Origin of the sequence: Streptomyces viridiviolaceus, assembly GCF_014650995.1 — a bacterium.
GTDB lineage: Bacteria > Actinomycetota > Actinomycetes > Streptomycetales > Streptomycetaceae > Streptomyces > Streptomyces viridiviolaceus.
Genome location: NZ_BMWA01000015.1, coordinates 1 through 113780, shown reverse-complemented (window position 1 = coordinate 113780; position 113780 = coordinate 1). Strand labels below are relative to the sequence as shown.

Annotated in this window: 105 protein-coding genes and 1 tRNA gene (1 of these 106 running past the window's edge); 68 read left to right on the top strand and 38 right to left on the bottom strand. The window is 72.4% G+C overall.

The window, feature by feature from the left end; genetic code table 11:
• Positions 1 to 1724, bottom strand: partial view of a DEAD/DEAH box helicase gene (sftH, locus tag IE260_RS22880; protein ID WP_189874808.1) — the 5' portion only. Its footprint begins 754 nt before the window's first position; the window shows 1724 of its 2478 coding nt (coding positions 1-1724); it begins with the start codon at positions 1722 to 1724; its stop codon lies off the left edge, out of view.
• Positions 1725 to 1806: 82 nt separating this feature from the next.
• Here sftH and bldG point away from each other — a divergent pair, with 82 nt between their 5' ends.
• The 13 genes from bldG to IE260_RS22815 all read left to right on the top strand — a co-directional run bounded on the left by bldG (position 1807) and on the right by IE260_RS22815 (position 23005).
• Entirely contained in the window at positions 1807 to 2148 is a 342-nt protein-coding gene (gene bldG, locus IE260_RS22875) for an anti-sigma factor antagonist BldG (protein WP_003975386.1), read from the top strand.
• Between the two features lie 105 nt (positions 2149 to 2253).
• Positions 2254 to 2685 (top strand): ATP-binding protein, encoded by a 432-nt coding sequence (locus tag IE260_RS22870; protein ID WP_189874806.1) that lies wholly within the window; start codon positions 2254 to 2256, stop codon positions 2683 to 2685.
• A gap of 293 nt (positions 2686 to 2978) precedes the next feature.
• A complete protein-coding gene (locus IE260_RS22865; protein WP_189874804.1) occupies positions 2979 to 5384 on the top strand; it encodes a sodium-translocating pyrophosphatase in 2406 nt (801 codons plus the stop codon).
• Between the two features lie 228 nt (positions 5385 to 5612).
• A complete protein-coding gene (locus tag IE260_RS22860) occupies positions 5613 to 6197 on the top strand; it encodes a small secreted protein (RefSeq protein WP_189874802.1) in 585 nt (194 codons plus the stop codon).
• A 39-nt stretch (positions 6198 to 6236) separates the two neighbouring features.
• Positions 6237 to 7763, top strand: coding sequence for a DUF7059 domain-containing protein (locus tag IE260_RS22855; protein ID WP_229881096.1), 1527 nt, complete (start codon positions 6237 to 6239; stop codon positions 7761 to 7763).
• Between the two features lie 190 nt (positions 7764 to 7953).
• Positions 7954 to 8151: a hypothetical protein gene (locus IE260_RS22850; RefSeq protein ID WP_189874798.1), complete on the top strand. Its 198-nt coding sequence runs from the start codon at positions 7954 to 7956 to the stop codon at positions 8149 to 8151.
• Between the two features lie 269 nt (positions 8152 to 8420).
• The gene (topA, locus tag IE260_RS22845) at positions 8421 to 11234 is read left to right on the top strand and encodes a type I DNA topoisomerase (RefSeq protein ID WP_189874796.1); all 2814 of its coding nucleotides are present in this window, start codon (positions 8421 to 8423) and stop codon (positions 11232 to 11234) included.
• Between the two features lie 135 nt (positions 11235 to 11369).
• Positions 11370 to 14618, top strand: coding sequence for a dTMP kinase (gene tmk / locus IE260_RS22840; RefSeq protein ID WP_189874794.1), 3249 nt, complete (start codon positions 11370 to 11372; stop codon positions 14616 to 14618).
• Between the two features lie 427 nt (positions 14619 to 15045).
• A complete protein-coding gene (locus tag IE260_RS22835) occupies positions 15046 to 16251 on the top strand; it encodes a DNA polymerase III subunit delta' (protein WP_189874792.1) in 1206 nt (401 codons plus the stop codon).
• A gap of 95 nt (positions 16252 to 16346) precedes the next feature.
• On the top strand, positions 16347 to 17948 hold the full coding sequence (locus IE260_RS22830) for an alpha/beta hydrolase (protein WP_189874790.1): 1602 nt from the start codon (positions 16347 to 16349) through the stop codon (positions 17946 to 17948).
• A gap of 106 nt (positions 17949 to 18054) precedes the next feature.
• Positions 18055 to 18128, top strand: a tRNA-Thr gene (locus IE260_RS22825).
• A 315-nt stretch (positions 18129 to 18443) separates the two neighbouring features.
• Positions 18444 to 19349, top strand: a complete 906-nt coding sequence (locus IE260_RS22820) for a glycosyltransferase family 2 protein (RefSeq protein ID WP_189874788.1) — start codon at positions 18444 to 18446, stop codon at positions 19347 to 19349.
• Between the two features lie 269 nt (positions 19350 to 19618).
• Positions 19619 to 23005 carry an AfsR/SARP family transcriptional regulator gene (locus IE260_RS22815; RefSeq protein WP_189874786.1) on the top strand — a complete coding sequence of 1129 codons (3387 nt, stop codon included), beginning with the start codon at positions 19619 to 19621 and terminating at the stop codon, positions 23003 to 23005.
• A gap of 6 nt (positions 23006 to 23011) precedes the next feature.
• Here IE260_RS22815 and IE260_RS22810 read toward each other — a convergent pair whose 3' ends face one another.
• From IE260_RS22810 to IE260_RS22800, 3 genes are all read right to left on the bottom strand, one after another.
• Positions 23012 to 24703, bottom strand: coding sequence for a bifunctional 3'-5' exonuclease/DNA polymerase (locus IE260_RS22810; protein ID WP_189874784.1), 1692 nt, complete (start codon positions 24701 to 24703; stop codon positions 23012 to 23014).
• Positions 24704 to 24751: 48 nt separating this feature from the next.
• Positions 24752 to 25498: a Clp protease N-terminal domain-containing protein gene (locus IE260_RS22805; RefSeq protein WP_189874782.1), complete on the bottom strand. Its 747-nt coding sequence runs from the start codon at positions 25496 to 25498 to the stop codon at positions 24752 to 24754.
• A 69-nt stretch (positions 25499 to 25567) separates the two neighbouring features.
• Positions 25568 to 26200: a LysE family translocator gene (locus IE260_RS22800; protein WP_189874780.1), complete on the bottom strand. Its 633-nt coding sequence runs from the start codon at positions 26198 to 26200 to the stop codon at positions 25568 to 25570.
• An 88-nt stretch (positions 26201 to 26288) separates the two neighbouring features.
• Here IE260_RS22800 and IE260_RS22795 point away from each other — a divergent pair, with 88 nt between their 5' ends.
• Positions 26289 to 27407 carry a DUF2786 domain-containing protein gene (locus tag IE260_RS22795; RefSeq protein WP_229881094.1) on the top strand — a complete coding sequence of 373 codons (1119 nt, stop codon included), beginning with the start codon at positions 26289 to 26291 and terminating at the stop codon, positions 27405 to 27407.
• 44 nt (positions 27408 to 27451) lie between these two features.
• Here the strand turns inward: IE260_RS22795 and IE260_RS22790 are convergent, their stop codons facing one another.
• Genes IE260_RS22790 through rpmB form a run of 4 tightly spaced genes read right to left on the bottom strand, consistent with a single transcriptional unit; the run spans position 27452 to position 29204 of the window.
• A complete protein-coding gene (locus IE260_RS22790) occupies positions 27452 to 27973 on the bottom strand; it encodes a DUF4232 domain-containing protein (RefSeq protein ID WP_189874778.1) in 522 nt (173 codons plus the stop codon).
• Between the two features lie 35 nt (positions 27974 to 28008).
• Positions 28009 to 28608 carry a hypothetical protein gene (locus IE260_RS22785; RefSeq protein WP_229881092.1) on the bottom strand — a complete coding sequence of 200 codons (600 nt, stop codon included), beginning with the start codon at positions 28606 to 28608 and terminating at the stop codon, positions 28009 to 28011.
• 54 nt (positions 28609 to 28662) lie between these two features.
• Complete coding sequence (gene rpsN, locus IE260_RS22780) at positions 28663 to 28968, bottom strand: 30S ribosomal protein S14 (protein ID WP_189874776.1); 306 nt, start codon at positions 28966 to 28968, stop codon at positions 28663 to 28665.
• The gene (gene rpmB / locus IE260_RS22775; protein ID WP_189874774.1) at positions 28968 to 29204 is read right to left on the bottom strand and encodes a 50S ribosomal protein L28; all 237 of its coding nucleotides are present in this window, start codon (positions 29202 to 29204) and stop codon (positions 28968 to 28970) included. Before rpmB ends, rpsN begins: the two co-directional genes overlap by 1 nt.
• A 62-nt stretch (positions 29205 to 29266) precedes the next feature.
• Here rpmB and rpmG point away from each other — a divergent pair, with 62 nt between their 5' ends.
• From rpmG to IE260_RS22750, 5 genes are all read left to right on the top strand, one after another.
• Positions 29267 to 29431, top strand: coding sequence for a 50S ribosomal protein L33 (gene rpmG, locus IE260_RS22770; RefSeq protein ID WP_033321692.1), 165 nt, complete (start codon positions 29267 to 29269; stop codon positions 29429 to 29431).
• 9 nt (positions 29432 to 29440) lie between these two features.
• Positions 29441 to 29695: a type B 50S ribosomal protein L31 gene (locus IE260_RS22765; RefSeq protein WP_189874772.1), complete on the top strand. Its 255-nt coding sequence runs from the start codon at positions 29441 to 29443 to the stop codon at positions 29693 to 29695.
• Positions 29692 to 30840: a CobW family GTP-binding protein gene (locus IE260_RS22760; RefSeq protein ID WP_189874770.1), complete on the top strand. Its 1149-nt coding sequence runs from the start codon at positions 29692 to 29694 to the stop codon at positions 30838 to 30840. The genes IE260_RS22765 and IE260_RS22760 overlap by 4 nt, the downstream gene beginning before the upstream one ends.
• A 5-nt stretch (positions 30841 to 30845) precedes the next feature.
• Positions 30846 to 31079: a 30S ribosomal protein S18 gene (rpsR, locus tag IE260_RS22755; RefSeq protein WP_189874768.1), complete on the top strand. Its 234-nt coding sequence runs from the start codon at positions 30846 to 30848 to the stop codon at positions 31077 to 31079.
• A gap of 315 nt (positions 31080 to 31394) precedes the next feature.
• Positions 31395 to 31664 carry a DUF397 domain-containing protein gene (locus IE260_RS22750; RefSeq protein WP_188185330.1) on the top strand — a complete coding sequence of 90 codons (270 nt, stop codon included), beginning with the start codon at positions 31395 to 31397 and terminating at the stop codon, positions 31662 to 31664.
• A 93-nt stretch (positions 31665 to 31757) separates the two neighbouring features.
• On the opposite strand, the gene IE260_RS22745 is transcribed toward IE260_RS22750, so the two are convergent.
• Positions 31758 to 32237, bottom strand: coding sequence for an ATP-binding protein (locus IE260_RS22745; RefSeq protein WP_229881089.1), 480 nt, complete (start codon positions 32235 to 32237; stop codon positions 31758 to 31760).
• A 124-nt stretch (positions 32238 to 32361) separates the two neighbouring features.
• Between IE260_RS22745 and IE260_RS22740 the strand changes: the two genes are divergently transcribed.
• The 5 genes from IE260_RS22740 to IE260_RS22720 all read left to right on the top strand — a co-directional run bounded on the left by IE260_RS22740 (position 32362) and on the right by IE260_RS22720 (position 36269).
• Positions 32362 to 32505 carry a hypothetical protein gene (locus tag IE260_RS22740; protein ID WP_229881087.1) on the top strand — a complete coding sequence of 48 codons (144 nt, stop codon included), beginning with the start codon at positions 32362 to 32364 and terminating at the stop codon, positions 32503 to 32505.
• A gap of 97 nt (positions 32506 to 32602) precedes the next feature.
• Complete coding sequence (locus IE260_RS22735) at positions 32603 to 33439, top strand: helix-turn-helix domain-containing protein (protein WP_506005117.1); 837 nt, start codon at positions 32603 to 32605, stop codon at positions 33437 to 33439.
• Between the two features lie 64 nt (positions 33440 to 33503).
• A complete protein-coding gene (locus tag IE260_RS22730) occupies positions 33504 to 34964 on the top strand; it encodes an aldehyde dehydrogenase family protein (RefSeq protein ID WP_189874762.1) in 1461 nt (486 codons plus the stop codon).
• A gap of 107 nt (positions 34965 to 35071) precedes the next feature.
• A complete protein-coding gene (locus tag IE260_RS22725; protein ID WP_189874760.1) occupies positions 35072 to 35617 on the top strand; it encodes a DinB family protein in 546 nt (181 codons plus the stop codon).
• A 10-nt stretch (positions 35618 to 35627) separates the two neighbouring features.
• Positions 35628 to 36269, top strand: a complete 642-nt coding sequence (locus IE260_RS22720) for a PadR family transcriptional regulator (RefSeq protein ID WP_189874758.1) — start codon at positions 35628 to 35630, stop codon at positions 36267 to 36269.
• On the opposite strand, the gene gad is transcribed toward IE260_RS22720, so the two are convergent.
• Entirely contained in the window at positions 36270 to 37694 is a 1425-nt protein-coding gene (gene gad / locus IE260_RS22715) for a glutamate decarboxylase (RefSeq protein WP_189874756.1), read from the bottom strand.
• Between the two features lie 100 nt (positions 37695 to 37794).
• Here gad and IE260_RS22710 point away from each other — a divergent pair, with 100 nt between their 5' ends.
• Both IE260_RS22710 and IE260_RS22705 read left to right on the top strand, forming a co-directional pair.
• Positions 37795 to 38556, top strand: a complete 762-nt coding sequence (locus IE260_RS22710) for a MerR family transcriptional regulator (protein WP_189874754.1) — start codon at positions 37795 to 37797, stop codon at positions 38554 to 38556.
• A 145-nt stretch (positions 38557 to 38701) separates the two neighbouring features.
• Complete coding sequence (locus IE260_RS22705; RefSeq protein WP_189874752.1) at positions 38702 to 39613, top strand: DedA family protein; 912 nt, start codon at positions 38702 to 38704, stop codon at positions 39611 to 39613.
• A gap of 97 nt (positions 39614 to 39710) precedes the next feature.
• Here IE260_RS22705 and IE260_RS22700 read toward each other — a convergent pair whose 3' ends face one another.
• Together IE260_RS22700 and IE260_RS22695 are read right to left on the bottom strand one after the other, a co-directional pair.
• Positions 39711 to 41420, bottom strand: coding sequence for a threonine/serine exporter family protein (locus IE260_RS22700; RefSeq protein ID WP_189874750.1), 1710 nt, complete (start codon positions 41418 to 41420; stop codon positions 39711 to 39713).
• Between the two features lie 113 nt (positions 41421 to 41533).
• Positions 41534 to 42025, bottom strand: a complete 492-nt coding sequence (locus IE260_RS22695) for an inorganic diphosphatase (RefSeq protein WP_029394330.1) — start codon at positions 42023 to 42025, stop codon at positions 41534 to 41536.
• A 79-nt stretch (positions 42026 to 42104) separates the two neighbouring features.
• On the opposite strand from IE260_RS22695, the gene dacB reads away from it, so the two are divergent.
• The 6 genes from dacB to folE all read left to right on the top strand — a co-directional run bounded on the left by dacB (position 42105) and on the right by folE (position 49815).
• Positions 42105 to 43655, top strand: coding sequence for a D-alanyl-D-alanine carboxypeptidase/D-alanyl-D-alanine endopeptidase (dacB, locus tag IE260_RS22690; RefSeq protein ID WP_189874748.1), 1551 nt, complete (start codon positions 42105 to 42107; stop codon positions 43653 to 43655).
• 148 nt (positions 43656 to 43803) lie between these two features.
• The gene (locus IE260_RS22685; protein WP_189874746.1) at positions 43804 to 44931 is read left to right on the top strand and encodes an Rv3626c family coenzyme F420 biosynthesis-associated protein; all 1128 of its coding nucleotides are present in this window, start codon (positions 43804 to 43806) and stop codon (positions 44929 to 44931) included.
• Between the two features lie 210 nt (positions 44932 to 45141).
• Complete coding sequence (gene tilS, locus IE260_RS22680) at positions 45142 to 46209, top strand: tRNA lysidine(34) synthetase TilS (protein WP_189874744.1); 1068 nt, start codon at positions 45142 to 45144, stop codon at positions 46207 to 46209.
• A 93-nt stretch (positions 46210 to 46302) separates the two neighbouring features.
• On the top strand, positions 46303 to 46863 hold the full coding sequence (gene hpt, locus IE260_RS22675) for a hypoxanthine phosphoribosyltransferase (RefSeq protein WP_188185364.1): 561 nt from the start codon (positions 46303 to 46305) through the stop codon (positions 46861 to 46863).
• Positions 46864 to 47048: 185 nt separating this feature from the next.
• On the top strand, positions 47049 to 49088 hold the full coding sequence (gene ftsH, locus IE260_RS22670) for an ATP-dependent zinc metalloprotease FtsH (protein WP_189875023.1): 2040 nt from the start codon (positions 47049 to 47051) through the stop codon (positions 49086 to 49088).
• A 121-nt stretch (positions 49089 to 49209) separates the two neighbouring features.
• The gene (gene folE / locus IE260_RS22665; RefSeq protein WP_189874742.1) at positions 49210 to 49815 is read left to right on the top strand and encodes a GTP cyclohydrolase I FolE; all 606 of its coding nucleotides are present in this window, start codon (positions 49210 to 49212) and stop codon (positions 49813 to 49815) included.
• 13 nt (positions 49816 to 49828) lie between these two features.
• Here the strand turns inward: folE and IE260_RS22660 are convergent, their stop codons facing one another.
• The 6 genes from IE260_RS22660 to IE260_RS22635 form a co-directional block, all read right to left on the bottom strand.
• Positions 49829 to 50317, bottom strand: a complete 489-nt coding sequence (locus IE260_RS22660; RefSeq protein ID WP_189874740.1) for a DUF3180 domain-containing protein — start codon at positions 50315 to 50317, stop codon at positions 49829 to 49831.
• 61 nt (positions 50318 to 50378) lie between these two features.
• Positions 50379 to 50990, bottom strand: a complete 612-nt coding sequence (gene folK / locus IE260_RS22655; RefSeq protein ID WP_189874739.1) for a 2-amino-4-hydroxy-6-hydroxymethyldihydropteridine diphosphokinase — start codon at positions 50988 to 50990, stop codon at positions 50379 to 50381.
• Positions 50987 to 51346 carry a dihydroneopterin aldolase gene (gene folB, locus IE260_RS22650; RefSeq protein WP_189874736.1) on the bottom strand — a complete coding sequence of 120 codons (360 nt, stop codon included), beginning with the start codon at positions 51344 to 51346 and terminating at the stop codon, positions 50987 to 50989. The genes folK and folB overlap by 4 nt, the downstream gene beginning before the upstream one ends.
• Positions 51347 to 51606: 260 nt before the next feature.
• Positions 51607 to 52110 (bottom strand): nuclear transport factor 2 family protein, encoded by a 504-nt coding sequence (locus IE260_RS22645; RefSeq protein WP_189874734.1) that lies wholly within the window; start codon positions 52108 to 52110, stop codon positions 51607 to 51609.
• A complete protein-coding gene (gene folP, locus IE260_RS22640) occupies positions 52107 to 52997 on the bottom strand; it encodes a dihydropteroate synthase (protein ID WP_189874732.1) in 891 nt (296 codons plus the stop codon). The genes IE260_RS22645 and folP overlap by 4 nt, the downstream gene beginning before the upstream one ends.
• 88 nt (positions 52998 to 53085) lie before the next feature.
• On the bottom strand, positions 53086 to 54894 hold the full coding sequence (locus IE260_RS22635) for a phosphatidylglycerol lysyltransferase domain-containing protein (protein WP_189874730.1): 1809 nt from the start codon (positions 54892 to 54894) through the stop codon (positions 53086 to 53088).
• 185 nt (positions 54895 to 55079) lie between these two features.
• Between IE260_RS22635 and IE260_RS22630 the strand changes: the two genes are divergently transcribed.
• Together IE260_RS22630 and IE260_RS22625 are read left to right on the top strand one after the other, a co-directional pair.
• The gene (locus tag IE260_RS22630; protein WP_189874728.1) at positions 55080 to 56204 is read left to right on the top strand and encodes an alpha/beta hydrolase; all 1125 of its coding nucleotides are present in this window, start codon (positions 55080 to 55082) and stop codon (positions 56202 to 56204) included.
• A 181-nt stretch (positions 56205 to 56385) separates the two neighbouring features.
• Complete coding sequence (locus IE260_RS22625; protein WP_189874726.1) at positions 56386 to 57552, top strand: hypothetical protein; 1167 nt, start codon at positions 56386 to 56388, stop codon at positions 57550 to 57552.
• 21 nt (positions 57553 to 57573) lie between these two features.
• Here the strand turns inward: IE260_RS22625 and IE260_RS22620 are convergent, their stop codons facing one another.
• Together IE260_RS22620 and IE260_RS22615 are read right to left on the bottom strand one after the other, a co-directional pair.
• Entirely contained in the window at positions 57574 to 58902 is a 1329-nt protein-coding gene (locus tag IE260_RS22620) for a PH domain-containing protein (protein ID WP_189875021.1), read from the bottom strand.
• Positions 58887 to 59408 (bottom strand): PH domain-containing protein, encoded by a 522-nt coding sequence (locus IE260_RS22615; RefSeq protein ID WP_189874724.1) that lies wholly within the window; start codon positions 59406 to 59408, stop codon positions 58887 to 58889. Before IE260_RS22615 ends, IE260_RS22620 begins: the two co-directional genes overlap by 16 nt.
• A 31-nt stretch (positions 59409 to 59439) precedes the next feature.
• On the opposite strand from IE260_RS22615, the gene IE260_RS22610 reads away from it, so the two are divergent.
• Positions 59440 to 60591 carry an NADH-quinone oxidoreductase subunit D gene (locus IE260_RS22610; protein ID WP_189874722.1) on the top strand — a complete coding sequence of 384 codons (1152 nt, stop codon included), beginning with the start codon at positions 59440 to 59442 and terminating at the stop codon, positions 60589 to 60591.
• On the opposite strand, the gene IE260_RS22605 is transcribed toward IE260_RS22610, so the two are convergent.
• Positions 60556 to 61608: an SAM-dependent methyltransferase gene (locus tag IE260_RS22605; protein WP_189874719.1), complete on the bottom strand. Its 1053-nt coding sequence runs from the start codon at positions 61606 to 61608 to the stop codon at positions 60556 to 60558. The two genes, IE260_RS22610 and IE260_RS22605, sit on opposite strands and share 36 nt — an antisense overlap.
• A gap of 118 nt (positions 61609 to 61726) precedes the next feature.
• On the opposite strand from IE260_RS22605, the gene IE260_RS22600 reads away from it, so the two are divergent.
• Both IE260_RS22600 and IE260_RS22595 read left to right on the top strand, forming a co-directional pair.
• Complete coding sequence (locus IE260_RS22600) at positions 61727 to 62929, top strand: sensor histidine kinase (RefSeq protein WP_189874717.1); 1203 nt, start codon at positions 61727 to 61729, stop codon at positions 62927 to 62929.
• Between the two features lie 71 nt (positions 62930 to 63000).
• Positions 63001 to 63672 (top strand): response regulator, encoded by a 672-nt coding sequence (locus IE260_RS22595; protein WP_189874715.1) that lies wholly within the window; start codon positions 63001 to 63003, stop codon positions 63670 to 63672.
• Between the two features lie 266 nt (positions 63673 to 63938).
• On the opposite strand, the gene IE260_RS22590 is transcribed toward IE260_RS22595, so the two are convergent.
• The gene (locus tag IE260_RS22590; protein ID WP_189874713.1) at positions 63939 to 65045 is read right to left on the bottom strand and encodes a DUF5937 family protein; all 1107 of its coding nucleotides are present in this window, start codon (positions 65043 to 65045) and stop codon (positions 63939 to 63941) included.
• Between the two features lie 174 nt (positions 65046 to 65219).
• Between IE260_RS22590 and IE260_RS22585 the strand changes: the two genes are divergently transcribed.
• Positions 65220 to 65441, top strand: coding sequence for a hypothetical protein (locus tag IE260_RS22585; RefSeq protein WP_189874711.1), 222 nt, complete (start codon positions 65220 to 65222; stop codon positions 65439 to 65441).
• Here IE260_RS22585 and IE260_RS22580 read toward each other — a convergent pair.
• The gene (locus tag IE260_RS22580) at positions 65419 to 66627 is read right to left on the bottom strand and encodes a threonine aldolase family protein (protein ID WP_189874709.1); all 1209 of its coding nucleotides are present in this window, start codon (positions 66625 to 66627) and stop codon (positions 65419 to 65421) included. The genes IE260_RS22585 and IE260_RS22580 overlap by 23 nt on opposite strands.
• Positions 66628 to 66868: 241 nt before the next feature.
• Here IE260_RS22580 and IE260_RS22575 point away from each other — a divergent pair, with 241 nt between their 5' ends.
• The 10 genes from IE260_RS22575 to IE260_RS22530 all read left to right on the top strand — a co-directional run bounded on the left by IE260_RS22575 (position 66869) and on the right by IE260_RS22530 (position 75645).
• Positions 66869 to 67789 (top strand): Rossmann-like and DUF2520 domain-containing protein, encoded by a 921-nt coding sequence (locus IE260_RS22575; RefSeq protein WP_189874707.1) that lies wholly within the window; start codon positions 66869 to 66871, stop codon positions 67787 to 67789.
• Positions 67786 to 68778 (top strand): pantoate--beta-alanine ligase, encoded by a 993-nt coding sequence (gene panC, locus IE260_RS22570; protein ID WP_189874706.1) that lies wholly within the window; start codon positions 67786 to 67788, stop codon positions 68776 to 68778. Before IE260_RS22575 ends, panC begins: the two co-directional genes overlap by 4 nt.
• Positions 68775 to 70496 carry an L-aspartate oxidase gene (locus tag IE260_RS22565; RefSeq protein WP_189874704.1) on the top strand — a complete coding sequence of 574 codons (1722 nt, stop codon included), beginning with the start codon at positions 68775 to 68777 and terminating at the stop codon, positions 70494 to 70496. The genes panC and IE260_RS22565 overlap by 4 nt, the downstream gene beginning before the upstream one ends.
• A 5-nt stretch (positions 70497 to 70501) precedes the next feature.
• Complete coding sequence (gene nadC / locus IE260_RS22560; protein WP_189874702.1) at positions 70502 to 71482, top strand: carboxylating nicotinate-nucleotide diphosphorylase; 981 nt, start codon at positions 70502 to 70504, stop codon at positions 71480 to 71482.
• 7 nt (positions 71483 to 71489) lie between these two features.
• Positions 71490 to 72287 carry a type III pantothenate kinase gene (locus tag IE260_RS22555; protein WP_189874700.1) on the top strand — a complete coding sequence of 266 codons (798 nt, stop codon included), beginning with the start codon at positions 71490 to 71492 and terminating at the stop codon, positions 72285 to 72287.
• A gap of 773 nt (positions 72288 to 73060) precedes the next feature.
• Positions 73061 to 73693 carry a hypothetical protein gene (locus IE260_RS22550; RefSeq protein ID WP_189874698.1) on the top strand — a complete coding sequence of 211 codons (633 nt, stop codon included), beginning with the start codon at positions 73061 to 73063 and terminating at the stop codon, positions 73691 to 73693.
• A 68-nt stretch (positions 73694 to 73761) separates the two neighbouring features.
• On the top strand, positions 73762 to 73941 hold the full coding sequence (locus IE260_RS22545; protein ID WP_189874696.1) for a hypothetical protein: 180 nt from the start codon (positions 73762 to 73764) through the stop codon (positions 73939 to 73941).
• 148 nt (positions 73942 to 74089) lie between these two features.
• Positions 74090 to 74488 (top strand): BlaI/MecI/CopY family transcriptional regulator, encoded by a 399-nt coding sequence (locus IE260_RS22540; protein ID WP_189874694.1) that lies wholly within the window; start codon positions 74090 to 74092, stop codon positions 74486 to 74488.
• 9 nt (positions 74489 to 74497) lie between these two features.
• Positions 74498 to 75007: an amino-acid N-acetyltransferase gene (locus IE260_RS22535; RefSeq protein WP_189874692.1), complete on the top strand. Its 510-nt coding sequence runs from the start codon at positions 74498 to 74500 to the stop codon at positions 75005 to 75007.
• 302 nt (positions 75008 to 75309) lie between these two features.
• Positions 75310 to 75645, top strand: a complete 336-nt coding sequence (locus IE260_RS22530) for a histone-like nucleoid-structuring protein Lsr2 (RefSeq protein WP_189874690.1) — start codon at positions 75310 to 75312, stop codon at positions 75643 to 75645.
• A gap of 86 nt (positions 75646 to 75731) precedes the next feature.
• Here the strand turns inward: IE260_RS22530 and IE260_RS22525 are convergent, their stop codons facing one another.
• Entirely contained in the window at positions 75732 to 76424 is a 693-nt protein-coding gene (locus IE260_RS22525; RefSeq protein WP_189874688.1) for an SCO3374 family protein, read from the bottom strand.
• A gap of 429 nt (positions 76425 to 76853) precedes the next feature.
• Here IE260_RS22525 and IE260_RS22520 point away from each other — a divergent pair, with 429 nt between their 5' ends.
• Positions 76854 to 79379 carry an ATP-dependent Clp protease ATP-binding subunit gene (locus IE260_RS22520; RefSeq protein ID WP_189874686.1) on the top strand — a complete coding sequence of 842 codons (2526 nt, stop codon included), beginning with the start codon at positions 76854 to 76856 and terminating at the stop codon, positions 79377 to 79379.
• Between the two features lie 304 nt (positions 79380 to 79683).
• Here the strand turns inward: IE260_RS22520 and IE260_RS22515 are convergent, their stop codons facing one another.
• On the bottom strand, positions 79684 to 80331 hold the full coding sequence (locus IE260_RS22515) for an HAD family acid phosphatase (RefSeq protein ID WP_189874684.1): 648 nt from the start codon (positions 80329 to 80331) through the stop codon (positions 79684 to 79686).
• Positions 80332 to 80820: 489 nt separating this feature from the next.
• On the opposite strand from IE260_RS22515, the gene IE260_RS22510 reads away from it, so the two are divergent.
• Complete coding sequence (locus IE260_RS22510; RefSeq protein ID WP_189874682.1) at positions 80821 to 81525, top strand: M23 family metallopeptidase; 705 nt, start codon at positions 80821 to 80823, stop codon at positions 81523 to 81525.
• A 17-nt stretch (positions 81526 to 81542) separates the two neighbouring features.
• On the opposite strand, the gene IE260_RS22505 is transcribed toward IE260_RS22510, so the two are convergent.
• Positions 81543 to 82145: a TetR/AcrR family transcriptional regulator gene (locus IE260_RS22505; RefSeq protein WP_189874680.1), complete on the bottom strand. Its 603-nt coding sequence runs from the start codon at positions 82143 to 82145 to the stop codon at positions 81543 to 81545.
• 135 nt (positions 82146 to 82280) lie between these two features.
• Between IE260_RS22505 and IE260_RS22500 the strand changes: the two genes are divergently transcribed.
• The 3 genes from IE260_RS22500 (at position 82281) to IE260_RS22490 (ending at position 85014) form a co-directional block, all read left to right on the top strand.
• Positions 82281 to 83876, top strand: a complete 1596-nt coding sequence (locus IE260_RS22500; RefSeq protein ID WP_189874678.1) for an MDR family MFS transporter — start codon at positions 82281 to 82283, stop codon at positions 83874 to 83876.
• Between the two features lie 153 nt (positions 83877 to 84029).
• Positions 84030 to 84455 carry a helix-turn-helix transcriptional regulator gene (locus IE260_RS22495; protein ID WP_189874676.1) on the top strand — a complete coding sequence of 142 codons (426 nt, stop codon included), beginning with the start codon at positions 84030 to 84032 and terminating at the stop codon, positions 84453 to 84455.
• Positions 84456 to 84567: 112 nt separating this feature from the next.
• Positions 84568 to 85014 carry a VOC family protein gene (locus IE260_RS22490; protein WP_188183455.1) on the top strand — a complete coding sequence of 149 codons (447 nt, stop codon included), beginning with the start codon at positions 84568 to 84570 and terminating at the stop codon, positions 85012 to 85014.
• Here the strand turns inward: IE260_RS22490 and cseC are convergent.
• From cseC to IE260_RS22465, 5 genes are all read right to left on the bottom strand, one after another.
• The gene (gene cseC / locus IE260_RS22485) at positions 85011 to 86378 is read right to left on the bottom strand and encodes a two-component system sensor histidine kinase CseC (protein ID WP_189874674.1); all 1368 of its coding nucleotides are present in this window, start codon (positions 86376 to 86378) and stop codon (positions 85011 to 85013) included. The genes IE260_RS22490 and cseC overlap by 4 nt on opposite strands.
• Positions 86379 to 86386: 8 nt before the next feature.
• Entirely contained in the window at positions 86387 to 87091 is a 705-nt protein-coding gene (gene cseB / locus IE260_RS22480; RefSeq protein ID WP_189874672.1) for a two-component system response regulator CseB, read from the bottom strand.
• 112 nt (positions 87092 to 87203) lie between these two features.
• Positions 87204 to 87857, bottom strand: coding sequence for a hypothetical protein (locus IE260_RS22475; RefSeq protein WP_189874670.1), 654 nt, complete (start codon positions 87855 to 87857; stop codon positions 87204 to 87206).
• A complete protein-coding gene (locus tag IE260_RS22470) occupies positions 87845 to 88384 on the bottom strand; it encodes a SigE family RNA polymerase sigma factor (protein WP_189874668.1) in 540 nt (179 codons plus the stop codon). The genes IE260_RS22475 and IE260_RS22470 overlap by 13 nt, the downstream gene beginning before the upstream one ends.
• A 322-nt stretch (positions 88385 to 88706) precedes the next feature.
• Positions 88707 to 89654, bottom strand: coding sequence for an iron-sulfur binding domain-containing protein (locus IE260_RS22465; protein ID WP_189874666.1), 948 nt, complete (start codon positions 89652 to 89654; stop codon positions 88707 to 88709).
• A 119-nt stretch (positions 89655 to 89773) separates the two neighbouring features.
• On the opposite strand from IE260_RS22465, the gene IE260_RS22460 reads away from it, so the two are divergent.
• Positions 89774 to 91363: a sensor histidine kinase gene (locus IE260_RS22460; protein ID WP_189874664.1), complete on the top strand. Its 1590-nt coding sequence runs from the start codon at positions 89774 to 89776 to the stop codon at positions 91361 to 91363.
• Positions 91360 to 92022: a response regulator transcription factor gene (locus IE260_RS22455; protein WP_189874662.1), complete on the top strand. Its 663-nt coding sequence runs from the start codon at positions 91360 to 91362 to the stop codon at positions 92020 to 92022. Before IE260_RS22460 ends, IE260_RS22455 begins: the two co-directional genes overlap by 4 nt.
• A 3-nt stretch (positions 92023 to 92025) precedes the next feature.
• Here the strand turns inward: IE260_RS22455 and IE260_RS22450 are convergent, their stop codons facing one another.
• Complete coding sequence (locus IE260_RS22450; protein ID WP_189874660.1) at positions 92026 to 92673, bottom strand: phosphatase PAP2 family protein; 648 nt, start codon at positions 92671 to 92673, stop codon at positions 92026 to 92028.
• Between the two features lie 175 nt (positions 92674 to 92848).
• On the opposite strand from IE260_RS22450, the gene IE260_RS22445 reads away from it, so the two are divergent.
• Positions 92849 to 93697 (top strand): hypothetical protein, encoded by an 849-nt coding sequence (locus IE260_RS22445; RefSeq protein ID WP_189874658.1) that lies wholly within the window; start codon positions 92849 to 92851, stop codon positions 93695 to 93697.
• A gap of 22 nt (positions 93698 to 93719) precedes the next feature.
• Here the strand turns inward: IE260_RS22445 and disA are convergent, their stop codons facing one another.
• Together disA and radA are read right to left on the bottom strand one after the other, a co-directional pair.
• A complete protein-coding gene (disA, locus tag IE260_RS22440; protein ID WP_188183465.1) occupies positions 93720 to 94844 on the bottom strand; it encodes a DNA integrity scanning diadenylate cyclase DisA in 1125 nt (374 codons plus the stop codon).
• A gap of 81 nt (positions 94845 to 94925) precedes the next feature.
• Complete coding sequence (gene radA, locus IE260_RS22435; RefSeq protein WP_189874656.1) at positions 94926 to 96335, bottom strand: DNA repair protein RadA; 1410 nt, start codon at positions 96333 to 96335, stop codon at positions 94926 to 94928.
• Between the two features lie 264 nt (positions 96336 to 96599).
• On the opposite strand from radA, the gene IE260_RS22430 reads away from it, so the two are divergent.
• On the top strand, positions 96600 to 98327 hold the full coding sequence (locus IE260_RS22430; RefSeq protein ID WP_189874654.1) for a BACON domain-containing protein: 1728 nt from the start codon (positions 96600 to 96602) through the stop codon (positions 98325 to 98327).
• Between the two features lie 50 nt (positions 98328 to 98377).
• On the opposite strand, the gene IE260_RS22425 is transcribed toward IE260_RS22430, so the two are convergent.
• Entirely contained in the window at positions 98378 to 99226 is an 849-nt protein-coding gene (locus IE260_RS22425; protein ID WP_189874652.1) for a DUF3109 family protein, read from the bottom strand.
• Positions 99227 to 99333: 107 nt separating this feature from the next.
• Between IE260_RS22425 and IE260_RS22420 the strand changes: the two genes are divergently transcribed.
• From IE260_RS22420 to ilvD, 4 genes are all read left to right on the top strand, one after another.
• Positions 99334 to 100266 (top strand): Ppx/GppA family phosphatase, encoded by a 933-nt coding sequence (locus tag IE260_RS22420; protein WP_189874650.1) that lies wholly within the window; start codon positions 99334 to 99336, stop codon positions 100264 to 100266.
• Between the two features lie 153 nt (positions 100267 to 100419).
• Entirely contained in the window at positions 100420 to 101250 is an 831-nt protein-coding gene (locus tag IE260_RS22415; protein WP_189874648.1) for a sugar phosphate isomerase/epimerase family protein, read from the top strand.
• Positions 101247 to 101864, top strand: a complete 618-nt coding sequence (locus tag IE260_RS22410; RefSeq protein ID WP_189874646.1) for a TetR/AcrR family transcriptional regulator — start codon at positions 101247 to 101249, stop codon at positions 101862 to 101864. The genes IE260_RS22415 and IE260_RS22410 overlap by 4 nt, the downstream gene beginning before the upstream one ends.
• Before the next feature lie 142 nt (positions 101865 to 102006).
• Positions 102007 to 103860 (top strand): dihydroxy-acid dehydratase, encoded by a 1854-nt coding sequence (ilvD, locus tag IE260_RS22405; RefSeq protein WP_189874644.1) that lies wholly within the window; start codon positions 102007 to 102009, stop codon positions 103858 to 103860.
• 59 nt (positions 103861 to 103919) lie between these two features.
• On the opposite strand, the gene IE260_RS22400 is transcribed toward ilvD, so the two are convergent.
• Complete coding sequence (locus IE260_RS22400) at positions 103920 to 106070, bottom strand: serine/threonine-protein kinase (protein WP_189874642.1); 2151 nt, start codon at positions 106068 to 106070, stop codon at positions 103920 to 103922.
• Positions 106071 to 106251: 181 nt separating this feature from the next.
• On the opposite strand from IE260_RS22400, the gene IE260_RS22395 reads away from it, so the two are divergent.
• The 6 genes from IE260_RS22395 to proC all read left to right on the top strand — a co-directional run bounded on the left by IE260_RS22395 (position 106252) and on the right by proC (position 110562).
• Positions 106252 to 106569: an SH3 domain-containing protein gene (locus IE260_RS22395; RefSeq protein ID WP_189874640.1), complete on the top strand. Its 318-nt coding sequence runs from the start codon at positions 106252 to 106254 to the stop codon at positions 106567 to 106569.
• 43 nt (positions 106570 to 106612) lie between these two features.
• On the top strand, positions 106613 to 107116 hold the full coding sequence (locus tag IE260_RS22390; protein ID WP_189874638.1) for an EamA/RhaT family transporter: 504 nt from the start codon (positions 106613 to 106615) through the stop codon (positions 107114 to 107116).
• A gap of 21 nt (positions 107117 to 107137) precedes the next feature.
• Complete coding sequence (locus tag IE260_RS22385) at positions 107138 to 107965, top strand: class I SAM-dependent methyltransferase (RefSeq protein ID WP_189874636.1); 828 nt, start codon at positions 107138 to 107140, stop codon at positions 107963 to 107965.
• A gap of 33 nt (positions 107966 to 107998) precedes the next feature.
• The gene (locus tag IE260_RS22380; protein WP_189874634.1) at positions 107999 to 108835 is read left to right on the top strand and encodes an ABC transporter ATP-binding protein; all 837 of its coding nucleotides are present in this window, start codon (positions 107999 to 108001) and stop codon (positions 108833 to 108835) included.
• Positions 108832 to 109635 (top strand): ABC transporter permease, encoded by an 804-nt coding sequence (locus IE260_RS22375; RefSeq protein WP_229881075.1) that lies wholly within the window; start codon positions 108832 to 108834, stop codon positions 109633 to 109635. Before IE260_RS22380 ends, IE260_RS22375 begins: the two co-directional genes overlap by 4 nt.
• 114 nt (positions 109636 to 109749) lie before the next feature.
• On the top strand, positions 109750 to 110562 hold the full coding sequence (proC, locus tag IE260_RS22370) for a pyrroline-5-carboxylate reductase (protein WP_189874632.1): 813 nt from the start codon (positions 109750 to 109752) through the stop codon (positions 110560 to 110562).
• Between the two features lie 65 nt (positions 110563 to 110627).
• On the opposite strand, the gene IE260_RS22365 is transcribed toward proC, so the two are convergent.
• Positions 110628 to 111212 (bottom strand): cysteine hydrolase family protein, encoded by a 585-nt coding sequence (locus IE260_RS22365; protein ID WP_189874629.1) that lies wholly within the window; start codon positions 111210 to 111212, stop codon positions 110628 to 110630.
• Between the two features lie 75 nt (positions 111213 to 111287).
• On the opposite strand from IE260_RS22365, the gene IE260_RS22360 reads away from it, so the two are divergent.
• The gene (locus IE260_RS22360; protein WP_189874627.1) at positions 111288 to 112292 is read left to right on the top strand and encodes a GlxA family transcriptional regulator; all 1005 of its coding nucleotides are present in this window, start codon (positions 111288 to 111290) and stop codon (positions 112290 to 112292) included.
• Here IE260_RS22360 and trpS read toward each other — a convergent pair.
• Complete coding sequence (gene trpS / locus IE260_RS22355; RefSeq protein WP_189874625.1) at positions 112232 to 113257, bottom strand: tryptophan--tRNA ligase; 1026 nt, start codon at positions 113255 to 113257, stop codon at positions 112232 to 112234. The genes IE260_RS22360 and trpS overlap by 61 nt on opposite strands.
• Positions 113258 to 113780 lie beyond the last annotated feature (523 nt).

The window sequence follows — 113780 nt, the reverse complement described above, 5'->3', positions numbered from 1 at the left end:
GCGGCCTCGGCGTCGACCGTGCCCAGCAGCCGGCCCGTCCCGGCCTCGACGACCTGGACCGGCGGTCCGCCCGCGCCGCGGATGTCGGTCAGGTCGGCGGCCCGTTCGCGGCGGGTCCAGTGCCAGGCCCTGGTCCGGCGGCGCAGCAGCTTCGCGGCCTCCAGCTGGGGGAGCAGCTCCTCGCACGCGGGGCCGAACAGCTTCAGGTCCTGGTCCGTCAGCGGCAGCTCGGCCGCCGCCGCGCACAGGTGGGGGGCGAGGACGTAGGGGTTGTCCGGATCGAGGACGGTGGACTCCACCGGCTGGTCGAACAGGGCCTCCGGATGGTGGACGAGGAAGGTGTCCAGCGGGTCGTCCCGGGCGACCAGCACCGCCAGTGCCCCCTGCCCGGACCGCCCCGCCCGGCCGGCCTGCTGCCACAGCGACGCCCGTGTGCCGGGGTATCCGGCGATCACCACGGCGTCCAGACCGGAGATGTCGACGCCGAGTTCGAGGGCGTTGGTCGCCGCGAGGCCGAGGAGCTCGCCGGAGTGGAGGGCGCGTTCGAGGGCGCGTCGCTCCTCGGGGAGGTAGCCGCCGCGGTATGCCGCGACGCGCCGGGCCAGCGACCGGTCGACCTCGGCCAGCCGCTCCTGGGCGATCACCGAGATCAGCTCGGCGCCGCGCCGGGAACGCACGAAGGCGATCGAGCGCATGCCCTGCACGGTGAGGTCGGTGAGCAGGTCGGCGGCCTCGGCGGTGGCCGTGCGGCGAACCGGTGCGCCCTTCTCGCCCTCCAGTTCGGTCAGCGGCGGCTCCCAGAGGGCGAACACCAGTTCACCTCGCGGGGAGGCGTCGTCGGCGACCTCCACCACCGGCAGGCCGGTGAGCCGGCGGGCCGCCACCGAGGGCTCGGCGGCGGTGGCGGAGGCGAGCAGGAACACCGGCGACGCGCCGTAGCGGGCGCACAGCCGGCGCAGCCTGCGCAGCACCTGGGCGACGTGGGAGCCGAAGACGCCCCGGTAGGTGTGGCACTCGTCGATGACGACGTACTTCAGCGCCTTCAGGAAGGAGGACCAGCGGGGGTGGGACGGCAGGATGCCCCTGTGGAGCATGTCCGGGTTGGTCAGGACGTAGGTGGCGTACTGGCGGATCCACTCCCGTTCCTCGTACGGGGTGTCGCCGTCGTACACGGCGGCGCGCACCGACGCGCCGAGCGGCTGTGAAAGTTCCTTCACCGATCGGCACTGGTCGGCCGCGAGGGCCTTGGTCGGGGCGAGGTAGAGGGCGGTCCCGCCGCGGCCGTTGGGGGCCTCGGAGCCGTCCAGGAGGGTGGACAGGACCGGCACGAGGTAGGCCAGGGACTTGCCGGAGGCGGTTCCGGTGGCGACGACGACCGAGTCGCCGTCCAGGGCGTGCTCGGCCGCTTGTGCCTGGTGGGCCCACGGGTGTTCGATCCCCGCGGTGCGCACCGCCGCGATCACCTCCGGGCGAATCCGGTCCGGCCAGACGGCATGCCGACCCGCCCGTGGGGGCAAGTGCTCCGTATGAGTGATGCGCGCAGCCCGGCTCGGCCCCGAGGCGAGCCGGCCCAGGACCGTGCCCGGTTCCGGCCGGGAGACGGGCTCCGCCGGGGATCGATCGGTTCGGTGATTCTTGGCCATCGGCACCGAGTGTGTCACCGGCGTGACGGACAATGGGACCAAGGCGTCGTGCACGCCTGCCGGTAAGTGATTGAATGCCATCGCGGCTGGCGAACCGTCCTGGGGGCTTCAAGCCGAGGTGTCCCGAGGGACGACCGCTCGATAGCAAGGTGCTGGAGGATCCGTGGACCTGTCCCTGTCGACCCGTACCGTCGGCGATCGTACGGTCGTCGAGGTCGGTGGCGAAATTGACGTATACACCGCGCCCAAGCTGCGCGAGCAGCTGGTCGAGCTGGTGAACGACGGGAGTTTCCACCTCGTCGTCGACATGGAGGGCGTGGACTTCCTCGACTCCACCGGGCTCGGCGTGCTGGTCGGCGGCCTGAAGCGGGTGCGTGCCCATGAGGGCTCGCTGCGCCTGGTCTGCAACCAGGAGCGCATTCTCAAGATCTTCCGTATCACCGGCCTCACCAAGGTGTTCCCGATCCACACCTCGGTCGAGGAAGCGGTGGCGGCCACCGACTGACGACCGCTCCCGGGCCCAGGGCCCGGGACACAGAGTGGAACCGGGGGCCCGGGCCGTGCGCGGCCCGGTCCCCCGAGAGCACGCCCGTAGTTCTGAGGGGGATGCATGGCCACCGTTGAACTCCGCTTCAGCGCGCTGCCCGAGCACGTCCGGACCGCCCGTCTGGTGGCGGCCGCGGTGGCACGCAGGGCCGGGGTGGACGAGGCCGTCCTCGACGAGGTCAGGCTCGCCGTCGGCGAGGCCTGCAGCCGGGCCGTCGGGCTGCATCGGAACGGTGGCATCACGGCGCCGGTGAAGGTGGCGCTGATCGAGGACGAGAAGCAGTTCTCCATCGAGGTCGGCGACGAGGCGCCGCACGCGTCCTTCGTGTCCGGGGCTCCCGGAGCCGGGAGCGACGACGTGGAGGCCGAGGAGGACGAGATGGGCCTCGCGGTCATCAGCGGCCTCGTCGACGACGTGGAGGTCACGGCGGGCGAGGACGGCGGACTGATCCGCATGACCTGGCCGACCACGCCCCGGATCGTTCCGCTGGCCTGACACCGCCGCTCTCCCGCGAAGTTCACCCGAAGGGCCCTCACGTGGGGCCCTTTGCCATGTGCGGAGGACAAGGCCCGCGCATACAGTGGTTCCGTGCGGGAGTTAAGTGAATTCATTCACGATCAACCGCACGGGTAAACGGATCACGGCCGCGTTCCCGAACTCAATGCTTTTGGCGCATTACGCTTTCCGGTTGACAGGCCAATTCTATTTGTCGTGCACTGTTTTGATCGGGTTCCGGTACCTACAATCCGTCCACATCTTGAGCTCAGCCCAAGCGTCAAGGAGGACGAATGGCGGAGCTTTCTACCCCTCATCAGCTGGGTGATCCCTCGACCTTCGCGGCCGCGGTGCTGACCGACGGGAACCGCGTGCTGGTCGCGGTCATCGCGGTCGTCGCGTTGGCCGCGCTGGTGCTCGCGGGCGTCCTGGTGCGCCAGGTGCTCGCGGCGGGCGAGGGAACCGACAGCATGAAGAAGATCGCAGCGGCCGTCCAGGAAGGCGCGAACGCCTATCTGGCCCGGCAGTTGCGCACGCTCGGCGTATTCGCCGTCGTCGTGTTCTTCCTGCTCATGCTGCTGCCCGCGGACGACTGGAATCAGCGTGCCGGACGATCGGTGTTCTTCCTGATCGGCGCGGCGTTCTCGGCAGCCACCGGCTATATCGGCATGTGGCTCGCCGTGCGCAGCAATGTGCGTGTCGCCGCGGCGGCACGGGAAGCGACACCGGCCCCGGGCGAACCGGAAAAGGATCTCACCCTCGTCTCGCACAAGGCGACGAAGATCGCTTTTCGCACGGGCGGCGTGGTCGGCATGTTCACGGTGGGACTCGGCCTGCTGGGCGCCTGCTGCGTGGTGCTGGTGTACGCGGCCGACGCGCCGAAGGTCCTGGAGGGCTTCGGCCTGGGTGCCGCACTGATCGCGATGTTCATGCGCGTCGGTGGCGGCATCTTCACCAAGGCCGCCGACGTCGGCGCCGACCTGGTCGGCAAGGTCGAGCAGGGCATTCCGGAGGACGATCCGCGCAATGCCGCGACCATCGCCGACAACGTGGGCGACAACGTCGGCGACTGCGCGGGCATGGCGGCCGACCTCTTCGAGTCCTACGCCGTGACCCTGGTGGCGGCGCTGATCCTCGGCAAGGTGGCCTTCGGCGACTCCGGGCTGGCGTTCCCGCTGCTGGTGCCGGCGATCGGCGTGGTCACGGCCATGATCGGCATCTTCGCGGTGGCGCCCAGGCGGGCCGACCGCAGCGGCATGAGCGCGATCAACAGGGGTTTCTTCATCTCCGCGGCGATCTCGCTGGTGCTCGTGGCGGCGGCCGTCTTCGTCTACCTCCCCGGCAAGTACTCCGACCTCGACGGCGTCACCGACACCGCGATCGCGGGCAAGGACGGCGACCCGCGGATCCTCGCGCTCGTCGCGGTGGCGATCGGCATCGTGCTCGCCGCCCTGATCCAGCAACTGACGGGCTACTTCACCGAGACCACCCGGCGGCCCGTCAGGGACATCGGCAAGACCTCGCTCACCGGTCCCGCCACCGTCGTCCTCGCCGGTATCTCCATCGGTCTCGAATCCGCCGTCTACACCGCCCTGTTGATCGGCCTGGGTGTCTACGGGGCGTTCCTGCTCGGCGGCACGTCGATCATGCTGGCGCTGTTCGCGGTGGCGCTGGCCGGCACCGGCCTGCTCACCACGGTCGGCGTGATCGTCGCCATGGACACCTTCGGGCCGGTCTCCGACAACGCGCAGGGCATCGCCGAGATGTCCGGCGACGTCGAGGGCGCGGGCGCACAGGTGCTGACCAACCTGGACGCGGTCGGCAACACCACCAAGGCGATCACCAAGGGCATCGCGATCGCCACCGCCGTGCTCGCGGCGGCGGCGCTGTTCGGCTCGTACCGCGACGCCATCACCACCGGTGCCAGAGAGGTGGGCGAGAAACTCAGCGGCGACGGCGCTCCCATGAGCCTGATGATGGACATCTCGCAGCCCAACAACCTCGTCGGGCTGATCGCGGGCGCCGCGGTCGTCTTCCTCTTCTCGGGGTTGGCGATCAACGCGGTGTCGCGGTCGGCGGGTTCGGTGGTCTTCGAGGTGCGACGGCAGTTCCGTGAGAAGCCCGGGATCATGGACTACAGCGAGAAACCGGAGTACGGCAAGGTCGTCGACATCTGCACCAGGGACGCCCTGCGCGAACTCGCCACGCCCGGGCTGCTCGCCGTGATGGCGCCCATCTTCATCGGGTTCACGCTCGGCGTGGGGGCCCTCGGGGCGTTCCTCGCGGGCGCGATCGGCGCGGGCACGCTGATGGCGGTGTTCCTCGCCAACTCCGGTGGAGCCTGGGACAACGCCAAGAAGCTCGTCGAGGACGGCCACCACGGCGGCAAGGGCAGCGAGGCGCACGCGGCCACCGTCATCGGCGACACGGTCGGAGACCCGTTCAAGGACACCGCGGGCCCGGCGATCAACCCGTTGCTGAAGGTCATGAACCTGGTGGCGCTGCTCATCGCACCGGCGGTCATCAAGTTCTCCTACGGCGCCGACAAGAGCATCGGTGTACGGGTGCTGGTCGCGCTGGTGGCGCTGGGCGTCATCGTCGCGGCGGTGTACGTCTCCAAGCGGCGCGGAATCGCCGTGGGTGACGAGGACAACACCGACCGGGAGCCCAAGTCGGCCGATACGGCGGTGGTTTCGTAGACGGTTCCCGGGCACCCGCACACGCCTCGGCGGACCGTCGTACGAGGTCCGGCTCAAAGCACGGGCGGGCGGCGCGCGTTGACGCGTCGTCCGCCCGTGTCGTGCGTGTGCGCGCCGTTCTTCGTGAGCCTTCTCTCGCTTGGTGCAAATGGCTGCAATAACGGTCTTAACGGATGTTCGTCCTGCAGGGGTCCCCCATCCGGCGTGTATGTTCCGGGGCCGAGAGCCATGGAAGGGACCAATCCGGTGAACAAGAAGCTCGCGGCCGCACTGTCCGGCGGTGCGGTACTGGTACTGGCGCTGTCGGGATGCAGCAGCGACGACGGCGACGACAAGCTGGACTCCTGGGCCAAGCAGGTCTGCGACGGCGTACAGCCGCAGGCGAAGAAGATCGAGGCCGCCAACGCGTCGATCCAGAAGCAGACCTCGGACAACAGCACGCCGGAAGAAGTCCAGGAGACCGACGCGAAGGCGTTCCAGGACATGTCCGACGCCTACAAGGCGATGGGCGGCACCGTCCAGAAGGCCGGGGCGCCGGACGTCGAGGACGGCGAGAAGAAGCAGAAGGACGCCGTCACCGAACTCAACGGCCTCTCCGCGTCGTACGCCTCGCTGAGGAAGCAGGTGGAGGCCCTCGACACCGACGACCAGGCGAAGTTCGCCGACGGTCTCAAGGACATCGCCACCGAGCTGAACAAGCTCAGCAAGAGCGGCAGCGACGCGCTGAAGACCCTGGAGGAGGGCGAGGTCGGCAAGGCGATGGCCAAGCAGCCGAGCTGCAAGTCGGCCTCCGCGTCCGCGACGGCGAGCTGACGGCCGCTCCAGCGGCCCGGGGGAGGGCGCGGGTTCACAATGGGGGGCGTGAGTAACGCCAGCCTCTCCCCCCTGCCCTCCGCCGACCACCCCGATGTCACCGCGCGGTTGCGGGACGCCCTGCTCGGGGCCTCCTTCACCGCCGACGGACTGCTGGAGCTGCTCGGCGCCCCCGCCTACGCGGCGCTGTCGCGCAGCGAGACCGTGCCCGCGCTCCGGGCCACCCGCGGCGACACGCCGCTGGAACTGCTCGTGCGGCTGTTCCTGCTCCAGCAACCGGTGTCCCACGCGCGCGTGGCGGACGTCCTGCCCGTCGACGGGTGCCTGGAGAGCGGATGGCTCGTCCGCACGGGCGGCGACGAGGTGGCCGCCACGGTGGACGTACGGCCCTACGGCGGGCCCGGCGGCGAGGACTGGTTCATCGTCTCCGACCTCGGCTGCGCGGTCGGCGGCGCCGGTGGCATCGGCAGCCGCGCGGAGGGCGTCGTCCTCGGGGTCGGCGGCGCGTCCACGACGCTGGCCGGCATCACCGTCCGCACGCCCGTCGCCGCCGCCCTCGACCTCGGCACCGGCTCCGGCATCCAGGCGCTGCACGCCGCCCGGCACGCCACACGCGTGACGGCGACCGACGTCAACCCCCGCGCGCTGGACATCACCGCGCTCACGCTGGCGCTGTCCGGTGTCCCGGCCGCCGATCTGCGCGAGGGCTCGCTCTTCGAGCCGCTGCGGAACGACGAGACGTACGACCTGATCGTCTCGAATCCGCCGTTCGTGATCTCCCCGGGCGCCCGGCTCACCTACCGCGACGGCGGGATGGGCGGGGACGACCTGTGCCGCACGCTCGTCGGGCAGGCGGGGGAGCGCCTGAACGAGGGGGGCTTCGCGCACTTCCTCGCGAACTGGCAGCACGTGGAGGGCGAGGACTGGACGGACCGGCTGCGCTCCTGGGTGCCGCGGGGCTGCGACGCCTGGATCGTGCAGCGCGAGGTGCAGGACGTCACGCAGTACGCCGAGCTGTGGCTCAGGGACGCCGGGGACCACCGCGGCGACGTCGCCGAGTACCAGGCGCGGTACGACGCGTGGCTGGACGAGTTCGAGGCGCGCAAGGTCAGGGCCGTCGGCTTCGGCTGGATCACGCTGCGGAAGACCGGGTCCGCCGAGCCCTCGATCACCGCCGAGGAGTGGCCGCACCCGATCGAGCAGCCGCTCGGCGAGACGGTGCGGGCGCACTTCGACCGCGTCGACTACCTGCGGACGCACGACGACGCCGCCCTGCTCGAAGCGAGCTTCACGCTGGCCGGCGAGGTCGTCCAGGAACAGGTCGGGCTGCCCGGCGCCGAGGACCCCGAGCACGTCGTCCTGCGGCAGAACCGCGGTATGCGCCGGGCCACCCGGGTCGACACGGTGGGCGCCGGGTTCGCGGGCGTCTGCGACGGCACCATGAGCGCCGGCCGCATCCTGGACGCCATCGCCCAGCTGGTGGGCGAGGACCCGGTGGCGCTGCGCGACCGCACGCCCGCCCAGATCCGGCTGCTGGTGGAGCAGGGTTTCCTCGAACCGGCGTAGGGACGTGCCGGCGGATCCGGCGTGGCGGCCGCGCCGGATTCCGCGGGTGACGTAGGCATCACTGGGAAACGGGCCGCGGCGAAGTGCCGTCGGCCGCCCGTTCACCCGGGGTTCGCCTGCCCGCCGCCCGTGCGTGTCAGTCTCCCGGGGGCTGGGCACTCGCGGGCTGCGGAAGAGAGGCACGAAGATCATGGAGAGCGGGCCGGCGATCTTCGCGGGAATGGTGTTCGCCCTGTTCGGGGGAGGACTGCTGGTGTGGACCGCGAGCCGGGTGCGGCACGGCCGGCCCGTCGCCGAGGGTGTGAACCCCGTCGCATCGGCGACCCTCGCGACCGTCGCCGCCGTGGTCTCGCTGGCCCTCGGGGCATGGTGCCTGACGCGCGTGTGAGCGCCCCGTTCCGGAGGAACGCCGCACCCCCTCCCCGGTAATCGGGAGATCGCGCTCCGGATACGCAGGTGAGGGCCCCTGAGCAGTCCGGGCGGCAGAAACAGGGTTCGTCGGGTTACCGTTCGAGTGGCCGTTGTGGGCTTTTCCCGTTTGACACGGGGGCGGGAGGTACCGTCACACTCCGCAGCGTCACGACCGAAACACAGCACGACCCGACCCCGGGACCACGGCCTGGGGAGGCCCAGCGTCGACCGGAGAGAAGAGCGAAGTTGTCCCCGACCAGCGAGACCGCGAAGGGCGGCCGCCGACTCGTCATCGTCGAGTCGCCTGCCAAGGCGAAGACGATCAAGGGCTACCTCGGGCCCGGTTACGTCGTCGAGGCGAGCGTCGGGCACATTCGCGATCTTCCCAACGGCGCCGCGGAGGTGCCGGAGAAGTACACCGGCGAGGTCCGCCGACTCGGTGTGGACGTCGAACACGACTTCCAGCCGATCTATGTGGTCAACGCCGACAAGAAGGCGCAGGTCAAGAAGCTCAAGGATCTGCTGAAGGACTCCGACGAGCTCTTCCTCGCCACCGACGAGGACCGGGAGGGCGAGGCCATCGCCTGGCACCTCCAGGAAGTGCTCAAGCCGAAGATCCCGGTCAAGCGCATGGTGTTCCACGAGATCACCAAGGAGGCGATCCGGGCGGCCGTGGCCAACCCGCGCCAGCTCAACCAGAAGCTCGTCGACGCCCAGGAGACCCGCCGCATCCTCGACCGCCTCTACGGCTACGAGGTCTCGCCGGTCCTGTGGAAGAAGGTCATGCCGCGCCTGTCGGCGGGCCGTGTCCAGTCCGTCGCGACCCGGCTGGTGGTCGAGCGGGAACGCGAGCGCATGGCGTTCCGCTCCGCCGAGTACTGGGACCTGACGGGCACCTTCGCGACCGGTCGCGCGGGCGACGCCTCCGACCCGTCGTCGCTGGTCGCACGCCTGCAGACCGTCGACGGCAGGCGCGTCGCGCAGGGCCGCGACTTCGACTCGCTGGGGCAGCTGAAGAGCGCGAACACCCTCCACCTCGACGAGGCGAACGCCCGCGCGCTCGCCGCCGCCCTGGAGAACACGCGGTTCGCCGTCCGCTCCGTCGAGTCCAAGCCGTACCGCCGCTCGCCGTACGCCCCGTTCCGTACGACGACGCTGCAGCAGGAGGCCTCGCGCAAGCTCGGCTTCGGCGCGAAGGCGACGATGCAGATCGCGCAGAAGCTGTATGAGAACGGCTACATCACCTACATGCGTACGGACTCGACGACCCTGAGCGACACGGCGGTCGCCGCCGCGCGCGCCCAGGTCACGCAGCTGTACGGCGCCGACTACCTGCCGGCGCAGCCGAGGACGTACGCCGGCAAGGTCAAGAACGCGCAGGAGGCGCACGAGGCGATCCGCCCCTCGGGTGATCGTTTCCGTACGCCCGCCGAGACCGGGCTGACCGGCGACCAGTTCAAGCTGTACGAGCTGATCTGGAAGCGGACCGTCGCCTCCCAGATGAAGGACGCGACCGGCAACAGCGTCACCGTGAAGATCGGCGGCACGGCGGCCGACGGCCGGGACGTCGAGTTCAGCGCGTCCGGCAAGACGATCACCTTCCACGGCTTCCTGAAGGCCTACGTCGAGGGCGCCGACGACCCGAACGCCGAGCTGGACGACCGCGAGCGCCGGCTGCCGCAGGTCGCCGAGGGCGACGCCCTGTCGGCCGAGGAGATCACGGTCGACGGTCACGCCACCAAGCCCCCGGCCCGCTACACCGAGGCGTCGCTGGTCAAGGAGCTGGAGGAGCGCGAGATCGGCCGCCCGTCGACGTACGCGTCGATCATCGGCACGATCCTGGACCGCGGCTACGTGTTCAAGAAGGGCACGGCGCTCGTCCCGTCCTTCCTGTCCTTCGCCGTGGTCAACCTCCTGGAGAAGCACTTCGGGCGGCTCGTCGACTACGACTTCACCGCCAAGATGGAGGACGACCTCGACGCCATCGCCCGCGGCGAGGCGCAGGCCGTGCCGTGGCTGAAGCGGTTCTACTTCGGCGAGGGCACCGGCAACGGCGGCGCGGCCGAGGCCGGCAACGGCGACGGGGACCACCTCGGCGGCCTCAAGGAGCTGGTGACCGACCTGGGCGCGATCGACGCGCGCGAGGTGTCGTCCTTCCCGGTCGGCAACGACATCGTGCTGCGGGTCGGGCGCTACGGCCCGTACATCGAGCGCGGCGAGAAGGACTCCGAGCAGCACCAGCGTGCCGACATCCCGGCGGACCTGGCGCCGGACGAGCTGTCCGTCGAGCTGGCCGAGGAACTGCTCGCCAAGCCGAGCGGCGACTTCGAGCTGGGCACCGACCCGGCCACCGGGCACACCATCGTCGCCAAGGACGGCCGCTACGGCCCGTACGTCACCGAGGTGCTCCCCGAGGGCACCCCGAAGACCGGCAAGAACGCCGTGAAGCCGCGGACGGCCTCGCTGTTCAAGTCGATGTCGCTGGACACGGTGACGCTCGACGACGCCCTGAAGCTGATGTCGCTGCCGCGCACCGTCGGCACCGACGCCGACGGCGTCGAGATCACCGCGCAGAACGGCCGCTACGGCCCGTACCTGAAGAAGGGCACGGACTCGCGGTCCCTGCAGTCCGAGGAGCAGCTCTTCACGATCACGCTGGAGGAGGCGCAGGCGATCTACGCCCAGCCCAAGCAGCGCGGCCGGGCCGCGGCAAAGCCGCCGCTGAAGGAGCTGGGTACCGACCCGGTCAGCGAGAAGCCCGTCGTGGTCAAGGACGGTCGCTTCGGTCCGTACGTCACCGACGGCGAGACCAACGCCACCCTGCGCTCCGGCGACAGCGTCGAGTCGATCACCCCGGAGCGCGGCTTCGAGCTGCTCGCCGAGAAGCGCGCCAAGGGGCCCGCCAAGAAGACGGCGAAGAAGACCGCCGCCAAGAAGGCCCCGGCGAAGAAGGCGACGGCGAAGAAGACGGCCGCCAAGAAGACGACGGCGGCCAAGAAGACGACGGCCACGAAGACGGCCGCCAAGAAGGCGACCGCCACCAAGGCGTCGGAGGACTGAGCCGACCCGGAACCAGGGCGCGCGGGACACACCCTCGTTCGCTGAGCGAACGCCCCGGCATCGATTCGGTGTCGGGGCGCGCGTACATCCGGCCGGGCACTCGGGCCTGTCCGTGGCTCCCGATAGGCTGAACGCATGACGCGAGCCGAGCAGCCAACGGCCCCTCACCCAGCCCCGGACGACGCCCTGGTCGCGGACTCCCGCGAGCGCGCCGTCCGCGCCCTGCTGCGCCAGCCGCAGTTGAGGCGGTTGTGGAGCGCACAGCTCGTGGGAGGCGTCGGCGACGTGCTCGCCCTCCTCGTGCTGGTCGTTCTCGCCGTCCAGGCCGCGATCGGCGCGGGCTCCTTCGGCGGGGGCTACCGGGGCGTGGCGTTCGCAGTGGCGATCGTTTTCGGCGTGCGCATCCTGGCCACGCTGCTCTTCGGCGCGATACTGCTGGGCCCGCTGACCTCCCTCACCTCGCAGGACGGCCCGCTCGACCGCCGATGGACCATGGTCGGCGCGGACGGGCTGAGGGCCGTTTCGCTGATCGTCGCGCCGCTGTGGATCGACTGGACGCCGGACGACGCGCTCGCCGTCCTTCTGGTGACCGTCTTCGTCACCGGCGTCGCCGAGCGCTTCTGGACGGTGTGCCGCGAGAGCGCGGCCCCCGCGCTGCTGCCCACACCGCCCCTGGAGGGCGCGACGGTGCGCCCGCTGCCGGACCACATGGACGCGCTGCGCCGCCTGTCGCTGCGCACGGGCTTCGTGGCGGTCCCGCTCGCCGCGGCGGCACTCGTCGTCGCGGGGCTGGTGAACAACCTGCTGGGGGCCGGCATCGCCTGGTTCGCGGAGCACCAGGCGGCACTCTGCTCGTACGTCGCGGCCGGGCTGTTCGCCGCGTCCCTGTCCGTGCTGACCTTCCTGGAGCTGCCCGGCGTCCGTACCCCGCGCGCCCGGTCGCCGCTGGAGGGCCTGCGCCGCCCCAAGAGCGGCACGGGCCCGGACAAGGGCCGCACCGGCGCCCTCCCGCTGCTGGTGCTCGCCTGCGCGGCGGTCGCCATGGCGGTGTCCGCCGCGGTCGCCGTGGCCGTGCTGCACGCCAAGGACCTGGGTGGCGGTCCGGTGCTGTACGGACTGATGGTGGGCGCGCTGACCGGCGGGGTCGTCGTCGGCATCCGTACGGCCCCCGCCCTGCTGCCCTCCCTGTCGCGCCGACGGCTGCTGTCCCTGGCGATCGCCTTCGCCGGCATCGCCCTGCTGGCCGCCGGGCTCGTCCCGGACGACACCACCGTGCTGCTGCTCCTCGTGCTGGCGGGCGTCGGCGCGGGCGTGGCCGCCAACACCGGGCACACACTGCTCGACCAGGAGAGCGAGGACCACCGCCGGACGCGGATCACCGAGCACCTGCACGCGGTCGTACGGGTCTGTGTGGCGCTCGGCGTGGTGATCGCGCCCGTGCTGGCTGCCGCGATCGGGCCGCACCGCCTGGAGAACGGCAAGTTCGTCTTCGCGCACGGCGGTGCCGCGTTCGTCCTGATGCTGGTCGGCGCGCTGCTGCTGCCGGTGGCCGCGCTGGTGCTGGCCAAGGTCGACGACCGGTCCGGCGTCCCGCTCCGTCAGGACCTGCGCGACGCCCTGCTCGGCGGCGACGACCCGGTGCCGGCGCCCGCGACGAACGGTTTCTTCATCGCCCTGGAGGGCGGCGACGGCGCCGGCAAGTCCACCCAGGCCGAGGCGCTCGCCGAGTGGATCCGGGTCAAGGGCCACGAGGTCGTGCTCACCCGCGAGCCGGGTGCGACGCCGGTGGGCAAGCGCCTGCGGTCGATCCTGCTGGACGTCTCCAGCGCCGGACTGTCGCACCGCGCGGAGGCGCTGCTGTACGCCGCCGACCGCGCGGAGCACGTGGACACGGTCGTCCGGCCCGCGCTGGAGCGCGGAGCGGTGGTGATCTCCGACCGGTACATCGACTCCTCGGTGGCCTACCAGGGCGCCGGACGCGATCTGTCGCCGACCGAGATCGCCCGGATCAACCGGTGGGCGACCAACGGTCTGGTCCCGCACCTGACCGTCCTGCTGGACGTCTCGCCGGAGGCCGCGCGCGAGCGGTTCACGGAGGCGCCGGACCGGCTGGAGTCGGAGCCCGCCGAGTTCCACGCGCGCGTGCGGTCCGGTTTCCTGACGCTGGCCGCCGCCGACCCCGGGCGCTACCTCGTCGTGGACGCCGGCCAGGAGCCCGAGGCCGTCACGACCGTCGTCCGGGCCCGGCTCGACCAGGTGCTGCCGCTGTCCCAGGCCGAGATCGAGGCCCGGGAGGAGGCACGCCGCAAGGCCGAGGAGGAGGCGCGGCGCAAGGCGGAGGAAGAGGCCGCCCGCAAGGCCGAGGAGGAGCGCCTGGAGCGCGAGCGCCAGGAGCAGCTGGAGCGGCTGCGCGCCGAGGAGGAGGAGCGCAAGCGGCGCGAGCTGGAGGAGGCCCAGCGGCGCGAGGCCGAGCGGCAGGCCGAGGAGGCACGGCAGCGCGCGGAGGAAGCACGCCGGCGCGCCGAGGAGGAGCGGGCACGGCTCCTCGCGGAGGAGAAGGCGCGGGCCGAGGAGGAGGCACGTCGCCGGGCCGAGCAGGAGCGGCTGCGCAAGCAGGCCGAGGAGGAGGCCCGGCTGCGGGCCGAGGCGGAGGCGCGGCGCCTGGAGAAGCAGCGCAAGGCCGAGGAGGCCCTGCTGCGCGCCGAGGAGGCACGCCGGGCGGCGGAACAGGCGGCGGCAGCGGCCGCGGCGGGCCCGAAGCCGACGGCTCCTCCCGCGGCCGACGCCCCCCGGGAGAGGTCGGCCCCGGACGCGGCGACCGTGGAGACGCCCGTCGTGACGCCGACGAACGCCTCCGGCGGGCCGGTGGAGGACACGGCGGTACTGCGGCCGGTACGGGACGATCGGGGCGACGACGTTCGGGGTGCGCGCGGCGACGAGCGCGGTTCCGGGGCCTCCGGGGCGTCCGAGTCCGAGGTGACGGCCGAGCTGCCGCTGCCGCCGGGTGCGGTGGACGAGACGGCGGTGCTGCCTCCAGTGGCGCCGGGTGCGGTGGACGAGACGGCGGTGCTGCCTCCGGTGGCGCCGGGTGCCGCCGACGAGACCGCCGTGCTGCCGCCCGTGCGCGGGGACGACCCCGCCGACCGGGTGCCGCCGGGCTTCTTCCGGGACGAGGACCCGGCGGCCCGGTCCGACGCGTCCGACGACCGCACGCGTGAGCTGCCCCAGGTCGACCCCGAGCAGGCACCCCGGCGCCGGCGGTCGGACTGGGCCGAGGAGACACCGCTGGACGACCTGCCGACGCTCGCGGACGAACTGCTCGGCCCGCGCGAGGACGGTCAGGACGACGACGGAGACCGCCGCAGGAGGGGCCGGGGCCGCTGACCGGCTCGGCCGGCTCGACGGGCGGTCCGGCGGCGGGCTGGACGGGCGGACGGCCTCGGCCGGCCGGACGCCGGCTTCTGGTGGCGCCCCGGGCATCTGGCGGCGGACCGGCGGGGCGGGTGACCGCCCGCCGAGGGTGTCGGACACATTGCCCCTGGTGGCGGCCCGGGCTTCCATGCGGTCATCCGGCGTCCCGCCGGTCCTCCTGCGCCTTCGCGTCGTCCGGCCTTGGTGCCGGTGATGTGCGCTCTCGTGGGACCCGGGTGTCCCGGCCCGAACGGTGTGCGGAACCGGGGACAACCCCCGCCCCCCGGCACCGGTGCCGCCGCCCCGCGTCCCCACCGGGGCCGGGTTGTCAGTGGGCCCCCGCACAATGGAGGGCGACGGATGACGCAAGGCGGAACGTGACGGAAGGACGGCGTGACCCATGACCGTGTGGGACGACCTCGTCGGGCAGGAGAAGGTGAGCGAGCAGCTCGCCGCCGCCGCCCGGGACGCCGACGCCTTCGTCACCGCCGCCGCGGCCGACGGCCCCCTGCCGGAGGCGTCGAAGATGACGCACGCCTGGCTGTTCACCGGACCACCCGGCGCGGGCGTGACGCAGACGGCGCGGGCCTTCGCCGCCGCGCTGCAGTGCGTGAGCCCCGACCGCGCCCTCGGAGCCGCCCCCGGCTGCGGCTTCTGCGACGGCTGTCACACGGCGCTCGTCGGCACCCACGCGGACGTCAGCACGGTCGCCGCCGTCGGCACGCAGATCCTCGCGGAGGACATGCGCGACACCGTCCGCAAGTCGTTCACCTCACCCGCGAACGGCCGCTGGCAGGTCATCCTCGTCGAGGACGCCGAGCGGCTGAACGAGAGGTCCGCCAACGCCGTCCTCAAGGCCGTCGAGGAGCCCGCGCCCCGCACGGTCTGGCTGCTGTGCGCCCCCTCCGTCGAGGACGTGCTGCCCACGATCCGCTCCCGCTGCCGCCACCTGAACCTGCGCACGCCCTCGGTCGACGCCGTCGCCGACATGCTCGTACGCCGCGAGGGCATCGAGCCGGACGTCGCCGCCGCGGCGGCCCGCGCCACCCAGGGCCACGTCGACCGGGCCCGCCGGCTGGCCACCGACCCGGCCGCCCGCAACCGCAGGGCCGCCGTGCTCAAGCTGCCGCTGCGGGTCGAGGAGGTCGGCGGCGCGCTCAAGGCGGCCCAGGAACTGGTCGACGCGGCGTCGGGGGACGCCAAGCAGCTCGCCGAGGAGATGGACGCCAAGGAGACCGAGGAGCTGAAGGCGGCGCTGGGCGCGGCCCAGGGCGGTCGCCTGCCGCGCGGCACGGCAGGCGTGATGAACGACCTGGAGAAGATGCAGAAGCGCCGCAGGACGCGCACACAGCGCGACAGCCTGGATCTCGCCCTGACCGACCTCACCGCCTTCTACCGCGATGTCCTCGCCCTCCAGCTCGGCTCCCGCGTGGCGATCGCCAACGCCGACGCCGAGGACACCCTGGAGCGCCTCGCCCGCGGCAGCACCCCGGAGTCCACCCTCCGCCGCATCGAGGCCATTGCCGCCTGCCGCGACGCCCTCGACCGCAACGTGGCGCCGCTGCTCGCGGTGGAGGCCATGACGATGGCGCTGAGAGCGGGCTGAACGGCGGACACGGGACGCGATTGACGGCGTAACTCGTACGAGGCACGCAGACCACGCAGAGCGTGCGGGTCATTGCGGAGAGTTACGCTCGCTGAATGCACACAAGGCGCACTCACCGCAGGACCCGTACCGCAGCCACTCTCCTCGCCGCCGCGCTGCTCGCCGCCGCCTGCTCGTCCGGGGGCGCATCGACGTCCGCCCGTTCGGCGGTGGAGGGCGGTGGTCCCACGGAGTCGTCGCCGACATCCCTGGCCGCGCTGCCGCGGCAGACCCCGGCCGCGCTGGCGCCGTACTACGGACAGAAGCTGAGCTGGCGAGACTGCGGAGTCCCCGGTTTCCAGTGCGCCACGATGAGGGCGCCGCTCGACTACGCGAAGCCGGCCAGCGGGGACGTTCGGCTCGCCGTGGCCCGAAAGAAGGCCACCGGCCCGGGCGAGCGGCTGGGCTCGCTGCTGGTGAACCCGGGCGGACCGGGCGGCTCGGCGATCGGCTACCTCCAGAGCTTCGCGGGCGTCGGCTATCCGGCGGAGGTCCGTGCCCGCTACGACATGGTGGCGGTCGACCCGCGCGGTGTGGCCCGCAGCGAGCCGGTGGAGTGCCTCGACGGGCGGGAGATGGACGAGTACACGGAGACGGACGTCACCCCGGACGACGAGCGGGAGAGGGACGGGCTCGTCGACGCCTTCAAGGCGTTCGCCGAGGGCTGCGGCGCGGACGCGCCGAAGCTGCTGCGCCATGTGTCGACCGTCGAGGCGGCCAGGGACATGGACATCCTGCGGGAGGTGCTGGGGGACGAGAAGCTGAACTACGTGGGGGCGTCCTACGGGACGTTCCTCGGCGCGACCTACGCCGGGCTGTTCCCGCACCGGGCGGGCCGGCTGGTGCTGGACGGCGCGATGGACCCGGCGCTGTCGGCCAGGCGGCTGAACCTGGAGCAGACGGCGGGCTTCGAGACGGCGTTCCAGTCGTTCGCCAAGGACTGCGTACGGCAGTCCGACTGTCCGCTCGGCGGTCCGGGGACGTCACCCGACCAGGTCGGCAAGAACCTGAAGGCGTTCTTCGAGAAGCTGGACGCCCGGCCGATCCCCACCGGCGACGCGGACGGCCGCCGGCTCACCGAGTCCCTGGCCACCATCGGCGTGATCAGGGCGATGTACGACGAGGCCGGCTGGCCGCAGCTGCGTGAGGCGCTGACCTCGGCGATGAAGGAGAACGACGGCGCCGGACTGCTGTTCCTGTCCGACGACTACTACGAGCGCGAGGCCGACGGCGACTACAGCAACCTGATGTTCGCCAACGCGGCCGTGAACTGCCTCGACCTCCCCGCGGCCTTCTCCTCCCCGGACGACGTGCGGGCGGCGCTCCCCGACTTCCACAAGGCGTCCCCCGTCTTCGGCGAGGGCCTCGCCTGGTCCTCCCTGAACTGCGCGTACTGGCCGGTGCAGGCCACGGGCGAGCCACACCGCACCGTTGCCGCCGGCGCGGCCCCGATCGTCGTGGTCGGCACCACCCGTGACCCGGCCACCCCGTACCGCTGGGCCGAGTCGCTGGCCGGTCAGCTCTCCTCCGGCCGCCTGCTGACCTACGACGGCGACGGCCACACCGCCTACAACCGCGGCAGCAGCTGCATCGACTCCGCGATCAACGCCTACCTCCTGCGCGGCACCGCGCCGGGGGCCGGAAAGCGCTGCTCGTAGCCGTGGCGCCGCCCCGGAGGCCCGGCCTCCGGGGCGTGTACGAAGCACCCCTGGAAACTGTGTAGACTTACGGACGTTGCCGATCGCACCATAGTGCGGACGGCGCGCCGCCTTAGCTCAGATGGCCAGAGCAACGCACTCGTAATGCGTAGGTCTCGGGTTCGAATCCCGAAGGCGGCTCAGCGGGAAACCCCAGGTCGGGTAGTCGATGACCTGGGGTTTTCTGTTGCCCGAGCGCGGCGGGATGCGCGGCCGGTGTGCCGTGCGCTGGTCCGCGTGAGCGATCTCGGCTGTCGGTGGCTGGGTGTCCGAGCCCGCAAGCGACGGAGTGACTGGTTCCGCTCCGCGTCCGCCGGGGGCCGTCCCGTCGTCCGGCCACGACGTCAACCAGTACTCCACCCCTCGACCGCGAGGCGTACACCACGCGGCCGTGCCGTGAACGGCTAGCATCGCGCGAACGTCACAGCTGTCGTCGGTTGCGAAGAGGGTGAGGGCATGGTCGAGGCCGCCGAGGGTCCGAGGATCGCCGTGGCCGTGGTGACCATGGGAAACCGGCCCGCCGCGGTCGACGCCCTGCTGGAGTCCGTGGCCAAGCAGGACGTGCCGCCCGCACGGATCGTGATCGTGGGCAACGGCTGCCCGCTGCCGGAGTTCGCCGCGCGGCTCTCACTGCCCGGCGAGGTCACGCCGATCGAGCTCGACGAGAACCTCGGCTGCCCCGGCGGGCGGAACGCGGCCCTCGCGCGGCTGCGGGAGTTCGGCGACGTGGACGTCGTCGTGGAACTGGACGACGACGGGCTGCTCGTCGACGCCGACGTGCTGCGCCGGGTCCGGGACCTGTTCGCCGCCGACGACCGGCTCGGCGTCGTCGGCTTCCGGATCGCCGACGAGAGGGGCGAGACCCAACCGCGGCACGTGCCCCGGGTCGGCTCCGCGGACCCCATGCGGGGCGGGTACGTCACCGGGTTCCTCGGCGGTGGCCACGCCCTCCGGTCGGCGATGCTCGACGAGATCGGCGACTGGCCGGCCGAGTTCTTCTTCGCGCACGAGGAGACCGACCTGGCCTGGCGCGCGGCCGACGCGGGCTGGCGGATCCTGTACGCGCCCGAACTGCTGCTCCAGCACCCGAAGACCTCGCCCGCCCGGCACGCCATCTACTACCGGGTCAACGCCCGCAACCGGGTGTGGCTCGCCCGTCGCCGGCTGCCGTTGCCGCTCATCCCCGTCCACCTCGGCGTGTGGGTGCTGCTCACGCTGGCGCGGAACCGGTCGTTCGGCGGGCTGCGGGCCTGGTTCGGCGGCTTCGCGGAGGGGGTGTGGGAGTCGGCGGGGGAGCGGCGGCCGATGCGCTGGCGCACGGTGTGGCGGCTCACGCGGCTGGGGCGGCCACCCGTCATCTGACGAGCGGCGGCCGGGAGCGGGACCGACGAGGGCCCCGGTCGTTCACCTCCGCCGACCGGGGCCCTCGTGCGTCCCCGGATCCGGCCGCGGCGGCGACACTCCCCCGAGCAACGCGTTCTACGCGCGCACCCCCGGGCCAGATCCGATGTTGTGATCACATCAGGTCTTGCCAACGAATCGCTAACATATGGCCAACGGTTCTCGGCCTAGGGGGTCGTCGTGGCGAAGGTGGTGGAGAACCGCCGTGAGGAAGGCTGTGGAGCGGCGTGATGCGGTACCGGCTGCGCTTCGGACTGCTGGGGCCGCCGGTCCTGTACGACGCCCCGAGCGACGCCGGTTCCCACGCCCACGACCTGTCCGGTTCCGGTGACGGAGCCGTAGGACCCGCCGCCCGTGCCGTCGCCGGCCCCAAGACGCGGGCCCTGCTGGGCGCGCTGCTGCTGGAAGCGGGGCGGGTGGTGTCCGTCGAGTCGCTCAAGGAGGCGCTGTGGGGCGGCGCTCCGCCCCTGTCCGCGCACGCGTCACTGCACAACCATGTCACCCGGCTGCGGCGGCTGCTCGACGAGCCCGACCGGCTGCGGACCGTGCCGTCCGGGTACCTCCTGCGGGTCGAGGAGGGCGAGTTGGACGTGCACGTCTTCGAGGCCCACGCCGCCGAGGCGCGTGCCGCGCAGGCGCGCGGGGACCGGGCGCGGGTCGTCAGCGCGGTCACGGCGGCGCTGGCGCTGTGGCGTGGCGCGCCGCTCGCCGGGCTGCCGGCCGACGTGGGCGGGTACGCGTTCGCGCAGCGACTGCGGGAGACGCGGCTGCTGCTCCTGGAGTGGCGGTACGACGCCGAGCTGGACCTCGGCGGCGCGCGACTGGAGGGTCTCGTACCGGAGTTGGCGGCGCTGGCCGCCGACCATCCGCTGCGGGAGGCGTATCACCGTCAGCTGATGCTGGCCCTGCACCGCACCGGCCGCCGGGCCGAGGCGCTGGCCGTCCACCGCGACCTGCGCGCCCGCCTCGTCGAGGACCTCGGCATCGAACCGGGCCCCGCGGTGCGCGAAGCACACGTGGAGGTGCTGCGCGAGGCGGCGACCGCACGGGGGCCCGCCGTGTCCGGCGCCGGCACGGGTGGTTCCGCCGCGTCCGGCGCGGATGCGGTCGGCCTCTCCCGGGATGACTCCGCCCCGGGCGGCTCGTCCTTGGGAGACTCCGGCTCGGGCGGTTCTGCCGTGCATCACTCTGCCTCGGGCGGTCCCGGCGCGCCTCATTCCGCCTCGGGCGGTTCTGCCGCGCATCACCCCGCCTCGGGCGGTCCCGGCGCGCCTCATTCCGCCTCCGGCGACCCCACCGCGCACGGCTCCCCCTCCAACGGCCCCGCCTCGGCCGGTCCCGCCCCGCACCACGCCGACCCTCCCGGTGCCCTGCCGACGGCTCACCCGGCCCCCGCCCAGCCCCCTTCCCCGGCCGCCCCGCCCGGGGAGCAGGGCGCCGCGGCACCACGTCCGGCCCAACTGCCGCCTCCACCGGCGTACTTCACGGGCCGCGCGACCCTGCGCGAGGACCTGTTCCGCACCCTCACCTGCGGGTCGTGCCCCCGCGTCGCGGTCATCAGCGGCATGGCCGGGGTCGGCAAGAGCGCTCTCGCATTGCACGTGGCCCATGGGCTGAAGGAACGTTTCCCTGATGGGCAGTTGTACGTCAACCTGCACGGCGCCACCCCGGGCATGGCCCCGCTGACCCCCGCCCAGGCACTGGCCGCCCTGCTCCGCGACCTCGGCGTCGATCCCCGGAGAATCCCCGAACACCCAGACGCCGCCGCGGCGTTGCTGCGTTCGCTGCTCGCGCCGGCGCGCACGCTCCTGGTGCTGGACGACGCCGAGAGCGCCGCGCAGGTACGTCCCCTGCTGCCGGCCGGCCCCGGCTGCGCGGTGATCGTCACCAGCCGTTCTCCGCTCACCGCGCTCGACGGAGCCGGCCGCTTCCCGCTCGCGCCCCTGTCCGGAGAGGAGAGCGCGGCCCTGCTGCGCGCGGTCTCCGGGCGCGACGGCCGCGAGGGCCGTGACGGCCTCGAAGGGCTGGACGCCGGCCACCCCCTCGTCGAACTCACCGGCCGCCTTCCGCTCGCCCTGCGCATCGTGGCCGCCCGGCTCGCCGCCCGCGGCGCCCTCACCCCGGACGTGCTCGCCGGCCAACTGGCCGCCACCGAGGGGAGGCTGAACCACCTGGAGTACGACGACCTGAGCGTGCGCCGCTCCCTGGCCGTGGCGCACGACGCGCTCTCCGTCTCCGACCGCGAGGCCGACCGGGACGCGGCCCTCGCGCTGCGCCGTATCGGCGCCCTGGACCTGCCCGTGTACGGCGCTCCTCTGCTGGCCCGCCTCCTCGGCACCGACGAGCGCCGCGCCGAGGCCGCGCTCGACCGCCTCGTCGACGTGGCGCTGCTGGAGGAGACCGCCTACGGCCGCTACGCACCCCACGACCTGGTGCGCGAGTTCGCCCGCGAGGCCGCGCGGCGCGAGGACGGCACCGCCGCCGTCGGAACCGCCCTGCGCTGGTACGCCGCCGTCGCCGAACGCGTCCTGACCGCGATCGTCGAACCCGGCATCGACCAGGACGACCGCCGCCGCCCCACCGCCGCGCAGCCGGCCGAGCACACGGCGGAGGTCGCCTCCGTCCCGGCCTTCTCCCGCCCCGAGGACGCCTTCGCCTGGGGCGACCTGGAGCTGGGGAACGTCGTCGCGCTCGTGGAGCGGTACGGATCCGGGACCGACGACCGGGGGACGCGCCATCTCGCGGTCCTCGTCCGCATCCTCTTCCCGTACGTGCAGCGCAGCGGCCGGGTCGCCGAGATGGAGGTGCTCGGCCGGGTCGCGCTCGACCTCGCGCGGCGGCTCGGCGACGAGGCCGCCGAGGCGTACGCCCTGGGCGACCTCGCCGGACTGCACTTCCTGACCGGCCGGCACAGCGACGCGCTGGCCCTCAACGACCGTTCGCTGGAGATCTGGCGGCGGCTCGGCACCGTCTCCCGGATCCGGCGCTGCCTCAACAACCGCGGCCTGCTCCTCGAAGTGCTGGGCCGCCACGAGGAGTCGGGCGCCGCGCTGCGCCAGAGCCTCCAGTACTCGCGGCAGCTCGACGACCCCTACGGCGAGGCGATCACCTACAGCCACCTCGGCAACCTCTACGAGCACTCCGATCCACGGGCCGCCATCGAGCAGCACCGGCGTTCGCTCGCCATCGGCGACGAGATCGGCAACGTGATCGTGCAGCACTCCGCCCACTGCAACATCGGCTACGCCCACCTGTCCCTCGGTGAACCGGCCGCCGCCGCGGAGCACTTCGAGAAGAGCCTGCGCATCCTGGGCGGCCACGGCGACTGGCACGGCGAATCGCAGACGCGGCTCGGTCTGGTCCGGGCCCTGCGTCTGCTCGGCCGCACCGAACACGCCGGCCGCGAGTGCGCGGAGCTGCTGAGCCGCGCCGACGCGCGTGCCGACCGCTACACCGGGGGTCTCGCCCGCCACCAGCACGGGCTCCTGCTGCGGGAGCGCGGACGCGACCGGGAGGCGTACGAGCAGTGGCGGGCGGCCCTCGACGCGCTGGACGGCACGGACGCGAAGGCGGTGGTGGCGGAGTTGCGGGAGCTGCTGGCCGCCGGTGCCGGCTGACGCCGGTCACTTGGCGTCCGCGTAGCACTCCACCACCGCCGTCGTGAACGGAAAGCGCACCGGCGTCGGGCCGAAGGTCAGCCGTCCCGCCAGGTCCGCCGCGTCCCGGATGGCCGCGACGACCGCCTCGGCCTCCTCCTGCGGACAGTGCACGATCACCTCGTCGTGCTGGAAGAAGACCAGCTCGGCCGCCATGCCCGCACAGGACCGGCGCAGCGCGGCGAGCAGCAGCAGGGCCCAGTCGGCGGCGCTGCCCTGGACGACGAAGTTGCGGGCGAAGCGGCCGCGGGCGCGGGCGTCGGTGGACGCGTACCCGGGCACCCACTCCTGCGGCCCGGAGGCTTGCGGCGACTCGTCCTGCGGGATCCCGGCCTCTTCGCCCGCGTCGTCCCGCGACCCGGCCGCCGGCGGGCAGGTGCGCCCCAGCCAGGTCCGCACCAGCCGGCCCTCCTCGCCCGCGCGGGCCGCGTCGTCGACGTAGGCCACCGCCCGGGGAAAGCGGCGCCGGAGTGCGGCGAGGTTCTTCAGGCCGTCGCCCGACGTCTGGCCGTAGACCGCGCCCAGCACGGCGAGCTTGGCCTGCGCGCGGTCACCGGAGAAGGCCCGGTCGGACACCGACTGGTACAGGTCGGACTCCCGGCCGGCCACCTCCATCAGCCCGGGGTCGCGGGAGATCGCCGCCAGCACCCGCGGCTCCATCTGGTCGGCGTCGGCGACGACCAGCCGCCAGCCCGGGTCGGCGACGACGGCCCGCCGGATCACCTTGGGGATCTGCAGTCCGCCCCCGCCATTGGTCACCCACCGGCCGGTGACGGTGCCGCCGGCCAGGAACTCGGGGCGGAAGCGGCCGTCGCGCACCCAGTCCTGCAGCCAGGACCAGCCGTGGGCGACCCAGATCCGGTACAGCTTCTTGTACTCGACGAGGGGCTTGACGGCCGGATGGTCGACGGACTCGATCTCCCAGCGGCGGGTGGAGGTGATCTTGATCCCGGCCTGCGCGAACGCCTTGACGACGTCCGCGGGCAGATCGGGCCGGACCCGGCGCCCGAACGCGGCGGACACCTCGTCCGCCAGCTCCGCCAGGCGGCGCGGCTCGCCCCCGCCCGCGTACCGCTCGCCGAGCAGGTCGTGCAGTACCTCGCGGTGCACGTCGGCGCGCCAGGGCAGCCCCGCGCGGTTCATCTCGGCGGCCACCAGCATCCCCGCCGACTCGGCCGCCGTCAGCAGCCGCATCCGGTCGGGATGGGCGGACCGGTCGTGCCGGCGCTGCTGTTCGGCGTAGACGGCGAGGAGGTCCTCCAGGGGCACGTGGACGCCCTGCGGCTCGAACAGCGGGGACTGCGCGCCCGGCTCGGCGGACCGCTGGGGCGGATCGGGCGGCACGGGGCCACCGCGCAGCCGGGCCAGGGCGGCGGCGGCCGAGCGGGGTTCGCCCGAGCGGCCCTCGTGGCCGAGCAGGAGGGTCTCGGCGTCCTCCACGTCGTAGCACCGCTCCACTCGCACCCCCGCGGCGAGCAGGCGCGGGTAGACCTCGGCGGTGTTGCGCCACACCCATCGTGCGACGTCCGGCCGGCCGCGCACGGCCTCGGCGAGGCCCGGCTCCCGGCGCACCGGCCCGGCGGGCAGCCCGTCGGGGCCGAGGGGGGCGACGTCCACACCACCGTCCTCGGCCAGGGCGAGCGCCCACCGGTCGGCCATGCTGCGAGTGTGACAGGGGGGTCTGACAACGGCCCCGGTCACATGGGCTCAGTCCTCCTCCTGCTCTGCGCCCGGGTGCTGGAGCCGGATCTGTGAGAGCACCTCGGCGACCCACTCCTCGGTCCTCGCCTTGGTGATGCCGAGGCCGTTGAGGACGCCCTCGCCGTTCTCGTGCTCCAGCAGGGCGAGCAGGATGTGCTCGGTGCCGACGTAGCTGTGACCGAGGCGAAGGGCCTCGCGGAAGGTGAGCTCCAGGACCTTCTTGGCCGCCGGGCCGTACGGCACCAGCTCCGGGGCCTCCTCGGCGGCAGGCGGGAGCACGGCGGTCACCGCCTCGCGGACCGCGTCGAGGGTGACGCCCTGGTCGGTGATCGCCTTGGCGGCGAGGCCGTCGGGCTCGGCGAGCAGACCGAGGACGAGGTGTTCGGGCAGCCCTTCGGCGTGGCGTGCGGCCCTGGCCTCGTTGTGCGCGGCCATCACCACGTTGCGGGCGCGCGGCGTGTAGCGGTTGAAGCCCTCGTTCGGGTCGAGCGCGGCGGACTCCTTCGGCACGAAGCGCTTCTGCGCGGCCTGCCGGGTGACCCCCATGCTCTTGCCGATGTCCGTCCAGGAGGCGCCGGAGCGCCGGGCCTGGTCGACGAAGTGGCCGATGAGGTGGTCGGCCACTTCGCCGAGGTGCTCGCCGGCGATGACGGCGTCCTGGAGCTGCTCGAGGGGCTCCACGTGCACCTTCTTGATGGCGTTGATGAGTTCGTCGAGGCGTACGGATGACGTGATGCCGGGATTCGTCGTCATGTGTCAACCGTAGGTTGCGCCCCGCCTGTCGTCAACCGTTGGTTGACAGTCGGATTCCAGGCGGGCGGGTCACTTCGGCGAAGCCACCACCAGCCGCACCGCCAGGCCCGTGAAGACCGTCCCCGAGACGATGTTCAGCCAGCGGTTCACCCGGGCGCTGCGCCTGAGCAGGTTCGCCAGACGCCCGGACAGCAGCCCGACGCAGCCGTCCCACAGGAAGCCCATCACCACGAGCGTGCCGCCGAGCAGCATCAGCTGGCCGGGAACGTGACCGAGGGAGGGGTCGACGAACTGGGGCAGGAACGCCACGTTGAAGAGGATCACCTTGGGATTGAGCAGGTTGGTGATCGCGCCCTGCCAGAAGGCGCGCCGCATCCCCGCACCGGCGGGCGCCGCGCTCTCCTCCCCTGGCACCGAACGGTCCCGGAACGCCTTCACCGCCAGGTACAGCAGATAGGCCGCGCCCGCCCAGCGCAGCACGTGGTACAGCGTGGGCAGCGTCGTGAAGAGCGCCGACAGGCCGAGGGCGGCGGCGACCGCGTGCACGAGCATCGCGCAGGCCACCCCGAACGCGGCCATCACACCCGCCCTCGGTCCGCCCCGTCCGCCCACCGCGACGATGAACATCATGTCGGGGCCCGGAGTGATGCACAGCGCGAAGGCTGCGACGAGAAACGCCGTGTAGAGAGTCATGTCCACCATGGGCGCCATGCTCCGGGGCGGCGGCCCGCCGCATCGACCGAATTTCCGGGAAGTGAGACGGTCCGGTGAACCGTGGCACCATCGCCGGGTGAGCACGCCCAGCACCGTCGACCGCGCCTTCGAGGCCGCCCTGTACGACACCACCGACGCGAGCCTCGACACGGGAGCGTCCCTGCTCGCGGCCGACCCGGCGGCGGACGCCGAACTGACCCGGCGCGGGGAGGAGTTCGTGGCCACGGCCTGGCGGCGCGGCTGGCAGCCCGCCGACGTCGTACGGATCGTGCGGCGCGAGCTGGACGACGTGCACCTGCGTCTGGCGGCGGAACTGATCCGCGCCCAGTCGGCGCAGGACCGTCCGCGCGGCCCCCGCTGGGCCGCGCAGCTCGACGACCTGCCGGACGGACCGTCGCCGCGCACCGACCGCTTCTCGCACGCCACCGCCGTGCTTCAGCTGTACCGCCTGCTGCTTCGCCTGCCCGCGCTGGAGCCGCTGGACGAGCCCCGGCGGGAACACCGGCAAGAGTCCCGCACCCTCGCCCGCATCCGCGCCCTGCTCGCCAAGGCGGAGGCGACCGGGTACCCGGAGGAGGCGGAGGCGCTCAGCGCCAAGGCGCAGGAGCTGATGGCCCGGCACAGCATCGACGAGGCGCTGCTGTCGGCCCACGCACCCTCGCCCGACGCCCCGGGCGCCTGCCGGATCGGCGTGGAACCGCCCTACGAGCAGGCCAAGGCGGTGCTGCTGGACGCGGTGGCCGACGCCAACCACTGCCGGGCCGTGTGGAACGAAGCCCTCGGCTTCTCCACCGTCGTCGGCTTCGAGGCCGATCTGGAAGCGGTCGAACTGCTCTACACCTCGCTGCTGGTGCAGGCCGAGACCGCGATGACGAAGGCGGAGGCCGCCCAGCGCGCCGGCGGGCGCAGGCGGACCAAGACCTTCCGCCAGTCGTTCCTGGCGGCGTACGCCCACCGCGCCGGCACCCGCCTGCGGGCCGTCGCGGAGCGGACCGCCGCCGAGACCGGGGCCGCGGACGCGGACCTGCTCCCGGTCCTCGCCTCCCGCGACGTCGCGGTCACCGACCGCCTGGAGCGGATGTTCCCGGAGACGACCACGACCCGCCTGCGCGGCGTCGACGACGCGGCGGGCTGGACGGAGGGCACCCGCGCGGCCGACCGCGCCCAGGTCGGACGCCGACGCCCGCTGCCGTAGGGGCACGATGGCCCGGGCGAGCGCCGCTCCTCGTCGCCGTGGGCTCAGTCGCCGGCCCGCTGGAACGCGCCGACCGTGGCGTCCGGCCCGCTCCCGCCGTCCTTCGACGCCACATCGCCGTACGGCCACGTGAAGCGGTGCGTGGCGGTGGCGCCGGGCAGGGCGAACTCGGCCGACCGCACGGCGAGGCTCGCCGCGTCGCCGGTCTCGCCGCGCACGTAGGTGAGGGTGAAGGAGGCGGCCGTGCCCCGGTCCAGCGTCAGCCGCTGCGCCGTGGCGGCTTCGTCCGGGAGGACCCTCGCCGAGGTGCCGCCGCCGGTGAGGGTGACGGCGGGGAAGCCGTCGAGCGTGCAGGCCGAGCCGGTGTTGGTGACGGTCACGGCGACGGTGCCCGTGTCCCCGGCGGCCGGGGCCGGGCTCGCCGCGGTCCGCACGTCCACCGCGCCGATCCGGCAGGCGCCGCCCCGGCGGTCGTCGGTGGCGTCACCGCCCCCGTCGTCGCAGGCGGTCAGGGCGAGGGCCGCGGCGACCGCGGCGGTGACGGCGATCGGCCGAAGGATGCGCATGGCGGGAGTTCCTGGGGAAGAGGGGGCGGGGCGGCTCAGGAATAGAGCATGGCCGTCGGCAGGCCGGACGGCAGCTTCCCGCCCTCGGACCTGGCGTAGGTCTCCTCGCCGAGGCCGCCCTTCCAGTTCACCTTCAGCGACGTCCTGCCGACCGACTCGACGGTCCCTGCCGCCCGGTCGTCGCTGCCGTCGGTGCACTTGAGGCGGATCGCCCGGGCACCGTCCGTGGTGCCGCTGCACACGGTCCCGCCCGTGGCGAAGAGGGCGGCCTGCTCACCGGTGATCACCAGCGCCACGGCACGGCCGTCGGTGGTGGCCAGCCAGCTGCCCTCCAGGCCGCCGGGGGAGGCGGTCGGCGATCCGCCGGTGCCGCCGCCCGTCTCCGCGCTCGCGGAGGCGCTGGGAGCCGCCGGGGACTTGTCGCCGTTGCCGGAGTCGCCACCGTCGGAGTCACCGCCGTCGGTGCACGCGGTCAGCGTCAGCGCCCCCGCCAGCCCCACGGCCAGCGCGACGGCCCGGACCCGGCGGCGCGAGCGTCCGCGCGGACCCCGCCGGTCACCCGAGGGGGCCGCCGTGCTCCCGGCACGCTCCGTGCGAACCGCACTCGCCGTACTCTCCGCAGTCACCAACGTCACCGGAAGCTCCCAAGCTGTAGCCGGACGGCCGGGGTCGGCCGAGACAGCCGCAAGCTACCAGGACGCCTTGCGGACTCCCGGCAGATGCCCGGCGTGTGCCTGTTCGCGCAGGCTCACGCGCGACAGCCCGAAGGCGCGGTAGTAGCCGCGCGGACGCCCGTCGACCTGGTCGCGGTTGCGCACGCGCGTGGCGCTCGCGTCCCGGGGCTGCCGGCGCAGCTCGCGCTGGGCGGCGAGCCGTTCGGCCTCCGTCGAGGACGGCCGGCGGATGACCTCCTTCAGTTCGGCCCGCCGTGCGGCGTACCGCGCGACGGTCTCCTGCCGCTGCTCGTACTTCGCGATCTTGCTCTTCTTCGCCATCAGACCTTCACCCCTCGGGCGCGGATGCGCGCCACGGCCGCCTCGACGCCGATCGTGTCGACGGTCCTGATCCCCTTGGCGCTCAGCCGCAGCCGCACGTGCCTGCCCTCGCTCGGCAGCCAGTAGCGCTTGGTCTGGATGTTGGGGTCGAAGCGGCGGGAGGTCCGCCGGTGGGAGTGGGAGATGCGGTTGCCGAAGCCGGGCCGGGCGCCGGTCAGCATGCAGTGGGCGGACACGGTGACGTACCTCTCCTCGAACCTGGACTGTAAATGGAATTCATTTTCAGTAAGATAGCAGCATGGCACGCAACGAACTCCGTCCGGTCATCAAGCTCCGGTCCACCGCCGGGACCGGCTTCACCTACGTGACCCGCAAGAACCGCCGCAACGACCCGGACCGACTGACCCTGCGCAAGTACGACCCGGTCGTCGGCCGTCACGTCGACTTCCGAGAGGAGCGCTGAACCACCGCCATGCGCAAGGGAATCCACCCGGAGTACGGCCCGGTCGTCTTCCGTGACCGCGCCGCGAACCACGCCTTCCTCACCCGCTCGACCATGACCGGCGAGCGGACCGTCGAGTGGGAGGACGGCAACACCTACCCGGTCGTCGACGTCGAGATCTCGAACGTCAGCCACCCCTTCTACACCGGTACGGCCCGCGTCCTGGACACCGCCGGCCGCGTGGAGCGCTTCGAGCGCCGGTACGGGAAGCGGGGCCGGGCATGACGCTGCCGGTGGTGATCGTCGGGGGCCTGCACGCCGACGCCCGCAGGGCCGCCGTGGCGCGGCTGCTGGCCGAGGTGCCCGGCGGCGTCGTCCTCCACCACGACCTGGCGACGGCGGCCGCGGGCACGGTCGTGCGGACCGTCCGGGACGCCACCGGCATCCGCTCCGCCGGCGAGGCGCCGCTGGTCAACGACTGCGCGTGCTGCGCCCTGCGCGAGGACCTCGTCCCCGAACTGGAACGGCTCGCGCGGGCCGGGGACACCCCGCTGGCGGTCGTCGAACTGTGGGACTCCGTCGAGCCCAAGGCGATGGCAGAGGTCGTCGCGGCCGGCGGCTTCACCGTCACCGGCGTGATCACCGCCGTCGACCCGGCACTGGTCCTGCCCTACCTCGGCAACGGCGACGACCTCGCCGAGGGCGGCCTGGCCGCCGCGGCCACCGACCGGCGCACCGTCGCCGACACCTTCGCGCGGCAGCTGGAGTACGCCCCCGTCCTCGCCGTCGCCGACTCCCCGGAGGCCGACGACGAGGACCGCGAGCTGCTGGCCCAGCTGCATCCGACGGCCCGCCGGGTCCCGATCGGCCACGGCGACCCGGCGGGCGCGGGAACGGGCCTCGCGCGGACCGCCCTCGCCGGTTTCGACGTGGAGGCCGCGGCGGCGGCCCAGCACCCGGCCTGCGCCCTGCTGCCCGCGGAGGCCGACGCGCACGGTGTCGCCACCTTCGTCTGGCGCCGACGCCGTCCCTTCCACCCGGAGCGGCTGTACGAGGCCCTGGAGGACCTGACCTGCGCCGCCGCCCGCAGCCGGGGCCGGTTCTGGCTCGCCGACCGCCCGGACACGCTGCTGCACTGGGACGCCGCGGGCGGGGCCCTGTGCGTGGAGAGCACGGGGCCGTGGCTCGCCTCGCTCCCGGACGCGGCCTGGGAGATGGTGCCGCCGGTGCGCCGCGCCGCCGCCGCGCTGGACTGGCATCCCGAGCACGGAGACCGCTGCCAGCACCTCGTCTTCACCTCGCCCGGCCTCGACCGCGACGGGATCCAGCGGCTCCTGGAGTCCTGCCTGCTCACCGATGCCGAGTACGCCGCCGGGCGCGACGCCTGGCAGCAGTTGCCGCCCGCCTTCGACACCCTCCTGGAGGTCTGACCGACATGCCCCGCAAGAGCGACCGGGGGCCCGCCAAGCACCGGCCCAATCCGCTGGACCAGGCGGGAGTGACGTACATCGACTACAAGGACACCGACCTGCTGCGGAAGTTCCTCTCCGACCGCGGCAAGATCCGCAGCCGTCGCGTCACCCGGGTGACCTCCCAGCAGCAGCGGCAACTGGCCGTGGCGATCAAGAACGCCCGGGAGATGGCGCTGCTGCCGTACTCCAGCCGCTGACCCGCCCGTCGCACGACGGCACGTTCGCACCACCGGCACCGGGGGCCCGCTTCTTCGAGCGGGCCCCCGGTGTTGTTGCATGTTCGTTGTTGCATGTTCACAGGTTCCCAGGGCACATGCGGGAACGACTTCTTTCGAACGGGCGTCAAAGAGGGCAAGCGCTTCGGTAAGCGGGCGTCAAAGCTGTAACCGCAGGACCACCGCGCGTGCACGTGCATTTGCTCATGCATCTGCACGTGAACAGGGTTATGATCCGGATCAGTTGACCGCTGCATCAATGGCCACACCAGCCAGTGCACCACCGGGGAGCGACCTGTGGACCACGACGTGTACGACGTTGACGACGCGTCCGGCGTGTACAACGGCATCGCCGCCACGCAGCTGCACGACGTGGCCTGGCAGAAGAGCCGGCACAGCAACTCGCAGGGGTCCTGCGTGGAGTTCGCCCGGCTCCCCGGCGGAGACGTGGCGGTGCGCAACTCGCGCTTCCCCGACGGCCCCGCGCTCGTCTACACGCGCGCCGAGATCGAGGCGATGCTGCTGGGGGTCAAGGACGGCGAGTTCGACCACCTGATAGCGAGCTGACCGCCCCCATCGGCGGTCGGCGTGCCGCCGCGTCCAGAACGGGCGGGTCCGTGACACGCGTAGAACCGCGGCGTGGGAAAGCGCCGCGGTTCGTCATTCGGCGGGCGGCCGGAGCCGGAACAGGGCCCAGACCACCTTGCCGCCCAGCGTGCCGGCGAGCGGTTGCCAGCCCCAGCTGTCGCTGAAGGAGTCGACGAGGAACAGCCCCCGGCCGGACTCCGCCGAGAAGTCGTCCGTCTCGCGGGCCACCGGGCTGTCGTGACTGGGGTCGCGCACCGCGCACACCAGCCGCTCGGTCCAGCGCATCAGGTGCAGCCGTACCGGCCCGTGCTGCTCGTCGGTCCGCGGGGTGTCCGCCGGCAGCGCGTGACGCAGGGCGTTGGTGACGAGTTCGGAGACCACCAGGCACACGTCGTCGAAGCGGTCGCCCAGGTCCCAGCCGTCGAGGGTTCTCCTGGTGAAGTGCCGGGCCTCGCGCACCGCTTCGTACCGGGGCGGCAGGGCGCAGGAGGCGGCGTTCGACACGGCCGCGGGGTCGAGTGGCGGAAGGCCCTGCCGTAACGGCTCGAGCATGGTCGATCCATTCGTCCCCATGCGAGGCACTCCCGGGAGTTCGCGGTCGTAGCGATGCGGCGCGGTGGTGCGGGACCATGGTTTCGGATGCGTTCGGCAGATGCAAGGGCAGATGCACGTGCACGTGACCGAAATGGACCTGCCCGTACCGCTTGTTGGTCAATTTTTCCGCCAACTTCGCGTGTTCTTCTTCCTTCCTCTGCGGCCGCGCGCGGTCCGCGCCTGCCTGATCCTGCGCGTTTCCCTTGGCCCGATTCCGTTTCCGTAACCGGACGAGTACAGCTCGGAGTGTTTTAGTGGCAGACTTCGGCTCCTGAAGACGGTTGGGGAGGCTGGCGAACGTGAGCGCGGGAGAGCCCGGATCGGTGGTGCGGCGCATGCTGCTCGGATCACAACTCAGGCGACTGCGTGAGGCGCGGGGGATCACGCGCGAGGCGGCGGGGTACTCGATCCGCGCCTCGGAGTCGAAGATCAGCCGGATGGAACTGGGCCGGGTGAGCTTCAAGACACGGGACGTCGAGGACCTGCTGACGCTGTACGGCATCACGGACGAGCAGGAGCGCGTCTCCCTGCTCTCCCTCGCCAAGGAGGCCAACGTCGCGGGGTGGTGGCACAGTTACTCCGACGTCCTGCCCAGCTGGTTCCCCACGTATGTGGGCCTGGAGGGCGCGGCCTCGCTGATCCGGGTGTACGAGGTGCAGTTCGTGCACGGCCTGCTGCAGACCGAGGACTACGCCCGCGCGGTCGTCCGGCGCGGCATGAAGGGCGCGAGCGAGGCGGACGTCGAGCGGCGGGTGGCGCTGCGCCTGGAGCGGCAGAAGTACCTCGTCGCCGAGAACGCCCCGGAGTTCCACATCGTCCTGGACGAGGCCGCGCTGCGCCGCCCGTACGGGGACCGGGAGGTGATGCGCGGCCAGCTGCAGCACCTGATCGAGATGTCCGAGCACCCCAATGTGCGGTTGCAGATCATGCCGTTCAGCTTCGGCGGACACTCCGGCGAGAGTGGCGCGTTCACGATCCTCAGCTTCCCGGAGTCCGACCTGTCGGACGTCGTGTACCTGGAGCAGCTCACCAGCGCGCTGTACCTCGACAAGCGCGAGGACGTCGCCCAGTACGAGACGGCGCTGAAGGAGCTCCAGCACGACAGTCCGGGGCCGGACGAGAGCCGGGACCTTCTGCGCGGACTTCTCCAACTCATCTGAAACACAAGTACGATGACGCTCGATCAGGCGGCTTGCTACGGCAGCTAGGGGATTGAGGGATCACATGTCGTCGTACTTCACCGACCTCGCCCAGCAGTACATCGACGGCGAGTGGCGCCCGGGCACCGGTTCCTGGGACATCATCGACTTCAACCCGTACGACAACGAGAAGCTGGCCTCGATCACGATAGCCACGGTCGACGAGGTCGACGCGGCGTACAAGGCCGCGGCGCGGGCCCAGAGGGAGTGGGCGGCGACCAACCCCTACGCCCGCCGCGCGGTGTTCGAGAAGGCCCTGCGGCTCGTGGAGGAGCGCGAGGCGGAGATCACCGAGGCGATCATCGCCGAGCTGGGCGGCACCCACCTGAAGGCCGCCTTCGAACTGCACCTCGCCAAGGAGTTCCTGCGCGAGTCGGTCCACCTGGCGCTGCGCCCCGAGGGCCGGATCATCCCGTCCCCGGTCGACGGCAAGGAGAACCGCGTCTACCGCGTCCCGGTCGGCGTCGTGGGCGTCATCAGCCCCTTCAACTTCCCCTTCCTCCTCTCCCTGAAGTCGGTCGCCCCGGCGCTCGCGCTCGGCAACGGCGTCGTCCTCAAGCCCCACCAGAACACGCCGGTCGTCGGCGGCACCCTGGTGGCGAAGATCTTCGAGGACGCCGGCCTGCCGGGCGGTCTGCTGAACGTCGTGGTGACCGACATAGCGGAGATCGGCGACGCCTTCCTGGAGCACCCGGTCCCGAAGGTGATCTCCTTCACCGGCTCCGACAAGGTGGGCCGCCACGTCGCCACCGTGTGCGCCGCGAACTTCAAGCGCTCGGTCCTCGAACTCGGGGGCAACAGCGCCCTGGTGGTCCTCGACGACGCCGACGTCGACTACGCGGTCGACGCCGCGGTCTTCAGCCGCTACGTCCACCAGGGCCAGGTCTGCATGGCGGCCAACCGGGTCCTGGTCGACCGTTCGATCGCCGAGGAGTTCACCGAGAAGTTCGTCGCCAAGGTGAGGACCCTCAAGGCCGGCGACCCGCGCGACCCGTCGACGGTCATCGGCCCGGTGATCAACTCCTCGCAGGCGGACGCCGTCTCGGGCGTCGTCGAGCAGGCGCTCGCCGAGGGCGCGACGGCCCTGGTGCGCGGCACGACCACCGACAACCTCGTCGAGCCGTCGGTCCTGACCGGCCTCCCCGCCGACTCGGCTCTGCTGCGGCAGGAGGTCTTCGGCCCGGTCGCCTTCCTCGTGCCGTTCGACGGTGAGGAGGAGGCCGTACGCCTGGTCAACGACACCCCGTACGGCCTGAGCGGCGCCGTGCACACGGCCGACGTGGAGCGGGGCGTCGCGTTCGCCAAGCGGATCGACACCGGCATGTTCCACGTGAACGACGGCACCGTGCACGACGAGCCGATCGTGCCCTTCGGCGGCGAGAAGCACTCCGGCATCGGCCGCCTCAACGGCGAGACGATGCTGGACGCCTTCACCACGCAGAAGTGGATCTCCGTGCAGCACGGCAGGAGCGGCTTCCCGTTCTAGTGCTCCTCGCTCGTGTCGGGCCCTTGCGGACAGAAGCTGACCGCAAGGGCCCGTAGCGTCGTCGGTGTCAGGGGAAAGCCCCCGATCCCGACGAAAGGCGGCCGGTCATGGTCACTCACGTGCGAGCCGAGGCACCCGGCGACGAGCGCGGGGCGCTGCTGTCCTTCCTGGCCGAGCAGCGCGGCGGGATCCGCCGGGCGCTGCTCGGCCTGACCGAGGAACAGGCCGCGAGCAGGCCGAGCGCCGGCGAACTGTCCCTGAGCGGGCTTCTCAAGCACGTCGCGGAGGTCGAGCAGGGCTGGATCGCCCGCGCCAGGCAGGAGCCGCCGGCCGTCCGCCGGGACGAGTCGAACTGGCACGAGTGCTTCGTCCTGGTCGGCGACGAGACGGTCGAGTCGCAGCTCGCGTACTGGGAGAAGGTGGCCGCCGAGACGGAGGCGTTCATCCGCTCGGTGCCCAGCCTCGACGACACCTTCCCGCTGCCGGACGAGCCCTGGTTCCCGCCGGGCGAGCGGGTCTCGATGCGCTGGCTGTGCCTGCACCTGATCCGCGAGACCGCCCGGCACGCCGGGCACGCCGACATCATCCGGGAGTCGCTGGACGGGGCCTCCGCGTGGGACCTGGTGGCCCAGGAGCAGGGCGGCCCCGCCTAGTCTGGACCCCATGTCGGCGATCCGTCTCCTGGTGCTCGGCGCCGTCCGTCAGCACGGGCGGGCCCACGGCTACCAGGTGCGCAACGACCTGGAGTACTGGGGCGCGCACGAGTGGTCCAACGCCAAGCCCGGCTCGATCTACCACGCCCTGAAGCACATGGCCAAGCAGGGACTGCTGATCGCGCACGAGATCGCGCCGTCCACGGCGGGCGGACCGCCGCGCGTGGAGTACGAGGTCACCGAGCAGGGCACCGAGGAGTACCTCACGCTGCTCCGCGAGTCCCTCACCGCCTACGACCAGCGGCCCGACGTGCTCACCGCGGCGCTCGGCTTCATGGTCGACCTCCCGCGCGAGGAGGCCCTGGCGCTCTTGCAGGAGCGGGTGCGCAGGATCGAGGAGTGGCGCGGTTCCGTCACCGAGCACTACACGCCCGAGGAGGGTCCCGCCCGGCTGGGGCACATCGGCGAGATCATGAACTTCTGGGTCCACTCCGCCGACACCGGCGCCGAGTGGACCCGCGGTCTCATCGAACGCATCCGGGGCGGCGCCTACACCTTCGCCGGTGAGGGCGAACCGTTCGTCGGCGTGCTGGCCGAGGGCCAGGAGAACCCGTACGCGACCGGGCGCCCCCACCGGGGAGACGCCGGCTGATCAGTGGTGGAACCCGGTCGCCGCGCCCCTGTCGTGCGTGAGCGGGTGCGGCTGCCGGCGCAAGGACGGCAGCAGCCGCTCCAGGTCCGCCACGAGCAGATCGGCCAGATCGGCCGAGAAGCCGTTGCGGCACACCACCCGCAGCACGGTCAGGTCCTCGCGGTGCGGCGGGAAGGTGTACGCCGGCACCAGCCAGCCGCTCTCCCGCAGCCGCCGGGAGACGTCGAAGACGTCGTACGCCGTCACGTCGTCGGCCGTCGTGAACGCGAACACGGGCAGCTGGTCGCCCCGGGTCAGCAGGCGGAAGTCGCCGAGCGCCTCGACCCGCAGGGCGATCCCGCGCGCGATGTCGCGCGAGGCCTGCTGCACCGCCCGGTAGCCCTCGCGGCCCAGCCGCAGGAAGGTGTAGTACTGCGCGGCCACCTGCGCGCCCGGCCGGGAGAAGTTCAGCGCGAAGGTCGGCATGTCGCCGCCCAGGTAGTTGACGCGGAAGACCAGCTCCTCGGGCAGCGCCGCCGTGTCCCGCCACAGCGCCCAGCCGACGCCCGGGTAGACGAGGCCGTACTTGTGCCCGGAGGTGTTGATCGAGGCCACCCGGGGCAGCCGGAAGTCCCACACCAGGTCCTCGTCCAGGAAGGGCGCGACCATCCCGCCGGACGCCCCGTCGACGTGCACCGGGACGTCCAGGCCCGTCCGCTCCTGGAGGGCGTCCAGGGCCGCGCACAGCTCGGCGATCGGCTCGTAGGACCCGTCGAAGGTGGAACCGAGGATGCCGACGACACCGATGGTGTTCTCGTCGCACAGCTCGGCCGCCGCCTGCGGATCGAGATGGAACCGCTCGCCCTCCATGGGCACCTGCCGGGCCTCGACCTCCCAGAAGTTGCAGAACTTCTCCCAGCAGACCTGCACGTTCACGCCCATGACGAGATTGGGCCGGGCCGTGCCCGGATACCGGTCGGCGTTGCGGCGCGCCCAGCGCCGCTTCAGCGCCATCCCGGCCAGCATGCACGCCTCGCTCGACCCGGTCGTCGAGCAGCCCACGGCCTCCGCCGGGTCGGGCGCGTGCCACAGGTGGGCGAGCATCGCCACGCAGCGCCGCTCCAGCTCGGCGGTGCGCGGATACTCGTCCTTGTCGATCATGTTCTTGTCCCGGCACTCGCTCATCAGCACCCCGGCCTGCGGCTCCATCCAGGTGGTGACGAAGGTGGCCAGGTTCAGCCGCGCGTTGCCGTCCAGCATCAGTTCGTCGTGGACCAGCCGGTACGCCGTGGAGGGCGGCAGGGGTGTGTCCGGGAGCCGGTGCGTGGGCGGGGCCTCGGTCATGCCGCCGACGGGGTCCGTCTCGCCGTAGAAGGGGTTCACGGCGAGCCGGCGCCGGTCGCCGTCGTCGTCCCGTGGCGGGTGGTGCCCGTGGTGCAGTGGCATGGATCCGACGGTAGGTCCGGGCGTCCGGCCCTGCATCCGGGCTTGCACCTCACGCCACGTGAGGCGGCAGCGTGGAGGGCGTCAGACGAAGGGAGCGGAAGTGAGCTATTCCGTGGGACAGGTCGCCGGTTTCGCCGGAGTGACGGTGCGCACCCTGCACCACTACGACGACGTCGGCCTGCTCACCCCGAGCGAGCGCAGCCACGTGGGTCACCGGCGCTACAGCGACGCCGACCTCGACCGGCTGCAGCAGATCCTGTTCTACCGGGAGCTCGGCTTCCCGCTCGACGAGGTCGCCGTCCTGCTCGACGACCCGGACGCGGACCCGCGCGCGCACCTGCGCCGCCAGCACGAGCTGCTGACCGCCCGGATCGAGAAGCTGCGCAAGATGGCGGCGGCCGTGGAGCACGCCATGGAGGCACGCAGCATGGGCATCAACCTCACGCCCGAGGAGAAGTTCGAGGTCTTCGGGGACCACGACCCGGACCAGTACGAGGACGAGGTGCGCGAACGCTGGGGGAACACGGACGCCTACCGTCTGTCCCGGCAGCGCACCGCCGCCTGCACCAAGGACGACTTCAAGCGTCTCACCGCCGAGTTCGACGCCATCCACCGGCGCATGGCCGACCTGATGGCCGACGGCATCCCGGCCGACTCCGAGGAGGCCATGGACACGGCGGAGGAGCACCGCCGGTTCATCTCCGGCTCGTACTACGACTGCGGCCACGAGATGCACACCTGCCTCGGCGAGATGTACGTCGCCGACCCGCGCTTCACCGCGACGTACGACAAGATCCGCCCCGGCCTCGCGGTCTATCTGCGGGACGCGATCGCCGCGAACGCGGACCGGCACTCGGGGTGATTCCGGCGGTCCACAGCTCGTGCCGGGGGCGGTCACAGTTCATCCTGACGGCACCCGTGGAACCTGGGGTGGGCACAAGGCGTTGATAGTTTTGTTCGGCCGTATCCGATCGCCGTACCCCTTCATCCCACAGGAGCCCGGAACCGTGACGACGCTTGCCCTCGGCCCGAGCTGGCTGGATCCGAACTACCTCCTCGACTCGTTCGGCATCTGGGGCCTGCTCCTCATCGTCTTCGCGGAGTCCGGCCTGCTCATCGGCTTCTTCCTGCCCGGCGACTCGCTGCTGTTCACCGCGGGTCTGCTGATCACCTCCGGCCAGCTCGACTTCCCCCTGTGGGCGGCGATCGTGCTGATCTGCCTCGCCGCGATCCTCGGCGACCAGGCCGGCTACATGTTCGGCAAGAAGGTCGGCCCGGCCCTGTTCACCCGGCCGGACTCGCGCCTGTTCAAGCAGGAGAACGTCACCAAGGCGCACGAGTTCTTCGAGAAGTACGGCCCGAAGTCCCTGGTCCTGGCCCGCTTCGTGCCCATCGTGCGCACCTTCACGCCGATCATCGCCGGCGTCAGCGGCATGCGGTACCGCTCGTTCCTGACCTTCAACGTGCTCGGCGGCATCCTGTGGGGCGCGGGGGTGACCCTGCTGGGTTCCTGGCTCGGGGGCATCGACTTCGTGAAGGAGAACATCGAGGCGATCCTCATCCTGATCGTCCTGATCTCCGTGGTCCCGATCGTCATCGAGTTCCTGCGCGCCCGCTCCAAGAACAAGAAGAACCCGCCGCAGACGGCCCCTCGCCCCGAGACCGGCCACCAGGCGCACCCGCCCGTCATGGACGACGCCACCACCCAGCTGCGCCGCATCGACCCGCAGCACCAGCCGTACCAGCAGCAGCCGCAGCCGTACTCGCAGCCGCAGCCGCAGCCGTACCGGCAGCAGCCCCAGAACCCCGGCTACGGCGACCAGAACTACGGCCACCCCCAGCAGCAGCCGTACGCCCAGCCGTACCCGCAGGACTACGGCCAGCAGGGCAACCAGAACCCTTACAACCAGGGCTACTGACCAGCGTCCCGAAGGGGCGCGGGGAACCGCGCGACCGGACACGACGGGCCCGTACCCGCCCTGCGGCGGTACGGGCCCGGTCAGCAGGCGCCCCGCGTCAGAAACCCCTCGTCCGCTTCGCGGCCCGCCGCCCCGCGGCGCTCGCGGCCCCCGGCACCTTCAGGAACAGCCGGGAGATCTCCGACCCGAGGTGCACCCCGATGGCGATGGCCATGGCGAGCGCCACCGCCTTCGACAGCGACACCAGGCCCTTGTCGACCTCGTTCTGCGCGATCGCCAGCAGCCCGAAGTACGTCGCCGAACCCGGCAGCAGGGGACCGATCGCCGCGGTCGTGTAGGGCAGCGCCGAAGCGAACCGGTACCGGGACATCAGCTGCCCGAACAGGCCCACCAGCCCCGCCGCGACGGCCGTGGAGGCCACCGGCGAGATGTCGCCCGCGTAGTGCATCGCCCCGTACACGGACCAGGCCACGCCACCGTTGAGCGTGACCGCCAGCACGGTGGACCGTTCCTGCTGGAGCAGGATCGCGAAGGTCAGCGACAGCAGCATCGACGCGATGATCTGCAGCACCGGCCGCTCGGTGCCCGCCAGCGCGGCGTCCGGGTTCAGCTTGGCACCCAGCTGGACGCCGAAGTACAGCACCACCAGCACCCCGACGACGATGCCGACGAAGAAGTACATGACCTCCAGCAGACGCGCGGAGGCGGTGATGTAGAAGCCGGTCAGACCGTCCTGCACGCCCGCGACCAGGGCCCGCCCCGGCAGCAGCGCGAAGAGACCACCGGTGATGACCGCGGACGCGATCACGTCCACGTGCGCCAGGGTCAGCGCGATGCCCATCGCGGCCGGCGGCATCGCGGCGACCGCGAACTGGTAGAACTCCGGCAGCCCGCGCCCCGCGCACAGCCACGCCAGCCGGTCGCCGAGCATCGCGCCGACCATCGCCGCGACGAAGACGATCAGGTCACCGCCGACGAGCAGCGAGGCCGCGCCCGCGAGCAGCCCGCTCGCCAGGGTCAGCACCCAGGTCGGGTACGGGTGCCGGTTCCTGCGGATCTCCGCCAGCCGCCGGTACGCCTCCTCCAGGGAGACGTGCGTCTCCGGGTCGCTGAGGTCGTCCACCAGCTGGAACACGGCCGCCAGACGCGTGTAGTCGGTGCCCCGGCGGCGCACCGTCCGGGAGGCCGTCACCGGGTCCTCCACCAGGGACGGCTGGTGGGAGATCGACAGCAGGGTGAAGGTGACGTTCGGCTCGCAGCGGTCCAGGCCGTAGGAACGGCAGACGGCGAACATCGCCGCCTCCACGTCCTCGGCGCCCTCGCCGCCCGCCAGCAGCAGCTCGCCGATACGCAGGGTCAGGTCGAGCACCCGCGGTACCGCGGGACCCGTCTCGTCGTCGTGCCGCTGCTCCTTCTCCGGCGCGGGCCGCTCGGCCACCGGCATGCGCAGCATCGCCCGCATCCGGTCCTGCCAGGGCACGTCCTTGGTCAGGTTCACCGCCGGTATGCCGCTCGCCGGCGTGAACGCGGCCGGGGCGTTCCAGGCGCTGTAGGTGCTCGGCGTGCTGAACGCCGACCCCTCCGCCTCGGCAGGCGGGGCCGACGGCACGTCCAGTCCCTCGGGCACGGCGAACTCCGAGGTGGTCTCGGACTCCGTGCCGGATCTGGGTACGGCCAGCCCGTCGGGAATCGCGAACTCGGACGTCGTCGACGACTCGCCGTCGACCGGCGACGCGACCCCGGAGGGGTGCCGGAAGGCACTCCTGGCCTCGTCCGACTGCGGCTTGCGGTCCTCCGCGTCCGTCACTTGCGTAGCGCTCCCTGGTACGAACACACCCTCCTGTAGCCCTCAGTATGCGCACCCAAACGCGAACGGGCCGCACGCCTGGCGTGCGACCCGTTACGGGAGTGGCGAGGCTCTCAGTGGCCGCCCTGCTCCTTGAAACGCTTGTAGGACCGCTCGATCTCCGCCTCGGCGTCCGTACGGCCGACCCAGTTGGCGCCCTCGACCGACTTGCCCGGCTCCAGGTCCTTGTAGACCTCGAAGAAGTGCTGGATCTCCAGGCGGTCGAACTCGGACACGTGGTGGATGTCCCGCAGGTGCTCCACGCGCGGGTCCGTGGACGGCACGCACAGCAGCTTGTCGTCGCCGCCGGCCTCGTCCGTCATGCGGAACATGCCGATCGCGCGGCAGCGGATGAGGCAGCCCGGGAACGTGGGCTCGTCCAGGATGACCAGCGCGTCCAGCGGGTCGCCGTCCTCGCCGAGGGTGTTCTCGACGAAGCCGTAGTCGGTCGGGTAGGCGGTCGAGGTGAAGAGTCGACGGTCCAGGCGGATCCGACCCGTCTCGTGGTCCACCTCGTACTTGTTCCGCGAACCCTTCGGGATCTCGATCGTGACGTCGAACTCCACCGGTGGCTCCTCCATGATCAACACATAGTTCTGGTGGTTAAGTGTCCCTCACGCAGGTGTGTGATCGCGAAAGGGGCTGGTGGTCGTGCCAGAGCTGAGGCCTTGGCGGGCCGCGGACGCCGTACGTCCGCGTCTCGCGCGCGCCGCGCGGGCCGTCGAGCCGCGGGTCGCGCGGCTCTTCCGGATCACGAGGCCGAAGACCTGGCAGTACACCGCGGGTGCCGCGACCGCCGGGCTGGCACTCGCCGCCGGTGTGGTGACCGCCGCGGGGCCCTGGGACTCCACGGGTCAGCGTACGGCCGAGCGTGACCGGGCCGTCGCCCAGGAGCACACGGGTGGCGCAGATCACGGCCGCGGATCCGCCGACTCCGGTACGGCGCCCGGGGCGCCCCTGCCCGCGCCCAGCGCCGGGTCCGTGCTGACCGGCCTCGGCGGTGCCTCCGGCGCCGTGAAGGCGGCCCCGAGCGGCAGGAAGGCCGCCGACGTCCTGGACCCCCTGCTGAAGGACCCGGCGCTCGGCTCCCGGCACGCGGCGTCCGTCGTCGACCTCGCCACCGGCAAGCGCCTGTACGGCACCGGTGTCGGCGTGCCCCTCGTCCCCGCCTCCACCACCAAGATCGCCACCGCCGTCGCCGCCCTCACCGCGCTGGGCCCCGACCACCGCCTCACCACCCGCACCGTCCTGGAACCCGGAACCGGCCGGCTCGTCCTGGTCGGCGGCGGCGACCCCACCCTGACCGCCCGCAAGGACGCCGGCGGACTCGCGAGCCTGCGCACCCTCGCCCACGGGACCGCCGAGGCACTGAGGAAGCGGGGCACGCACAGGGTCACGCTGTCGTACGACACGACGCTGTACGCCGGCTCCGAGATGCACCCGATCGGGGTCAACGACAACCTCGCCGCCGTCACCGCCCTGATGGCCGACGAGGCCCGCACGGACGACTCCCGCAGCGGCCCGGCCCCCCGGGCGGCGGACCCGGCGGGGGAGGCGGCCCGCACCTTCGCCGCCTTCCTGCGCGAGAACGGCGTCGAGACGACGTCGCCCCCCGGCCCCTCGAAGGCGACGAAGCGCGCCGACACCCTCGCCGCCGTCTCCTCGCCCCCGCTGTCGGCCCTGGTCGAGCGGATGCTGACCGACAGCGACAACGACCTCGCCGAGGCCCTCGCCCGCCACACGGCCGTGGCGACCGGGAAGCCGGCCGACTTCGACGGCGCCTCGGCCGCCGTCGCCGCCCGGCTGAAACAGCTCGGCCTGCACCTCCAGGGCGTGGAGTTCCACGACGGCAGCGGCCTGGACCGCGCCGACCGGCTCACCGCCGATCTGCTGACGGACCTGCTCGCCACGGCGGCCGACCCGGACCGGCCCGAACTGCGGCCGGTCCTCACCGGCCTCCCCGTCGCCGGGTTCACGGGCACGCTCACCAGCCGCTACACGGACGGCGCGGCCGGCCTCGTACGCGCGAAGACGGGCACGCTGACGGGCGTGAACTCCCTCGCGGGCACGGTCGTCGACCGGAACGGCCGCATCCTCGCCTTCGCCTTCCTGGCCTCGGACACGGCCGACCCCCACGCGGCCCAGTCCGTCCTGGACCGGGCGGCGACGTCACTGGCGAGCTGCGGCTGCAGATGAGCGCCCCGGGCGTCGCCCGCGGTCCCGCCCGGGACCCGTCCGGCCCGGCGCCGGCACCCCGTCGACGACACCTGTACCTCGTGGCGCACCCGACCCTCCCCGCCCGCACAGCCTGCCCCCAGCGGCAGCGCTCACGTACCGTTGACGCATGACGAGCATCGGCGCATCTTCCGGCATGGTCGACTGGAATCTCGCGGTGGCGACCGCGACCCGGCTCGTACGGCCGGGACCCGAGGTGAGCCGCGACGAGGCCCGGGCCGTCGTCGCGGAGCTGCGCCGGCACGCCAAGTCCTCGGAGCGACACGTCCGGGGCTTCACCCGTCTGGCCACCGAGGAGGGCCACGACACCCCCGTCCTCGTCGTCGACCGCCCCGGCTGGGTCCGGGCGAACGTCGCCGGCTTCCGGGAACTCCTCAAACCGCTGCTCGACAAGATGGAGGAGCGGCGCGGCAACGGCCCCGGCGGCGCGGTCCTCGGCGCCGTCGGCGGCAAGGTCACCGGCGTCGAACTGGGCATGCTGCTGTCGTTCCTGGCCTCCCGCGTCCTCGGCCAGTACGAGACCTTCGCCCCGGCCACCCGCGAACTGCCCGCCGGGTCGAACGGCGGCGGCCGGCTGCTGCTCGTCGCCCCGAACATCGTGCACGTCGAGCGGGAACTCGACGTCGAGCCCCACGACTTCCGCCTGTGGGTGTGCCTGCACGAGGAGACGCACCGCACGCAGTTCACGGCGGTGCCCTGGCTGCGCGACCACCTCGAGGGCGAGATCCAGTCCTTCCTCGCGGAGACCGACGTCGACCCCATGACGGTGCTGGAGCGCATCCGGGACGCCGCCCAGTCGCTCGCCGGAGGCCGGCCCGAGGGCGAGGAGGACGACGGCGGCCGGTCCCTGGTCGAACTGGTGCAGACCCCCGCCCAGCGCGAGGTGCTCGGGCGCCTCACCGCCGTGATGTCCCTGCTGGAGGGCCACGCCGACTTCGTGATGGACGGCGTCGGCCCGGACGTCGTGCCGACCGTGGGCGAGATCCGCGAGAAGTTCCAGCAGCGCCGTGCCAAGGGCGCCTCCCGGCTCGACCTGGCCCTGCGCAAGCTGCTGGGCCTGGACGCCAAGCTGCGGCAGTACCGGGACGGAGAGCGCTTCGTCCGGGCCGTCGTCGACGAGGTCGGCATGGACGGGTTCAACCGCGTCTGGACCTCCCCGAACACGCTCCCCACCAAGTCGGAGATCGCCAAACCGGCGGACTGGATCGCGCGGGTGCACCGCAAGCCGGAGTCGTGAACCGGCGGAGGGGTCGTGAACCGGCGGAGGAGTCGTGAAACGCAGCCGACCGGCGGCAGGCGAACGCCCCTCCAATCACCCGTCCGAGGGACCGTGAGCCCCCGGCAGGCGTGCGATGCTCGGAGAACGCCCCGTTTCTGTCACCATCTACACACTCTGCGTGACCGGAACTCGGGCTCACCCCCGAAAACTTCATGAAGGGCACCGGACATGGGTCCCCATCCTGCGGTCGCGGCGATACGCCTGGCGGTCCGCCGCGTCCTCCACGACATCCTCACCGAACTGAACTGCGTCACCACCAGCGGCATCCCCGAGCGTGCCGCCGCGGGTGTCCCGGCCGCCGACAGCGCTCGCGAGCGCCCGCAGCCGCCGCTCGTGCTCGTGGCGTGCTCCGGCGGTGCCGACTCCATGGCACTCGCCTCCGCCCTCGCCTTCGAGGCCCCCAGACTCGGCGTCCGCGCCGGCGGAGTCACCGTCGACCACGGGCTTCAGGCCGGGTCCGACCTGCGTGCCGAGGAAGTCGTCCTGCGCCTGCGCGAGCTCGGCCTCGACCCCGTCGAGTCCGCCGCCGTGACCGTCGGCCGCACGGGCGGGCCCGAGGCCGCCGCCCGCGACGCCCGCTACGCCGCCCTCGACGCCGCCGCCCTGCGCCACGGCGCCGCCGCCGTCCTGCTCGGCCACACCCGCGACGACCAGGCCGAGACCGTCCTGCTGGGCCTCGCCCGGGGCTCCGGCATCCGCTCCCTGTCGGGCATGGCCGCGGTCTCGGGGGCCGGCGGCCGTTACCGACGCCCCTTCCTCGAGGTCGACCGGCAGACCGCCCGCAAGGCCTGCATGGTCCAGGCCCTCCCCGTCTGGGACGACCCGCACAACGTCGACCCGGCGTACACGCGTTCCCGGCTGCGCCACGAGGGCCTGCCCGCCCTGGAGAAGGCGCTCGGCAAGGGCGTCGTCGAGGCCCTGGCCCGCACGGCCCAGCTCTCCCGGGACGACGCCGACGCCCTCGACGCCTGGGCCCGGCAGGCCGAGGCCGGCGTCCGCGACGCCACGGGGCAGCTGGAGTGCGCCAAGCTCTACGCCCTGCCGCCCGCCGTGCGCCGCCGGATCCTGCGCCGCGCCGCCATCGACGCCGGTGCACCGGCCGGTGCGCTGTTCGCCCGCCACATCGAGGAAGTCGACCGGCTGATCACCGGCTGGCGCGGCCAGGGGGCCATCAACCTCCCCGGCAAAGTCGTCGCCCGGCGGCAGGGTGGCAGACTGGTGATTCGGCAAGGCTGAATCCGGATCCCCGGGCAGGGCCGCGTACGCGGAACCGTGGGCGGTCCGGCGGCCGCGCGCGAACGAGCCGTCAACGGGGCACGACCGAAAGTGATGCGGGTGGACGCGAAAGACATGGGTGCCGACCTTCAGCAGGTACTCATCACCAAGGAAGAGATCGACGCGAAGCTGGCCGAGCTGGCCGCGAAGATCGACGCGGAGTACGCGGGCAAGGACCTGCTCATCGTCGGAGTCCTCAAGGGCGCGGTGATGGTCATGGCCGACCTCGCCCGGACGCTGTCCACCCCCGTCACCATGGACTGGATGGCCGTGTCGTCGTACGGCGCGGGCACCCAGTCCTCCGGCGTGGTGCGGATCCTCAAGGACCTCGACACCGACATCAAGGGCAAGCACGTCCTGATCGTCGAGGACATCATCGACTCCGGTCTGACGCTGTCCTGGCTGATCTCCAACCTCGGCTCGCGCGAGCCCGCCTCCCTCAAGGTGTGCACCCTGCTGCGCAAGCCCGACGCCGCCAAGGTCGCCATCGACGTAGAGTGGGTCGGTTTCGACATCCCCAACGAGTTCGTCGTCGGCTACGGCCTCGACTACGCCGAGAAGTACCGCAACCTCCCGTTCGTCGGTACGCTCGCGCCCCACGTGTACGGCGGCTGACGAGGCCCCGCGACGGTTTCGCGGGGCGACCGGGAACCCCGGCGGCCCTCGCGCCGTTGGAGCATGCAGACGGGAATGCCAGCCGTCCTGTGCGGCTTCGGCCCACCGGGCTGGGGTACCGTCAGAAGAACTGTCTTATCAAACTCACTATGGCAGGAGGGACGGGGCGGCACCGCTCCGTGTGGATGGACGTGAAGCGATACTTCCGTGGGCCGGTCATGTGGATCGTGCTGGCCGTCCTTGCCGTGGTCGTGTTGATGCAGGTCGTCGGCTCGTCCGGCGGCTACAAGACGGTGGACACGGGCCAGGTCGTCCAGGCGATCAACCAGAACAAGGTCGAGTCGGCCAAGCTGACCACCGGTGACGAGCAGACCATCAAGGTCCAGCTCAAGGACGGCGAAAAGGTCGAGGGCAGCTCGAAGATCCAGGCGAGCTACATCGGCGATCAGGGCGTGGACATCGCCAACACGCTGCAGAACAAGTTCCAGGACAAGCAGATCTCGGACGGCTACACGGTTTCGCCGTCCAAGCAGAACCCGTTCGTCGGGATCCTGCTCTCCCTGCTGCCGTTCGTCCTGATCGTGGTCGTCTTCCTGTTCCTGATGAATCAGATGCAGGGCGGCGGCTCCCGGGTCATGAACTTCGGCAAGTCCAAGGCCAAGCTCATCACCAAGGACACCCCGAAGACGACGTTCGCCGATGTCGCCGGGTCGGACGAGGCCGTCGAGGAACTCCACGAGATCAAGGAGTTCCTCCAGGAGCCGGCCAAGTTCCAGGCCGTCGGCGCCAAGATCCCCAAGGGCGTGCTGCTGTACGGCCCGCCCGGCACCGGCAAGACCCTGCTGGCGCGCGCCGTCGCGGGCGAGGCCGGTGTGCCGTTCTACTCGATCTCCGGTTCCGACTTCGTCGAGATGTTCGTCGGTGTCGGTGCCTCCCGGGTCCGTGACCTGTTCGAGCAGGCCAAGGCCAACGCGCCCGCCATCGTGTTCGTCGACGAGATCGACGCGGTCGGCCGCCACCGCGGCGCCGGCCTCGGCGGTGGTCACGACGAGCGCGAGCAGACGCTGAACCAGCTGCTCGTAGAGATGGACGGCTTCGACGTGAAGGGCGGCGTGATCCTCATCGCCGCCACCAACCGGCCCGACATCCTCGACCCGGCGCTGCTGCGCCCCGGCCGTTTCGACCGGCAGATCGCCGTCGACCGCCCGGACATGCAGGGCCGTCTGGAGATCCTCAAGGTCCACCAGAAGGGCAAGCCGGTCGCCCCCGACGTCGACCTGTCGGCCGTCGCCCGCCGTACGCCCGGCATGACCGGTGCCGATCTGGCCAACGTGCTGAACGAGGCCGCTCTGCTGACGGCCCGCAGCGACCAGAAGCTGATCGACAACCACATGCTGGACGAGGCGATCGACCGCGTGGTCGCCGGCCCGCAGAAGCGGACCCGGATCATGTCGGACAAGGAGAAGAAGATCACCGCGTACCACGAGGGCGGTCACGCCCTGGTCGCGGCGGCCTCACCGAACTCCGACCCCGTCCACAAGATCACGATCCTGTCCCGCGGCCGGGCCCTCGGCTACACGATGGTGCTCCCGGACGAGGACAAGTACTCGACCACGCGCAACGAGATGCTCGACCAGCTCGCCTACATGCTGGGCGGCCGCGCGGCCGAGGAACTGGTCTTCCACGACCCGACGACGGGCGCCGCCAACGACATCGAGAAGGCCACCGGTCTGGCCCGCGCGATGGTCACGCAGTACGGCATGACCGAGCGCCTCGGCGCGATCAAGTTCGGCGGCGACAACACCGAGCCGTTCCTCGGCCGTGAGATGGCTCACCAGCGCGACTACTCGGAAGAGGTCGCCGCGCTCGTCGACGAAGAGGTCAAGAAGCTCATCGAGACCGCGCACAACGAGGCCTGGGAAATCCTCGTCGAGAACCGTGACGTCCTCGACAACCTGGTCCTCGCGCTGCTGGAGAAGGAGACGCTGGGCAAGGAGGAGATCGCCGAGATCTTCGCCCCGATCGTCAAGCGTCCGCCCCGGCCCGCCTGGACCGGCTCCTCCCGTCGCACCCCCTCGACCCGTCCGCCGGTGCTCTCCCCCAAGGAGCTGGCCCTGACGAACGGTGCGAACGGCGCGACGGCGGCGATCTCCACCGCCAAGAGCACCACGGCGGAGTCCGCCGCGGCTCCGGAGCACGCTCCGGAGGAGCGTCCCGAGGGCTGACCGCTCTCCCCGACGGCCCCATCGGGCCCGGAATGTATGCCGTGCCCCCCAGGTTCTAGCCTTGGGGGGCGCGGCATTCCCGTATGCCCGGCAGGCAAGACAGACAGGAACGAGGCACCACATGACCGACCCGGTGACGCTGGACGGCGAGGGCCAGATCGGCGAGTTCGACGAGAAGCGGGCCGAGAACGCCGTGCGTGAACTGCTGATCGCGGTCGGTGAGGACCCCGACCGCGAGGGCCTCCGGGAGACGCCGGCACGGGTGGCGCGGGCGTACAAGGAGATATTCGCGGGACTGTGGCAGCAGCCCGGGGACGTGCTCACGACGACGTTCGACCTCGGGCACGACGAGATGGTCCTGGTGAAGGACATCGAGGTGTTCTCCACCTGTGAGCACCACCTGGTGCCGTTCCGCGGCGTCGCTCACGTCGGCTACATCCCGTCCACCAGCGGCAAGATCACCGGTCTGTCCAAGCTCGCCCGCCTCGTGGACGTCTTCGCGCGCCGTCCGCAGGTGCAGGAACGACTCACCACGCAGGTCGCGGACTCCCTGATGGAGATCCTGGAGCCGCGCGGAGTGATCGTCGTGGTGGAGTGCGAGCACATGTGCATGTCGATGCGCGGTATCCGCAAGCCCGGTGCGAAGACCATCACGTCGGCGGTGCGCGGTCAGCTGCGGGACGCGGCGACGCGCAACGAGGCGATGAGCCTGATCATGGCCCAGTGACGCCGCGGCGGCGTCAGGCCGCCGGAGCCGCGCCCGCGTGGTCGTTGTCGTCGTCCTCCGGGAGCCTGCAGACGCGCTCCAGGAAGATGGCGGCCGCTATGACGCCGATGCCCGCGAGCACCGAGAAGCCGGAGTAGATGGCCTGGTCGCGGCGGGCGGGGATGTCGAGGGACTCCAGGAGGAAGACGCCCGTGCCGCCGTACATACCGGCGACCAGGGCGGCCACCAGGGCGCTGGCCTGCCCGAAGACGACCGCGCGGGCCGCCATCAGCGGGTCGACGCCCTTGGCGCCGGGGACACGGTCGCGCTGGGCCTTCAGGCGGGCGCGCAGCGAGAGCGCCGTGGCCAGCAGGACCACGGCGATCAGGGCGAGGACGACGGGGGCGGCCAGGGGGACGCTCGGGAGGGTCCCGATCGAGTTCCACAGGCGGGCGCCGGCCCAGGACAGGATGCCGGCCACGACGAAGACGCCGGCCAGCACCCTGATGCGCAACTCTTTCACGGTGTCCCTTCGGTCCCCCGGATGCCCGGTTCCGCCACTTCGGCCGTCTCGACCTTAACGACTACTCGGGCAGCCGGAGTTCCAGGTCGGCGCGGGGCGCGACACCGGCCCGCGTGACGGCGTCCAGGAGGTCCGCGACCGAGCCCCGGCCCGGCAACTGGGCCTCGGGGTCGAGATCGTGCCAGGGGGCGAGGACGAAGGCGCGCTCGTGGGCGCGGGGGTGGGGGAGGGTGAGCCGCGGGTCGTCGGAGACGACGTCGGCGTAGGAGACGATGTCGACGTCGAGGGTGCGCGGGCCCCAGCGCTCGTCGCGTACGCGGTGGAAGGCCTCCTCGACGGCGTGCGCCCGCTCCAGGAGGGAGGACGGGTCGAGCGTGGTCTTCAGGACCACGACCGCGTTGAAGTACGACGGCTGGGTGCCGGGCTCGACGCCCCACGGCTGCGTCTCGTACACCGGCGAGACCCCTTTGACGCGCACGCCGGGGGTGTCCTCCAGCGCGTCGATGGCGCCCTGGAGGTTCTCCAGGCGGTTGCCGAGGTTGGAGCCGAGGGCGATCACGGCGCGCTTGGGGTTGGACAGCGTCGAGTCGGCGGCGTCCACCTTCTCCACGACGGAGGCGGGCACCGGCTGGACGGTCGGGTCGCTGGGACCCGGGGTGAACGGGACGCTCATACACGGCTCCGGGTGATGGTGACGGTCACGTCGTCGAACGGGACGGTGATCGGCGCGTCCGGCTTGTGGACACAGACCTCGACCTCCTCGACCCCTTCGTGCTTCAGACAGACCTGGGCGATGCGCTCGGCGAGCGTCTCGACGAGGTTGACGGGCTCGCCCTCGACGACGGCCACGACCTCCTCGGCCACGATGCCGTAGTGCACGGTCTTCGCCAGGTCGTCGTCGGCCGCGGCCGGCCGGGTGTCCAGGCCAAGGACGAGGTCCACGAGGAAGGTCTGGCCCTCCTCGCGCTCCTTGGGGAACACACCGTGGTGCCCGCGGGCCTTCAGGCCGCGCAGCGCGACACGATCCACGCGAATCACTCCTGCAGTCGTCGGTCTCGGCCGGTCCTCACCGCGTGCGGGCGGCACGCCGGCCTGAAGTCGAATCTACCCGCGGGCACCGACAGTGCCGGGCCGCGGGGGCGTCGGACGGGGCGGGGACCGACAGGTTTCACCGTGCGTTTGCCCTGGCGGGCCCGGTGGCTCACGGGTTGGTGGGCGCCCCTGCCCGCCGGTCCGTGATTCCGGACACTTCTTGTTTCCCACGGGCCCTCCGGGGGTCGACTACCCACTCAGGGGGGTGTCTCCTCGCCGTCCTCCTCCTCGGTTTCCGCCAGCACGGGCGAGGCGTGGTGCGACCACAGTTTCCAGCCGGAGGGCGTGCGCCGGAACGCGTTGGTGGCGACCACGAGCTGGCCGACGAGCGGTCCGAGCTCGTCGCCCTCGCCGGGGGCCGGGCCGCCGCTGAGGATGTTCTCCGTGCAGGTCACCAGGGCGGTGTCACCGGTGACGGAGACGTGCACGTCGGTGAGGAAGAACTGGATGTAGTCGGTGTTCGCCATGATCAGCGCGTACGACCTGAGGACCTCGCCGCGCCCGGTCAGCACCGGCCACCCGGGGTGCACGCACGAGACCACACCGGCGTCCGCCGGGTCGTGGTACGTCTCGTCGATGCCCAGGTCGGAGGGGGTGAGCCAGAACTCGGAGACCTTTTCGAAATCGCCTTGCTCAAGCGCCTCGTAGAAGGCGGTGTTGGCGGCCTCGACCTCTTCGACGTCGATGTGGGGGGCGTTCACCGGGCTCCTTCTGTGCCCTCGCCCGCCGTGCGCGCCCCCTCGATGGCACGCGCGACACGGACTGCGTCCGCCGTCGCCCGTACCTCGTGCACGCGGACCGCCCACGCGCCGACGTGCGCGGCGAGCGCCGAGACGGCGGCGGTGGCGGCGTCCCGCTCGCGGGCCGGCGGCGGAGCGCCCTCCGGCCCGGCGAGGACCCGGCCGAGGAACCGCTTGCGGGAGGCCGCTACGAGCAGTGGATGGCCGAGGCCCAGCAGACGGTCCAGGTGGGCCAGCAGGACGAGGTCGTGCTCGGCGTCCTTGGAGAAGCCGAGGCCGGGGTCGACGACGACGCGGTCGGGGGCGATGCCGCCCTCCAGAACGGCCTCCACGCGCGCGTGCAGCTCGTCGACGACCTCGGTGACCACGTCGTCGTACGTGCCCCGGACGTTGCCGCCCTCCAGCAGGCCGCGCCAGTGCATGACGACGAAGGGGGCGCCGGCGTCCGCGACGACCGGGATCATGCGGGGGTCGGCGAGGCCGCCGGAGACGTCGTTGACGAGGGCGGCGCCGGCCGCGAGGGCCTGCTCGGCGACGGAGGCGCGCATGGTGTCGACGGAGATCGTGACGCCCTCGGAGGCCAGGCCGCGCACCACCGGGACGACCCGCCTGAGCTCCTCGTCCTCGTCGACGCGGGTGGCGCCGGGGCGGGTGGACTCGCCGCCGACGTCGACCAGGTCCGCGCCCTGGGCGACCAGGTCGAGGCCGTGCTTGATGGCGGCCGTCGTGTCGAACCAGCGGCCACCGTCGGAGAAGGAGTCCGGGGTCACGTTCACGACCCCCATGACCGCGCAGCGGTCCCATGCGGTCAGTCCCGTCAGGTGGCGGCGGCCGGTCTGCTTGCTCATGTGTTCAGCCTAGGCCCAGGGGCGGGTCGCCCTCCCGCGCGGCCCGGTCGGGCGCCGGGCGGGCGTCCCCGCGGGGTCCACGAGGAGGTCACGCCGCCCGTACGTCGTGCTCGGCGACGCGGTGGGCGCACGGCCGCCGGGCGCCGGTGCGGCGGCGCAGGGAACGCGGGAGGGGCAGGGCGAGGTCGACGAAGCCCTCCGCCTGCATGGCGGCGAAGCCGATGCGCGGCAGGTCGGCTGAGGAGCGGTAGACGACGAAGCGGGGCTCCCACCGGGGCCGGAACTTGGCGTTGAACCTGTACAGGGACTCGATCTGGAACCACCGGGAGAGGAACACCAGCAGCCCGCGCCAGGCGCGCAGCACCGGGCCCGCGCCGATCTTCTCGCCGCGGGCGAGCGCCGAGCGGAACATCGCGAAGTTCAGCGAGACCCGCGTGATGCCGAACCGCGGGGCGGCCTGGAGGGCGGCCACGATCAGCAGCTCGTTCATGCCGGGGTCGGCCGAGCGGTCGCGGCGCATCAGGTCCAGGGAGGCGCCGTCGGCGCCCCAGGGCACGAAGTGCAGGATCGCCCTCAGATCGCCGTACTCGCCGGGCTCGGCGTCGGGCCTGTGCGCGGTGGCGATCAGGCAGTCGCCGTCGGAGGGGTCGCCGATGCGGCCCAGCGCCATGGAGAAGCCGCGCTCGGTGTCGGTGCCGCGCCAGTCGGCCGCGGCGCGGCGGATGCGGTCCAGTTCGGCGTCGCCGAGATCAGCCACGCGCCGTACCCGGGTCTCGTAACCGGCTCGCTCGATGCGCTTGACCATCTGGCGCACGTTGCGCATCGCGCGGCCGGCGAGCGAGAAATCCGCGACGTCCACCACCGCCTCGTCGCCCAGTTCGAGGGCGTCGAGCCCGGTTTCGCGGGTCCACACCTCGCCGCCGGTCTCGGAGCAGCCCATGACGGCGGGGGTCCAGGAGTGGGCGCGCGCCTCGTCCATGAAGCGTTCGATGGCGCCCGGCCACGCCTCGACGTCGCCGATCGGGTCGCCGCTGGCGAGCATCACTCCGGAGACGACGCGGTAGGTCACGGCCGCCTTGCCGCTGGGGGAGAAGACGACCGCCTTGTCGCGCCGCAGCGCGAAGTGGCCGAGCGAGTCCCGGCCACCGTGCTTGGCGAGCAGGGCGCGCAGGCGTGCCTCGTCCTCCTTCGTCAGGCGGGCGGCGGGGTGTTCGGGGCGGAAGGCCAGATAGACGGTGGTGACGGCGGTGAGCAGCCCGAGCGCGCCGAGGGAGAAGGCGACCGTCCAGGAGGTGCTGCCCCGGTAGCCGACCGGCCCCTCGACGCCGAACAGGCCGTACAACACGTGCGTGATGCGGTCGGCCAGGCTCGGATCGCCGACCATGCGGTGCGGGTGGGCGCTGACGACGACCAGCCCGAGGGCGAGCGAACCGGCGCCCATGAGTACGAAGTTGGCCAGCGCCCGCCACCGGCTGCGCGGGTCGGGCAGCGCGGCGAACTGGTCCCGGTGTCGCAGCAGGGCGGCGAGCAGCGCGAGCGAGATCAGTACCCCGGCGAGGGAGTGACGGTAGGTGAACTGCGCGGCGGCGCCGAACGGCAGCAGCGCCACGGCGGCCCGCCACGCCCGGCGCTTGCGGCGCCGCAGCCCGTGGGCGAGAAGCAGCAACAGCACCCCGGCGCTGAGCGACAGCGCCGCGGCGAACGGGCCGAACGCGCCGGGCAGCACCTCGGCGAGAGTGTGCATACGGCTGTGCCGGAACCGCGGGAACACGCCCGCGGCGATGTCCAGCAGGCCGACGAGGGTGCAGGCTCTGCCGACGATGAGGGGCACGGCCTGAGGGCGCGGGCCGCGCAGCATGCGGCGCGCGGTCGTGGAGGGGGGAACCCCATCCGACATTTCCTCATCTGTCCTGGCAGACATCGCATCCCGTGGTTCTGCGAAAGATCGTGGATCCGGGCCCGATTCGGGCATCCGGCGACATTGCGCCCTCTAGGACGGTGTCTCGGAGGGAGAGGTTCACTCTCCTTCACACGGAAAAGCCCGGCCGGATTCACACGGAAAGCGCAGGCAGGCAACGACACATGGGTCTCACGAGTGACACGGTGCTCGCGCTGGCGGTGCTGTCCGGCGTGGTGCTCTTCGTCGGCACGGTGTGGCTGTGGCCTTGGCTGGCCCGGCGGAGCCCGCGGGCCGTCTGCGGGCGGGTCGGCCTGCTGCTCGCCACGCAGCTGGCCCTGTTCGCCGCGGTCGGCCTCGCCGCCAACCAGGCGTTCGGGTTCTACGCGAGCTGGGCGGACCTGTTCGGGCGGGAGACCGGCCAGGGTGTGGTCGTCGACCACACGGCCGGCGAGTCGGGCGGCCTGCTGGAAGTGGTCGGCACCCGGAGGGTGCAGGCGGCCGGCGCGGCCCGGCCGGAGGTCGCGGGCCAGGTCCAGAGGATCGAGGTCGTCGGCCGTACGACGCACATCGCGACGCCCGCCTACGTGTACCTGCCGCCGGAGTACTTCCAGCCCCGCCACCGCGCCCGTACGTTTCCCGCGGCCGTCGTGCTGACCGGCTACCCGGGCACGGCCGAGGCGCTGGTGGACAAGCTGCACTATCCGCGCACGGCCCTGGACCTGGCCAGGGACGGCCGCATGCAGCCGATGATCCTGGTGATGCTGCGTCCCACGGTGGCGCCGCCGCGGGACACGGAGTGCGTGGACGTCCCGGGCGGCCCGCAGACGGAGACGTTCTTCGCCGAGGACCTCCCCGAGGCCGTGCTCAGCCACTACCGGGTGGGCCGGAAGCCGGGCAGCTGGGGCGTCGTCGGCGACTCGACCGGTGGTTACTGCTCGCTGAAGCTCGCCATGCACCACCCCGGGGTGTACGCGGCCGGTGCCGGTCTGTCCGCGTACTACGACGCGCCGAGCGACCCGACCACGGGTGATCTCTTCCACGGGGACGAGGAACTGAGGAATCGGGCCGACCTGTGGTGGTATCTCAAACACATGCCGGCGCCGGACACTTCACTGCTCGTCACCAGCAGCAAGGCCGGCGAGTCGAACTACAAGGACACGCTGGAGTTCATTGAGCGGGTGAAGGCCAAGAAGCGGACGCGGATCTCGTCGATCATCCTCGAAAGCGGCGGACACAACTTCAATACGTGGCGGCGCGAGATTCCCGCGACACTGCAGTGGCTCGGCGGGCGCCTGAGCGGCCGGTGACGAGGCCGTCGGCCGGCGCCGCCGACGGGTGCCCTGATGAACCCCGCCTGAAAACGATCTTGAGGTAATTCGTCTTCCGGTGCGCAAGTGGATTCCTGATGCTGTGTGAACGCTTCGGAGATGGCTGTGTTTTTACGGGGCGGGGCGCCAAGATTCGCCTACGCGCGGTAAGTTTCTGGCCATGCCACGTGGACGTCACCGCCATTCCCCGCCCCTGCACAGGCTGCTTCCCCCGTCGGCGATCGCAGGCGTCTCCGTCGTCTGCGCCCTCGGCCCCTGGGTGTTCAGCGAAATGATGCTCCTGCGTTCGCTGGCCGCGGCCGCCGCGGTGACGGCGGTCGCCGGTGCGTTCGTCATGCGTCGCTGGGACGCGCAGGCGGGCAAGCGCGTCGCCGACCTCACGCGCGCGCGTGCGAGCGACGAGTGGCGTCACGAGGAACGGGTCGCCGAACTGGAGTCCGACCTGGAGGAGTCGCGCGAGCTGCGCGTGAAGCTGGAGCAGCGGCTCCGGGCGAAGCGCGCGGAGCTGGCGGGGCTGCGCAACGAGCACGCCTCCCTGCTGCGGCGGTACGCGACGGCGGAGACCGAGCGCGCCACCGCGCTGGAGGGCCGCCGCCTGCTGGAGATAGAGGCCGCGTCCCCGACGCCCGCGCTGCCGCCGGCACGGCCGGCGCAGGAGACAGCGGCCCAGGAGGCCGAGGTGACGGCCGAGGGTTCCGAGGCCGGCGAGGAGACCCCGGAGACGCCCGCCGTGTTCTCGCCGGAGGGCTCCCGGCTGTTCCTGCGGGCGCGGGCCGCGCTCTCGCGCTTCGACCGTGAGACGGATGCCGGGACGGATGCCGGGACGGACGGTGACGGCGGTGGCGACGGCGGTGGCCGGGCCGCCGCGGCTCCGGCTGCCGAACCCGCGCGGGAGGACGAGGCGCAGGGGCAGCCCGAGGCGGCCGACGGGCACGAGCGCGCGGCCGCCGCCACCACGACGGCTCAGTCCGGCGACCGGTCCGAACAGCCCGCCCAGCAGTCCTCCGGGCACTTCACGGTGCCGCCCGCGGTGGCCGTCGTGCCGACCGCTCCCGCGCGGCGCCCGATGGTCCAGGGCGGTTTCGACTTCTTCGGCACGAAGAACGCCGACGGCACGTCGTCGCCCGACGCCCTGGAGGCCGTCCAGAACGAGGACCTCGCCGACGTGGTCGGCCAGGAGGCCCTCGCCCTGCACAAGGCCGAGGCGGAGGCCGCCTTCAAGCCCGCCGACGAGGAGTCCCGGGCCGTGGGTCAGGTGATCGACCTGACGGCCCACGACGAGACGGAACAGATCGACATGCAGGGGCTGCGCAGCGCGGTGTCCTGACCACGCCCGGCAGGGCGGGCTTCAGGCCATCCACCGGTCCGGGAGGGCGTCCCGTCGGCCCGTCCGCGACCGTTCCGCCTGGTCGCGCAGCAGCTCCGCCGCCTCACCGGCGTCCCGCAGCCGCGCGGTCACGGTCTTGTTCGCCCCCGTGTCCACGCGGACGTGGGCGACCCGCCACAGCCGCTGCCACGGCCCCTGCGTCAGGCGCACGCTCTGCACCTTGGCGTGCGGCACCAGCGCCAGGCTGCGCCGCAGCAGCCCGTGGCGGGCGGCGAACACCGCGTCGGTGACGGCGAGCCCGTAGCCGCGCCACCACAACGGCACGCACCGCCGGGACCGCCGCGGCGGACGGGACAGCGCCGAGCGGGCCGGTACGGTCACTCCCGGCAGCACGCGTGCGACGACGGACTCGGCGATCTCGCGCGGGGCGACCGGCAGCAGCACGGAGTTCGACGACCCGGCCACGTCCAGCTCCACGCGCACCCAGCCCCGCCGCCGCCACAGCAGCGGCTCCACGATCCGCACGGTCTGCACGCGCCCCGGCGGCACGGTCTCGTGGGCGCGGTCGAGCAGCCCGTGGTCGATGCGGAGCCCGTCGGGCGACTCGGCCACCGTCCAGTCGTACTCCCCGACGAACCGCCCCACACTGCTCGCGCCCGCCGCGCCCAGCAGCGGCAGGGCGGTCGCCAGAACTGTCCACAGGTTGTGGGTGGCGAGCCACAACAGCGTCGGTACGACCACGGCGGCGATCAGAGTGCCCCAGGTGGCGCCGGTCAGCAGCAGCGAGACGGCGAGGACGCCGGGCGGCACGCGCAGCAGCTGCCGGGCGGGTGCCTCGCCGACCTCGTGCGCGGTCTCGGGCGCGAAGCCGGCCGCCCGCGCGAGCAGTTCGGCGCGCAGGGCACGCGCCTCGTCGGCACCCAGGAAGGCCAGTTCGTCCTTCCTGTCGGTGCCTATGACGTCGAGTTTGAGCTTGGCGACCCCCGCGACCCGGGCGAGCAGCGGCTGGGTGACGTCGATGGCCTGGATGCGTTCGAGCCGGATGTGCGCGGTGCGCCGGAACAGCAGGCCGGTACGGATGCGCAGCTCGGTGTCCGTCACCGCGAAGTGGGTGAACCACCAGGTCAGGAAGCCGTACAGGGCGGCGGCGGGGATCAGTACGGCGAGGCCGATCAAAAGCGTGGTCGTGGTCAGCCGCGTCAGCTGGCGCTGCGCCTGGTCCGGGTCGTGCACGGCCCAGCCGACCAGCACCGCGACCGGCGCCCACGCCCGCCGCAGCGGGGTGACGGGGTGCAGCCGCCGCTCGGTCACCTCCTCGCGGCGCTCCGTCGTGCTCACAGCCCCGCCGATCGGGCCTCGCCCAGCTCGGTGAGCCGGTCGCGCAGCCGTTCCGCCTCGGCCGGGTCGAGGCCCGGGATGGTCGCGTCGGTCGCGGCGGCGGCCGTGTGCAACTGCACGCTGGCCAGGCCGAAGTGCCGCTCGACCGGCCCGGAGGTGACCTCGACCAGCTGCATCCGCCCGTACGGCACGACGGTCTCCTCCTGCCACAGCACGCCCCGGCTGATCAGCAGGTCGTCGGCGCGCTCGGCGTACCGCCAGGAGCGCCAGTTGCGCCCCAGCATCACCCAGCCCCAGACCATCAGGGCCAGCGGCACCAGCGCGAAGACCGCCCAGACGGGCCCCAGGAACAGCCCGGGCAGCAGTCCGGCGGCCAGGGCCAGCAGCCCCAGCCACACCACCAGCAACAGCCGACGCATCCGCAGCAGCCCCGGTGGCAACCCGGTCCACACCGGCTCGTCCCGCGCCGCCTCTGTCGCCCCCGCCGCGCCCGTGTCGCCCGGGCTCCCCGTCTCCATGAGCCCAGCGTACGTAGGAGAGACTGTGTGCATGACTCCTACGACGGAGACCATGGTCGGCATCGGCGGCGCCGCGGAGAGCACCGACATGGTGCTCAACATCGGGCCCCAGCACCCGTCCACGCACGGCGTGCTGCGGCTGCGGCTGGTCCTGGACGGTGAACGCATCACGCGCGCGGAGCCCGTGATCGGCTACATGCACCGCGGCGCGGAGAAGCTGTTCGAGGCACGCGACTACCGGCAGATCATCGTGCTCGCCAACCGCCACGACTGGCTGTCGGCCTTCTCCAACGAGCTGGGCGTGGTCCTCGCCGTGGAGCGCATGCTCGGCATGGAGGTCCCCACGCGCGCGGTGTGGACGCGGACGCTGCTCGCGGAGCTGAACCGGGTCCTCAACCACCTGATGTTCCTGGGTTCGTACCCCCTGGAGCTGGGCGGCATCACCCCGGTCTTCTACGCCTTCCGGGAGCGGGAGGTGCTCCAGAACGTCATGGAGGAGGTCTCCGGCGGGCGCATGCACTACATGTTCAACCGCGTCGGCGGCCTCAAGGAGGACCTGCCGGCCGGCTGGACCGCACGCGCGCGTGCCGCCGTCTCGGCCGTGCGCTCGCGCATGGGCGTCTTCGACGACCTGGTGCTCGGCAACGAGATCTTCCGGGGGCGCACGCGCGGCGTGGGCGCCCTGACGCCCCAGGCCGTGCACGCCTACGGCGTGAGCGGACCGATCGCCCGTGCCTCGGGCGTCGACTTCGACCTGCGCCGCGACGAGCCCTACCTCGCCTACGGCGAACTCCAGGACACCCTGAAGGTCGTCACCCGGACCGAGGGCGACTGCCTCGCCCGCTTCGAGTGCCTGCTGGAGCAGACGCACAACGCCCTCGACCTCGCCGACGCCTGCCTGGACCGCCTGGCCGAGCTGCCGCCCGGACCGGTCAACCAGCGGCTCCCCAAGGTCCTCAAGGCGCCCGAGGGCCACACCTACGCGTGGACCGAGAACCCCCTCGGCATCAACGGCTACTACCTGGTCAGCAAGGGGGAGAAGACCCCGTACCGGCTGAAGCTGCGCTCGGCCTCGTACAACAACATCCAGGCGCTCACCGAGCTGCTGCCGGGGACGCTGGTCGCGGACATGGTGGCGATCCTCGGGTCACTGTTCTTCGTGGTCGGGGACATCGACAAGTAGGGCGAGCGGGTCGGGGACGCCGACCGGCTGCGTCAGCCACACGAAGTCGCCGAGACCGCCCGGCGCGATCAGCTCGGCGGCCTCCGAGGCGCTCGCGAGGGCACGGACGTACGCCGCGGGGTCGGTCGACGCGAGCGCGAGCGGGGGGCGTGCGCCTGTGAGGCCGAGGGCGCGCAGGGCGTCGCGCTGGGGGAGCAGACGCGCGCCGGGGAGCGCGCACGCCGTGGCGCACGCGTCCAGTGCCACGTGGGCGGTGATGTCGCACGACCCGTCCGGCACGGGCGCCGTCTCACGCCCGCCCCGGAAGCCGGTGAGGGTCCCGAACGGCGGCCGTGCGTCCACCGTGTGCGCGTAGTCGACGGCCACGGCGAGCCCGCTGCGCAGCGTCGACACGGCGGACGCCCAGGCCTCGTCCCGGGGCAGGCCGATCTCGGCACGCAGCCCCTCCTCGGGCGGCAGCGGCCACCACCGCGCCAGCCACTCCGCCTCCGCGCCGCCCACCGGTTCCCCGAGCCGCTCGGCCCCGTCACCGCGGACCAGCACCCGCCGGGGTACGCCCGCGGAGTCCACTTCGGCCACCTCCACGGGCACGTTGTCCAGCCACTCGTTGGCGAACAGCAGCCCCGTGACGTCCCGCGGTGGTTCGGGCAGCCACTCGATCCGGTGGTCCAGGCCCTCCGGGCGGCCGGCGATCTCGACGGCGTACCCGCGCGTGCGGGCGGCCACGTCGGCGGGCAGCGCGGCGAGCACCCCGGCGGCCAGCTCGCCCCGGCCGGCCGCCATGTCCACGAAGTCCAGCGACGCGGGTCGGCCCAGCGCCTCGTCGACCCGGCACAACAGCCGCGCCACGGCCCCGGCGAACAGCGCCGACGCGTGCACGGACGTACGGAAGTGCCCCGCCGGCCCCTCGGGACCGCGGTAGAAACCGTCCACGCCGTAGAGCGCCTCCTGCGTGGCTTCACGCCAGCCCCGCCAGTCGCCTCGTGTCTCTGCGGTCCCTGTCGTCCCTGGTGTCACGAGGCCAGGCTAAGCGCACAGGAGAGCGGGGCCTCCACCTTGCGGAGTACGCGCGGGGGGCGCGGATCGGCCCTCCGGTTGACCCCTGCACCTATCACGCTTCCCTACGCTGGGTTACGTGCAGCGCCTCTACGACTTCCTCCGCAGACACCCGACCGGGGTCGACTGCTTCTGGGCTCTCGTTCTGCTCGGGATCTCCGTGGTGTCCATGGTCCCGCAGCAGGAGGCCACCGGGAGGGACGCTCCGGCGCTGCTGATCCCGTTCACCGTGCTGCTGTGCCTGGTCATCGCGCTGCGCCGGGTGATGCCGGAGAGGATGCTGCTGCTGGCCGCCGCACTGGGGCTGGGGCAGCTGGTCCTCGACGTCGCGACGATGCCCGCCGACTTCGCCCTGCTGGTGATCGTCTACACCGTGGCCGCGACCGGCGCCCGCTGGGCCTCCCGGACCGCGCTGACCATGGGCCTGATCGCCGCCCCCGTCGCGCAGCTGCGCTGGCCCAGCGAGCAGGCCGGTGTCGCGGGCAACATCGCGATAACGGTCTTCCAGACGGTGCCGTTCGCCCTCGCCTGGGTGCTCGGCGACTCCATCCGCACCCGCCGCGCCTACTTCGCCCAGCTGGAGGAGCGGGCCGCCCGGCTGGAGAAGGAGCGCGAGGCGCAGGCCAAGGTCGCCGTCGCCGCCGAACGTGCCCGGATCGCCCGCGAACTGCACGACGTCGTCGCGCACAACGTCTCCGTGATGGTGGTGCAGGCCGACGGCGCCGCCTACGTCCTGGACGCGGCCCCCGACCAGGCGAAGAAGGCGCTGGAGACCATCTCCTCCACCGGCCGCCAGGCCCTCGCCGAGATGCGCCGCCTGCTCGGCGTGCTGCGCACCGGCGAGCACCAGGAGGCCGGCGAGTACGTCCCGCAGCCCGACGTCCAGCAGATCGAGGACCTCGTCGAGCAGTGCCGGAGCCACGGGCTGCCCGTCGACTTCAAGGTCGAGGGCACCCCGCGTCCGCTGCCCAGCGGCGTCGAGCTGACCGCCTACCGCATCGTGCAGGAGGCGCTGACCAACACGCGCAAGCACGGCGGACCCAACGCGGGCGCGAGCGTGCGCCTGGTCTACTTCGACGACGGGCTCGGCCTGCTCGTCGAGGACGACGGCAAGGGCGCCCCGCACGAGCTGTACGAGGAGGGCGGCTTCGACGGCCAGGGCCACGGCCTGATCGGCATGCGGGAACGGGTCGGCATGGTCGGCGGCACCCTGGACGCCGGCCCACGTCCGGGCGGAGGATTCCGCATCAGCGCGCTGCTGCCGCTGAAACCCGCAACCTGACGCCCGCGCACCCACCCGCGTACGGCGTTGACACCTGTAAGACCCCGCGAAGACGGAACGGAAGGCCCCCGATGACGATCCGCGTGATGCTCGTCGACGACCAGGTGCTGCTGCGCACCGGGTTCCGGATGGTGCTCGCCGCCCAGCCGGACATGGAGGTCGTCGCGGAGGCGGGCGACGGCGTCGAGGCCCTCCAGGTGCTGCGCTCCACCGCCGTGGACGTGGTGCTGATGGACGTCCGCATGCCCAAGCTGGACGGGGTGGAGACCACCAGCCGGATCTGCGCGGACCCCGACGCGCCGAAGGTGCTGATCCTGACCACCTTCGACCTCGACGAGTACGCGTTCTCGGCGCTGAAGGCGGGGGCGTCCGGCTTCATGCTCAAGGACGTGCCGCCCGGCGAACTGCTCGCCGCGATCCGCTCCGTGCACAGCGGCGACGCGGTGGTCGCACCCTCCACCACCCGCCGCCTGCTGGACCGCTTCGCCCCGATGCTGCCGGCCGCCGGCCAGGAGCCCCAGCACAAGGAGCTCCAGCGCCTCACCGAACGCGAGCGCGAGGTGATGGTGCTGGTCGCGCAGGGACTGTCCAACGGCGAGATCGCGGCCCGGCTCGTGCTGTCGGAGGCGACCGTGAAGACGCACGTGGGCCGCATCCTGACCAAGCTCGGCCTGCGCGACCGGGTGCAGGTGGTGGTGCTCGCCTACGAGACCGGGCTGGTGCGGGCCGGCGGACACGGCTGACCGGCGCCCAGCAACGGCTGCGCTTGCTCCTGCGGATCGAGGGTCCCTTCGGGGCGGCGGGCCGTCCCATGACTGCCCGCACAGGGCACACGCGCCGCCTGCCCGGCGGCGTCCTGTGGGACCCCGGGGAACGCCGGCTCCGTGCTGCGCCGCGTGCCGGCGTGGTGATCCCCCTCATGCCGGTGACCGGATCACCGCGGGGGCACTGTGGACGCGGACCCGGCGGGCGCGGGTCGGGACCGGTGCACCGACCGCCCGGCGTGCGGCTACCGGAGGATGCCCTCCAGGAAGTCGCTGCCCAGCCGGGCCACCACCGTCACGTCCAGTTGGTGCAGGACGTACCGCCCGCGGCGACGGGTGGTGATCAGGCCCGCCTTCTTCAGCACGCCCAGGTGCCGGGATATCTCCGGGGCCGTCATGCCGTGCGCCTGCGCCAGCTCGCTCGTGGTGTACGCGCTGCGGGCCAGGTGGCGGCAGATCCGCATACGGACCGGGTGGGACAGCGCGGACATCCGCAGCGTGAGCTGCTCGACCGACGGCGGTGAGGCCATCTCGGGGGAACCGACGGGGTAGTGCAGCACCGGCTGCCAGTCGCAGCGGTGCAGCACGGACAGGTGGGGCCAGCCGAGGCTGGTGGGCAGGAGCAGCAGACCGCCGTCCCCGGTGGCCGTGGCACCGTCGCCCAGCTTGTCGATCGTGATCCGCCCGGCGGCCTCGTCCAGCGTCACCGCCGGGGACACCGCGGCCAGCGCCTCGGCCAGACCCTTGCGCCTCAGGATGTCCGTCTTGTGGCGGGCATCGGCCGCGAGCTGGTGGCGCAGCCGGGACCAGGCCTCCGAGAAGAACGCCTCGTCGCAGTCGTGCAGGAACTGCCGCAGCCAGGCCCGGATCCGCGGCGGATCGGCCAGCAGCCGCTCGCTGAAGCGCAGCTGCTGCGGCCCCCGCGCCGCGGCCAGGTCCAGGGCGCGCCGTCGGACCCCGGCGTCCGAGAGGGCCGACGATCCGCGGGTGCTGTACGGCAGGGCGCACGTGAACTCCAGCGCCGCGTCCACGAACTGCTCGTCCGACAGCTTGTCCAGCAGGTCCAGGTCCTCGGCGAGGGTCGCGCCCGGCAGCGTGCTGCGGCCCGGGATGCCGGCGAACGGCATGAACAGGTCGGAGAACGTCGTCCGCCACAGGAAGTCGGCCTCGCACATCCGGTCGGCCAGGTGCGAGTCCAACCGGGCGGTGACGCCGGTGACCCAGCCCTGCAGGCCCGGGTGGTGCGCCGGCTCGGACAGCGCGTGCAGCGCCATGCAGAGCTCGGCCAGGGGAGAGGGCACGACGGCGACCCTCTCCGGCCGCAGCCCCGCGATGTCGATGCGCACGCTCATGCCCTCATGGTGCACCGCGCCACCGACAACGCGGCCCTCGATTGACGACCGCCGTCAATCCACGCGACGCGGGCACCGTACGGGAGCAGTCTGGGACCACCGGGGCAGCCGCGGAGCCCGGCCCCTTTCCCCTGACATCCGGCCTGAGAAGGCGATCCGGAGAAGGCGTCCGCCATGAGCATCACGCAGCAGTACCTCCTCGACACCTACCGTGCCCGGCAGCTCGGCGAACCCGTGCCGCCCGCGCCCGGCACCCACGACCGGCGGGTCGTGCGTGAGTGGCGCGAGTTCCGCCGCTTCCGCGCGGTGCTCGCCGGCCGTCCGGCCCGCGGCCGTTCGCTGCAGGCGACGGCCCGGTGGCTGTCCCCGCGCCCTAGGCGTCGCCCTCCGGGCTGAGCCGGGCGACGAGGCCGGCGACCGCCGCCCGCACGTCGGCGGCCGTCCACTCCAGGCCGGTCTCCTCCACCGCGACCTCGGTGACGGCGAGCCCCGGGCCGGGGGCGTCCCAGGCCCGGGAGAAGAGCAGGGTGCCCGTCTCCTCGCCCTGCCGGACCGCGGCCTCGGCGACCACGTCGGCGTCATAGGGCAGCCAGACCTGGAACTCGTGGGTGTGCGGCACCTCGGGATGCACGCGCGCCCACGGCACCCCGGCCGCCGCGAAGCCCTCGCGCAGCGCGGCGGCCACCACGCGCGCGTGGGCCACGTACTCCGGCAGCCTGGGCAGCTCGCGGTCCAAGCCCGCCAGCGCCGACAGGGCGGTCGGGAACTGCTGGAACACCATGCCGCCGTAGCGGTGCCGCCAGACCTTCGCCTCCTCCACCAGCCACCGCGGACCGGCGAGCGCGGCGCCGCCGTAGCCCTTGAGCGACTTGTAGAACGAGACGTACACGCTGTCCGCCAGGCTCGCTATCTCGTCCAGGGGACGGCCGAAGTGGACGGTGGTCTCCCACAGGCGGGCCCCGTCGAAGTGGACCACCGCATCGCGCTCCCGGGCCGCCTCGACGACCTGGTTGAGCTCCTCCCACGTCGGCAGCAGGTAACCCGCATCCCTCAGCGGCAGCTCCAGCATCAGCGAACCGAACGGCTCCTCCAGCTCGCGCACCTCGTCGGCGGTCGGCGGCCGGGGCGCGCTGGTCACCCGTACCGGGCGCAGCCCGCTGACCTGGCTGAAGGCGTTCCGCTCGTGCACCTCGGGGTGGCTGAGCCCGTGCAGGGCGACGGCCTGGCTGCCGGTGCGGCCCGCCCAGCAGCGCAGGGCCACCTGCTGGGCCATCGTGCCGGTCGGGAAGAAGCCGGCGGCCTCCTGGCCGAGCAGGGCGGCCGCCTTCTCCTCCAGGGACTCGACCACGCCGTTGCCGTACATGTCCGACGGCTCGTCGAGGTCGTACAGCTCCGCCGCGCCGTCCAGCAGGGCGAGCCGCTCCCGCAGGGACGTGACGAAGCCCGGGCGGGCGAGTACGCGCCGAGCGCCCCGATGAGCGGCGGCACGCCGCTCGCGGAGCCGTTTGCGCCGTTCCTCCGCCGGCTCCCGTTCAGCCGGTTCCCCGGTGCGCCGCCCGCTCTGCTCCGCCGTATCGCTCATGCAGGGATCATGCCGGGTGCCGGTCCGGGCGGGCATCCGGGTTTCCGCCCACGGTCCCCGTCCGCACGCGTGCGTGTGCGACGGCTCTGCCGCATCCACACGCGCGCGCGTGCGTGCGCTCCGGATCCGCACGGAAACCCACAGCCTGTGGACAACCGAACGCCCCCCGAACCGATCGCGTTAACATGACGAGAAATCGTCCGGTACCCCGAGCGGACTGGAACGGGAAGGCCGCCGTCGCGTGAACACAACCCCACAGCCAGATCCCAAGGACCGCCCGGCGCGGCTCACCGTCGGCGTCGTCGGCGCCGGCCGGGTGGGACCCGCGCTGGCCGCGTCCCTCCAACTCGCCGGGCACCGCCCGGTGGCCGTCTCCGGGGTGTCCGAAGCCTCCAGACGACGTGCCGCGGCCCTGCTCCCCGACGTCCCGCTCGTGCCGCCCGCGGAGGTCCTGGGCCGCTCCGAGCTGGTGCTGCTGACCGTCCCGGACGACGCCCTGCCCGGCCTCGTGACCGGGCTCGCCGAGACCGGCGCGGTCCGCCCCGGCCAGCTGCTCGTCCACACCTCCGGGCGGTACGGAGCCAAGGTCCTGGAGCCCGCCCTGCGGGCCGGCGCCCTGCCGCTGGCCCTGCACCCGGCGATGACCTTCACCGGAACCCCCGTGGACGTCCAGCGCCTGGCCGGGTGCTCCTTCGGCGTCACCGCCCCCGAGGAGCTGCGGCTGGCCGCCGAGGCCCTCGTCATCGAGATGGGCGGCGAGCCGGAGTGGATCGCGGAGGACAAGCGCCCCCTGTACCACGCGGCCCTCGCCCTGGGCGCCAACCACCTGGTCACCCTGGTCGCCCAGTCCATGGAGCTGCTGCGCACCGCGGGTGTCGACGCCCCCGACCGGATGCTCGGCCCGCTGCTGGGCGCCGCCCTCGACAACGCCCTGCGCTCCGGCGACGCCGCCCTGACCGGACCCGTCGCGCGCGGGGACGCGGGCACGGTCGCCGCGCACATCGGGGAGCTGCGCGAACACGCCCCGCAGGCCGTCGCCGGCTACCTGGCGATGGCCCGCGCGACCGCCGACCGGGCGCTGGCCCACGGGCTGCTCAAGCCCGAGCTCGCCGAGGACCTGCTCGGGGTACTCGCCAACGGCACCGAGGGAGACGCCCGATGACCACCACCCTGCTGCGTACCGCCGACGAGCTGCACGCGCGCGTGCGCCGCGGTCGCCGTGCCGTCGTGATGACCATGGGCGCCCTGCACGAGGGCCACGCCACCCTGATCCGTACGGCGCGCGGGATCGCCGGGCCGGACGGCGAGGTCGTCGTCACCGTCTTCGTCAACCCGCTCCAGTTCGGTCAGGGCGAGGACCTCGACCGCTATCCGCGCACGCTGGAAGCCGACCTCGAGATCGCCGGGCAGGCGGGCGCCGACGCCGTCTTCGCCCCCGCCGTCGAGGAGGTCTACCCGGGCGGCGAGCCCCAGGTCCGCATCACCGCGGGCCCCATGGGCGAACGCCTGGAGGGCGCGTCCCGGCCCGGCCACTTCGACGGCATGCTCACGGTCGTCGCCAAGCTGCTGCACCTCACCCGCCCCGACGTGGCCCTGTACGGCCAGAAGGACGCCCAGCAGCTGGCGCTGATCCGCCGCATGGTGCGCGACCTGAACTTCGGTGTGGACATCGTCGGCGTCCCCACCGTCCGCGAGGACGACGGCCTGGCCCTCTCCAGCCGCAACCGCTACCTCTCGCCCCAGGAGCGCCGTACGGCCCTCGCGCTGTCCCAGGCCCTGTTCGCGGGCCTCGACCGGCACGTCGCCCAGGAGGCGCTGCGCGCCCGGGCCCGTGAGGTGCCCGCCACGCGTGCGCGTGCCGAGGCCCTCAGCGCCCTCGGGGAGTCCCGCGCGGCGGCCGACGCCCACGCCGTCGCCGAGGCCACCCCCGGCAACCCGGCGGCCGTCCGCGCCGCCGCCCGCCTGGTCCTGGACGACGCCGCCCGCTTCGACCCGCCGCTGGAGCTGGACTACCTCGCCCTGGTGGATCCGTCCGACTTCACCGAGATCGGGGACGACTTCACCGGCGAGGCCGTCCTCGCCGTCGCCGCCCGGGTCGGCGCGACCCGGCTGATCGACAACATCTCCCTCACCTTCGGAGCCGCCTCGTGACCACCACAGGCATACGACTGCACGCACCCGCGCCCGGGTGGGCCATCGCCGCCGACGTGGTGGTCGTCGGCTCCGGCGTCGCCGGCCTCACCGCGGCCCTGCGCTGCGAGGCGGCCGGGCTGACGACGGTCGTCGTCACCAAGGCCCGCCTCGACGACGGCTCCACCCGCTGGGCGCAGGGCGGCATCGCCGCGGCCCTCGGCGAGGGCGACACCCCCGAACAGCACCTGGACGACACCCTGGTCGCCGGCGCGGGCCTGTGCGACGAGGAAGCGGTCCGCATCCTGGTCACCGAGGGGCCCGACGCCGTACGGCGGCTCATCGCCACGGGCGCCCAGTTCGACGAGTCCTCCGAGGGCGGCCTGGCACTGACCCGCGAGGGAGGCCACCACCGCCGCCGCATCGCCCACGCCGGCGGCGACGCCACCGGCGCGGAGATCTCCCGGGCCCTCGTCGAGGCGGTACGCGCGCGTGGCGTGCGCACCATCGAGAACGCCCTCGTCCTCGACCTCCTCACGGACGCCGACGGCCGCACCGCCGGTGTCACCCTGCACGTCATGGGCGAGGGCCAGCACGACGGCGTCGGGGCGGTCCACGCCCCCGCCGTGGTCCTGGCGACCGGCGGCATGGGCCAGGTCTACTCGGCGACCACCAACCCGTCCGTCTCCACGGGCGACGGCGTGGCCCTCGCGCTCCGCGCGGGCGCCGAGGTGAGCGACCTCGAATTCGTCCAGTTCCACCCCACGGTCCTCTTCCTCGGCCCGGACGCGGAGGGCCAGCAGCCCCTGGTCTCGGAGGCGGTACGCGGCGAGGGCGCCCACCTGGTGGACGGCGAGGGCGTGCGCTTCATGCAGGGGCAGCACGAACTCGGCGAACTCGCCCCCCGGGACATCGTCGCCAAGGGCATCATGCGCCGCATGCAGGAGCGGGGCGCCGAGCACATGTACCTCGACGCCCGGCACTTCGGCGCCGACATGTGGGAGCACCGCTTCCCGACGATCCTCGCGGCCTGCCGCGCCCACGGCATCGACCCGGTCACGGAACCCGTCCCCGTCGCCCCGGCGGCCCACTACGCCTCCGGCGGAATCCGCACGGACTCCCACGGCCGCACCACCGTCCCAGGCCTGTACGCGTGCGGCGAGGTCGCCTGCACCGGCGTGCACGGCGCCAACCGCCTGGCCTCCAACTCCCTCCTGGAGGGACTGGTCTACGCCGAGCGCATCGCCGCCGACATCGCGGGGGACCCCCTCCACGCACGCGTGCCCGCCCCGGTCCCGTACCCGGAGCAGCCCGCGCACCCCCTCCTCCCGCCCGAGGCCCGCTTCACCATCCAGCGGATCATGACCGAGGGCGCCGGCGTCCTGCGCTCCGCCGCATCCCTCACGCGGGCCGCCGACCAGCTCGACCGGCTTCACACCGAGGCCCGGGAAGCCCTCCAGGAGAACGGCAAGACGGCCGAGCCGGGCGTCGACACCTGGGAGGCCACCAACCTCCTGTGCGTGGCCCGCGCCCTGGTGGGAGCGGCGGCACAGCGCGAGGAGACCCGCGGCTGCCACTGGCGCGAGGACCACCCCGACCGCGACGACACCACGTGGCGCCGCCACATCGTCGTGCGCCTGAACCCGGACCGGACCCTCGCCGTGCACCCCACGGAGACCGCAGAATTTCCCCCGACCGCACCCTTTTCCCAGCCGACGCAGCGCCCCCAGGAGCAGTGAGAGCAGTGAACACCCCCGACCTTCCCCTCGCCTCCGCCGGAGGCTGCGGCGACGGCTGCGCCTGCGGCGCGGACAGCGACGAAGAGACCTACCTGGAGTGCGGCCTGGACCCCGCGCTCGCGGCCCTGCTGGTGAACGCCGGACTCGACCCCGTGGAGGTCGAGGACATCGCGAACGTCGCCATCCAGGAGGACCTGGCCCACGGCGTGGACGTGACGACGGTCGCGACCATCCCGGAGGACGCCGTGGCCACCGCCGACTTCACCGCGCGCGAGGCGGGCGTGGTGGCCGGCCTCCGGGTCGCCGAGGCGGTCCTGTCGATCGTCTGCACGGACGAGTTCGAGGTGGAACGCCACGTCGAGGACGGCGACCGCGTGGAAGCCGGTCAGGTGCTCCTCTCCGTGACCACCCGCACCCGCGACCTCCTCACCGCCGAACGCAGCGCGCTGAACCTCCTGTGCCGACTGTCGGGCGTCGCGACGGCCACGCGCGCGTGGGCGGACGTCCTCGAGGGCACCGGGGCCAAGGTCCGCGACACCCGCAAGACGACGCCGGGCCTGCGTGCCCTGGAGAAGTTCGCGGTCCGCTGCGGCGGCGGCGTCAACCACCGCATGTCCCTCTCGGACGCGGCCCTGGTCAAGGACAACCACGTGGTCGCCGCGGGCGGCGTCGCCGAGGCCTTCAACGCCGTCCGCGAACGCTTCCCCGACGTCCCCATCGAGGTCGAGGTCGACACCCTGCACCAGCTGCGCGAGGTCGTGGACGCCGGCGCCGACCTCATCCTGCTGGACAACTTCACGCCGGGCGAGTGCGAGGAGGCCGTCGCCCTCGTGAACGGCCGGGCCGCCCTGGAGGCGTCGGGCCGCCTGACCCTCGACAACGCCAAGGCGTACGCGGACACGGGCGTCGACTACCTGGCGGTCGGGGCCCTCACCCACTCCTCGCCGATCCTGGACATCGGCCTGGACCTGCGAGCGGCGGAGTAGGACGGCCATGCTGCTGACGATCGACGTAGGCAACACGCACACCGTCCTGGGCCTCTTCGACGGCGAGGACATCGTCGAGCACTGGCGCATCTCCACGGACGCGCGCCGCACGGCCGACGAGCTCGCGGTCCTCCTCCAGGGCCTGATGGGCATGCACCCGCTCCTCGGCGACGAACTGGGCGACGGCATCGACGGCATCGCCATCTGCGCCACCGTCCCCTCGGTCCTGCACGAGCTGCGCGAGGTGACCCGCCGCTACTACGGCGATGTCCCCGCGGTCCTCGTCGAACCAGGCGTCAAGACCGGGGTGCCCATCCTCACCGACCACCCGAAGGAGGTCGGCGCCGACCGCATCATCAACGCCGTCGCGGCGGTCGAGCTGTACGGCGGTCCCGCGATCGTCGTCGACTTCGGCACGGCGACGACGTTCGACGCGGTCAGCGCGCGCGGGGAGTACGTCGGCGGGGTCATCGCCCCCGGCATCGAGATCTCCGTCGAGGCCCTCGGCGTCAAGGGCGCGCAGCTCCGCAAGATCGAGGTGGCGCGTCCTCGCAGCGTGATCGGCAAGAACACGGTCGAGGCCATGCAGGCCGGCATCGTGTACGGCTTCGCCGGCCAGGTCGACGGGGTCGTCAACCGCATGGCCCGCGAGCTGGCCTCCGACCCGGACGACGTCACGGTCATCGCGACGGGCGGGCTCGCGCCCATGGTGCTGGGGGAGTCCTCGGTCATCGACGAACACGAGCCGTGGCTGACGCTGATGGGACTGCGGCTGGTGTACGAGCGGAACGTGTCCCGCATGTAGCCGACGCGCCGGGTGCGATGATCCGGCGTTCGCCCTGCCGCCCGGCGTGGGTGCGCCGGCCCGGCGTTTGCCGGTTGCCCGGCGTGGGTGCGCCGGCCCGGCGTTCGCCGGTTGCCCGGCGTGGGTGCGGGCGCTCCTGGTCCGGCGTTCGCTCCGGTGCCCGGCCTGGGTGCGGGCCAGGGGTGGGTCGCGCGGCCCGGCGCTTGCGGGTTGCCGCCCGCGCCCACCCGTGCCGCCCCAGGCGGCACGACTGCCCGCGGCTGGGTGACCCGGCCGCCTGCGGCTGGGCGAGCCGGGCTGCCCGTGGCTGGGCGAGTGCGGCCGCCCGCGGTCACGGTGGCGCGGCGCCCGACGGTCACGGCGGCGGGCGCGTGACTGCGCGGTGACGCGGCGCGGCACTTCGTGGTCACCGTGCCGAACCCGCAGACGCGCACGGCGTGGCGCTCCGCGGGCACCGCGACGGCGCGGCAGTCGCGTACGGCGAGAAGGGGACGTGTCGGGGGGTGTCCGCCCGCAGCGGTTGGCGCGTCAACGCCGGGCGAGCCGGTCACCCACCGATTCCGCGCCGTTCCGAGGACGGACACCCCCCGGCACGGCCCCGACCCACAACCGCAACCGATGGCGCCACGCGCACCCCCACCGCACCCGCACAGGCCGCCGCAGGCACCCACAGATACCTACAGGCACAGGCCCCCACCCCCACCCGAGTGGCTCCCCCACGCCACACCCGCCCGCTATGCCAGGTTTGTCTGATTAGCGCGTATCGTCGCCACATGCCCACGCCATACGGATCCCGCGGCGGCATGGCGTTCGGCGTCCAGGAGCTGCGTGTGCTCCGACGCGCCCTCGCCCTCGCCCTCAACCCCAGCCCCGTCTCGGCCGAGGACGTCCAGGACTGCCTACGCCTCGCGGAGTCGCTGGACGAGGCGATGCGGGAGAGCGCGCGGCTGCGCGCCTTCCTGGTGGCCGACCTCGCCCGGTACCGCGCCGCCCTCCCCGGCGCCGCGACCGGCTACCTCACGCTCCTGGACGAGGCCCTGGGTGCCGGACACCGCCCCGGCGCGGACGATCTCGCCGCCCTCCGGGCCCTGCGTGGCAACCCGGCCGCGGCCGCCCTCCTGGCCCGGTGCGGAGCAGACCCCGAGCCGGCCCCGCGCCCCCGCGCGACGGCCGTCCTCCCCGCCGCCCGCACCCGCCTCAAGGCCCTGCCCGGCGGCCGTTGCGCGGCCGGCCAGGACCCCGCCGGAAAGCCCGAGAAGAAGCCCGCCCAGAAGCCGGGCCCCCAGCCCTCCCCGGCGGCCCCGAACGCCCCCAAGCGCCCCATCCCCACCCCCGGCGAGGTCTTCCCCCGCCGCAAGCCGACCCAGCCCCCCGCCGGCTCCCGGCACCACCTCGCCGCCGGCTGACCCCGACCGGCGCCCGCCCCACGCCACCCGGCGGCATCCGGCACCCACCCCGTGGCTACCCTGGATCCATGGACTACGTCTCCGCGCTCCTGCCCCCGGTCGTCATGGCCGCACTCTTCATCGGTGTGATCAGGGTGATCGTGAAGACCCAGGGCGGCGCCAACAAGGCCAAGGAGGACGCGGCCGTGGACGCCGCCCTCGCACGGGCGGAGAGCACCCGCCAGGCCCCGGCGCACCCCGAAGCCTGACCGCCCCTGGCACGGCCCGCCCACCCCCACCGCGTACGACTCCACACCGGGTCGTACGCCCTTTTTGTGCACGTTTGCCAGTAAAGATGCACGTCCGGCACGCCAGTCCCGAGATCTCCCACTATTGTTCTGAGTTGTGCCTCGCCCATTGGGAGAACTCGAAGACGCGGTCATGACGAGGGTGTGGAAGTGGAACCGCCCGGTGACCGTTCGAGAAGTCCTGGAAGACCTCCAGCAGGAACGGTCCATCGCGTACACCACGGTGATGACCGTTCTGGACAATCTCCATCAGAAGGGCTGGGTGCGCCGCGAGGCGGAAGGCCGCGCCTATCGATATGAGGCGGTCTCCACCCGCGCCGCCTACGCCGCCGCGTTGATGAACGACGCCTGGTCCCAGAGCGACAACCCCGCAGCCGCCCTCGTCGCCTTCTTCGGCATGATGAGCGAGGAACAACGCCAGGCACTGAGAGACGCCATCCGCATCGTCCAGGGCCCGGAAACCTCCGGCCCCAACCCCGGCTCGGTACCGGACGCCGACGGGCGATAGCGTCCCCACATGTCAAAAGCCATCACCGTCCGGCGGGCCCGCACCAGCGATGTCCCGGCCGTGCGCAGGCTCCTCGACGCCTACGCCCGTGACCGCATCCTGCTCGACAAAGCGACGGTGACGCTTTACGAGGACATCCAGGAGTTCTGGGTCGCGGAACGGGACGACAACGCCGAGGTGGTCGGCTGCGGCGCCCTGCACGTGATGTGGGAAGACCTCGCGGAAGTGCGGACTCTCGCGGTGAAGCCGGGCCTGAAGGGTGCCGGAGTCGGACATCAGTTGCTGGAGAAGTTGCTGCAGACCGCGCGCTGGCTCGGTGTTCGACGCGTTTTCTGCCTGACCTTCGAAGTGGACTTCTTCAGCAAGCACGGCTTCGTGGAGATCGGAGAGACGCCCGTCGACACGGATGTCTACACAGAGCTGCTGCGTTCCTATGACGAGGGCGTAGCGGAGTTCCTCGGTCTCGAACGGGTGAAACCGAACACCTTGGGCAACAGCCGGATGCTTCTGCATCTGTGATCGCCGGGCTTCGGCAAGAGGCGGCGCATGCGGCGGGACAAGCGGTAGCCCATGCGCCGGCAAGGATCCGCAACCCCGCGCCAGGTTTATTCGACGGACGGACCGTACGCCGGTTCCCTATGTCCGAAACGCGCATCTTTCCGGTCCGGAGGCGGGCTTCGAGTCTCCGCCGAGGGTTTGTGTTTTTCCGGCAAAAGCGGTTTGCTTTCCGACGTACTGCAGTACTGCATATAACAGGGGACGGCGATACGGCGGACGCCGGCGGACCTCCGGCCCTCAAGTTATCGATGAAAGGAAATCCGGTGGCACAGAAGGTTCAGGTCCTTCTTGTCGATGACCTCGACGGCGGCGAGGCGGACGAGACCGTGACGTTCGCGTTGGACGGCAAGACGTACGAGATCGATCTCACCACCGCCAATGCGGACAAGCTCCGTGACCTTCTCGAGCCTTACGTGAAGGGCGGTCGCCGCACCGGGGGCCGCGCTTCCGGCGGTCGCGGGAAGGCGCGCGCCTCTTCGGCCGGCAGCCAGGACACCGCGGCGATCCGCGCCTGGGCGAAGGAGCAGGGTCTCGAGGTCAACGACCGCGGCCGTGTTCCCCAGGCCATTCGTGAGGCGTACGAGAAGGCGAACGGCTGACCGTCCGGCCCGCGCCACAGGCTGCGCACGCTGCCCGCAGGCCCGCAGGCCCGCACGCCTGCCGCCCGTACGCACCGTCCGCGCGTTCAGCGCGGCGTACGCGAAGGGGTCGGCGGCCGGCCGCACGCGCGCCGCAGCCCGACCCGGTGGCACTGGGTCGCCAGCGTGTGGACCAGCCGTGCGAGATCGGGAGCGACCCCGTCGCCCCCCACGGCCGACAGCGTCGGCAGCGAGGTCTCGACCTCGCACCCCGGCTCGGGGGGCCGCAGCCACACGGCGGCCCCCTGCGAACCGACGTGGCCCAGGGGAAGCGGCCACGGCCCGGTCGAGCCGGCCCCGGGGGGCAGGGGCGCGTCCGTGAGGCCGCCCGCGCCGATCGCCGTCAGGTCCAGTGCCAGTGAGCCCCACTCCAGCCAGTCCAGCAGCCCGGGCAGCTCCTCCGCGCTCCCCGCGGCCACCAGCAGCAGCATGCGCTCACCCTGGACGGCCACCGGGGAGCCGGCCCCCGGTGATCCCTGCGCCCACGGCAGTACCAGCAGCCCCAGTCGCTCCAGTGCGGCCTGACCGGCCTCGGCCGGGACGTCGAGCACGTCGAAGCGGACGCCCGTGCGCAGCCGTACCGGCGCCCCGGGCGCGGTGGGCCAGCCGAGCGTGTTCTCGTACCACCCGCGCACCTGATCCCACGCTCCCCTCGCTTCGAGGGCCCGGTGGGGCATCGGGACCGCGGTGACGGGGGGTACCCGAGGGATGTGGAAGACCGGGGCCTGGACGCCAACCATGCCAAGCGAAACCGCCGGAAAGGCACTCGGGTTACGCTGGGTGTCCGAACGGCTGCACAGAGTGCCGAAAGGGGGGCGTGTGGGGGTACGGGGAGGCGCAAGGTTGTTCGCCCGTAGCGGAGGGAACCGGTGCGCGCGGCATGGAGTGTCAGTCCCGGCGGGTAAGACATCCCTAGTGGGAGGGGGCGACGAGCAGGAGAGGCCGTCTCACGTTCGCCATCGGCGTACTGGCGAGTGGGGTAACTGCCTGGCCTGCGGGAACATCGTCTCGCACCATCGGGTTGGAGCAGATGTCGGCGTTCGGGGTCAGGAGGCCATCGACGGTGTCGGCAGTTGGAATGAGCGGTCCCCGCTTGCGGGACTAAGCTGCGGAAGGACAGGGAGGGGAAGTTCCCCTTACTGCCTGACCGCTCTGAGGAGCGATTAACGATGTTCGAGAGGTTCACCGACCGCGCGCGGCGGGTTGTCGTCCTGGCTCAGGAAGAAGCCCGGATGCTCAACCACAACTACATCGGCACCGAGCACATCCTCCTGGGCCTGATCCACGAGGGTGAGGGTGTCGCCGCCAAGGCCCTTGAGAGCCTCGGGATTTCGCTCGAGGCGGTCCGCCAGCAGGTGGAGGAGATCATCGGGCAGGGCCAGCAGGCCCCGTCGGGTCACATCCCCTTCACCCCCCGTGCCAAGAAGGTGCTGGAGCTGTCGCTCCGCGAGGCGCTTCAGCTGGGCCACAACTACATCGGCACGGAGCACATCCTGCTCGGCCTGATCCGTGAGGGCGAGGGCGTCGCCGCCCAGGTCCTGGTCAAGCTGGGCGCAGATCTGAACCGCGTGCGGCAGCAGGTGATCCAGCTGCTCTCCGGTTACCAGGGCAAGGAGACCGCCACCGCCGGCGGTCCTGCCGAGGGCACCCCCTCCACGTCCCTGGTCCTCGACCAGTTCGGCCGGAACCTCACCCAGGCCGCTCGTGAGTCCAAGCTCGACCCGGTCATCGGGCGCGAGAAGGAGATCGAGCGGGTCATGCAGGTGCTGTCCCGCCGTACCAAGAACAACCCGGTCCTGATCGGTGAGCCCGGCGTCGGCAAGACCGCCGTCGTCGAGGGCCTCGCCCAGGCCATCGTCAAGGGCGAGGTGCCCGAGACCCTCAAGGACAAGCACCTCTACACCCTGGACCTCGGCGCGCTGGTCGCCGGCTCCCGCTACCGCGGTGACTTCGAGGAGCGCCTGAAGAAGGTGCTCAAGGAGATCCGCACCCGCGGCGACATCATCCTGTTCATCGACGAGCTGCACACGCTGGTCGGTGCGGGTGCCGCCGAGGGCGCCATCGACGCCGCTTCGATCCTGAAGCCGATGCTGGCCCGCGGTGAGCTGCAGACCATCGGTGCGACGACGCTGGACGAGTACCGCAAGCACCTGGAGAAGGACGCGGCCCTGGAGCGCCGCTTCCAGCCCATCCAGGTCGCGGAGCCGTCCCTGCCGCACACGATCGAGATCCTCAAGGGTCTGCGCGACCGGTACGAGGCCCACCACCGGGTCTCCATCACCGACGAGGCGCTGGTCCAGGCCGCCACCCTGGCCGACCGGTACATCTCGGACCGCTTCCTGCCGGACAAGGCGATCGACCTGATCGACGAGGCCGGTTCCCGGATGCGCATCCGCCGGATGACCGCGCCGCCGGACCTGCGCGAGTTCGACGAGAAGATCGCCGCCGTCCGCCGGGACAAGGAGTCCGCGATCGACTCGCAGGACTTCGAGAAGGCCGCCTCCCTGCGCGACAAGGAGAAGCAGCTCCTGGCCGCCAAGGCCAAGCGGGAGAAGGAGTGGAAGGCCGGCGACATGGACGTCGTCGCCGAGGTCGACGGCGAGCTGATCGCCGAGGTCCTCGCCACGGCGACGGGCATCCCGGTCTTCAAGCTCACGGAGGAGGAGTCGTCCCGCCTGCTGCGCATGGAGGACGAGCTCCACAAGCGGGTCATCGGCCAGGTCGACGCCGTCAAGGCGCTGTCGAAGGCGATCCGCCGTACGCGTGCCGGTCTGAAGGACCCCAAGCGCCCCGGTGGCTCGTTCATCTTCGCCGGCCCGTCCGGTGTCGGTAAGACCGAGCTGTCCAAGGCGCTGGCGGAGTTCCTCTTCGGTGACGAGGACGCGCTGATCTCCCTCGACATGTCGGAGTTCAGCGAGAAGCACACGGTCTCCCGTCTCTTCGGTTCGCCCCCCGGCTACGTGGGCTACGAGGAGGGCGGTCAGCTGACGGAGAAGGTGCGCCGCAAGCCGTTCTCGGTCGTCCTCTTCGACGAGGTCGAGAAGGCCCACCCGGACATCTTCAACTCGCTGCTGCAGATCCTGGAGGACGGTCGCCTGACCGACTCCCAGGGCCGGGTCGTGGACTTCAAGAACACGGTCATCATCATGACGACCAACCTCGGCACCCGGGACATCTCCAAGGGCTTCAACCTCGGCTTCGCCGCCGCGGGTGACACGAAGACCAACTACGAGCGCATGAAGAACAAGGTCTCGGACGAGCTCAAGCAGCACTTCCGGCCCGAGTTCCTCAACCGCGTCGACGACGTGGTGGTCTTCCCGCAGCTGACGCAGGACGACATCCTCGCGATCGTCGACCTGATGATCAGCAAGGTGGACGAGCGCCTGAAGGACCGGGACATGGGCATCGAGCTCTCCCAGTCCGCCAAGGAACTGCTGTCCAAGAAGGGCTACGACCCCGTGCTGGGCGCCCGGCCGCTGCGCCGGACCATCCAGCGGGAGATCGAGGACACGCTGTCGGAGAAGATCCTCTTCGGCGACCTGCGCCCCGGTCACATCGTGGTCGTGGACACCGAGGGCGAGGGCGAGACGAAGACCTTCACCTTCCGGGGTGAGGAGAAGTCGGCACTGCCCGACGTCCCGCCGATCGAGCAGGCGGCCGGCGGAGCCGGGCCGAACCTGAGCAAGGAGGCGTAGCCCTCCGGGTGCGCTGAAGACAAGGGGCTGCCCCGGACCGGATCACCGGTCCGGGGCAGCCCCTTGTCGTGTCGGCGTCCCTGGGACGCCCACGTGGCCCTCAGCGACCGCGTACCGGGCGGCCGGGCAGCCCTTTGCCCGGCCGCCGCCGCGACGGGCGGCAGACAGCGCCCCACGGTCCTGCTCCCGCACCGGCGGGCGTACCGCGCAGGGCATCGGCCTGCCACCCGGCCCGGCGGATCCCGTCCGCCTCAGCCGCGCGCTCGTGCGCACGGGGACGAGGCACACCGCGACCGGCGACCGGTCAGGACAGCTGACCGTCGTAGTCCGGGAGCTTGAAGGTCTTCTCGGCGTGGCCGCCCGACAGGTCGGTGGCGCTGTTGCCGATGTTCGCGATGATCGTGTAGCCCTTCGACTCGATGTCGGCGCGCTGGGCCGTCTTGTACTCGGCCACGTTCCGGAACAGGTCGAAGAAGCCGCGGACGTACAGCCCCGAGGACTCGTAGCCGGCGTGGTCGAGGTTGTACGCGGTCGGCGCGTGGATGATGCCGGGGCGGGCGGTGACGAAGAACAGGGCGACGCCGTGCTCCTGGGCGTACTCGGCGACCTCCAGAACCGGCCTGTTGGCGGGCTGCGGGAAGCTGAAGCCGAAGTCGGTCTCCAGGGACGTGTTGTCGATGTCGAGGACGATCGCCTGCTTCTCACCGGGACCGGCGTCGGCGATCCGTTCCTTCAGGTAGGGCAGTGCCTGGTCCATCACGGCCTGGCAGTCCTTCTGCCAGGTGGCGTGGTCGACGCCCGCCGCGGCGGACGCCGCCGCTGCGGGCGTCGTCGTGCTCCCGGTCGTACCCGCGGTCGTCGCGGCCTCGGCGGGGGCTGCCAGCGCGACGAGGGCCGCCGCGGAGACCGCGGTGACGGATGCCCGGTGGAAGAACCAGGGGTGTCTGGCCATGTGGGGGGTCCTCTCACGTCCGTACAGCTTGTTTTGTCGAGTGCATGATCGGTGGTGAGGGTGGCGCGAGAGGAACCGTAGGGTTACTGGGCGGTAAGTAGCTAGAGGCGTGCATCACATGGACGGTGCGGATCCTGAACTCCCCGCGACGTAGCCCCCGTCACATTTCCGCCCTTTTCGATCTCGGCGCCGGTGATGTGCCGCACAGGCGATTTGGGCCTTACTAGCGGCCATAGTGGAAACGCCCAGAACTACGAAAACGGACATATGTACCGGAACTGACGCGGGGATTCCGCCTGTCTGACCTGCTTTGTCCCGAATGTGCCCTCTGTCAAGAGTCGTGAAGTTTCGGGGTCAAGTACTACTTTTCGTCGTAGGTCACACTCTTGGGCGATTGGGGCGGATTGGGTTACCAAGGTTGTGGCCCGCCCGGCGAGCACCGGTTCGTCGGAGGGGCTTTCCCTTGCTCCCGACCCCATGAGGTTGCGAATGTCCCCGCGTGTCACGTCCCGTTTCTCCCGTCCGACCACCCTCCGCACCCGTGCGGCCCTGCTGGCCGCCGGCCTCGGCGCCTCGGTCGCACTGGGAACCGGGGTCGCGGCCGCCGTCGACACCACGGCGGCCAACAGCGCCGCCACCGTCGCGAGCGCCGTCCAGGCGCAGGCCGAGGCCCAGGCCAAGGCTGCGCAGACCGCCAAGGCCGCGAAGGCCCAGGTCGCCGCGAACGCGAAGAAGACCGTCACCGTGAAGAAGGCCGCCGTCGCGAAGAAGGCCGCCTCCTGGGTGAAGCCGGTCAAGGGCTACACGCTCACCGCGAGCTTCGCCCAGAACGGCGGCATGTGGGCGCACAAGCACAGCGGCCAGGACTTCGCTGTGCCGGTCGGCACCAACGTCGTGGCCGCGCACGGCGGCACCGTCGTCAAGGCCGGCCCGAACGGCGCCGGTGACGGCCCCGCCTACGGCAACGCCATCGTCATCAAGCACGGCAACGGCACGTACTCCCAGTACGCCCACCTGTCCCAGGTCAACGTGAGCGTCGGCCAGGTCGTCGCCACGGGCCAGTCCATCGCCAAGTCCGGCAACACCGGCAACTCCAGCGGCCCGCACCTGCACTTCGAGATCCGTACGACCCCGAACTACGGCTCGGCCATAGACCCGGCCGCCTTCCTGCGCTCCAAGGGCGTGGCCGTCTGACAGGGCCGGACAGGCCCCTATGAGTCCCCGGCCCCCTGATGGTGGGCCCGGGTGACCAGATCGGTGGCGACCTCGAGGACAGCCTTGCGCTTATCCTCGGGGTCGCCTTCGACGTCGTGGAGGAAAATCATCCCGGCGTGCAGGGTGAACAGCGCGCTGATGCTGCGTACCTGGTCCACCAGGTCCGCGTCCGGGTCGACCAGGATGTAGCGCAGGCCCATCATGCGGTCCTTGAACATGCTGCCGATGCGCAGCTCCCGCACCGTCGCCTGGTTCTCCTGCATGAAGCGGAAGAGCGGGGCCGCCCCGGCCAGGGCCTCGCTGTAGCGGCGGATGATCTCCTGCTTCGTCTCCAGCGTGTGCGGCTGCCGCCGGCCCCACTCGATCAGGTCCTCGATCGGCCGGACGAGGTCCTCGAAGATGCTGACCAGGATCTCTTCCTTGGTCTTGAAGTGGTAGTAGAGCGCCGCTTTGGTGACTTCCAGGCGTTCGGAGATCTCGCGCAGGGAGGTCTTCTCGTAGCCCTGCTCGGCGAAGAGCTCGAGCGCCACGTCCTGGATGCGCTGGCGGGTGTTCCCGCGGCGCCGCTGCTGCTTGGTGCCGTCCATCGTGCCGCCCATCCTCCTATGCCACCTCCGCTCCGCGCACTTTCCGGAAAACTTACTTGACGACCGGCTAGTTACGCGTCTACCTTCCCGAGTGTAGTCAACTAGCCGGGCGGCAAGTAAGTGGCGGAGTCAGGGGGAGTGGGAGCGATGGCGGACACAGTGACGGAGGACACCGTCGACACCGGAGGCGGGAAGCAGCCGAGGAGCGTGCGGGTGGTCCTGCTCGCCCTCATGGTCGCGATGATGCTCGCGATGCTCGACAACATGATCATCGGCACCGCGATGCCGACGATCGTCGGCGAGCTGGGCGGCCTGGAACACCTGTCCTGGGTGGTGACCGCCTACACGCTCGCGACCGCGGCCTCCACCCCGCTGTGGGGCAAGATCGGCGACATGTACGGCCGCAAGGGCTCGTTCATGACCTCGATCGTGATCTTCCTGATCGGCTCGGCGCTCAGCGGCATGGCCCAGGACATGGGCCAGCTCATCGGCTTCCGCGCGGTCCAGGGCCTCGGCGCCGGCGGTCTGATGGTCGGCGTCATGGCCATCATCGGCGACCTGATCCCGCCCCGGGAACGCGGCAAGTACCAGGGCATGATGGCCGGCGTCATGGCGCTCGCGATGATCGGCGGACCGCTGGTCGGCGGCACCATCACCGACCACTGGGGCTGGCGCTGGGCCTTCTACATCAACCTGCCGCTCGGCGCGGTCGCGCTGGTCGCCATCAGTGCCGTACTGCACCTGCCGAAGAAGCGCAGCGACGCGCGGATCGACTACCTCGGCGCCGCGCTGCTGACCGTGGGCATCACCGCGATCGTGCTCGTCACCACCTGGGGCGGCACGGAGTACGCCTGGTCCTCGGCGCGGATCATGGAGCTGATCGGTATCGGCGTCGCCGCGCTGGTCGGGTTCGTCTTCTGGCAGACGAGGGCCGCAGAGCCGATCGTGCCGCTGCACATCTTCCGCAGCCGCAACTTCACACTGATGTCCGTGATCGGCTTCATCGTCGGCTTCGTGATGTTCGGCGCCACCCTCTTCCTGCCGCTGTACCAGCAGGCGGTCCAGGGCGCGTCGGCCACCAACTCGGGGCTGCTGCTCCTGCCGATGCTGGGCGCGATGCTCGTCACGTCGATGGTGGCGGGGCGGGTCACCACGAACACAGGCCGCTACAAGATCTTCCCGGTGATCGGCGGTGCGCTGATGACGGCCGGACTCTTCCTGCTGTCCCTGATGGACACGGAGACCAGCCGGTTCACCTCCGGTGTGTACATGGCCGTCGTCGGCCTCGGCATGGGCTGCCTGATGCAGATCACCATGCTGGTCGCGCAGAACAGCGTGGAGATGAAGGACATGGGCGTGGCCTCCTCGTCCACCACTCTCTTCCGCACCCTCGGCTCCTCCTTCGGCGTCGCGATCATGGGCGCCCTGTTCAACCACCGCGTCCAGGACGTCATGGCGGAGCGGGCCGGGGAGCTGGGCGCGAAGGTGACCGAGCAGTCGGCGCAGCTCGACGCGGCGAGCCTGGCCGAGCTGCCTCGGGCCGCGCGGGAGGCCTACCAGCACGCGGTGTCCTCCGGGACGCACGGGGCCTTCCTGCTGGGGGCCGCCGTGGCGGTGCTCGCGCTGATCGCGGCGGTGTTCGTCAAGGAGGTTCCGCTCAAGGGGGCGGGACCGCAGGCGGCGGCCGGGCCGGCGGACGGTGACGGCGCCGCGGCGAAGACGCCGGCGGCCGAGACCGTCTGACCTCCGCCCGCCCTCCACGACGAAGGCCCCCGGGGTGCGTCCGCCCGGCCGGGGGCCTTCGTCGTGCCCTGCGTGCGTCCGTCCTGCCCGGGGCCCCGGGCGTGGCCGGACGGCGCGGGGTCACTGTCAGTGCCTCGTGCCACCATCGGGCGCATGGACAAGTTGCGGCAGTTGCGGCTGGCCAAGGACGCCATGGACCGCGACTGGGCCGACCCGGCCCTCGACCTGGACGCGGTGGCCGCGCACGCCGGGTACTCCCGTTACCACTTCATCCGCGCCTTCAAGGAGGCGTACGGCGAGACCCCCGGCCAGTACCTGACCCACCGCCGCATCGAGCGCGCCGAGGACCTGCTGCGCACCGCCAACCTGTCCGTGACCGAGATCTGCCATCTGGTCGGCTTCAGCAGCCTCGGCACCTTCTCCAGCCGGTTCAAGGCCTGGACCGGACTGACCCCCAGCGAGTACCGGACGAAGCACGTGGGCCGAGGAGCCGCCCTGATACCGGGCTGCTACGCCATGCTCTGGGCCGGCGGCTTCCGCGGCGGCCCCGCACGGCGCAATTCCGAAGAAGCGGAGTGACGTGGCCGCTGCCTACGGTGGCAGGGCGATGCGGGCACGACGACCGGCCGCGTACCGCAGGGACACGGGAGTACCCGCGTACCGCAGGAACACGGAAGTACAGGAGCACGCCATGATCAAGGGTCTCGCCATCTCGACCGTCTGGGTCCTCGACCAGGACCGGGCCAAGGAGTTCTACACCCAGAAGCTGGGCCTGGAGGTCCGTACGGACATGACGATGGGCGAGGGCGGCATGCGCTGGCTCACCGTCGGCTCCCCGGACCAGCCCGACGTCGAACTGACGCTGATGGTCCCCGGCAGCGGCTCCATGGATCCCGAGTCCGCCGAGATGATCAAGAAGCTGGTGGCCAAGGGCGCTCTCGGCGCCGGCGTGCTGACCACCGACGACATCCACGGCGACTACAAGAAGCTCAAGGACCGCGGGGTGGAGTTCCTCCAGGAGCCGCAGGAGCGTCCCTACGGCACGGAAGCGCTCTTCCGCGACGACTCCGGCAACTGGTTCTCCTTCACCCAGCCCCGCGAGGGCGGCCTCGACATGGACAAGGACTTCGCCTGTTAGGACACGCCCTGGGCCGGCCGGTCCGGCAGCATCGGGAAGCTCCCGGTGTTCGTCGGCGCGTGCTCCGGCAGCCACAGCACGGCGACCGCGCCCTCGGCGGGGACGTGGTCGGGCGCCCCGGCGGGCCGCACGTTGCGGAACGTCAGCCGGGCGCCCAGCACCCGGGCCTGCCCGGCCGCGATGGTCAGACCGAGTCCGTGGCCGCGGCCGGCCCGGTCCGCGCTGCCGGTGCGGAAGCGGCTCGGGCCCTCCGCGAGCAGGTCCCCGGGGAAGCCGGGCCCGTGGTCGCGGACCCGGATCACCCGGCCCTCGACGCTGACCTCGATGGGCGGCCTGCCGTGCCGGGCGGCGTTGGCGAGCAGGTTGAACAGCACGCGCTCCAGGCGGCGCGGGTCGGTGGTGACCTCCGACTCGTGCACGACCCGTACCTCCACGGCCGGGTCCTTGGCCGCCACCCGCCGGGTGACGAAGTCGCCCAGCATGATGTCCTGCAGCTCGGCCCGCTCCGAGGCGCCGTCGAGCCGGGCCACCTCCAGGACGTCCTCCACCAGCGTGCGCATGGCCTTCGCCCGGTCCAGCACCAGCTCGGTCGGCCGGCCCGGCGGCAGCAGCTCGGCCGCCGTCAGCAGCCCGGTCACCGGCGTGCGCAGCTCGTGCGCGATGTCCGCGGTGACCCGGCGCTCTGCCTCCAGCCGCTGCTGCAGCGCGTCCGCCATCGCGTCCACGGCGCTGGCGAGATCGTCGGTCTCGTCCCGCACGACGCCGCCGATGGCGTCCCGGACCCGCACCTCGCTCTCGCCCCCCGCGACCTGGTTCGCGGCGGCGGCGGCCTTGCGCAGCCGGCGCGACAGCTGTCCGCCGATGAGCACGCCGAGCGCGCTGCCGCCCAGGACGACCGCGATGGAGCCGATGACCAGGGCCTGGTCGAGGTCCTTGAGGATGTCCGAGCTGCGGTCGGTGAACCCGGAGTGCAGGGACATCACGTGCCCGTCCTTGAGCGGCACGGCCGCCCATATGTCCGTCACCCCGTTCGCCTGCTCGGAGACGTACGTCGCCCGCCGGCCGTCCTCGACCTTCCTGCGCAGCTCGGCCGGCAGCTCGGGGTCGTCGATCTGGGCGTTCGGGAAGTTCAGCCGCCCGGACAGCTCGTAGTTGCGCTGGGCGATCAGGACGCGGTCGTCCGCGAGGTCGCGCGCGTTGTCCAGCATCGACACCCTGGCCGCGTTGTGCACGACCAGGCTCAGCGCGACCGCCACCAGCGCGCCGACCAGCGCGATGGCCGCGCTGAGCTTCCATCTCAGCCCTGTACGGATGCCCGTGCGCCCCAGCGGGGAGGCGGCCAGGCGACGGAAGATCCCCCGCATGTCCCTGCTCAGGCCTTCAACTTGTAGCCGAAGCCACGGACCGTCTCGATGCGGTCCTGGCCGATCTTGGTCCGCAGCCGCTGCACATGGACGTCGACGACACGGGTGTCACCGCCCCAGCCGTAGTCCCACACCCGCTCCAGCAGCTTGTCGCGCGAGAGCACCGTGCCCGGCGCCGAGGAGAACTCCAGCAGCAGCCGCATCTCGGTCGGTGTCAGCGCCACCGGCCGTCCGGCCCGGCGCACCTCCATGCCCTCGGTGTCGACCTCCAGCTCGCCGAAGGTGAGCACTCCGCCGTTGTCGTCACCACCCCCCGCGTCCGCCCGGACACCGCCGCCGGCGTGCCCGAAGCGGCGCAGCACCGCCCGGATCCGGGCCACCAGCACCGCCCCGTCGAACGGCTTGGTCACGTAGTCGTCGGCGCCCGCCTCCAGGCCGAGCACCACGTCGATGGAGTCGGCCCGCGCCGACAGCATGATCACGGGCACGGTGGACTCGTCCCGGATCCGGCGGCACAGGCTGACGCCGTCGAGGCCGGGGACCATGACGTCCAGCAGCGCGATGTCGGGGCGGTCGGCCCGGAACGCCTCCAGGCCCGACAGGCCGTCGGGCATCGCGGTGACCGCGAAGCCGTCCCGCTCCAGGGCGAGCTGGGTGGCCTCGCGGATGACGTCGTCGTCCTCGACGAACAGGACGTGGGTCTGGTCTGCCATCCCGGTGCTCTCTGTCCTCGTTGTGGTGGTCGGGCGTCCTCGTCGCGGTGGCCGGGGCGCGCTCACTTCTGCATCGGTCCGAGCGGCCCGATCGGTTCTCTCCGGTGGCCGGTCAGCTCTCCGGAACCGGCGTGGGCGCGTTCCCGACGGCGTTGCTGTAGTCGTTGTGCGTGCGGTACCGCTCGGTGAACCGGCCCGAGGACCAGCGGTACGTGATCACGTTCTCGCCGGACGGACTCGACACCGGGTCGCCCTTCTCGTAGACCTGCTTGGTGACCACCAGGTCGCCGCGGTCGATCTCCGCGTAGACCGGGGGCTCCTCCGCCTTGAACACATTCTGGTACTCGCCCCCCTTCTCGCGGTACACGTAACTGCCCACTCCCACCGCGTCCCCGCAGGTCAGGACGTTGACGACGACGTCCTCGGCGGAAGAGCCGGTCAGCTCGCCGTAGGAGACGTCGACGGGGTACTCGTCGGCGACGCACGGCTTCAGCTCCCGTTTGACCTCGGCCGAGACACGGGGATCGGCCTTGACGAGCCGGACCGCGTCCACCCGGTCGGGGGTCCGGCTCGGCGAGGCGGCGGGGGAGGAGGCGCCCGCCACCGAGTCCGCGTGGGCCGGGCCCTCGTCACGGGCACCGGTGCCGCCCGCGGCGCAGCCGGCGAGCGAAACGGCGAGGGCGACGGACACGGCCGCCGCCGTGCTCGTCGCCTGGATGCTTCCCCGGGCCGGGCCGGTCCTCCGGCAGACGGTCAGGCCGCGCAACGCTCCCGCTCCTCACGCTCCAGCGCGCGTGCGTCCAGATCGCGGGCGACCAGCTCCTCGCGGAGCCGGGCGAGCGCCCGGTGCAGCGTGCTCTTGACCGTTCCGGCCGACATGCCGAGGGCGGCGGCCGTCTCCTCCGTGGACATCTGCTCCCAGTGTCGCAGCACCACGACGCTGCGCTGCTTCGGGGCGAGCACCTTCATGACGTCCATCAGCAGGGCGCGGTCCGCGTGCTGCTCGGTGGAGTCGTCCACGCAGGCGTCCGGGAGCTGCTCGGTGGGAACCTCCTCCAGCTTCCGCGCCCGCCACCACTCGGTCCGCGTGTTGATCATCACCCGGCGCAGGTAGGCGTCCGCCAGCCGCTTGTCGGCGATGCCGTCCCAGCGGCCGTACGTCCGCGCCAGCGCGGTCTGGAGCAGGTCCTGGGCGTCGACGGGGTCAGGGACCAGGCGCCGGGCGCTGCGCAGCAGCGCGTCCTGCCGCGTGCGGACGTACTCCTCGAACTCGAGCACCTCGCCCTGTGCCATGGTGAACCGCCTCCCGTTTTCCCCGTTGGTCCTCAGCCGTGCCCCTGTCAGCCGGGCACGGAACGAAGGTAGGGAAGCGTTGTCACGACGCTGTGCGAGCCAGCCTGCGGCTGGCACTCGGCTGTCCGTCGGTTGTGTAACGGAAGTGGGTACGGGGTGAGCCGCAGGGCTCGTTGGGGTGGGTTCATGGCGATTTGCCGAGGCGGGCAGTCGTCACGCGGACCCTTACGGCTGTGACCCGGGCTGGGACCGGGCTGTGCCCGGCCCCTGTGCCGGCCGTGGGCCCTATCGTGCGCTCCGGCCCCCGTGGCCCGCCCGGGCGTCAGCCCAGCGGCAGCCGGTACAGCCCGTCCGCCAGCGGCTCCACCAGGCCGTCGGCGACCAGACCGTCCAACGCGCGGGCGCGCTGGACCGGTTCGTGCCACACCTGGTCCAGAGCCGCCTGCGGAACCGGCCCGTGCGCCTCCCGCAGCACCGCCAGCAGCCGGCCGCGCACCTGCCGGTCCGTGCCCGCGTACGTCTGCCCGCGGCGCGGCGGCCCGTCGTGCTCGGGCTTGCCGGCCAGCCGCCAGGCGCACTGCGCCGCGATCGGGCAGCGGTGACACGCCTCGTTCCGGGCCGTGCACACCAGCGCACCCAGTTCCATGGACGCCGCCGCCCAGCGGGCCGCGGTCCCCTCGTCCTCGGGCAGCAGCGCGCGGGCCAGCTTGCGCTCGGCGGCGGTGGTCGCGTTCGGCGGGTACTGCACCCCCGTGACGGCCCGTGCGAAGACCCGGCGCACGTTGGTGTCCAGCACCGCGTGCCGCTGGCGGTACGCGAAGGAGGCGACCGCCGCGGCCGTGTACTCGCCGATGCCGGGCAGCGCCAGCAGCTGGGCGTGGTCCGCCGGTACGTCGCCGCCGTGCCGTTCCGTTATGGCCGCCGCGGCACCGTGCAGCCGCAGCGCGCGGCGCGGATAGCCGAGCCGGCCCCAGGCGCGCACGGCCTCGCCGGGCGCCTCCGCGGCGAGGTCGGCGGGGCGGGGCCAGCGGGCCATCCACTGCTCGTAGACCGGCAGGACGCGGCTGACCGGTGTCTGCTGGAGCATGAACTCACTGACCATCACGCCCCATGCGCCGGCCTCCGGCCGCCGCCACGGCAGATCGCGGGCGTGCTCGTCGAACCAGTCGATGACGGGGGAGTGCAGAGACTCGCCGGGGGCGGGGCGCCCGCCGGCCGGGGCGGGGCCGGCGGCGGAACCGGGGGGCAAGGGCTTCGTGGGCGTAGTCATGACTCTCCGATCCTGCCACGGGAGGAGGGTCCCACGGGCGCACCGTCACCCTGGGGAGGGCATGGCACCTGACGATCGGCAGAGGTGCCGTCCTGCCGTCCGCTTGTAGCGTCGGACGCATGGAACGTCCCCGTCCGGCCCGCCGCGGCGAACTCCGCGGCCTCCTCCCAGGGGCCCTGTTGTGGGCGGCCCTCGCCCTTCCGGCGCTCACGGCGGACCGGCTCGGGCTGAACGAGCCGCGCTCCCCGTGGCAGCAGCTGGCCGGCCTGGGCGTGCTAGCCGCGGCCACCGCCCTCGCCCGGCGGCGGCCGCTCGCGGCCTTCGCGTCGGTGGCGGGCCTGAGCCTGGCCGCCGCACCCGCCCTGTTCACCGTCTCCTACGGCCCGGCGCTCGCCACCTTCGCCCTGCTGCTCGGCCTGCGCGCCGGCCGGGCGCGCCCGGCGACGGTGTGCTTCGCCGCCGTCGGAGCCGTCGGCACGGCGCGGATCGCGCTCGTCGGGGCCGACCCGGCCCCCGAGTGGCTGGTCATGACGGGCACCCTGCTCTTCGGCTGCGTCTTCCCCTGGCTCGGCGGGCGCTACTGGCGGCAGAGCCGCGCGCTGGCCGAGGCCGGCTGGCTGCGCGCGGCCCGGCTGGAGGACGAGCAGCGGCACGCCGAGGAGCGTGCCCGGCTGCGGGAGCGGGCCAGGATCGCCCAGGACATGCACGACTCGCTCGGCCACGAACTGAGCCTGATCGCCCTGCGCGCCGCCGCCCTCCAGGTCGCGCCCGACCTCGCCGGCCACCACCGCACCGCCGCGGCCGACCTGCGGGCGGCCGCCGCCGATGCCACCGACCGGCTGCACCGCATCATCGGCGTCCTGCGCGAGGACGACGAGCCGGTCCCGCTGACCCCGGCGGGCGAGACCGTCGAGGAACTCGTCGCCCGCGCCGCCGAGTCGGGACTGCCGGTGCGCTGGGAGCCGCCGGACGGCGCCCGGGCCCTGGAGGCCGGCGGGATCGCCGAGCGCCTGCTGCACCGGGTGGTGCGCGAGGCGCTGACCAACGCGGCCCGGCACGCCCCCGGCGCCCCCGTCGTCGTGGCCGTCACCGGTCAGGCACGCGGCACCACGGTCACCGTCACCAACGGGCGGGCCACCGAGGAGAGCAGCCCCTCGGCCGGCGGTTCGGGCCTGCTCGGGCTGCGGGCCGCGGTCACCGCGGTCGGCGGCGACTTCCGGGCGGGCCCGCACGGGGAGGGGTTCCGGGTCCGGGCGTACGTCCCCGCGCAGGAGACCGCCGTCGCCGTCCCCCGTGCCCCTGCGGCGCCGTTCGCCCTGGCCCGCCGCCGCGTCGCCCTCGGTCTCGGGGCCGCCGCCGGAGCGGGCGTCGTCCTCGTCGGGGCGGCCTTCGGCTGGTACGCGTACACGGAGACGCACTCGGTGCTCGGTCCCGGCGCGTACGAGGAACTGCGCCTGGGCATGCCGTACGACGAGGTGGCACACGTGCTGCCGGACCGCGCGATCGCCGACCCGCCCGTCGAACGCGCTCCCGCGCCGCCGAAGGACGCCGACTGCCGCTACTACCGCGCGAGCGGCGAACTCCTCGTCTCCGTCGACCACTTCCGGCTCTGCTTCGACGACGAGGGCCGGCTGGTCGCCAAGGACGTCGTCCCGCGCGTCGGACTGTCCGACGAGGGACGCGAGGAATACGAGGAGTTCACACGGTGATCCGGGTACTGCTGGCCGACGACGAGACGATGGTGCGGGCCGGGGTGCGCGCCATCCTGGCGAGCGGCGGTGAGAGCGAGGTCGTCGCGGAGGCCGGCGACGGCCGCGAGGCGGTCGAACTGGCCCGCGCGCACCGCCCCGACGTGGCCCTGCTGGACATCCGCATGCCCCGCCTGGACGGGCTCGCGGCGGCGGAGGAGATCGTGCGGACCGTCCCCGGCACGGCCGTCGCGATGCTCACCACCTTCTCCGAACAGGCCTACGTGGCCCGCGCGCTGGCGGGCGGCGCCACCGGCTTCCTGCTGAAGTCCGGTGACCCGTACGAACTGATCGCGGGCGTCCGGGCGGTGGCGGGCGGCGCCGCCTTCCTGTCGCCCAAGGTCGCCCGGTACGTCATCGAGGACCTGGGCTGCGGCGGCGGTGGCCGGCTCGCCCGCGAGGAGCACGCACGCGCGCGCGTGGCGCGTCTGAGCCCGCGCGAACGCGAAGTGCTCGGCCTCGTCGGCGCCGGCCTGTCCAACCCGGAGATCGCCGCCCGGCTGCACCTCGTCGAGGGCACGGTGAAGACGTACGTGAGCGCGGTACTGGACCGGCTGGAGGTACGCAACCGGGTGCAGGCGGCGATCGTGGCCTACGAGGCGGGGCTCGTGGAGGCGTGACCGTCAGCGGCCACGGTGGGCGGTCCACGGGGCCGTGGGAGCAGTGGCCGCCCCCGGGCCGGTCACCCACCGCACCAAGGGCGCCGACGACGCGCGCATCGCCCCGGCCAGCCGGGTCACCGGTCGCCTGCCCAGGCGCATGGCGACGGCCGCGACGACGGCGCCGAGCAGGAGACCGGCGGCGACGTCGTGCGGGTAGTGCACGCCGACGAAGACCCGGGAGAAGGCCATCAGCAGGGCGAGCGGCGCCGTCAGCCAGATGATCGTGCGGCGCACCAGGGCAAGGGCGACGGCCGCGGCGCCCGCGATGGTGGCGTGGTTGCTGGGGAAGGACCAGTCGCCGGTCGGCGGGCACTCGGCGAGGGACGGGACCGCCCCGGCGACCGCCCGGCACGGACGTTCCTCCGTGAAGCCGGACTTGAGCAACTCACTGCACACGTACGCCACAGCCGTGGCCACGGGTGCAAGTACCGCTATCGCGAACGCGGTCGCGCTGCCACGGCGTGCCCGCCACCAGGCGGCGACGAACAGCGCGCCGAACAGGAGCAGTCCGCCCTCCGTCCAGGCTTCCGCCGCGTGCTGGACCCACGTGGGGGTGTCGTGGGCGAATCCGGTGATGTCGCGGTAGAGCTCGTTGTCCTCGAAGTCCATGGTCACAGACCGTAGGCAGCGCGGCGATACGGTCACACCCTGCGACAGACATGTGCGGTACCTGACGAAAGACAGGGGTGCCGGAGGCGTTTCCGGGATGATGATCCGGAAAAGTTGCCGATCTGAACGGCGGGTGGGCCGGGGTAACTCACCGATCTCTCGTACAGTTTGCGCCGTGGGATCTCTGCGCAATCCGGTCGGGCCGCTTCCCTCCTCCATCTACTGGCGTCGGAGGGCCGTACTCCTGTCCCTGCTCGCCCTGTTGGCGTTGCTGATCACGTGGGTGGTGGTCTCCGGCGACGGGGGTGGCGGGAAGGACCGCGAGGACGGTGCCAACGGCAGGAATCCCGCACCGTCGATCACCCCGGGACCGTCCGGATCCGGGCCGGCGATCAGTCAGGCACCGGGTGGCAGGGACGAGTCGGGGGACGGGGAGTCGAGCGGGTCGGGGTCCGGCGGCGGTGACGGCTCGGGGTCCGGCGACGGATCGGGGTCGGGGTCGGGGTCCGGTGGCGGTTCCGGTTCCGGCGAGTCCGGAGGCGGTGCCGCGGGAGGCGGCTCCGAGGGCGGTACGGCGGCCGGTGTCGGCGCGGGCGACGCGCTGCCCGCCGGGTCGGGGCTGCCCAACTGCTCCTCCGGCTCGGTGAAGTTGAGCCTGCGCAGCGTACGCAACGCCTACGAACCCGGCAGGACGCCGACCTTCGAACTGACCGTGCGGAACACCTCCGGCAGCGACTGCAAGGTCGACCTCGGGCCCGAGAACGCCGTGTTGACGATCACTCAGGCGGGCGGCGACGAGGCGTACTGGGCGTCCGACGACTGCCCCGAGGGCGCCGGAAGCCTGCAGTACCGGGTGCCCGCCGGCAGCGGCATCACCTACACCGTGAAGTGGGACCGCAAGCCGAGCGTCCCCGAGTGCGGGACGCCTCCGGCGGGGTCGGCCAAGGCCGGCACGTACCTGGTGGAGGCCAAGGCCGCTGGTTTCGCGAAGGTGCAGACGTCGTTCGTGCTGGAGAGCGACTGACGCGGGGCGCCGCGGCGCCGGCTCAGACGTAGCGTTCGAGGATCGACGACTCCGCCAGCCGGGACAGGCCCTCTCGCACGCTGCGGGCCCGGGCCTCGCCGACGCCGTCCACCGTCTGGAGGTCGTCGACGCTGGCGGCCAGCAGCTTCTGCAGGCCGCCGAAGTGCTCCACCAGGCGGTCGATGATCGCGCCGGGCAGCCGCGGGACCTTGGCCAGCAGCCGGAAGCCGCGCGGCGACACCGCCGAGTCCAGGGTCTCGGGCGAGCCGGTGTAGCCCAACGCGCGGGCCACCGTGGACAGTTCCAGCAGCTCGGCGTGGCTCAGCTTGTCCAGCTCGGCGAGCGCCTCCTCGACCGTGCGGGAGCGCTTGGCCGTCGGCTCGGGCACGTAGTCCCGTACGACCAGTTCACGCTCGGGCTCCACGCCGGCGATCAACTCGTCCAGCTGCAGGGCGAGCAGACGTCCGTCCGTGCCCAGCTCCACCACGTACTCGGCGATCTCGGTCGCGATGCGGCGCACCATCTCCAGGCGCTGGGCGACCGCCGAGACGTCCCGGACGGTCACCAGGTCCTCGATCTCCAGCGCCGACAGCGTGCCCGCGACCTCGTCGAGGCGGAGCTTGTAGCGCTCCAGGGTCGCCAGGGCCTGGTTGGCGCGCGACAGGATCGCCGCCGAGTCCTCCAGGACGCGGCGCTGGCCGTCGACGTAGAGCGCGATCAGGCGCATGGACTGCGACACGGAGACCACGGGGAAGCCGACCTGCTTGCTGACCCGGTCCGCCGTGCGGTGCCGGGTGCCCGTCTCCTCCGTGGGGATCGTCGGGTCCGGGACCAGCTGGACGCCGGCCCGCAGGATCTTCGACAGGTCCGAGGAGAGCACGATGCCGCCGTCCAGCTTGCACAGCTCGCGCAGCCGGGTCGCGGTGAACTCGACGTCCAGCACGAAGCCGCCCGTGCACATCGCCTCGACGGTCTTGTCGGAGCCGAGCACGATGAGACCGCCGGTGTTGCCGCGGAGCACCCGTTCCAGTCCGTCACGCAGGGCCGTGCCGGGTGCCACGGCGCTCAGCGAGGCGCGCATCAGGCCATCGGAACCGGCACTCCCACCGGACTTTCCGGGAGCTGCTGCCCGGTCGTTGGCTGCCACTGCACTCCTCCGGTCGCAGGTTCTGGGGCGCTCCCGTGTCGCACACTCGGTTCGTACGGACGGGCGAGACCAGGGCAAAGTCTACCGGCGGTCCTCCTCCTCCCGTGGGGCCTCTCTGCGACGGGAGCGCGGAAGGACCCGCAGGGCGTCCCCTATGTCCGCCACTTCCAGGACCTTCATGCCCTCGGGAATCCTGCCCGGATCGCCCGGTACCAGCGCGTGCGTGAAGCCCAGGCGGTGCGCCTCCGCGAGTCTGCGCTGCACGCCCGTGACCCGTCTCACCTCGCCCGCGAGGCCGACCTCGCCGATCGCGACCAGGTTCTTGGGCAGCGGGGTGTCGCTGGCCGCGCTGGCCAGGGCGAGGGCGACCGCGAGGTCGGCGGCCGGCTCGGAGAGCTTCACGCCGCCTACCGTCGCGGAGTAGATGTCCCGCTTGCCCAGGGCGCTGATGCGGCCCCGCTGCTCCAGGACGGCCAGCATCATGGAGACGCGGGAGGTCTCCAGGCCGGACGTCGTGCGCCGCGGGGACGGGATCTGCGAGTCGACCGTGAGCGCCTGCACCTCGGCCACCAGCGGGCGGCGGCCCTCCAGGGTGACGGTCAGACAGGTGCCGGGCACCGGCTCGGCGCGGCGGGTGAGGAACAGGCCGCTGGGGTCGGCCAGGCCCGTGATGCCCTCGTCGTGCAGCTCGAAGCAGCCGACCTCGTCGGTCGTGCCGTAGCGGTTCTTGACGCCCCGCACCAGCCGCAGGCGCGCGTGGCGGTCGCCCTCGAAGTGCAGCACCACGTCCACGAGGTGCTCCAGCAGGCGCGGCCCGGCGATCGCGCCGTCCTTGGTGACGTGGCCCACGAGGAGGGTGGACATGCCGCGCTCCTTGGAGGCGCGGATCAGGGCGCCGGCCACCTCCCGCACCTGCGCCATGCCGCCGGGCGCGCCGTCGATCTCGGGGGAGGCCACCGTCTGCACGGAGTCCAGGATCAGCAGGGACGGCTTGACCGCGTCCAAGTGGCCGAGGACTGCCGCGAGGTCGGTCTCGGCGGCGAGGTACAGGTGGTCGTCGATGGCGTTGATGCGGTCGGCGCGCAGGCGCACCTGGCTCGCCGACTCCTCGCCCGTGACGTACAGCGTGCGGTGCTCGTCACTGGCCGACTTGGCCGCCACGTCCAGCAGCAGCGTGGACTTGCCGACGCCGGGCTCGCCCGCCACGAGGACCACGGCGCCGGGCACCAGTCCGCCGCCGAGCACGCGGTCCAGCTCGGGCACGCCGGTGCTGCGGGCCGCGGCCTGGCGGCCGTCGACCTGGCCGATGGGCAGGGCGGAGGTGGTGACGCGCCCCGGCGCCGTCGTGCGGACCGCGGGCGCGCCGTACTCCTCGACCGTCCCCCACGCCTGGCACTCGGGGCAGCGGCCGAGCCACTTGGCCGTCTGCCAGCCGCACTCGGTGCAGCGGTAGGACGGCCGGTCCTTGGTGGTCTTCGCACGGGCAGCCATGCACGAACCGTAGCCGTCACCACTGACAACGCGGCAAACGGAGGCCCGCACCCGTCGTCGCCCCCGCCGTCGGAGGCCCGCCCGGGACCGGCCATCACCGTGCCGGACCAGCCACGTTCGCCCCGAACCGGCCACCGCCTCTACCGAACCAGCCATGGAATGGGAGGTTCCTGTCCCCTTATGAGGGATCGTTTCACCCGTACGGATTAAAAGTGTCCAATGCGCCACTTCGCGCCACCCATGGCCGCCTACGGTCACCGGGTGATGAGCAGCAGTCCGCAGACCACGACCCGCACGACCGGCGCGCACAGAGCGCACCGGGAAGCGCGTGACCGTACCGCGGCGCGCACCCTGGCGCAGCGGCCGCCCGCGCGCTACGAGGCTTATCTGGACGGCCTGTTCACCTACTGTCTGTCCGTCCTCTGCGACCACGACGCCGCGACCGACGCCCTGGGGGACGTCCTGGCGCTCGCGGAGCGCCGCGGCCACCGCGGCCCCGAGTCCGCCGACCGCAGGGCCTGGCTGTACGCGCTGGCCCGTTGGGCGTGCCTGCGCAAGCTGGCCGAGGCCAAGCAGAAACGTCAGGGCAGCCACGCGGCGGGCCGCTCAGGCACCGACCGGGAGCCCTCCCGGCGGCGGCCGGCCGCGATCCCGGCCCCTTCCGAGGAGGACCGGGAGCGGCGCCGCGGCGAACTGGCCCTGCTGGCCTGGCCCGAGGCCGCCGGCACCACGCCGGAGCAGCGCGAGGCCCTCGAACTCGCCGTGCGGCACCACCTCGCCGCCCCCGAGGTCGCGGCCGTCCTCGGCATGGACCCGGCCGCCGCCCGCGAACTGCTCGCCTCCGCCGCCTGCGAGGTCGAGCGCACCCGCGCGGCCCTCGCCGTCGTCGAGACCGGCACCTGTCCGGGTGTGGCCCGCCTCACCGGCGACAACCAGCTCGTGCTCAGCGCGGCCCTGCGCCGCGAGCTGGTCCGGCACGTCGACGACTGCCCGCGCTGCCGTCGCACCGCCGAGCGCGCGATCCCCGGCCGCTGGCCCGGCACCAGCGTCACCCCCGACGAGCTGCCCGTCCTGGAAGCGCCCCGCGCGGCGCTGCACGTCGCCATGACGCACCTCCCGCGCGCGCGTGGCGCCGCGCCCCGCTTCGACCGGCGCGGCTTCCCGATGGACCCCAAGGACCGCGCGGCCCGCCGGGACCGGCTGCGCGCCCGTGCCGTCACCACGACCGTCGTCGCCACCGTCGTGGCCGCGCCCGTGCTCGCCCTGTGGGCGGCCTACCGCGGCACCCCGGTCGGCGAGGGCGAGGACGGCCGCTCGGCCAGCGCCAGCGAGGCGCACGGCCCCGACGGTCTGGAAGGCGAGTCGGCGGACGGCGGCTACGGCTACGAGCACGCCGGCAACGCGAGCACCACGCCCGGCACCCGCTTCGGCAAGGACGGCAAGGCCGACGTCTCCGTGGAGGTCGTCAGCGTCGCGGGCGCCGGCGAGCGGGGGGCGGGCCGGCTGGAGGTCACGGCCGGCCACGACGGCGACACCACGTTGATCACCCTCACCGCGGCCGGGGACGCGTCGGTGCACTGGTCCGTGTCGACGAGTGCCCCCTGGCTCTACCCGAGCCGGCCGTCCGGAACGCTCCGCCCCGGCCAGTCGGTGACGATCAAGATGTACGTCGACCACCTGCGCGAGCCGTCCGGCCACTGGAACGCCCGGGTGGCCGTCGCCCCGGCCGGCGCGGTCGTCTCCATCCAGGGCTACGGCACCGCGCCCGGCCCGTCCCGCCCGGGCCCCCGCCCGAGCACGCCCCACGTCCCGTCGTCCCCGTCCGACCCGGATCCGTCCCCGTCGGCCTCGGTGCCCCCGGACCCGACGCCCAGCGACCCGGCCACCTCGCCCCCGCCCGACCCGACGCCCACCGAGCCGTCTCCGACCGGCACGACCGGCTCCACACCGCCGCCGGGCGGCGACGGCGACCCGAGCCCGGCCGCCTCGTAGGCGCTCAGGGGCCGGTGGGCCCCCGTCCGGTCCCGGGAACGCCGGCAGCCTCAGCGAGCAGGGTCCGCCGGATGCGGTGCCACCAACGGCAGCTGCGAGGCCAGCCGCTCCTCGCACAGCTCGACCAGCCGGTCGTAGCCCGCCTTGCCCATCAGCTCGATCAGCTCCGGCCGGTAGGAGACGTACACCGGCTCGCCCGCGCCGTGCGCCGAGGTGGCCGACGTGCACCACCAGTGCAGGTCGTGCCCGCCCGGGCCCCAGCCACGGCGGTCGTACTCACCGATCGACACCTGCAGCACGCGCGTGTCGTCGGGCCGGTCGATCCACTCGTACGTCCGCCGGATCGGAAGCTGCCAGCACACGTCCGGCTTGGTCTCCAGCGGCTCGCGGCCCTCCTTGAGGGCGAGGATGTGCAGCGAACAGCCCGCGCCCCCGGAGAAGCCGGGCCGGTTCTGGAAGATGCACGAGCCCTGGTAGGGGCGGGTCTGCCGGGAACCCTCGTCGTCCTCGGAGACCCAGCCGTTCTCCGTGCCCTCGGCGTGGTTCTGCCAGATGTCCGGCGTGAGCCTCGCCACATGCTCGGCGACCCGCTTCTCGTCGTCCTCGTCGGAGAAGTGGGCGCCCAGGGTGCAGCACCCGTCGTCCGCGCGGCCCGCCTGGATGCCCTGGCAGCCGCTGCCGAAGATGCAGTTCCAGCGAGAGGTCAGCCATGTCAGATCGCAGCGGAAGACCTGTTCGTCGTCCGCCGGATCCGGAAACTCCACCCACGCGCGCGCGAAGTCGAGTCCCTTTTCGTCGTCCACCGAAGAACCCCCGGCCCTCGTGTCCAGCCTGCCCTGCTTGTTCTTCTTGTCCTTCTTGGCCGACTTTTCGTCCTTCGCCTTTTTCGTCTTTGGCACCTGTCCAGGGTAAGTGGCCCGGACGGCATGACGGCACCGCCGCCGGTCTCCTTCCCGGCCCTGCTCCGGGGGCCGCACGCGGCGCCACTGGCAGTAGCGTTCCGTACATGAGACTCGGTGTCCTCGACGTGGGTTCGAACACGGTGCATCTGCTGGTGGTGGATGCGCACCCGGGCGCGCGCCCGCTGCCCGCGCACTCGCACAAGGCGGAACTGCGCCTCGCCCAGCTCCTCGACGAGGAGGGTGCCATCGGCCCCGACGGGGTCGACCGGCTGATCGCGGTCGTCCAGGAGGCGCTCCAGGCCGCCGAGGACAAGGGCGTGGAGGACCTCCTGCCGTTCGCCACCTCGGCCGTGCGCGAGGCCGGCAACGCCGACGACGTCCTCGCGCGCGTGCGGGCCGAGACCGGCGTCGAGCTGACGGTCCTGACCGGCGCCGAGGAGGCACGGCTCACCTTCCTCGCCGCCCGCCGCTGGTTCGGGTGGTCCGCGGGCAAGCTGTTGGTCCTCGACATCGGCGGCGGCTCCCTGGAGATCGCCTACGGCATCGACGAGGAGCCCGATGCCGCCGTGTCCCTCCCGCTCGGCGCGGGCCGGCTGACCGCCGCCCGGCTGCCCGGCGACCCGCCCGACCCCGACGACGTCAGGGCGCTGCGCCGCCACGTGCGGGCCGAGATCGCCCGCACGGTCGGCGAGTTCAGCCGCTTCGGTGCCCCCGACCACGTGGTCGCCACGTCGAAGACCTTCAGGCAACTGGCCCGCATCGCCGGCGCCGCCCGCAGCGCGGAGGGCCTGTACGTCCAGCGCGAGCTGAAGCGGGCGTCCCTGGAGTCCTGGGTGCCCCGCCTGGCCGCCATGACGGCCAGCGAGCGCGCCGAGCTCCCGGGCGTCTCCGAGGGCCGCGCGGGCCAGCTCCTGGCCGGCGCGCTGGTCGCCGAGGGCGCGATGGACCTCTTCGGCGTGGAGAGCCTGGAGATCTGCCCGTGGGCCCTCAGGGAGGGCGTGATCCTGCGTCGCCTGGACCACATGGGCCAGGGATAGCGGCCCCCGACGAGCCGCGGGTCCGTATCCAGGTACGGCTCCGCCGCGTGGGCGCGGGCGGCCGCGAACCGGGCCGCACCCGCCTATGGCAAACACCACAACGGCGAACGGGCGCCCCGCAGCACCCCGACCGCACCCCGTAACCTGAGCTTCGTGGCAGAACCAAGGGACGTGGTCCGCATCCCGGATGCGAAGGTCGCCCTGTCGACGGCTTCGGTCTACCCGGAGTCGACGGCGACGGCCTTCGAGATCGCCGCGCGCCTCGGCTATGACGGGGTCGAGGTCATGGTGTGGACCGATCCGGTCAGCCAGGACATCGAGGCCCTGCGCCGGCTCAGCGACTACCACGGCATGCCGATCCTGGCCGTACACGCCCCCTGCCTGCTGATCACCCAGAGAGTCTGGTCCACCGACCCCTGGGTCAAGCTGCAGCGCGCCCGCGCCGCCGCCGAGAAGCTCGGCGCGAGCACCGTCGTCGTCCACCCGCCGTTCCGGTGGCAGCGCCAGTACGCCCGGGACTTCGTCAGCGGTGTCTGGCGGATGGCGAACGAGACGGACGTGCGGTTCGCCGTCGAGAACATGTACCCCTGGCGCTACCGGGACCGCGAGATGCTCGCCTACGCCCCCGACTGGGACGTCACGAAGGACGACTACCGCCACTTCACGATCGACCTCAGCCATGCCGCCACGGCCCGCGCCGACGCCCTCGCCATGGTCGACCGCATGGGCGACCGCCTCGGCCACGTCCACCTCGCCGACGGCAAGGGGTCGGCCAAGGACGAGCACCTCGTCCCCGGCCGCGGCTCCCAGCCCTGCGCCGAGGTGCTGGAACGGCTGGCACTGACCGGCTTCGACGGCCACGTCGTCATCGAGGTCAACACCCGACGCGCCATGTCGAGCGCCGAGCGGGAGGCCGACCTCGCCGAGGCACTGGCCTTCACCCGCCTGCACCTGGCCTCGGCGGCGAAGGTGCCCCGGCGGTGAGCGACGTCACCGGGGGGACACCCGGCCGCCGTCGTGGCCGCCCCCCGCGTACGGAGTCCGCCGGCACCCGGGACCGCATCCTCTCGGCCGCCCGCGAGGAGTTCTCCGAGCGCGGTTACGAGAAGACCTCCGTCCGCGGCATCGCCAAGGCGGCGGGCGTGGACTCGGCGCTCGTGCACCACTACTTCGGCACCAAGGAGCAGGTCTTCGAGGCGGCGATCGAGGTCGCCTTCGCGCCGGCCCTGAACGCGCCGGCAGCGATCGAGGAGGGTCCCCTCGACGGGGTCGGGGAGCGGCTGACCCGCTTCGTCCTCGGCGTCTGGGAGAACCCCACCACCCGTGCGCCGCTGCTCGCCATCGTCCGCTCCGCCGTGAACAACGAGACCGCCGCCGCCGTCTTCCGCCGCCTGATCGCCTCCCAGCTGCTGCGCCGCATCTCCGCCCGGCTGGACCTGCCGGACGCCGAGCTGCGCGCCGAACTGGCGGCGGCGCAGCTGGTGGGGTGCGCGATGCTGCGGTACGTGATCAAGGTGGAGCCGCTGGCCTCGGTGGACGTCGAGGCGATCATCGCGCGCGTGGCACCGGTCGTCCAGGGCCATCTCACCGGCCCCTGAGGCCCAAGGACCCGAGACACGCATCCCGCATTCCGGACACCGTGTCCCGAAGCCTGGATGACCGGCGTACGCTCGATGACAGTCAGAAGCCTGTCAGCCTCCTCTGTACGGCTGGCGGAACTCCCCGAAGGAGCGAGCGACGATGCCCGAGCTGAGGTCCCGCACTGTCACCCACGGCCGCAACATGGCGGGCGCCCGCGCCCTTATGCGTGCCTCCGGTGTACCGGGTGCGGACATCGGACGGAAGCCGATCATCGCGGTCGCCAACAGCTTCACGGAGTTCGTGCCCGGCCACACCCACCTGGCGCCGGTCGGCCGGATCGTCAGCGAGGCCGTCAAGGAGGCCGGCGGCATCCCGCGCGAGTTCAACACGATCGCCGTCGACGACGGCATCGCCATGGGCCACGGCGGCATGCTGTACAGCCTCCCCTCCCGCGACCTGATCGCGGACAGCGTGGAGTACATGGTGGAGGCCCACCGCGCCGACGCCCTGATCTGCATCTCCAACTGCGACAAGATCACCCCGGGCATGCTCAACGCGGCCCTGCGGCTGAACATCCCCACGGTCTTCGTCTCCGGCGGCCCGATGGAGTCCGGCCGCGCCACCCTGGTCGACGGCACCGTCCGCACCCTGGACCTGGTCGACGCCATGGTCGAGGCGGCCAACGACAAGGTCTCCGACGCCGACGTGCTGCGCATCGAGGAGAACGCCTGTCCGACCTGCGGCTCCTGTTCCGGCATGTTCACGGCCAACTCGATGAACTGCCTCACCGAGGCCATCGGCCTCTCCCTCCCCGGCAACGGCTCGGTCCTGGCCACCCACACGGCCCGCAAGGCGCTCTACGAGAACGCCGCCCGCACGGTGATGGACCTGACCCGCCGCTACTACGAGCAGGACGACGACTCGGTCCTGCCCCGCAGCATCGCCACCTTCCAGGCCTTCGAGAACGCCATGGCCCTGGACATCGCCATGGGCGGCTCGACCAACACGATCCTCCACCTGCTGGCCGCCGCCCAGGAGGCGGAGGTCCCCTTCGGCCTCACCGAGATGGACGCCCTCTCGCGCCGCATCCCCTGCCTGGCGAAGGTCGCGCCGAACGTCGCCAAGGACCGCACGTACTACATGGAGGACGTGCACCGCGCCGGCGGCATCCCCGCCCTGCTCGGCGAACTGCACCGCGCCGGCCTGCTGAACGAGGACGTCCACGCCGTCCACAGCCCGTCCCTGGACGACTGGCTGAAGACCTGGGACATCCGCGCCGGCTCCCCGTCGGCGGAGGCCGTGGAGCTGTGGCACGCGGCCCCGGGCTGCAGGCGTTCCGCCGAGGCCTTCTCCCAGTCCGAGCGCTGGGACTCCCTGGACGAGGACGCCGAGGGCGGCTGCATCCGCTCCGTGGAGCACGCGTACTCCAAGGACGGCGGCCTGGCGGTCCTGCGCGGCAACCTGGCGGTCGACGGCTGCGTCGTCAAGACCGCCGGCGTCGACGAGTCGATCTGGACCTTCGAGGGTCCGGCGGTCGTCTGCGAGTCGCAGGAGGAGGCCGTCACGAAGATCCTCACCCAGCAGGTCAAGGAGGGCGACGTCGTCGTCATCCGCTACGAGGGCCCCAAGGGCGGCCCCGGCATGCAGGAGATGCTCTACCCGACCTCGTACCTGAAGAGCCGCGGCCTGGGCAAGGCGTGCGCCCTGGTCACCGACGGGCGCTTCTCCGGCGGCACCTCCGGCCTGTCCATCGGCCACGCCAGCCCCGAGGCTGCCTCGGGCGGCACGATCGCCCTCGTCGAGGACGGCGACCGCATCCGCATCGACATCCCGAACCGCTCCATCGAGCTCCTGGTGGACGACGCGGAGCTGTCCCGCCGCGAGCAGGCGCTGGGCGGCCGGTACGCCCCGAAGAACCGCGACCGCAAGGTCTCGGCCGCCCTGCGGGCCTACGCCGCGATGGCGACCAGCGCCGACAAGGGCGCGGTGCGGGACGTGACCAAGCTGGGCTGAGGCCCCGTCCGTGAGGGCCGCTTCCCCACCGCGGGGAGCGGCCCTCACGCGTGCGTGCCCTACCAGGCGGACGGATCCCGCCCGTCCACGGCGAAGACCGTGCCGTCGGGGGCGGCGGCGTAGACGCGGCCGTCCGCGAGCACGGGCTCGGGGAGAGCTGCCGGCACCCGGTCCGCGTCGGCGCCGAGCCGGGGCGGGGTCTGCCCCAGCAGCCGCCCCCTGCGGGCGTCCACGCCGAGGAGCCGCCCGTCGGGGCCGGTGACGTAGACGTGCCGGCTGTCGGCGACGGGGGCGGAGCCACGGGCGATGCCGGTCTCCAGCCGCCACCGCTGTCTTCCCGCCGTCATGTCCACGGCCACCAGGGAACCGCCGCCGCCCATCAGGTACACCTCGCCCCGGTGCACGCCGCCCTGCGCCTCGTCCACCGGCACGGGCAGCGCCACCCGGCGCGTGGCGCCGGTGTCCGGGGTGTAGCGGACCACGCCCTTGGCCCGCCCGTGGACCGAGTCGCCCTCGGCGAGGTAGACAGACCCGCCGGCCGCGCCGAGGAGGTCCAGCGTCCCGGTCAGCTCCTTGTCCCACCGCACCTCGCCGGTGGCCGGGTCCACCGCGGTGACCCGGGTGCTCCCGCCGTCGGCGGCCACGCTCACCGCGTACGCCGGCCCGCCACCGAACCAGTGTTGGAAGTACGGCACCGGCAGGCCCGGGAACGACCGGTTCCACCTGATGTCGCCCGTGGCGGCGTCCACGCCGGACACCGTCCCGTCGGCCCGGGTCAGCAGGAGCGTGGTCCCGGTCGCGGTCGTCCCGCTGTACGCGAGGTCGTCCTTCTGCCAGCGGGTGGCGCCCGAGGCCGGGTCGAGCGCCTCCAGACCCGGACCGTGGTCGAGCGCCGGCTGCACCAGCCCGGCCGACACCGCCGGCGGCGTACCGCGCAGGACCGAGGCGACGGGGTGCCGCCACAGCGAGCGGCCGTCGGACGGGTCGAGGGCGAAGATCAGCCCGGTCCGCGCACAGACCAGGGTCTTCGCCCCGTACGTGCACTGGGGCACGCCCTCCCCGCCGGCCGGCTCGGCCTCCCAGGCGTCGAACCCGGCGGCCACGGCCCGGGGCGTGTCGCTGCTCTCCGGTGCCGCGCCGCCGTCGGCCGACCGGAGCGGGACCAGCACGGCAACGGCGGCGGCCACGAGCGCCGCGGCCCCGAGCACCGCCCGCCTGCCCGGCCGGCGCCCCCGGCGACGCGCGGGCACGTCGACGGGGGCCTCCGCCTCACCCCCGGGTCCGGGCTGGGACTCCGGCGCCGGGACCGGGTCCGGCTCGGCCCCCGCCCCGCTGTCCGGCTCCGTCCGCTGCGCCGGTATGAACGCCTGGGTGTCGTACGAGGCCGCCTCGGAGCGCAGCTCCCGCATCAGCTCGTCCGGCGTGGGCCGCTCCTCGGGCTCCTTCGCGAGACACCGCAGCACCAGCGCCGCCAGTTCGTCCGGCACGCCGGTCAGGTCGGGCTCGTCGTGCACGACCTGGTAGGCGACGACGTACGGGCTGTCGGAGTCGAAGGGCCCGCGTCCGGTGGCCGCGTGCACCAGCACGGAGCCGAGCGCGAAGATGTCGGCCGCGGGACCGACCTCCCGGGGGCGCCGGAACTGCTCGGGCGCCATGAACGGCGGCGTGCCGATCAACTTCCCGGTCTCGGTCCGCAGTTCGCTGTCCTTCGGCCGGGAGATGCCGAAGTCGATGACCTTCGGGCCGTCCTCGGCGAGCAGCACGTTGCTCGGCTTCAGGTCCCGGTGCACGACCCCCACCCGGTGGATGTCACGCAGCGCCTCCGCGAGCCCGGCCATCAGACGGCGCACCTGCGAGGGGCCCAACGGCCCGTTCCGCTTCACCTGTTCCGAGAGAGTCGGGCCAGGGATGAACAAGGTGGCCATCCAGGGCCGCGCGGCATCCGGATCGGCGTCCACGACCGGCGCGGTGAAGGCACCGCTCACCCTCCGCGCCGCGGCGACCTCCTGCCGGAACCGGCCCCTGAACTCGGGGTCCTTGGCGAACTCGGCATGGACGACCTTCACCGCGAGCTTCAGCCCGGAGGTGCTCCGGGCCAGGTGCACGACACCCATGCCGCCCGACCCCAGACAGGATTCCAGGCGGTAGTGACCGGCGTATTCCGGAAATTCCGCTTCCGTGCCCGGCCCGACGTTCCGCTGCGTCGCCATGGGACCACCCCCGTGCTTTTCGTCCGCGTGCGCGACGCACGGAGCCTAGTCGATGAGCCTTGTGGGACCGAGGAGGCTTGCTAGCCTCCACGTGCGAGTCGCGAACTGGTGTTTCGTGGCTTGTTCCGGGGGAATCAACGTGGCCCCACGGCAGTCGTGGGGCCGAACGGGGGAGGTCTCCATGTCCATCGAGCATGTAGCGGAAGTCGAGAGCGGCGACGAGCCGGACGCCGTCGCCACGGCGGCGGCCACGGCCACCTACCCGGTCGCACCCGGCGTCCGGCTGAACGTCCGCAGCGGCCCCGGCACCGGCTACGCCGTCGTACGCGTCCTGCCCGAGGGCGCCAGGGTGGCGATCTACTGCCAGACGCCGGGTTCGTGGGTCACGGGCCCGTACGGCACGTCGAACATCTGGGACAACATCGGCAGCGGCCAGTACGTCTCCGACACCTACGTGCTGACCGGCAGCGACGGCTACTTCCGCCCGCGCTGCTCCTGAGCCCGCCCGGGGCCCGCGGCCCCTCCGGCGCCATAATCGTCCCGTGAGCGCAGAGAACGGCACGAATGGCACCCCGGACACCCCCGCGGGCCCCCGCCCGGAACCCATCCGGTTCTACGGCACGACCTGGGTGGACCACGGCAACGGCTACAGCGCTCGCCGCATCGCCCTGGCCGCGGGCTCCCTCGCCGCGGCGGCCGTCTCCTGCCTCGTCCTCCGCTTCGCCTACGAGGGGCTGCGGATCGCCGACGTCGGCGGCTTCGTCTCGCTCCTGATGGTCGTGATGTTCGCGGTGTGCAGCGCGCTGGCCTTCCGGCACACCTGGTCCGCCTTCACCACCCGCCCCGACCCCGACCGCCAGGCGTCCCTGCGCGGTCTGCTGGCCATCGGCTTCGTCGGCTCCCTCCTCGCCTACTTCCTCCGCTCGCTCACCGAAGCGCCCGGCGAGAAGCTCCACCGCGCCGAGTACGAAACCGCCCGGGAGCAGTACGAGAAGCGCACCACCCGCCGCTCGGGCAACCCGTCGAAGAAGCGCCGCCGTTCCTAGCCGGGCGGCCACCATGGCCGTATGACGATTCCGGCAGCCACACCGCCCAGCGGCACCCCCGGCGCCTCCGCTCCCGAAGCGGCCCGAACCGCACGGGACCGGGCCCACTCCTTCAACACCGTCGCGGCGCAGTACGCCGCGAACCGTCCCTCCTACCCGCCCGCCCTGTTCGACGCGATAGAGGACCTGGCCGGCCGTCCCCTCACCGGCTCCCGCGTCGCCGACGTCGGCGCCGGAACCGGCATCGCGACCGCCCTGCTGCACGCGCGCGGCGCGGACGTGATCGCCGTCGAACCCGGCGACGGCATGGCGGCCCAGTTCCGCCGGACGCTCCCCGACGTGCCGATCGTCCGCGGCAACGGCGACTGCCTGCCCCTCGCCACCGCCTCCGTCGACTTCCTCACCTACGCCCAGGCCTGGCACTGGACCGACCCCGCCCGCGCCGTCCCGGAGGCCCTGCGCGTGCTGCGTCCCGGCGGTGCGCTCGCGCTGTGGTGGAACACCAGCGCCCTCGACGTGCCGTGGATCGCCGAGGCGGCCGAACGCGCGGGGCGCCACTTCGGGCTGAACGTCTCCGCCGAGCAGCGGGACGTCGGGGCGCACGTGGCCGACCCCTCCGGCCGCCTCGGCCTCGTCCGCCGCGAGATCCGCTGGAGCCGGCGGGTCCCCCTCGACACGCACCTGGCCAACATCGGCAGCCACTCCGTCTTCCTGGTCCACGGCGAGGAGCACAGCGCGGCCTTCCTCGCCCAGGAGCGAGAACACCTGCTGACCGTCTTCCCGGACGGCATCGTCGAGGAGACCTACGACGTCGTCCTCCTGTTCGCGACCGCACCCCGGACCGCTTGACGCGCCCCATCCACGGGAGGAGTAATTCATCGCATGATGAATTACTCCTCCCGCCCGCCCGACGAGCCGGGCGCCCCCGAGGCGCCCGCCCCGGCCGCGCCACCGCCCGCCCCGGCCGTCCGCGCCGAGGACCTCACCGTCGTACGCGGCCCCCGCACCGTCCTGCACGCCCTCGACTTCACCGTCCCGCGCGGCCGGATCACCGGCCTCCTGGGCCCCTCGGGCTGCGGCAAGTCGACCCTCATGCGCGCGATCGTCGGCACCCAGGCCAAGGTCACCGGCACCCTCGACGTGCTCGGCCGCCCCGCCGGCCACCCCACCCTGCGCACCCGCATCGGCTACGTCACCCAGGCCCCCTCCGTCTTCGACGACCTGACCGTCCGCCAGAACCTCGACTACTTCGCCGCGATACTCGACCCCGGCCGGCCGGCCGCCGAACGCCGCCACGAGAACGTCACCCGAGCCATCGGCGACGTCGACCTCACCACCCACGCCGACGCCCTGGCCGGCAACCTCTCGGGCGGCCAGCGCAGCCGCGTCTCTCTCGCCGTGGCTCTCCTGGGCGGCCCCGAACTCCTGGTCCTCGACGAGCCCACCGTCGGCCTCGACCCGGTCCTGCGCCGGGACCTGTGGCACCTCTTCCACTCCATCGCCGCCGACCGCGGCGCCACCCTCCTCGTCTCCTCCCACGTCATGGACGAGGCCGAGCGCTGCCACCGCCTTCTCCTGATGCGCGAAGGCCGGATCCTCGCCGACGACACCCCCGACGCCCTCCGCACCCGCACGGACTCGGAGACCGTCGAAGCCGCCTTCCTGCGCCTGGTCGACGAGGCGATCGCGGCGGACCGCACGAAGGAGCGCACACGATGACCCCCACCGCAGCCACCGCCGACCGCGCGCCCGCCCCCCTCAGGCAGGCTCCACCACGCGCCGTGAACATCTCCCGCACCACCGCCACCGCGGCCCGCGTCCTGCGCCAGCTCGGCCACGACCCGAGGACCATCGCGATGATGATCCTCATCCCCTGCGTGATGCTCTTCCTGCTGCGCTACGTCTTCGACGGCAGCCCACGCACCTTCGACAACATCGGCGCATCCCTCCTGGGCATCTTCCCGCTGATCACGATGTTCCTGGTCACCTCCATCGCCACCCTGCGCGAACGCACCTCCGGCACCCTCGAACGCCTCCTCGCCATGCCCCTCGGCAAAGGCGACCTCATCGCGGGCTACGCCCTCGCCTTCGGCACCCTCGCGATCGTCCAGTCGGCCCTTGCCACCGGCCTGGCGCTCTGGGCCCTGGGCCTGGACGTGACCGGCAGCCCCTGGCTGCTCCTCCTGGTCGCCCTGCTCGACGCGCTCCTGGGCACCGCACTCGGCCTCTTCGTCTCGGCCTTCGCGGCCTCCGAATTCCAGGCGGTCCAGTTCATGCCGGCAGTGATCTTCCCCCAGCTCCTCCTGTGCGGCCTGTTCACCCCGCGCGACAAGATGCACCCCGTCCTGGAGGCCGTGTCCGACGTGCTCCCCATGTCGTACGCCGTCGACGGCATGAACGAGGTCCTCCGCCACACCGACATGACCGCCGTTTTCGTACGGGACGCGCTGATCGTGGCGGGCTGCGCAGTCCTGGTCCTGGCCCTGGGCGCGGCGACCCTGCGACGCCGGACCCCGTGACCGGCGGTCACCGGGACCTGTCCACGTCCCGCCCACCGGACACGCATCCCCGCCCCGCGCCCCCGATGCGAGGATGAGACCGGACGACGCAACCCTCGGAGGGGCACCGCAGCCATGACCCAGAAAGTCGCAGTCCTCGGCACCGGCAAGATCGGCGAAGCCCTGCTCAGCGGAATGATCGGAGCAGGCTGGGCCCCGGCCGACCTCCTGGTCACCGCCCGCCGCCAGGAACGAGCCGATGAACTCCGCACCCGCTACGGAGTCACCCCGGTCACCAACGCCGAGGCCGCCAAGACCGCCGACACCCTGATCCTCACGGTCAAGCCGCAGGACATGGGCGCCCTTCTCGACGAACTCGCCCCCCACGTCCCCGCCGACCGCCTGGTCATCAGCGGCGCGGCGGGCATCCCCATCTCCTTCTTCGAGGAACGCCTCGCCCCCGGCACCCCGGTCGTCCGCGTCATGACGAACACCCCCGCCCTCGTCGACGAGGCGATGTCCGTCATCTCCGCCGGCACCCACGCCACCGCCGACCACCTCACGCACACCGAGGAGATCTTCGGCGCCGTCGGCAAGACACTCCGCGTCCCCGAGTCCCAGCAGGACGCCTGCACCGCCCTCTCCGGCTCCGGCCCGGCCTACTTCTTCTACCTGGTCGAAGCCATGACCGACGCCGGCATCCTCCTCGGCCTGCCCCGCGACAAGGCCCACGACCTGATCGTCCAGTCCGCGATCGGCGCGGCGACCATGCTCCGCGACAGCGGCGAACACCCCGTCAAGCTCCGCGAGAACGTCACCTCCCCCGCCGGCACGACGATCAACGCCATCCGCGAACTGGAGAACCACGGCGTACGCGCCGCCCTCATCGCCGCCCTCGAAGCCGCCCGCGACCGCAGCCGCGAACTCGCCTCCGGCAACAAGGACTGACCGGCCCGGCGGGCCGCGCCACCACGCCGGCCCGCCGCCCGCTGCCTCACACCGGGCCGCTCAGGTCACTTCGCGGCGGCCACCACGTCAGCCGTCGTCACCACCTGGGCGAACCCGCCGCCGTGCAGCGACACCGCCGATGCCCGCGCCAGCTCGTCCGCACGCTGCCGCCAGCCGAAGGGCCCCTCCAGGTCGAAGGTGTACGTCGCGTCGTACGCGACCAGCACCTCGTACCCGAGGTTGCCGCCCATCCGTGCCGTCGTCTCCACGCACATGTTCGTCTGGATCCCGGCCACCACGATCTGGGACACCCCCTCCGCCCGGAGCCAGGCGCCCAGATCCGGCGTCCCGAGGAACGCCGAGTTCACGGTCTTCGTCACCAGCAACTCCGCACCGCTCCCCTTCCCCCGCCGCTGTTCCACGTACTCCTTGAAACCGTTGCCCTCGTACCCGGTCCGCAACGGCGACCCCGGCTTACGGGAGTCATGCCGCACGTACACGACCGGTCGCCCGGTCGACTGCCATACGTCGATGAGGGCGGCGATGTTGTCGTCCGCCTCCGGGTTGTTGCGCGAACCCCAGAAGTCGAGCTCCTCGAAGCCCTTCTGCACGTCCACGACCACCAGTGCTGCGTTCTCCGCGATGTCCATGCCCCCGATCGTGCCGCCCGGCCAGGCCCCTCCCCAGAGGTACGGAAGTCAGCGATCGATGGTTTACTGCCAGCCATGGCAGCCGCAGCCCCCTACCGCGTGGCCCTCGTCGCCTTCCCCGGTATCCGGGCCTTCGACGTCTCCGTCATCACCGAGGTCTGGGGCACCGACCGCACCGACCGCGGCGCCCCCGCCTTCGACCTGCGCCGAGTCGCCGCCGACGGCACCACCGCCGTCCCCATGCGCGGCGGCCTGTCACTCCACCCCGACCGCACCCTCGGCTGGCTGGACCGCGCGGACCTCGTCGTGATCCCCGGCCTCGACGACCACCTCACCCCGGCACCCGCCCCCGTCCTCGAAGCCCTCCGGCGCACGCACGCCCGCGGCACCACCCTCGCCGCCCTGTGCGGCGGAGCCTTCACCCTCGCCCAGGCCGGCCTGCTCGACGGCCGACGGGCCATCACCCACTGGAACCTGGTCGACCTCCTACGCACCCGTCACCCCCACATCACGGTCGTCCCCGACGCCCTCTTCATCGAGGACGACAACATCTGGACCGCGGCCGGCACCGCAGCCGGAATCGACTTGTGCCTCCACCTGGTCCGCCTCTCCCATGGCGCCGAGGCGGCCGCCACGATCGCCCGTTCGATGGTCACCGCCCCCTTCCGCACCGGCACACAGGCACAGTTCATCGAGCACCCCACACCACGCACCGACCGTGACGCCGACGCCCTCGCCGCCGTCCGCGAGCACGCCCTGTGCCACCTCCACGAACCCCTCACGGTCGCCGACCTGGCCGCCCGGGCCGGCATGTCCCCGCGCTCCTTCGCCCGCCACTTCACCGCGGCCACCGGCACCACACCGCTCCGCTGGCTCCTCGACCAGCGCATCGCCGCGGCACAGAAGCTCCTGGAGCGCACTGATCTGCCCATGCCCGAGGTCGCGCGCCAGGCGGGCTTCGGCAGCGAGGTCACGATGCGCCAGCACTTCGCGTCGCGCCTCGCCACCAGCCCTCGCGCCTACCGGGCCGCGTTCACGACCGTCTCCGAGGCGGGCTCCAGCAGCCCGATCGCACGGTAAGCGGCATCAACGGTCGGCCGGGCCATGGCCCGAGCCCTTTCCGCGCCATCCCGCAGCACCCCCTCCAGATAGCCGGGATCCGCGCACAGCTCCTTGTGCCTCTTCTGCAGAGGCCGAAGCACCTCGACCACAGCCTCCGCGGTGTCCTTCTTCAAGGCGCCGTACGACTCATATACACCGCTCAGCTCCGCCGGGTTCCCACCTGTGCACGCGGCCAGGATCTCCAGCAGATTCGCCAGTCCGGGCCGCGCCTGCCGGTCGTACACGACCTCCCGCCCGCTGTCGGTGACGGCCCGCATGACCTTCTTCCGCACCGTGTCGGGCTCGTCCAGCAGATAGACGATCCCCGGTCCCGCGTCGTCGCTCTTGCCCATCTTCGACGTCGGGTCCTGCAGGTTCATGACCCGCGCGGCCACCTTCGGGACCGTGGCCCGGGGCACCACGAACGTATGCCCGTACCGCTGGTTGAACCGCACGGCGAGGTCCCGCGCCAGCTCCACGTGCTGAGCCTGGTCGTCCCCCACCGGAACCTCGTCGGTCCCGTACGCCAGGATGTCCGCCGCCATCAGCACGGGATAGGTCAGCAGCGACAGCCGCACGCTCCCGCCGCGTTCCCGCTCCCGCACGGCCTTCTCCTTGTACTGGATCATCCGCCGCATCTCGCCGTCGGTCGCCACACACTCCAGCACGTACGACAGCCGAGCGTGCTCGTCCACATGGCTCTGTACGAACACGGTGCACAGCTCCGGGTCCAGCCCCGCCGCCAGCAGCAGAGACGCCGACTGCCGGCTCAGCCTTCGTACCCGTGCGGGATCGTGGTCGACCGTCAGCGCGTGCAGATCGACGACGCAGAACAACGCGTCCGATCGGTGCTGGTCCTCCGCGGCCCACTGCCGCATGGCACCCAGATAGTTCCCCAGCGTCAGGTGCCCGGTCGGCTTGACCCCACTGAAGACCCGCGTCATCTCTCAACCTCCTGGTCAGGACCGCCGCTTCCGCCGGCCGCCCCCCTGGAGGGAGATACGAGAACGGCCGCCGAGGCGGCGGCCGTCGAGTGCATACGTGAGTACGGCCGCCGTCAGGCGGCCCACCACTGCTGGGTACACGTACGCGTCATCACGCCGTCCACACTACGCCCGGGAGGACCGCACCGCCCAGAGTTGACACTCCGCGTTCACCTACGTAGTGTTCTCCGAGTTGTCCGACGTGAGCGCCGACTCCGGTCGGTCCCCGGACAGCGATTCCGCAAGTACCAGCCACTCTTCGACGCACAGTCGTACTGTCGTCGTCGTGTCATTGGCATGCGTATTTACGGAATGAGGAATCCACGTTCGAAAGGACGCGGCCCCCGATTAGCTCGGGAGCCGGGAATCCGCTAAAGTCTCACTCGTCGGAACTGCCCAACGGCCGGGAAGACAACCCCCTCTGACGGGGAATCAGAGCCCGAAAGGATCTGATAGAGTCGGAACCGCCGGAAAGGGAAACGCG

What these genes read in the sequence shown, in the direction of transcription:
- IE260_RS22870 (WP_189874806.1), top strand. Translation starts at nt 2,254, where the DNA reads ATGGCCACCGTTGAACTCCGCTTCAGCGCGCTGCCCGAGCACGTCCGG.
- IE260_RS22865 (WP_189874804.1), top strand. Translation starts at nt 2,979, where the DNA reads ATGGCGGAGCTTTCTACCCCTCATCAGCTGGGTGATCCCTCGACCTTC.
- IE260_RS22860 (WP_189874802.1), top strand. Translation starts at nt 5,613, where the DNA reads ATGGAAGGGACCAATCCGGTGAACAAGAAGCTCGCGGCCGCACTGTCC.
- IE260_RS22855 (WP_229881096.1), top strand. Translation starts at nt 6,237, where the DNA reads ATGGGGGGCGTGAGTAACGCCAGCCTCTCCCCCCTGCCCTCCGCCGAC.
- IE260_RS22850 (WP_189874798.1), top strand. Translation starts at nt 7,954, where the DNA reads ATGGAGAGCGGGCCGGCGATCTTCGCGGGAATGGTGTTCGCCCTGTTC.
- tmk (WP_189874794.1), top strand. Translation starts at nt 11,370, where the DNA reads ATGACGCGAGCCGAGCAGCCAACGGCCCCTCACCCAGCCCCGGACGAC.
- IE260_RS22835 (WP_189874792.1), top strand. Translation starts at nt 15,046, where the DNA reads ATGACCGTGTGGGACGACCTCGTCGGGCAGGAGAAGGTGAGCGAGCAG.
- IE260_RS22830 (WP_189874790.1), top strand. Translation starts at nt 16,347, where the DNA reads ATGCACACAAGGCGCACTCACCGCAGGACCCGTACCGCAGCCACTCTC.
- IE260_RS22820 (WP_189874788.1), top strand. Translation starts at nt 18,444, where the DNA reads ATGGTCGAGGCCGCCGAGGGTCCGAGGATCGCCGTGGCCGTGGTGACC.
- IE260_RS22815 (WP_189874786.1), top strand. Translation starts at nt 19,619, where the DNA reads ATGCGGTACCGGCTGCGCTTCGGACTGCTGGGGCCGCCGGTCCTGTAC.
- IE260_RS22810 (WP_189874784.1), bottom strand. Translation starts at nt 24,703, where the DNA reads ATGGCCGACCGGTGGGCGCTCGCCCTGGCCGAGGACGGTGGTGTGGAC.
- IE260_RS22805 (WP_189874782.1), bottom strand. Translation starts at nt 25,498, where the DNA reads ATGACGACGAATCCCGGCATCACGTCATCCGTACGCCTCGACGAACTC.
- IE260_RS22800 (WP_189874780.1), bottom strand. Translation starts at nt 26,200, where the DNA reads ATGGTGGACATGACTCTCTACACGGCGTTTCTCGTCGCAGCCTTCGCG.
- IE260_RS22790 (WP_189874778.1), bottom strand. Translation starts at nt 27,973, where the DNA reads ATGCGCATCCTTCGGCCGATCGCCGTCACCGCCGCGGTCGCCGCGGCC.
- rpsN (WP_189874776.1), bottom strand. Translation starts at nt 28,968, where the DNA reads ATGGCGAAGAAGAGCAAGATCGCGAAGTACGAGCAGCGGCAGGAGACC.
- rpmG (WP_033321692.1), top strand. Translation starts at nt 29,267, where the DNA reads ATGGCACGCAACGAACTCCGTCCGGTCATCAAGCTCCGGTCCACCGCC.
- IE260_RS22765 (WP_189874772.1), top strand. Translation starts at nt 29,441, where the DNA reads ATGCGCAAGGGAATCCACCCGGAGTACGGCCCGGTCGTCTTCCGTGAC.
- IE260_RS22760 (WP_189874770.1), top strand. Translation starts at nt 29,692, where the DNA reads ATGACGCTGCCGGTGGTGATCGTCGGGGGCCTGCACGCCGACGCCCGC.
- rpsR (WP_189874768.1), top strand. Translation starts at nt 30,846, where the DNA reads ATGCCCCGCAAGAGCGACCGGGGGCCCGCCAAGCACCGGCCCAATCCG.
- IE260_RS22745 (WP_229881089.1), bottom strand. Translation starts at nt 32,237, where the DNA reads ATGCTCGAGCCGTTACGGCAGGGCCTTCCGCCACTCGACCCCGCGGCC.
- IE260_RS22730 (WP_189874762.1), top strand. Translation starts at nt 33,504, where the DNA reads ATGTCGTCGTACTTCACCGACCTCGCCCAGCAGTACATCGACGGCGAG.
- IE260_RS22725 (WP_189874760.1), top strand. Translation starts at nt 35,072, where the DNA reads ATGGTCACTCACGTGCGAGCCGAGGCACCCGGCGACGAGCGCGGGGCG.
- IE260_RS22720 (WP_189874758.1), top strand. Translation starts at nt 35,628, where the DNA reads ATGTCGGCGATCCGTCTCCTGGTGCTCGGCGCCGTCCGTCAGCACGGG.
- gad (WP_189874756.1), bottom strand. Translation starts at nt 37,694, where the DNA reads ATGCCACTGCACCACGGGCACCACCCGCCACGGGACGACGACGGCGAC.
- IE260_RS22685 (WP_189874746.1), top strand. Translation starts at nt 43,804, where the DNA reads ATGACGAGCATCGGCGCATCTTCCGGCATGGTCGACTGGAATCTCGCG.
- tilS (WP_189874744.1), top strand. Translation starts at nt 45,142, where the DNA reads ATGGGTCCCCATCCTGCGGTCGCGGCGATACGCCTGGCGGTCCGCCGC.
- hpt (WP_188185364.1), top strand. Translation starts at nt 46,303, where the DNA reads ATGCGGGTGGACGCGAAAGACATGGGTGCCGACCTTCAGCAGGTACTC.
- ftsH (WP_189875023.1), top strand. Translation starts at nt 47,049, where the DNA reads ATGGACGTGAAGCGATACTTCCGTGGGCCGGTCATGTGGATCGTGCTG.
- folE (WP_189874742.1), top strand. Translation starts at nt 49,210, where the DNA reads ATGACCGACCCGGTGACGCTGGACGGCGAGGGCCAGATCGGCGAGTTC.
- folK (WP_189874739.1), bottom strand. Translation starts at nt 50,990, where the DNA reads ATGAGCGTCCCGTTCACCCCGGGTCCCAGCGACCCGACCGTCCAGCCG.
- folP (WP_189874732.1), bottom strand. Translation starts at nt 52,997, where the DNA reads ATGAGCAAGCAGACCGGCCGCCGCCACCTGACGGGACTGACCGCATGG.
- IE260_RS22635 (WP_189874730.1), bottom strand. Translation starts at nt 54,894, where the DNA reads ATGTCGGATGGGGTTCCCCCCTCCACGACCGCGCGCCGCATGCTGCGC.
- IE260_RS22630 (WP_189874728.1), top strand. Translation starts at nt 55,080, where the DNA reads ATGGGTCTCACGAGTGACACGGTGCTCGCGCTGGCGGTGCTGTCCGGC.
- IE260_RS22625 (WP_189874726.1), top strand. Translation starts at nt 56,386, where the DNA reads ATGCCACGTGGACGTCACCGCCATTCCCCGCCCCTGCACAGGCTGCTT.
- IE260_RS22615 (WP_189874724.1), bottom strand. Translation starts at nt 59,408, where the DNA reads ATGGAGACGGGGAGCCCGGGCGACACGGGCGCGGCGGGGGCGACAGAG.
- IE260_RS22610 (WP_189874722.1), top strand. Translation starts at nt 59,440, where the DNA reads ATGACTCCTACGACGGAGACCATGGTCGGCATCGGCGGCGCCGCGGAG.
- IE260_RS22595 (WP_189874715.1), top strand. Translation starts at nt 63,001, where the DNA reads ATGACGATCCGCGTGATGCTCGTCGACGACCAGGTGCTGCTGCGCACC.
- IE260_RS22590 (WP_189874713.1), bottom strand. Translation starts at nt 65,045, where the DNA reads ATGAGCGTGCGCATCGACATCGCGGGGCTGCGGCCGGAGAGGGTCGCC.
- IE260_RS22585 (WP_189874711.1), top strand. Translation starts at nt 65,220, where the DNA reads ATGAGCATCACGCAGCAGTACCTCCTCGACACCTACCGTGCCCGGCAG.
- IE260_RS22580 (WP_189874709.1), bottom strand. Translation starts at nt 66,627, where the DNA reads ATGAGCGATACGGCGGAGCAGAGCGGGCGGCGCACCGGGGAACCGGCT.
- panC (WP_189874706.1), top strand. Translation starts at nt 67,786, where the DNA reads ATGACCACCACCCTGCTGCGTACCGCCGACGAGCTGCACGCGCGCGTG.
- IE260_RS22555 (WP_189874700.1), top strand. Translation starts at nt 71,490, where the DNA reads ATGCTGCTGACGATCGACGTAGGCAACACGCACACCGTCCTGGGCCTC.
- IE260_RS22550 (WP_189874698.1), top strand. Translation starts at nt 73,061, where the DNA reads ATGCCCACGCCATACGGATCCCGCGGCGGCATGGCGTTCGGCGTCCAG.
- IE260_RS22545 (WP_189874696.1), top strand. Translation starts at nt 73,762, where the DNA reads ATGGACTACGTCTCCGCGCTCCTGCCCCCGGTCGTCATGGCCGCACTC.
- IE260_RS22535 (WP_189874692.1), top strand. Translation starts at nt 74,498, where the DNA reads ATGTCAAAAGCCATCACCGTCCGGCGGGCCCGCACCAGCGATGTCCCG.
- IE260_RS22525 (WP_189874688.1), bottom strand. Translation starts at nt 76,424, where the DNA reads ATGGTTGGCGTCCAGGCCCCGGTCTTCCACATCCCTCGGGTACCCCCC.
- IE260_RS22520 (WP_189874686.1), top strand. Translation starts at nt 76,854, where the DNA reads ATGTTCGAGAGGTTCACCGACCGCGCGCGGCGGGTTGTCGTCCTGGCT.
- IE260_RS22515 (WP_189874684.1), bottom strand. Translation starts at nt 80,331, where the DNA reads ATGGCCAGACACCCCTGGTTCTTCCACCGGGCATCCGTCACCGCGGTC.
- IE260_RS22510 (WP_189874682.1), top strand. Translation starts at nt 80,821, where the DNA reads ATGTCCCCGCGTGTCACGTCCCGTTTCTCCCGTCCGACCACCCTCCGC.
- IE260_RS22505 (WP_189874680.1), bottom strand. Translation starts at nt 82,145, where the DNA reads ATGGGCGGCACGATGGACGGCACCAAGCAGCAGCGGCGCCGCGGGAAC.
- IE260_RS22500 (WP_189874678.1), top strand. Translation starts at nt 82,281, where the DNA reads ATGGCGGACACAGTGACGGAGGACACCGTCGACACCGGAGGCGGGAAG.
- IE260_RS22495 (WP_189874676.1), top strand. Translation starts at nt 84,030, where the DNA reads ATGGACAAGTTGCGGCAGTTGCGGCTGGCCAAGGACGCCATGGACCGC.
- IE260_RS22490 (WP_188183455.1), top strand. Translation starts at nt 84,568, where the DNA reads ATGATCAAGGGTCTCGCCATCTCGACCGTCTGGGTCCTCGACCAGGAC.
- cseC (WP_189874674.1), bottom strand. Translation starts at nt 86,378, where the DNA reads ATGCGGGGGATCTTCCGTCGCCTGGCCGCCTCCCCGCTGGGGCGCACG.
- cseB (WP_189874672.1), bottom strand. Translation starts at nt 87,091, where the DNA reads ATGGCAGACCAGACCCACGTCCTGTTCGTCGAGGACGACGACGTCATC.
- IE260_RS22470 (WP_189874668.1), bottom strand. Translation starts at nt 88,384, where the DNA reads ATGGCACAGGGCGAGGTGCTCGAGTTCGAGGAGTACGTCCGCACGCGG.
- IE260_RS22465 (WP_189874666.1), bottom strand. Translation starts at nt 89,654, where the DNA reads ATGACTACGCCCACGAAGCCCTTGCCCCCCGGTTCCGCCGCCGGCCCC.
- IE260_RS22460 (WP_189874664.1), top strand. Translation starts at nt 89,774, where the DNA reads ATGGAACGTCCCCGTCCGGCCCGCCGCGGCGAACTCCGCGGCCTCCTC.
- IE260_RS22450 (WP_189874660.1), bottom strand. Translation starts at nt 92,673, where the DNA reads ATGGACTTCGAGGACAACGAGCTCTACCGCGACATCACCGGATTCGCC.
- radA (WP_189874656.1), bottom strand. Translation starts at nt 96,335, where the DNA reads ATGGCTGCCCGTGCGAAGACCACCAAGGACCGGCCGTCCTACCGCTGC.
- IE260_RS22430 (WP_189874654.1), top strand. Translation starts at nt 96,600, where the DNA reads ATGAGCAGCAGTCCGCAGACCACGACCCGCACGACCGGCGCGCACAGA.
- IE260_RS22420 (WP_189874650.1), top strand. Translation starts at nt 99,334, where the DNA reads ATGAGACTCGGTGTCCTCGACGTGGGTTCGAACACGGTGCATCTGCTG.
- ilvD (WP_189874644.1), top strand. Translation starts at nt 102,007, where the DNA reads ATGCCCGAGCTGAGGTCCCGCACTGTCACCCACGGCCGCAACATGGCG.
- IE260_RS22400 (WP_189874642.1), bottom strand. Translation starts at nt 106,070, where the DNA reads ATGGCGACGCAGCGGAACGTCGGGCCGGGCACGGAAGCGGAATTTCCG.
- IE260_RS22395 (WP_189874640.1), top strand. Translation starts at nt 106,252, where the DNA reads ATGTCCATCGAGCATGTAGCGGAAGTCGAGAGCGGCGACGAGCCGGAC.
- IE260_RS22385 (WP_189874636.1), top strand. Translation starts at nt 107,138, where the DNA reads ATGACGATTCCGGCAGCCACACCGCCCAGCGGCACCCCCGGCGCCTCC.
- IE260_RS22380 (WP_189874634.1), top strand. Translation starts at nt 107,999, where the DNA reads ATGATGAATTACTCCTCCCGCCCGCCCGACGAGCCGGGCGCCCCCGAG.
- IE260_RS22375 (WP_229881075.1), top strand. Translation starts at nt 108,832, where the DNA reads ATGACCCCCACCGCAGCCACCGCCGACCGCGCGCCCGCCCCCCTCAGG.
- proC (WP_189874632.1), top strand. Translation starts at nt 109,750, where the DNA reads ATGACCCAGAAAGTCGCAGTCCTCGGCACCGGCAAGATCGGCGAAGCC.
- IE260_RS22365 (WP_189874629.1), bottom strand. Translation starts at nt 111,212, where the DNA reads ATGGACATCGCGGAGAACGCAGCACTGGTGGTCGTGGACGTGCAGAAG.
- IE260_RS22360 (WP_189874627.1), top strand. Translation starts at nt 111,288, where the DNA reads ATGGCAGCCGCAGCCCCCTACCGCGTGGCCCTCGTCGCCTTCCCCGGT.
- trpS (WP_189874625.1), bottom strand. Translation starts at nt 113,257, where the DNA reads ATGACGCGGGTCTTCAGTGGGGTCAAGCCGACCGGGCACCTGACGCTG.